The organism is Gordonia prachuapensis (assembly GCF_036350515.1).
GTDB classification, from domain to species: Bacteria; Actinomycetota; Actinomycetes; order Mycobacteriales; family Mycobacteriaceae; genus Gordonia; species Gordonia prachuapensis.
The window spans coordinates 115,343-202,309 of the sequence record NZ_JAZDUE010000011.1; the positions used below are offsets into that span (position 1 = coordinate 115,343).

General features: G+C 67.5%; 79 protein-coding genes and 1 tRNA gene (1 of these 80 running past the window's edge). 38 read left to right on the forward strand and 42 right to left on the reverse strand.

Features of this window, described 5'->3' with window-relative positions; genetic code table 11:
- A protein-coding gene (locus V1Y59_RS14420; RefSeq protein WP_330505656.1) for an enoyl-CoA hydratase crosses the window boundary here: on the reverse strand, positions 1–12 show its beginning. The gene continues 894 nt to the left of window position 1, outside the view; 12 of the gene's 906 nt are visible here — the first part of the coding sequence; its start codon is at positions 10–12; its stop codon lies off the left edge, out of view.
- On the reverse strand, positions 13–1,062 hold the full coding sequence (locus V1Y59_RS14425) for a phosphotransferase family protein (RefSeq protein WP_330505657.1): 1,050 nt from the start codon (positions 1,060–1,062) through the stop codon (positions 13–15).
- Between the two features lie 119 nt (positions 1,063–1,181).
- Here V1Y59_RS14425 and V1Y59_RS14430 point away from each other — a divergent pair, with 119 nt between their 5' ends.
- The gene (locus tag V1Y59_RS14430; RefSeq protein WP_330505658.1) at positions 1,182–1,934 is read left to right on the forward strand and encodes an SDR family NAD(P)-dependent oxidoreductase; all 753 of its coding nucleotides are present in this window, start codon (positions 1,182–1,184) and stop codon (positions 1,932–1,934) included.
- A gap of 48 nt (positions 1,935–1,982) precedes the next feature.
- Here V1Y59_RS14430 and V1Y59_RS14435 read toward each other — a convergent pair whose 3' ends face one another.
- From V1Y59_RS14435 to V1Y59_RS14445, 3 genes are all read right to left on the reverse strand, one after another.
- Positions 1,983–2,882, reverse strand: coding sequence for an alpha/beta fold hydrolase (locus V1Y59_RS14435; RefSeq protein ID WP_330505659.1), 900 nt, complete (start codon positions 2,880–2,882; stop codon positions 1,983–1,985).
- 18 nt (positions 2,883–2,900) lie between these two features.
- Positions 2,901–4,439: a class I adenylate-forming enzyme family protein gene (locus V1Y59_RS14440; protein WP_330505660.1), complete on the reverse strand. Its 1,539-nt coding sequence runs from the start codon at positions 4,437–4,439 to the stop codon at positions 2,901–2,903.
- Between the two features lie 63 nt (positions 4,440–4,502).
- Positions 4,503–5,288: an SDR family NAD(P)-dependent oxidoreductase gene (locus tag V1Y59_RS14445; RefSeq protein WP_330505661.1), complete on the reverse strand. Its 786-nt coding sequence runs from the start codon at positions 5,286–5,288 to the stop codon at positions 4,503–4,505.
- 280 nt (positions 5,289–5,568) lie between these two features.
- On the opposite strand from V1Y59_RS14445, the gene V1Y59_RS14450 reads away from it, so the two are divergent.
- A complete protein-coding gene (locus V1Y59_RS14450) occupies positions 5,569–7,134 on the forward strand; it encodes a long-chain-fatty-acid--CoA ligase (protein ID WP_330505662.1) in 1,566 nt (521 codons plus the stop codon).
- An 81-nt stretch (positions 7,135–7,215) separates the two neighbouring features.
- Here V1Y59_RS14450 and V1Y59_RS14455 read toward each other — a convergent pair whose 3' ends face one another.
- Together V1Y59_RS14455 and V1Y59_RS14460 are read right to left on the reverse strand one after the other, a co-directional pair.
- The gene (locus V1Y59_RS14455) at positions 7,216–8,568 is read right to left on the reverse strand and encodes an MFS transporter (protein WP_330505663.1); all 1,353 of its coding nucleotides are present in this window, start codon (positions 8,566–8,568) and stop codon (positions 7,216–7,218) included.
- A gap of 68 nt (positions 8,569–8,636) precedes the next feature.
- The gene (locus V1Y59_RS14460; protein WP_330505664.1) at positions 8,637–9,719 is read right to left on the reverse strand and encodes an NADP-dependent oxidoreductase; all 1,083 of its coding nucleotides are present in this window, start codon (positions 9,717–9,719) and stop codon (positions 8,637–8,639) included.
- Between the two features lie 252 nt (positions 9,720–9,971).
- On the opposite strand from V1Y59_RS14460, the gene V1Y59_RS14465 reads away from it, so the two are divergent.
- A complete protein-coding gene (locus V1Y59_RS14465; RefSeq protein ID WP_330505665.1) occupies positions 9,972–11,042 on the forward strand; it encodes an alcohol dehydrogenase catalytic domain-containing protein in 1,071 nt (356 codons plus the stop codon).
- Between the two features lie 42 nt (positions 11,043–11,084).
- On the opposite strand, the gene V1Y59_RS14470 is transcribed toward V1Y59_RS14465, so the two are convergent.
- Positions 11,085–15,218, reverse strand: a complete 4,134-nt coding sequence (locus tag V1Y59_RS14470; protein WP_431309178.1) for a bifunctional nitrate reductase/sulfite reductase flavoprotein subunit alpha — start codon at positions 15,216–15,218, stop codon at positions 11,085–11,087.
- Positions 15,219–15,506: 288 nt separating this feature from the next.
- Here V1Y59_RS14470 and V1Y59_RS14475 point away from each other — a divergent pair, with 288 nt between their 5' ends.
- The 6 genes from V1Y59_RS14475 (at position 15,507) to V1Y59_RS14500 (ending at position 22,005) form a co-directional block, all read left to right on the forward strand.
- Positions 15,507–16,193, forward strand: a complete 687-nt coding sequence (locus tag V1Y59_RS14475; protein ID WP_330430790.1) for a response regulator transcription factor — start codon at positions 15,507–15,509, stop codon at positions 16,191–16,193.
- Between the two features lie 92 nt (positions 16,194–16,285).
- Positions 16,286–17,704: a HAMP domain-containing sensor histidine kinase gene (locus V1Y59_RS14480; RefSeq protein WP_330505729.1), complete on the forward strand. Its 1,419-nt coding sequence runs from the start codon at positions 16,286–16,288 to the stop codon at positions 17,702–17,704.
- A 167-nt stretch (positions 17,705–17,871) separates the two neighbouring features.
- The gene (locus tag V1Y59_RS14485) at positions 17,872–19,302 is read left to right on the forward strand and encodes a S1C family serine protease (RefSeq protein WP_330505667.1); all 1,431 of its coding nucleotides are present in this window, start codon (positions 17,872–17,874) and stop codon (positions 19,300–19,302) included.
- Between the two features lie 70 nt (positions 19,303–19,372).
- Entirely contained in the window at positions 19,373–19,966 is a 594-nt protein-coding gene (locus tag V1Y59_RS14490; protein ID WP_330430787.1) for a MogA/MoaB family molybdenum cofactor biosynthesis protein, read from the forward strand.
- A 624-nt stretch (positions 19,967–20,590) separates the two neighbouring features.
- On the forward strand, positions 20,591–21,247 hold the full coding sequence (locus V1Y59_RS14495; protein WP_330505668.1) for an MspA family porin: 657 nt from the start codon (positions 20,591–20,593) through the stop codon (positions 21,245–21,247).
- A gap of 74 nt (positions 21,248–21,321) precedes the next feature.
- The gene (locus V1Y59_RS14500; RefSeq protein WP_330505669.1) at positions 21,322–22,005 is read left to right on the forward strand and encodes an MspA family porin; all 684 of its coding nucleotides are present in this window, start codon (positions 21,322–21,324) and stop codon (positions 22,003–22,005) included.
- 308 nt (positions 22,006–22,313) lie between these two features.
- Here V1Y59_RS14500 and mscL read toward each other — a convergent pair whose 3' ends face one another.
- Entirely contained in the window at positions 22,314–23,021 is a 708-nt protein-coding gene (mscL, locus tag V1Y59_RS14505; protein ID WP_330505670.1) for a large conductance mechanosensitive channel protein MscL, read from the reverse strand.
- A 174-nt stretch (positions 23,022–23,195) separates the two neighbouring features.
- The gene (locus V1Y59_RS14510) at positions 23,196–23,873 is read right to left on the reverse strand and encodes an SAF domain-containing protein (protein ID WP_330505671.1); all 678 of its coding nucleotides are present in this window, start codon (positions 23,871–23,873) and stop codon (positions 23,196–23,198) included.
- Positions 23,874–24,117: 244 nt separating this feature from the next.
- Between V1Y59_RS14510 and nhaA the strand changes: the two genes are divergently transcribed.
- On the forward strand, positions 24,118–25,368 hold the full coding sequence (nhaA, locus tag V1Y59_RS14515) for a Na+/H+ antiporter NhaA (RefSeq protein ID WP_330505672.1): 1,251 nt from the start codon (positions 24,118–24,120) through the stop codon (positions 25,366–25,368).
- Positions 25,369–25,529: 161 nt separating this feature from the next.
- On the opposite strand, the gene V1Y59_RS14520 is transcribed toward nhaA, so the two are convergent.
- Positions 25,530–27,077 carry an alanine/glycine:cation symporter family protein gene (locus V1Y59_RS14520; RefSeq protein WP_330505673.1) on the reverse strand — a complete coding sequence of 516 codons (1,548 nt, stop codon included), beginning with the start codon at positions 27,075–27,077 and terminating at the stop codon, positions 25,530–25,532.
- A gap of 186 nt (positions 27,078–27,263) precedes the next feature.
- Here V1Y59_RS14520 and V1Y59_RS14525 point away from each other — a divergent pair, with 186 nt between their 5' ends.
- Complete coding sequence (locus tag V1Y59_RS14525) at positions 27,264–27,575, forward strand: FmdB family zinc ribbon protein (protein WP_330505674.1); 312 nt, start codon at positions 27,264–27,266, stop codon at positions 27,573–27,575.
- Positions 27,576–27,592: 17 nt separating this feature from the next.
- On the opposite strand, the gene V1Y59_RS14530 is transcribed toward V1Y59_RS14525, so the two are convergent.
- Positions 27,593–28,171 carry a 5-formyltetrahydrofolate cyclo-ligase gene (locus V1Y59_RS14530; RefSeq protein ID WP_330505675.1) on the reverse strand — a complete coding sequence of 193 codons (579 nt, stop codon included), beginning with the start codon at positions 28,169–28,171 and terminating at the stop codon, positions 27,593–27,595.
- A gap of 151 nt (positions 28,172–28,322) precedes the next feature.
- On the opposite strand from V1Y59_RS14530, the gene V1Y59_RS14535 reads away from it, so the two are divergent.
- The 5 genes from V1Y59_RS14535 (at position 28,323) to V1Y59_RS14555 (ending at position 33,552) form a co-directional block, all read left to right on the forward strand.
- On the forward strand, positions 28,323–29,279 hold the full coding sequence (locus V1Y59_RS14535) for a UTP--glucose-1-phosphate uridylyltransferase (RefSeq protein WP_330505676.1): 957 nt from the start codon (positions 28,323–28,325) through the stop codon (positions 29,277–29,279).
- Positions 29,280–29,372: 93 nt separating this feature from the next.
- Positions 29,373–30,677, forward strand: a complete 1,305-nt coding sequence (gene glp / locus V1Y59_RS14540; RefSeq protein ID WP_330505677.1) for a molybdotransferase-like divisome protein Glp — start codon at positions 29,373–29,375, stop codon at positions 30,675–30,677.
- Between the two features lie 21 nt (positions 30,678–30,698).
- Positions 30,699–31,355, forward strand: coding sequence for a GNAT family N-acetyltransferase (locus tag V1Y59_RS14545; protein ID WP_330505678.1), 657 nt, complete (start codon positions 30,699–30,701; stop codon positions 31,353–31,355).
- 41 nt (positions 31,356–31,396) lie between these two features.
- On the forward strand, positions 31,397–32,047 hold the full coding sequence (locus V1Y59_RS14550; RefSeq protein ID WP_330505679.1) for an SIMPL domain-containing protein: 651 nt from the start codon (positions 31,397–31,399) through the stop codon (positions 32,045–32,047).
- A gap of 137 nt (positions 32,048–32,184) precedes the next feature.
- On the forward strand, positions 32,185–33,552 hold the full coding sequence (locus V1Y59_RS14555) for a gephyrin-like molybdotransferase receptor GlpR (protein ID WP_330505680.1): 1,368 nt from the start codon (positions 32,185–32,187) through the stop codon (positions 33,550–33,552).
- Here V1Y59_RS14555 and V1Y59_RS14560 read toward each other — a convergent pair.
- A complete protein-coding gene (locus V1Y59_RS14560; RefSeq protein WP_330505681.1) occupies positions 33,533–34,288 on the reverse strand; it encodes a hypothetical protein in 756 nt (251 codons plus the stop codon). The two genes, V1Y59_RS14555 and V1Y59_RS14560, sit on opposite strands and share 20 nt — an antisense overlap.
- Positions 34,289–34,401: 113 nt before the next feature.
- Between V1Y59_RS14560 and V1Y59_RS14565 the strand changes: the two genes are divergently transcribed.
- Positions 34,402–34,477 (forward strand) — tRNA-Ala (locus tag V1Y59_RS14565).
- Positions 34,478–34,603: 126 nt separating this feature from the next.
- Here the strand turns inward: V1Y59_RS14565 and V1Y59_RS14570 are convergent.
- Positions 34,604–34,924 carry an AzlD domain-containing protein gene (locus tag V1Y59_RS14570; protein ID WP_330505682.1) on the reverse strand — a complete coding sequence of 107 codons (321 nt, stop codon included), beginning with the start codon at positions 34,922–34,924 and terminating at the stop codon, positions 34,604–34,606.
- Positions 34,921–35,655: an AzlC family ABC transporter permease gene (locus tag V1Y59_RS14575; RefSeq protein WP_330505683.1), complete on the reverse strand. Its 735-nt coding sequence runs from the start codon at positions 35,653–35,655 to the stop codon at positions 34,921–34,923. Before V1Y59_RS14575 ends, V1Y59_RS14570 begins: the two co-directional genes overlap by 4 nt.
- A gap of 19 nt (positions 35,656–35,674) precedes the next feature.
- On the opposite strand from V1Y59_RS14575, the gene V1Y59_RS14580 reads away from it, so the two are divergent.
- The gene (locus V1Y59_RS14580; protein ID WP_330505684.1) at positions 35,675–36,304 is read left to right on the forward strand and encodes a helix-turn-helix domain-containing protein; all 630 of its coding nucleotides are present in this window, start codon (positions 35,675–35,677) and stop codon (positions 36,302–36,304) included.
- Between the two features lie 22 nt (positions 36,305–36,326).
- Here V1Y59_RS14580 and V1Y59_RS14585 read toward each other — a convergent pair whose 3' ends face one another.
- Positions 36,327–36,830: a hypothetical protein gene (locus tag V1Y59_RS14585; protein WP_330505685.1), complete on the reverse strand. Its 504-nt coding sequence runs from the start codon at positions 36,828–36,830 to the stop codon at positions 36,327–36,329.
- Positions 36,831–37,161: 331 nt separating this feature from the next.
- On the opposite strand from V1Y59_RS14585, the gene V1Y59_RS14590 reads away from it, so the two are divergent.
- The gene (locus V1Y59_RS14590) at positions 37,162–38,598 is read left to right on the forward strand and encodes a DEAD/DEAH box helicase (RefSeq protein ID WP_330505686.1); all 1,437 of its coding nucleotides are present in this window, start codon (positions 37,162–37,164) and stop codon (positions 38,596–38,598) included.
- 38 nt (positions 38,599–38,636) lie between these two features.
- Here V1Y59_RS14590 and V1Y59_RS14595 read toward each other — a convergent pair whose 3' ends face one another.
- The 3 genes from V1Y59_RS14595 to V1Y59_RS14605 form a co-directional block, all read right to left on the reverse strand.
- Positions 38,637–39,443: a maleylpyruvate isomerase N-terminal domain-containing protein gene (locus V1Y59_RS14595; protein ID WP_330505687.1), complete on the reverse strand. Its 807-nt coding sequence runs from the start codon at positions 39,441–39,443 to the stop codon at positions 38,637–38,639.
- A 177-nt stretch (positions 39,444–39,620) separates the two neighbouring features.
- A complete protein-coding gene (locus V1Y59_RS14600) occupies positions 39,621–41,156 on the reverse strand; it encodes a 4Fe-4S binding protein (protein WP_330505688.1) in 1,536 nt (511 codons plus the stop codon).
- 29 nt (positions 41,157–41,185) lie between these two features.
- Entirely contained in the window at positions 41,186–42,202 is a 1,017-nt protein-coding gene (locus V1Y59_RS14605; protein WP_330505689.1) for an AurF N-oxygenase family protein, read from the reverse strand.
- 207 nt (positions 42,203–42,409) lie between these two features.
- On the opposite strand from V1Y59_RS14605, the gene V1Y59_RS14610 reads away from it, so the two are divergent.
- Entirely contained in the window at positions 42,410–44,293 is a 1,884-nt protein-coding gene (locus V1Y59_RS14610; RefSeq protein ID WP_330505690.1) for a cation:proton antiporter, read from the forward strand.
- Positions 44,294–44,300: 7 nt separating this feature from the next.
- On the opposite strand, the gene rpsR is transcribed toward V1Y59_RS14610, so the two are convergent.
- Genes rpsR through rpmB form a run of 4 tightly spaced genes read right to left on the reverse strand, consistent with a single transcriptional unit; the run spans position 44,301 to position 45,294 of the window.
- Positions 44,301–44,564 carry a 30S ribosomal protein S18 gene (rpsR, locus tag V1Y59_RS14615; protein WP_330505691.1) on the reverse strand — a complete coding sequence of 88 codons (264 nt, stop codon included), beginning with the start codon at positions 44,562–44,564 and terminating at the stop codon, positions 44,301–44,303.
- Between the two features lie 24 nt (positions 44,565–44,588).
- Positions 44,589–44,894: a 30S ribosomal protein S14 gene (gene rpsN / locus V1Y59_RS14620; RefSeq protein WP_330505692.1), complete on the reverse strand. Its 306-nt coding sequence runs from the start codon at positions 44,892–44,894 to the stop codon at positions 44,589–44,591.
- Complete coding sequence (gene rpmG, locus V1Y59_RS14625; RefSeq protein ID WP_007620989.1) at positions 44,894–45,058, reverse strand: 50S ribosomal protein L33; 165 nt, start codon at positions 45,056–45,058, stop codon at positions 44,894–44,896. The genes rpsN and rpmG overlap by 1 nt, the downstream gene beginning before the upstream one ends.
- Complete coding sequence (gene rpmB, locus V1Y59_RS14630; protein WP_330430758.1) at positions 45,058–45,294, reverse strand: 50S ribosomal protein L28; 237 nt, start codon at positions 45,292–45,294, stop codon at positions 45,058–45,060. Before rpmB ends, rpmG begins: the two co-directional genes overlap by 1 nt.
- Before the next feature lie 97 nt (positions 45,295–45,391).
- Between rpmB and mrf the strand changes: the two genes are divergently transcribed.
- Together mrf and V1Y59_RS14640 are read left to right on the forward strand one after the other, a co-directional pair.
- Positions 45,392–46,756 carry a ribosome hibernation factor-recruiting GTPase MRF gene (gene mrf, locus V1Y59_RS14635; RefSeq protein ID WP_330505693.1) on the forward strand — a complete coding sequence of 455 codons (1,365 nt, stop codon included), beginning with the start codon at positions 45,392–45,394 and terminating at the stop codon, positions 46,754–46,756.
- A 2-nt stretch (positions 46,757–46,758) separates the two neighbouring features.
- Positions 46,759–47,010, forward strand: a complete 252-nt coding sequence (locus V1Y59_RS14640; RefSeq protein ID WP_330505694.1) for a type B 50S ribosomal protein L31 — start codon at positions 46,759–46,761, stop codon at positions 47,008–47,010.
- Positions 47,011–47,032: 22 nt separating this feature from the next.
- Here the strand turns inward: V1Y59_RS14640 and V1Y59_RS14645 are convergent, their stop codons facing one another.
- Entirely contained in the window at positions 47,033–47,362 is a 330-nt protein-coding gene (locus tag V1Y59_RS14645) for a hypothetical protein (protein WP_330505695.1), read from the reverse strand.
- A gap of 135 nt (positions 47,363–47,497) precedes the next feature.
- On the opposite strand from V1Y59_RS14645, the gene V1Y59_RS14650 reads away from it, so the two are divergent.
- From V1Y59_RS14650 to V1Y59_RS14670, 5 genes are all read left to right on the forward strand, one after another.
- Positions 47,498–48,355 (forward strand): universal stress protein, encoded by an 858-nt coding sequence (locus V1Y59_RS14650; RefSeq protein ID WP_330505696.1) that lies wholly within the window; start codon positions 47,498–47,500, stop codon positions 48,353–48,355.
- Positions 48,356–48,522: 167 nt separating this feature from the next.
- On the forward strand, positions 48,523–48,969 hold the full coding sequence (gene soxR / locus V1Y59_RS14655) for a redox-sensitive transcriptional activator SoxR (RefSeq protein ID WP_330505697.1): 447 nt from the start codon (positions 48,523–48,525) through the stop codon (positions 48,967–48,969).
- A 103-nt stretch (positions 48,970–49,072) separates the two neighbouring features.
- Positions 49,073–50,302, forward strand: a complete 1,230-nt coding sequence (locus V1Y59_RS14660; protein WP_330505698.1) for an MFS transporter — start codon at positions 49,073–49,075, stop codon at positions 50,300–50,302.
- A 45-nt stretch (positions 50,303–50,347) separates the two neighbouring features.
- Entirely contained in the window at positions 50,348–51,574 is a 1,227-nt protein-coding gene (locus V1Y59_RS14665) for an arginine deiminase (protein ID WP_330505699.1), read from the forward strand.
- Positions 51,538–51,954: a GntR family transcriptional regulator gene (locus V1Y59_RS14670; RefSeq protein ID WP_330505700.1), complete on the forward strand. Its 417-nt coding sequence runs from the start codon at positions 51,538–51,540 to the stop codon at positions 51,952–51,954. Before V1Y59_RS14665 ends, V1Y59_RS14670 begins: the two co-directional genes overlap by 37 nt.
- A gap of 19 nt (positions 51,955–51,973) precedes the next feature.
- Here the strand turns inward: V1Y59_RS14670 and V1Y59_RS14675 are convergent, their stop codons facing one another.
- On the reverse strand, positions 51,974–53,575 hold the full coding sequence (locus V1Y59_RS14675; RefSeq protein ID WP_431309176.1) for a dolichyl-phosphate-mannose--protein mannosyltransferase: 1,602 nt from the start codon (positions 53,573–53,575) through the stop codon (positions 51,974–51,976).
- 38 nt (positions 53,576–53,613) lie between these two features.
- Here V1Y59_RS14675 and rsmI point away from each other — a divergent pair, with 38 nt between their 5' ends.
- Complete coding sequence (gene rsmI / locus V1Y59_RS14680) at positions 53,614–54,513, forward strand: 16S rRNA (cytidine(1402)-2'-O)-methyltransferase (protein ID WP_330505701.1); 900 nt, start codon at positions 53,614–53,616, stop codon at positions 54,511–54,513.
- On the opposite strand, the gene V1Y59_RS14685 is transcribed toward rsmI, so the two are convergent.
- The 7 genes from V1Y59_RS14685 to V1Y59_RS14715 form a co-directional block, all read right to left on the reverse strand.
- Positions 54,413–55,714: a helix-turn-helix domain-containing protein gene (locus tag V1Y59_RS14685; protein ID WP_330505702.1), complete on the reverse strand. Its 1,302-nt coding sequence runs from the start codon at positions 55,712–55,714 to the stop codon at positions 54,413–54,415. The genes rsmI and V1Y59_RS14685 overlap by 101 nt on opposite strands.
- A 9-nt stretch (positions 55,715–55,723) precedes the next feature.
- Positions 55,724–56,923 carry an aminodeoxychorismate synthase component I gene (locus tag V1Y59_RS14690; protein ID WP_330505703.1) on the reverse strand — a complete coding sequence of 400 codons (1,200 nt, stop codon included), beginning with the start codon at positions 56,921–56,923 and terminating at the stop codon, positions 55,724–55,726.
- Complete coding sequence (gene metG / locus V1Y59_RS14695; RefSeq protein WP_330505704.1) at positions 56,920–58,497, reverse strand: methionine--tRNA ligase; 1,578 nt, start codon at positions 58,495–58,497, stop codon at positions 56,920–56,922. The genes V1Y59_RS14690 and metG overlap by 4 nt, the downstream gene beginning before the upstream one ends.
- Positions 58,498–58,527: 30 nt before the next feature.
- Entirely contained in the window at positions 58,528–60,882 is a 2,355-nt protein-coding gene (locus V1Y59_RS14700) for a glycoside hydrolase family 65 protein (protein ID WP_330505705.1), read from the reverse strand.
- On the reverse strand, positions 60,879–61,589 hold the full coding sequence (locus tag V1Y59_RS14705) for an HAD family hydrolase (RefSeq protein ID WP_330505706.1): 711 nt from the start codon (positions 61,587–61,589) through the stop codon (positions 60,879–60,881). The genes V1Y59_RS14700 and V1Y59_RS14705 overlap by 4 nt, the downstream gene beginning before the upstream one ends.
- A gap of 78 nt (positions 61,590–61,667) precedes the next feature.
- On the reverse strand, positions 61,668–62,369 hold the full coding sequence (locus tag V1Y59_RS14710) for a GntR family transcriptional regulator (protein WP_330505707.1): 702 nt from the start codon (positions 62,367–62,369) through the stop codon (positions 61,668–61,670).
- 220 nt (positions 62,370–62,589) lie between these two features.
- Positions 62,590–63,504, reverse strand: a complete 915-nt coding sequence (locus V1Y59_RS14715; RefSeq protein ID WP_330505708.1) for an oxygenase MpaB family protein — start codon at positions 63,502–63,504, stop codon at positions 62,590–62,592.
- A gap of 324 nt (positions 63,505–63,828) precedes the next feature.
- Between V1Y59_RS14715 and V1Y59_RS14720 the strand changes: the two genes are divergently transcribed.
- The 5 genes from V1Y59_RS14720 to V1Y59_RS14740 all read left to right on the forward strand — a co-directional run bounded on the left by V1Y59_RS14720 (position 63,829) and on the right by V1Y59_RS14740 (position 68,695).
- The gene (locus V1Y59_RS14720; protein ID WP_330505709.1) at positions 63,829–64,671 is read left to right on the forward strand and encodes a PhzF family phenazine biosynthesis protein; all 843 of its coding nucleotides are present in this window, start codon (positions 63,829–63,831) and stop codon (positions 64,669–64,671) included.
- Positions 64,668–65,570: a TatD family hydrolase gene (locus V1Y59_RS14725; protein ID WP_330505710.1), complete on the forward strand. Its 903-nt coding sequence runs from the start codon at positions 64,668–64,670 to the stop codon at positions 65,568–65,570. Before V1Y59_RS14720 ends, V1Y59_RS14725 begins: the two co-directional genes overlap by 4 nt.
- 153 nt (positions 65,571–65,723) lie before the next feature.
- Positions 65,724–66,845: a resuscitation-promoting factor gene (locus V1Y59_RS14730; RefSeq protein ID WP_330505711.1), complete on the forward strand. Its 1,122-nt coding sequence runs from the start codon at positions 65,724–65,726 to the stop codon at positions 66,843–66,845.
- The gene (rsmA, locus tag V1Y59_RS14735; protein WP_330505731.1) at positions 66,809–67,714 is read left to right on the forward strand and encodes a 16S rRNA (adenine(1518)-N(6)/adenine(1519)-N(6))-dimethyltransferase RsmA; all 906 of its coding nucleotides are present in this window, start codon (positions 66,809–66,811) and stop codon (positions 67,712–67,714) included. The genes V1Y59_RS14730 and rsmA overlap by 37 nt, the downstream gene beginning before the upstream one ends.
- A gap of 45 nt (positions 67,715–67,759) precedes the next feature.
- Positions 67,760–68,695 (forward strand): 4-(cytidine 5'-diphospho)-2-C-methyl-D-erythritol kinase, encoded by a 936-nt coding sequence (locus V1Y59_RS14740; RefSeq protein WP_330505712.1) that lies wholly within the window; start codon positions 67,760–67,762, stop codon positions 68,693–68,695.
- Positions 68,696–68,716: 21 nt separating this feature from the next.
- Here the strand turns inward: V1Y59_RS14740 and V1Y59_RS14745 are convergent, their stop codons facing one another.
- Positions 68,717–69,442 carry a glycoside hydrolase family 25 protein gene (locus V1Y59_RS14745; RefSeq protein ID WP_330505732.1) on the reverse strand — a complete coding sequence of 242 codons (726 nt, stop codon included), beginning with the start codon at positions 69,440–69,442 and terminating at the stop codon, positions 68,717–68,719.
- A 132-nt stretch (positions 69,443–69,574) separates the two neighbouring features.
- Here V1Y59_RS14745 and V1Y59_RS14750 point away from each other — a divergent pair, with 132 nt between their 5' ends.
- Positions 69,575–71,389 (forward strand): ABC-F family ATP-binding cassette domain-containing protein, encoded by a 1,815-nt coding sequence (locus tag V1Y59_RS14750; RefSeq protein ID WP_330505713.1) that lies wholly within the window; start codon positions 69,575–69,577, stop codon positions 71,387–71,389.
- An 18-nt stretch (positions 71,390–71,407) separates the two neighbouring features.
- Here V1Y59_RS14750 and V1Y59_RS14755 read toward each other — a convergent pair whose 3' ends face one another.
- A complete protein-coding gene (locus V1Y59_RS14755) occupies positions 71,408–72,322 on the reverse strand; it encodes an SGNH/GDSL hydrolase family protein (protein ID WP_330505714.1) in 915 nt (304 codons plus the stop codon).
- Positions 72,323–72,509: 187 nt separating this feature from the next.
- Positions 72,510–73,331, reverse strand: a complete 822-nt coding sequence (locus V1Y59_RS14760; RefSeq protein ID WP_330505715.1) for an alpha/beta fold hydrolase — start codon at positions 73,329–73,331, stop codon at positions 72,510–72,512.
- 226 nt (positions 73,332–73,557) lie between these two features.
- On the opposite strand from V1Y59_RS14760, the gene V1Y59_RS14765 reads away from it, so the two are divergent.
- The gene (locus V1Y59_RS14765; RefSeq protein WP_330505716.1) at positions 73,558–75,099 is read left to right on the forward strand and encodes an HNH endonuclease signature motif containing protein; all 1,542 of its coding nucleotides are present in this window, start codon (positions 73,558–73,560) and stop codon (positions 75,097–75,099) included.
- A gap of 24 nt (positions 75,100–75,123) precedes the next feature.
- Here V1Y59_RS14765 and V1Y59_RS14770 read toward each other — a convergent pair whose 3' ends face one another.
- Positions 75,124–76,692: an ABC-F family ATP-binding cassette domain-containing protein gene (locus V1Y59_RS14770; protein WP_330505717.1), complete on the reverse strand. Its 1,569-nt coding sequence runs from the start codon at positions 76,690–76,692 to the stop codon at positions 75,124–75,126.
- Positions 76,693–76,879: 187 nt separating this feature from the next.
- On the opposite strand from V1Y59_RS14770, the gene V1Y59_RS14775 reads away from it, so the two are divergent.
- Entirely contained in the window at positions 76,880–77,884 is a 1,005-nt protein-coding gene (locus V1Y59_RS14775; protein ID WP_330505718.1) for an enoyl-CoA hydratase/isomerase family protein, read from the forward strand.
- Positions 77,885–77,895: 11 nt separating this feature from the next.
- Here the strand turns inward: V1Y59_RS14775 and V1Y59_RS14780 are convergent, their stop codons facing one another.
- The 3 genes from V1Y59_RS14780 to V1Y59_RS14790 form a co-directional block, all read right to left on the reverse strand.
- Positions 77,896–78,588 (reverse strand): hypothetical protein, encoded by a 693-nt coding sequence (locus V1Y59_RS14780; RefSeq protein WP_330505719.1) that lies wholly within the window; start codon positions 78,586–78,588, stop codon positions 77,896–77,898.
- A 7-nt stretch (positions 78,589–78,595) separates the two neighbouring features.
- The gene (locus V1Y59_RS14785) at positions 78,596–80,209 is read right to left on the reverse strand and encodes a peptide chain release factor 3 (RefSeq protein ID WP_330505720.1); all 1,614 of its coding nucleotides are present in this window, start codon (positions 80,207–80,209) and stop codon (positions 78,596–78,598) included.
- A 78-nt stretch (positions 80,210–80,287) separates the two neighbouring features.
- Entirely contained in the window at positions 80,288–81,304 is a 1,017-nt protein-coding gene (locus V1Y59_RS14790) for a beta-ketoacyl-ACP synthase III (protein WP_330505721.1), read from the reverse strand.
- 286 nt (positions 81,305–81,590) lie between these two features.
- Between V1Y59_RS14790 and V1Y59_RS14795 the strand changes: the two genes are divergently transcribed.
- Together V1Y59_RS14795 and V1Y59_RS14800 are read left to right on the forward strand one after the other, a co-directional pair.
- Positions 81,591–82,616 (forward strand): ATP-binding cassette domain-containing protein, encoded by a 1,026-nt coding sequence (locus V1Y59_RS14795; RefSeq protein WP_330505722.1) that lies wholly within the window; start codon positions 81,591–81,593, stop codon positions 82,614–82,616.
- Positions 82,613–83,374 carry an ABC transporter permease gene (locus V1Y59_RS14800; RefSeq protein ID WP_330505723.1) on the forward strand — a complete coding sequence of 254 codons (762 nt, stop codon included), beginning with the start codon at positions 82,613–82,615 and terminating at the stop codon, positions 83,372–83,374. Before V1Y59_RS14795 ends, V1Y59_RS14800 begins: the two co-directional genes overlap by 4 nt.
- A 199-nt stretch (positions 83,375–83,573) precedes the next feature.
- Here V1Y59_RS14800 and V1Y59_RS14805 read toward each other — a convergent pair whose 3' ends face one another.
- The 3 genes from V1Y59_RS14805 to pth form a co-directional block, all read right to left on the reverse strand.
- Complete coding sequence (locus V1Y59_RS14805; protein ID WP_330431675.1) at positions 83,574–84,638, reverse strand: beta-ketoacyl-ACP synthase 3; 1,065 nt, start codon at positions 84,636–84,638, stop codon at positions 83,574–83,576.
- Positions 84,639–84,686: 48 nt separating this feature from the next.
- Positions 84,687–86,498: an SLC13 family permease gene (locus V1Y59_RS14810; RefSeq protein ID WP_330505724.1), complete on the reverse strand. Its 1,812-nt coding sequence runs from the start codon at positions 86,496–86,498 to the stop codon at positions 84,687–84,689.
- A 73-nt stretch (positions 86,499–86,571) separates the two neighbouring features.
- Positions 86,572–86,967: aminoacyl-tRNA hydrolase (pth, locus tag V1Y59_RS14815; RefSeq protein ID WP_330505725.1), on the reverse strand; the 396-nt coding region annotated here is incomplete at its 5' end.

The following is an 86,967-nucleotide window of genomic DNA, read 5'->3' on the forward strand; positions in this document are numbered from 1 at the left end:
CGGCGTTGACATCTAGTCTCCTGTTCTGGCCGGGACGGTGTCCCGGCGTAGCATCTGGGCGGCCCGGTCGAAGAGTCGATCGACGGAGGGCACGGCGCGTTCCCAGGCCTCGTCGATCCGACGGCCGGTCCGGTGCAACATGATGTTGCGTGCCGCTATCGCGCCCATGCGAAAGCCCGCAAAGGCGCGGAAGTAGTCGAGATCCGCGTCGTCCACGTCGATCGTCTCCCGATAACGTGCGACGACCGCGTCGAGATCGACGCCGCCCCGGCGTTCGCTGGGGTCCCAGGAGTGCGGATCGTTCATCATCAGAAACCAGCCCAGATCGGCCAGCACGGGGCCGATCGAGGCGACCTCCCAGTCGATCACCCCCGCGATCACCGGATCGGTCCCGGCATTCGCGAAGAGAATGTTGTTGGTCTGGAAGTCTCCGTGGCAGAGCCCGATGGACGGGGCGGCCGGAACTTCGTCGAGCAGGGCGACGGCGACCTCGCCGCCGCGAGCGCTCCAGTCCTTGTCGCGTCCGGAGTCCAGAACGCGGCGCCAGAAGGCGATCTCGTCGGGCACCGTGGACGGCTGCGCCCAGTCGGCCAGTGACGACGTCCAGTCGACCTGGTGTATCCGTGCGAGCGCGTCGGCGGCGACCTGGTGACAGGCCAGCAGGCTCGCCGAATCCATCGTGGTCACGCGCTCGGAACCCATCTCCAGCGGTGTCCCGGGTAGGCGAGTGACGATGAGGTACGGGACGCCGAAGTGATCGGTGTCCGCGGAGTGGAAGCGGACCCGGGCGCACGGCACTCCCGCGTTCTCGAGAGCGCGGAGCAACGGGACCTGACGGATGACGTCATACGCGCCGGTCAGTCGTACGCCGGAGGGCGGCAACCGGATCACGAGGTCCTCGTCGCCCTCGGGGGTCGACACCACAAACCGGTAGGTGTGCCCGGAGTTGCCGCTGATGTCCACTACATCCTCGATGTGGGCTCGGCCGCCGAAGGTGTCGGCTGCCCACTTCTCGAGGCCTTCGCGGTGTCGTGATGCGGGGCCTGCATCCGCAGTGTCCATCGTGTGGCTCGCAATCGTCGAAGAATGTGACGTGGGGTATACATCCGAGTTATAGTCCTTTTAATCCTATAGAGCAAGACATCGGCCTGAAGGTCGGTATCGCGAGAGAGAGGTGTAGCATGGCGGACGAGCGGCAGTATGCGGGCAAGACCGTGCTGATCACGGGTGGAAGTCGTGGTCTGGGCAAGGAGATGGCGCACGGTTTCGCCGCGCAGGGCGCCCGCGTCGTGGTGGTGAGCCGCAATGAGGATGTGTGTGTCGAAGTGGCCAACGAACTCAGCGATCGCCACGGCGTCGAGGCGCTGGGCATCGGGTGCCACATCGGGCGCTGGGATGCGCTCGATGGACTGGTCGATCAACTCGACGCCCGATCCCTCGGGGTGGACGTCCTGATCAACAATGCGGGGATGTCGCCGCTGTATGACGGTCTGGCCAACGTCTCGGAGGCGCTGTGGGACAAAACCTTTGCGGTCAATCTGCGTGCCCCGTTCCGGCTGAGTGCGCTGCTCGGTGAGCGCATGGTCACCCGCGGTGGGGGCAGTATCGTCAATATCAGCAGCATCGGTTCGATCAGGCCGGGTCCGGAGATGGCGCCCTACGTCGCCGCCAAGGCCGGACTGAACGTCCTCACCGAGGTCTTTGCGCAATCGCTGGGTCCGACGGTGCGGGTGAACACGATCATGGCCGGTGCGTTCCGGACGGATGTGAGCGCGCACTGGGACCCCGCCGAGGTGGACCGGGTGACCGCGCAGACCGCGCTGCAGCGCACCGGGGCGCCATCGGAGATCGTCGGTGCGGCGCTGTTCCTGGCCGGCGAGACTGCTTCGTTCACCTCCGGCGCGATCCTTCGCGTCGACGGAGGGCGTGCCTGATCGACGTGGCACCTGATCAGTGCTGGTCGTGAACGGTACTGGTGACGATCAGCGTCGCGATGCGGCGTCGGGGCAGTTGGCCTGCGAACTGCCCCGAACCGCCTGCCGGAGTGCGAATTCCACAACCGACCGGTGGTAGGGCGCCGCCGCGTGGCTGAGGCTGACATTGTGGCCGGAGCCCGGCTGAATACCCAGTGTCAGCGACTCGGCGTGAGCGAACAACTGTGCCATCGAAGTGAGTTCCGCGTCGTCAAGGTTCCAGACGCGTTCATCCTCGGCCAGCACGATCTGGGTGGGGATCACGATCCGGCGCGCCAGTCTGGGTAGCTCGTCCTCCCACTGCAGTACCGTTGCCCATTCGCCCCGCGGGGTCGATGAGGACACCGCGCGGGCCGTCTCGGCGACATTCGGCGGATACCACCGGTCGCGGCCCCAGAACATCTCACGTGACAGGGGGCTGTCCGATCGGCCGAGCAGGTGATCGCGCATCGCGGCGGCGTAGTGCCATCCGACTCCACCCATGTGTAGGCCGGCTGCGGGCCGAACCCCGGGTGCTGCGGCCATGTACGCCGCGACCTTGGCGCCCGTCGAATGTCCCACGAGTACAACCGGTGTCGACAGTCCACGGGTGTGCATGAAGTCGTCGACGGCCGCCCACATGATGTTCGCCTGCTGTGGTTCGGTCAGGCCTCCGGGAACCTGATGCGCCGATGCCCCGTATCCCGGTCGGTCCACAGCGAGGACCGCGGCCCCGTCGTCGGAGCCGAGGCGAAGCAGCGACCGGACCTCGGTGTCATCGGGTGATTCGGGGGTGTCGAAGTACGAGGCGCGCATACCGCCGCCGTGAAGCGCGACGATCAGCACGCGTGGGTGCGCCGGCATCGAGAGCAGAGCAGACATCTCGATGCCGGCGCCGTCGAGGAGCGCCGGTGACACTGCGCCGGTCATCGGGGGGTCACAGCGGTGCTAAGCAAGTGCGGGGCTCTCGTCGGCCACGAATTTCTGTACCTTTCCGCGGAGGATCTTGCCGTCGGGCGACAGCGGCAACTCGTCGAGCAGTTCCAGACGTTCGGGCAGCTTCTCCTTGGACAGCCCGGTGCCGATGAGGTGCGCGACCATGGTGTCGAAATCGAACTCCCGGCCGGGTTGTACCTCGACGACGGCGCAGGCTCGTTCGCCGTACTTCTCGTCGGGATATCCGACCACGATCACCTTCGCGACGGCGTCGTGCTTGCGGATCAGCTCCTCGACCTCGGCCGGGTCGATGTTGTAGCCGCCCCGGATGATCAGATCCTTCTTTCGCCCGACGATCTGCACGAAACCGTCGTCGGTGATCTTGCCGAGATCGCCGCTGCAGAAGTAGCCGTCGGGTGAGAGCAGACGTTCCATCTCGGCCGGGTCGGCCAGATAACCCTTCAACAGTGACGGACCGCGCATGGCGACCTCCCCGATCTCACCGGGCGGTAGCGGCCGGAGATCGTGGTCGAGGACCACGAGTTCGGAGTCCGGACCGGGGGCGCCGTCCATGACGTCGCGGTCGGCCTCGTCGTGCGAGAGCAGGTTGCTGGAGTGGGCCATGCATTCGGCCATCGCATACATCCGCAGTACCTCCACCCCGAGGTCGTTACGGGCACGCTGGATCAGGTCGGCGCTGATATAGGAGCCGCCGAGGGTGGCCGACCGCATGTGCGTCAACCGGCCATCGACGCCGAGAGCCTCTTCGCGGGCCTCCAGGAGCATGTACAACATCGTGGGCACCATCGTGGTCCACACGCAGCGATGCTTGTCGGCCAGCCGCAGGACGGCGACGGGGTCCCAGTGGCCTGCACGCACGATGGTCAGCCCGCGCGTGAGTCCGAGGTAGGTGAAGAAGGTGAACCCGGGCGCACCGGCACCGGCGCCGGTGACCAGGATCGACTCTCCCGGCTGGGCGTTGCTGAGCGCGCGCATGCGCTCGGCGGCCCAGTCCACGGCCTCCCAGCTGTGCATGACGCCCTTGGGCTGGCCCGTCGACCCGGACGTGACCCCGATGAGGGCCACCTCGGACCGGTCCACGTCGGTGCACGCCACCGGTGCCGATGTGACCGTGTCGTCCTGCGCGGTGATCGAGGCGGTCGATGCAGTGCGGGCGCCGTCGGGCGGACGGATCCCGGCCGGCGGGGCCGCACCGTGGAATGCGAACAGCGAGGCGTGGGAGCGCTGCATGAGGTGATTGATCTCCAACGTCCCCAACCGCTTCGGCACCGGTACCAGGACGAGTCCGAGGTGGGCGGCGGCGACGGCCAGCGCCACGTCGTCGGCGCTGGTGTCGTACTGCGCGATCACCCGGTCGCCGGCCTGCAGGCCCAGGCCGAGCAGCCGATTGATCGCGCCGTTCGCCTTTGCGGCCAGCTCGCCGCGGGTCCAGACGTCGTCGTCGATCACCAGCGCCGGAGCCGCGGCGTCGATGGCCACCTGACGCCGGAACGCTGCGGCGAGATTCGGATCATGGGAGGTCGCGGTCATGGATGGTCCTTTCGGAGGGCGTACGCCAAAGTGGCCACGGATCTGGTTGCAGAGCAGCCGAACTCAGTAGGGGCTGATTCCGCCGTCGACGTTGAGGATGGCGCCGGTGATGCCGGCACCGTTGTCGGAGGCGAGGAGTGCGGCCATCGCACCCACCTCCGAGGCCTGATTGATCCGCCCGGTCATGGTGGCGTCGGCGTAGCGCTGTACGTGCTCGGCGTAGGTGACACCGCGCGCCGCCGCCGCGCGAGCCCCGGCGGTCTTCATCAACTCGGTCTCCACCGGACCGACGCAGATTGCGTTACACGTGATCCCCTCGCCGCCATACTCCTTGGCCACTGCCTTGGTGAAGCCGTTCACGGCATGCTTGGCCATGATGTAGTGCGCAGAGTTGACGATGTTGGCCTGCTTGCCCTGGACCGAGCTGATGTTGATGATCCGTCCGTGGTGCGCGGCCACCATCGTCGGCAGAGCGCGACGCACAGCCCAGAACCCCGAACTGACGTTCCACGTGAACGCCTGCTCCCAGGCCTGGTCGGACAACTCGGCCACCGGCGCGAAACCGCTGGAGCCGCCGGCGTTGTTCACGAGAACATCCAGCCGACCGAAGTCGTCGATCACGGTGTCGATCGCCGATTCCACGGCGTCCTGCGACAGTGCGTCGGCCGAGACGAATCGCACCCGGTCCGCCGGTCCGATCGCCTTCGCCGCGGCATCGCCCTTGGCCACGTCGCGTCCGGTGATCACGACACGGTGTCCGGAGTCCGCCAAGGCCTGGGCGATGCCCCGGCCGATGCCGCCGGAGCCCGCGGTCACCACGGCGACCGGGCTGGTCGGATTGCTGCTCATCTGAATGGTCCTCCCGCACGCGCATGGGCCCGAACCGATGGCCGAATGTTCGCGAGGCCAGGTCGATGTGGTATGGCGCCCATGCAAGATTGCTTGTGACGCAGACTATACATTAATCATCCGACTTTTATCTATATTCGAAGCGGACCGATTCATTTTGGCTGTTGGACCTAGGAGGGCCGGGTCAAAGATCGGATCAATTGCAGGACGACGTCGGTCGGCTGTTGCGGCTCATGTGCAACGCCGCCCCAGGCCGGCCGGCCCATCAGAGAGGTGATCTATGCCGAAAGATCGAACCCACAACTTCGAACCGCTGACACCGCTGAAGTTTCTCCAGCGGTCGGCCACCGTCTTCGGTGACCGTGTTGCCGTCGTCGACGGCAACCGTCGATGGACCTACCGCGAACTCCTGGATCGTTCGGCTCGCCAGGCGGGCCTGCTCCGGTCGGTGGGGGTGGCGCCAGGGGACCGGGTTGCGGTGCTGGCACCGAATACGCACCTCATGGTGGAGGCCCATTTCGGTGTCCCGTTCGCCGGGGCGGTGCTGGTGACCCTCAACACCCGGCTCGACCCCCGCGAGCTCGCCCGGATCCTTGACCACGCCGAATGCTCGGTCCTGTTGTGTGACCCGGATTTCGCCGCCACCGCCGAGCAGGCGTTTGCCTCGACCGACGCCGATATCCAGCTTGTCGTCGCTGATCAGGGGTACGAGGCGCTGCTCGCCCGGTCAGTGCCGTGGATGGAGTTGCCCGACGATGAGGACGCGGTGCTCTCGCTCAACTACACGAGTGGTACCACCGGCGCGCCCAAGGGTGTGATGTATCAGCATCGGGGCGCGTATCTCCAGTCTCTGGCGGTGAACTCGCACTTCGGGATCACTGCGTCGTCGGTGTACCTGTGGACACTGCCGATGTTCCATTGCAACGGGTGGTGTCTGCCGTGGGCGGTCACCGCGGCCGGCGGCACACACATCTGCTTGCCGGCGGTGCGGCCACGTGAGGTGTGGGCGGCGGTCGACGAGTATCGGGTGACCCATTTGTGTGCGGCGCCGACCGTGCTCAGCTCACTGTGCGCGGATCCGGCCGCGCACACCATCGACGATCGCACTCTGTCCGTCGCGGTCGGCGGTGCTCCGCCTGCGCCTGCGTTGATCTCGCGGGCCACCGACCTCGGGATTGCGATCACCCATCTCTATGGACTGACCGAAACGTATGGCCCGCTGGCGATCTGTGACTGGCGACGCGAGTGGGACGAACTGGACCGTGACGAGCAGGCGGTGCTGCGGGCCCGGCAGGGAGTGGGCAATGTGATCGCCGAACAGATCCGCGTCGTGGACGAGTCCGGCGCCGACGTGCCCAGCGACGGCCGCACCGTCGGTGAGGTCGCGGTCCGCGGCAACAATGTGATGCTCGGCTACTACCGCGACGAGGCGGCCACCGCCGAGGCCATCCCAGATGGCTGGTTCCGCACCGGCGATCTCGCCGTGATGCATCCGGACAACTATCTGCAGATCCGCGATCGCGCAAAGGACATCATCATCTCGGGTGGGGAGAACATCTCCTCGGTCGAGGTGGAGTCGGCGCTCGCCGCGCACCCTGACGTTCTCGAGGCCGCGGTCATCGCGCTGCCCCACGACCACTGGGGCGAACGGCCGGTGGCCGTGGTGACACCCGTGGCGGGTGCCACCGTGAATTCCGACGAGATCCGCGCATGGCTGCGAGGCAGCCTGGCCGGGTTCAAGATTCCCGACAGCGTCGTGGCCGTCGACGAACTCCCGAAGACCGCCTCGGGCAAGATCCGCAAGAAGGAGCTGCGCGAGGACTGGGCGAGCCTCGGCGCAGGCTGATCGACGAACGGAACGGGCGCCGCTCCGGGTGGGGGAGGGGAGCGGCGCCCGTGGTTGTGGGGATCGAGGCAGTCGAGCGGATCAGACCCGTTCGGCGACCTTGACGGTGTCGTCGTCGCCACCGATGGCCGGGGCGGCGTCGACGAGGAGCTCCTCACGCGACCGGTCGATCAGGATCATCGACCCGATGAATCCGAGGACGCAGACGGCGATCAGGAAACCGGCCGGCGCGTAGACGTTGTCGGTGCTGGAGTACAGCGCCGTGGCGATCAGCGGTGCCGTTCCACCGACCGCGGCGCTGGCCACGCCGAACCCGATCGAGAAGCCGGCGCCACGGACCCGGGCCGGGAAGATCTCGCTGGTGGTGCACAGGGTCACCGAGACCACGCATCCCAGCAGGAGGCCGAAGACCGCCAATCCGATCACGGCGGCGGCCGGAGACGTCCGGATGAACGCGAACAACGGCAGGGTCATGACGGCCATCGCGATGCTGGCCGAGATCAGGATCGGCTTACGCCCGATGCGGTCGGAGTATGCCGCCAGGAACGGGATCGGGATCAGCGTGCAGGCCGCGCCGACCAGCGTGCCGGTGAGCGCGATGTCGCTGCCGAAGTCCGTCGTCGTGGTGATGTAGGAATTCAGGTAGGTCAGGATCATGTAGAACCCGGCCGAGTGCATCGAGCAGATCAGGATGGTCGTCAGCAGCTCGCGCTTGTAGGCGAAGACCTCGCGGACCGGGGACTTGGAGACCTCGCCCTTGCGCTCCAAGGCCTTGAAGTCGGGAGTGTCCTCCAGCTTCAGCCGGATGTAGAGGCCGATGATGCCGAGCGGACCGGCCACGAGGAAGGGCAGACGCCAGCCCCAGTCGTTCATGGCCTGCTCACCGAGCGTGAGCGCCAGGATCGCCGCCACCGCGGAGCCGAGCATGAAGCCGACCGTGGCCGCGAATGTCACCCACGAGTTGCCGAAGCCACGGTGCCCGGGCTTGGAGTGTTCGAGCATGAACGCCACCGAGCTCCCCGATTCACCGCCGGCCGACAGCCCTTGGAGGCAGCGCAGCGCGACGAGCAGGATCGGTGCGGCGATACCGATGGTGTCGTAGGTCGGGAGCAGGCCGATGGCCGTGGTCGCCACGGACATGATGAGGAGCACCAGCGCCAGCACCTTCAGGCGGCCGATGCGATCGGAAAGCGGACCGAACACCACCGCGCCGAGGGGGCGGAACAGGAACGTGAGCGCGAACGTCGCGAACGTCGCGATCAACTGCATCGACTCGTTCTCGTTCGGGAAGAACTGGTGTCCGATGTAGACGGCCACCAAGGCGTAGGCGGCGAAGTCGAACCACTCGATCACGTGACCGATCACGGTGGCGAGAAAGGTCTTTCGACGGGAGGGGCCGGTGCCTTGTCGGCTCGGCGAGCTGGTTGTCATCATCTGGGACTTTCGGTTCGATGGACGAAACAGTAGCTGTTCGCCAGGAGGTTCGGGGTCGGGGACAGGGATTAGATCAGGGCCTCGCGCGTGGAACTCGCGCGTGCTGCGGGGGTGGGGTCGTCGTCGGCCAGACAACACAGCGTTTTGCCGAAACTGCGTCCGTTGAGGAGGTCGACGAGCGCGTCGGGTGCCGAATAGATTCCGGTGTAGATGGTTTCGTCGAGCGTGAGATCGCCCGCAGCGACGTATTCGCCGAGTTCGGTTCGCATCGCATCGAACCTGTCGGTGAACTCGCCGGAGCGGAAACCGCGTACGGTGAGCGACTTGCTGACGATCTGAAAGAGGTTGGTCGGACCGGGGGACGGGGTGTCCCGGTCGTAGTCGGAGATCGCCCCGCACATGGCCACACGCCCGCCGGGTCGCATCACGTTCAGCGCCGCCTCCAGGTGGTCGCCGCCGACGTTGTCGAAGTAGACATCGATCCCGTCGGGGGCGACTGTTTCGAGGGCGGCGGTGAGGTCATCGGCGTGATAATCGAACGCCGCGTCCAGGTGAAACTCGTCGAGCAGACGAGCGACCTTCGACGGGCTGCCCGCGCTACCGATCACCGTGTACCCGCGCAGACGCGCGAGTCTGGCGGCAATGCTGCCCACCGCGCCGGCCGCGGCCGACACCCAGACGACGTCGCCCTCGCGGAGTCCGGCCACCTCGACCAGACCCGCCCAGGCGGCCATCCCGGTGTTGCCGAGCACGCCGAGATAGTCCTTCGGCCGATGGGTGGAGGTGTCCAGGGAGGTCAGTTGTCCGGCGCCGGCAAGGCCGCCCCCGGCGGCGTCGACGACCGCGTACTCGCGGTACCCCTGGGCGTGCATCACGGTGTCGCCGGGCGCGAAGCCGTCGACGGCGGACTCGACGACCTCGCCGATGCACAGACCGGCCAGGGTGTCGCCCGGATGAAACGACGGAAGGTAGCCACGTGGGCTCTGGGCGCCCAGTCGCATACGCACCGACGGGTCGATCGACAACCAGGTGTTGCGGACGAGTACCTGTCCGGTTCGCACCGGGGGAACCGTCGCCGTGACCACGGCGAAGTCGCCGGGCCGGACCCGTCCCAGGGGGCGGGATGCGAGCGTGACGTCGCGGCTGATCACGAGTGGACCACCGTAGGTGTAGCGGTGAAGATGGAATGTCGCGCCACCGTCAGTCTCCGATCTCTACTCGATGTGGATCACAGCACCTCGTTCGAGTGGTGCTCCTCACAAGCTAAACATCCGAGTTTTAGTTGGTCAACCGGATAGTGCACTTCAGTGGCAGTTTATTTTCGTCACCGGGGCAAAGCGCGGAAAAACTCCGTGTACGGTTCGGGCCGTGTACCAGCTCGATTGGTCAGAGAGAAACGCCGGATGAACAGCACGATGCTGGCCGTTCAACTGGTCGAATGGCGATCGGGGCCACAGTTGCGTGAGGTCCCTGTGCCGACCCCCTCCGGTGCGGAGGTCTTGGTGGCCGTGGAAGCGGCCGGACTCTGCCACACCGACATCAGGACGGTGGAGTCCGGGTCCGAACTGTTCGGTTACGAGCTTCCGATGACGCTGGGCCACGAGGTGTGCGGGACGGTCGTGCAGACCGCGCGGGCGGCCGACGCTCAGTGGCTGGGCCGCCGGGTCGTGGTGCACGGGATCTGGGGATGTGGAGAATGCCGGAACTGCGTGCGCGGTCGGGAGAACTACTGTCTGCGGCTGGGACGCGATTCCTCGGGCCGTCATCTGCCGATCGGCGGCGGTCTCGGCCACGACGGCGGACTCGCCCAGGCGATGGTCGTCCCGTCGGTGCGGCACCTCGTCCCCGCCGGTGATTTGACACCCGCCCAGAGCGCGCCAATGGCCGATGCGGGGCTGACCGCCTATCACGCCATCAACGAATGCTCCGATCTGATCGATCCGTCGACGGTCGCCGCGGTCATCGGCGTCGGAGGGCTAGGGCACCTCGCAGTGCAGATCCTGCGGGACCTGGGCGCGGGGACGGTGGTCGCCGTCGACAACCGCGACCAGGCCGTGGCGCTCGCCCGCGAGGTGGGGGCACATCGAGCGGGGCGGACGCTGCCCGAGGCACTCGGTCCGGCTGCCGACGCCGATCTGATCTTCGACTTCGTGGGATCGACGGAGACCATGACCCAGGCTCGATCAATGCTCGCTCCGGGCGGTCGGCTCTCGGTGGTCGGTGGGGCCGGTGGACGGCTCGAGGTCGGCAAATCTCCCGCCGTGGCTCCCGGCTGGTCGGTGTCGGCCCCCTTCTGGGGGTCGGTCGACGAGCTGAGCTCGGTCGTGGCGATCGGGGCCCGCGGTGGAATCCGCTCGGAGGTTACCTGTTACGGCCTCGACCGGGCCATCGAGGCGTTCGATCAATTGCGGGCCGGCGAGGTCACCGGTCGGGTGGTCCTGCTACCGCCCGCATTGTCCTATGCCACCGGCTGAGACCGGTGCGAGTCGGTGGCTCCCGGGGGCGACGACCAGGCGTCAGTACACGTCCCGCACGTACCGCTTGTCTGCCGCAAGAGCTTTCACATAGGACTCCGCGCCGGCGGGGGAGCGGCGACCGTGGTGCGCGACGATCTCCTTGAGCACGGCATCGACGTCCTTCGCCATCCGGGCGGCGTCGCCGCACACGTAGACGTGTGCGCCTTCGTGCAACCAGTGATACAACTCCTCGCCGTGTTCCCGCATCCGGTCCTGGACGTAGATCTTGCGATCCTGGTCCCGGGAGAAGGCGACGTCGAGACGGGTGAGCAGTCCGTCCGACAGCATCGTCGTCAATTCGTCGCGGTAGTAGAAGTCGGTTGCCGAGTACTGTTCCCCGAAGAACAGCCAGTTCTTTCCCTCATGCCCCAACGCTTCTCGCTCCCGCAGGAAGCCGCGGAAGGGCGCGACCCCGGTGCCCGGACCGATCATGATCATCGGCGTGTCCGGGTCGGCCGGCGGACGGAAATGGGTCGTCGACGTCACGAACACCCCGATGTCCTGCGACTCGCAGTGGTCGGCGAGGAACGTCGAGCACACGCCTTTTCGGGGCGTGCCGTGGACGTTGTACCGAACCGCGGACACCGTCAGCTCCACCTCGTCCGGGCTGTGCAGGGGACTCGACGAGATCGAATACGACCGCGGCTGCAGCGGTTTCAGTACCGAGACCCATTCCTCGGGATGCGCCTTGACCGGGTACTCGGTGAGTACGTCCACCGATTGGCGGCCCCACGTCCAGGAGTCGAGTTCCTGTTTGTTGCCTGCGGCAGCGAGTGAATGGAGGTCGGCCGACCCGTTGCGTTCGGCGACGAACCGGATGAGATCTGGTGTGATCCTCGCGAACTCCAGGCGTTCGCGTAGTGCCCGGCGTAGTGGCATGTCGTCACCGCCGGGGGCGGTCACGACCTCGCCGCCGTCCAGTCCGGTCACATCGAGCCACTCGTCGATGAGGTTGGTGTTGTTGAGGGGCCACACCCCGAGGGCGTCACCCGCCTTGTAGCTGAGAGCGTCGCCAGGAAGGTGAAAGCCGAAGTTGCGCACATCCTTCTGCGACCCGTCGGCATTGAGCTTCACGTTGCGCGACAGCTTGGTGACGAACGGTCGTTTCTTCGAGAACGACGGCGCGGAGCGCACCGACGGTTGTGCAGACGAATCTGCTGGCTCGCTCACGACGACGACCCGGTCGTCGGGCGATGTCGAGTCGTCGTCTTCGGTGCCGATGACGCTGTTCACCCGATCCAGCCACAGCCCGGCCGGCTCCTCGTAGTCCGGTTCGCAATCGACGCGATCCAGCAATCGCTGCGCGCCGAGCTCGCCGAGACGCTCATCGAGGTTGCGGCCGTGTCCGCAGAAGTTGTCGTAGCTCGAGTCGCCGAATGCGAGCACGGCGAAACGCAATCCGGAGAGATCGGGGGCGGAGTCGCCGCTGATCGCATCCCAGAAGGCCGATCCGTTGTCCGGCGGTTCGCCGTCGCCGGTGGTGGAGCTGACGAACAACGTCGTCCCGGCGAGGGCGCTGATGTCGGTGGCATCCATCTCGGTGACGGTGACGTCGAATCCCTTGGTGCGCAGCTGGTCGGCGGTCTCGGTGGCGAACTCCTCGGCGTTGCCCATCTGGGACGCCCAGAGCACGGTGATCGACTCCTTGGCGGTCCCTGCCGGCGTTGCGCCGGTGCCGTCGCCGTAGCCGCCGACGGGTGCTGCGGTGGTGGGATGCGGTGTCCGCGCGAAGATCCCGTCGAGGAGTCCGGTCGCCCAGAAGCGCACCTCTTCGCGCAGCGGCGCGCCCGCCGGAATGTACGGCCGGGTGTCGACCGGTGGCTGCGCCCGCAGACCCGCGACGATCCCGGCCAGATAGGTGCGCTCGGACGGAGACGGCGCCACGTCGGCCACCGCATCGACGCCGAGGGCCGACGCAACAGCGTCGACCGGGTCGACAGCGGACCGCGTTGCTGTCTCCGGGTCCTGACCACCGATCGACGGGGTCTCGGCAGGCTGTGGTGCCGCGACCTTGGTGAGCGTGACGGCGCACACCTTGAACTCGGGCTGCTGCGAGATCGGGTCGATGGCGTCGGAGGTCACCGCGTTGATCGTCAGGTGCTCGCCGAAGACGTCATTCCAGTGGAACGGTACGAAGCAGTTGCCGGGCCGCACGCGGTCGGAGATCGACGCGGGCAACACGGCTCGGCCACGACGCGATGCCACCTCGACCCGGTCGTCGGATCCGATACCGAAACGCTCTGCGTCGTCGGGGTGGATCTCCACGAACGGACCGGGATTGAGTTTGTTCAGCTTCGCGACTCGGCCCGTCTTGGTCATCGTGTGCCACTGGTGTGGAAGGCGGCCGGTGTTCAACAGGATCGGATAGTCGTCATCCGGCATCTCGGCGGGATCGACATGCGGCCGGGCGAAGAACTGGGCCCGCCGGTTCGGGGTGGCGAAGGCGAGTTCGGGTGTCGAGCCGTCGTCGGCGGTGTGCAGGGTCTGGCTGACACCGTCATTGAGATAGCGGATCGGATTTCGCCCGGTCTCGTCAGGGGTGTCGCCGCGTGCGGTCTGATCGTCCGAGGGCGGACACGGCCACTGCATCGGAGTCTGACGCAATGCGTCGTAGGTGATGCCGCGCAGGTCGTATCCGGTGTTCGGGTTCGCGAACCGCCGTATCTCGTCGAAGATCTGTTCGGCGGAGGTATAGGAGAACGCCTCCGCATAGCCCATCTCGCAGGCGATACGCGCGATGATCTCCCAGTCGGGCATCGCCTGCCCAGGCGCATCGAGTGCCGGTTCGAACAGGGTGACGTTGCGTTCGGAATTGACCATGGTGCCGGTGGATTCGGTCCACAAGGCGGCCGGTAGCGCCACGTCGGCGTACGCGTTGGTCTCGGTGTCGGCGAAGGCATCCTGGGTGATGACCATCTCCGCCCGCTCGAGTCCCGAGATCACCGTCGACCGGTTGGCCACCGACGCAACGGGATTGGTGCAGATGACCCAGCACGCCTTGATCTCCCCGTCGGCCATCCGGCTGAACATGTCGATGGTGCCGCCGCCGACCTCACTCCGGATCGTCCCGGGTTCGAGTCCCCAGACGTCCTCGACGAACGTGCGATCGGCCTCCGACAACACCGCCCGCTGACCAGGTAGACCGGGGCCCATGTAGCCCATCTCGCGGCCGCCCATCGCATTGGGCTGGCCGGTCAGGGAGAACGGGCCACTGCCGACACGACAGATCGCCCCGGTCGCCAGATGCAGATTGACCAGCGCGTTGGTGTTCCAGGTGCCGTGCGTGGACTGGTTGAGCCCCATCGTCCAGCAACTCATCCAGTTCTGGGCGGTACCGATCATCTCGGCGGCCGCGCGGATGTCGTCGGCGGGGATGCCGGTGATCTCGCTGACGACCTCCGGCGTGTACTGCGCGGCGAACTCGGGGATCTGTTCGAAGCCGTCGGTGAACGATGCGATGAAGTCGTCGTCGGTGTGGCCGCCGGTGATGAGCAGATGCATCAACCCGTTCATCAGCGCCAGGTCGGTACCGGGCTTGATCTGCAGGAACAGGTCGGCCTTGTCCGCGCTGGCGGTGCGTCGCGGATCCACGACGATGAGCTTGGCGCCCGCCTTGATCCGATCCATCATCCGCAGGTGCAGGATCGGGTGACAGTCGGCGATGTTCGACCCGATCACGAAGAAGACGTCGGCGTTGTCGAAGTCTTGGTACGAGCCGGGCGGTCCGTCGGCGCCCAGCGACGACTTGTAGCCGGTGCCCGCACTGGCCATGCACAACCGGGAGTTCGACTCGATCTGGGTGGTGCGGATGTAACCCTTCGCCAGCTTTGTCGCCAGGTATTGGGCCTCCATCGACATCTGGCCGGAGACGTAGAGGGCGACGGCATCGGGTCCGTGCTCATCGATGATGGATCGCAGGCGCCGCGCGGTGTCGGAGATCGTCTGATCCATGTCGGCCTGTTGCGGCGGCGCGCCACGTTCGGTCCGGACCAGCGGGGCGGTGAGGCGACCACCCGCCACCAGCATGTCGGCGGTGGTCGAGCCCTTGGTGCAGAGACGGCCGAAATTGGTGGGGTGATCTTTGCGGCCGACGGTCTTCGCGACCTGGCCGTCCGCGCCGATCGCGAGGTCCATGCCACAGCCCACCCCGCAATAGGCGCACAGCGAATGCACGATGTCGACGGACTTCACACTCACCAGCGTCGGCGGGGTGTGTTTCTGGTTGCGAAGCGACCGGTTACACGCCTATCAACTTGACCTCACAGCGCCGTTTCGCGGCTGTGCGCAGCGCTGCGGCCCGGCTTCGAGGACTCCGTCGGCCCCGCGGCTGCGGTCGATACGGCGCAGACCAGCGCGAACGGTCACCACGCCGTACTGTTCATCCTCAGACACATCTCAGCAGTTCGCGATAAGACTGTAGGTATGCGCATCCTTGTGGTCGACGACGATCGGGCGGTACGTGAGTCGCTGCGCCGGTCGCTGTCCTTCAACGGCTACACCGTCGACATCGCCGCCGACGGACTCGAGGCCTTGGAGAAGATCGTCGCCGAACGTCCGGACGTGGCAATCCTCGACGTGATGATGCCGCGGCTCGACGGTCTGGAGGTGTGCCGGCGACTGCGGTCGGCCGGCGACGACCTGCCCATCCTCGTCCTCACCGCTCGCGACACCGTCTCCGAGCGCGTTTCCGGCCTCGACGCAGGCGCCGACGACTACCTGCCGAAACCGTTCGCCCTCGAAGAGCTGCTGGCGCGTCTGCGCGCCCTCTTGCGTCGCGCGACCCCCGACGACGCGGCCGAATCCGAGGCGCTCACGTTCGCCGATCTGACCTTGGACCCGGTGACCCGCGACGTCGCCCGCGGCGAGCGGAGCATCAGCCTGACCCGTACCGAGTTCGCTCTTCTCGAGATGCTGATGGCCAATCCACGGCGTGTGCTGTCACGCAGTCGGATCCTCGAGGAGGTCTGGGGCTATGACTTCCCGACGTCGGGCAACGCCCTGGAGGTCTACGTCGGATACCTCCGTCGCAAGACCGAGGCCGAAGGGGAGTCTCGGCTCATCCACACCGTGCGTGGCGTCGGTTACGTCCTGCGGGAGACCCCGCCCTAGTGGCCGCCGACATGTCCGGTCCGACGACCTCGCCCGGGACTCCCGCCGTGCCGCCCCCGGCCCGAGTGGATTCCCGAACCGACCCCAAGGAGATGCGCGCGCCGATGCCGCTGACCCGAGCGGTGTCGCTGACGACCCGGGTCACGTTGCTGTCGGCGACGGTGGTCCTGGTGTCGGTGAGCCTGATGGCCGCCGCGGCGTACTTCGTCGTCTACCGCGCCATGTACAACGAGGTGGATGCGCAACTCGAGAGTCGCGCCGACGGGATGACCGCGATGGCCAAGACCGGGTTGTTGAACGAACGTCCCGATTCTCTTGTCGCCGGAACGGTGTTCTCCACCAACATCTCTCTCGCGCTCGTGCGTCCCGACGGCAGCACCTACCTCATTGGAGACGTGCCGTTCGAGGACGTCGAACGGCAGATCGCACGTTCGGCACCGCGGCCGGTCAACAACATGCAGAGCCTGCGGACCGTCAACAACCAGCGCGTCCTCACCCGCAAACTCGCCGACGGGAACACCCTGGTGATGGCGCAGAGCCTGGTGCACACCGACCGCGTGCTCAAGCGACTGGCCTGGGTGCTGCTGGTGGTCGGCGGTGGAGGTGTCGCGCTGGCTGCGCTCGCCGGAACCACGGTGGCGCGTGCGGGCCTGCGGCCCGTCGCACGACTCACGCGGGCTGCCGAGCGGGTCGCGCGCACCCAGGACCTCACACCGATCCCGGTGTCCGGAAACGACGAGTTGGCGCGTCTGACAGACAGTTTCAATACGATGCTGCGCGCGCTGGCCGATTCGCGTGATCGGCAGGCGCGGCTCGTCGCGGACGCCGGACACGAATTGCGTACCCCGCTCACCTCGTTGCGGACCAACCTCGAACTGCTCATCGCCGCAAGCGAACCCGGTGCTCCGGCGATGCCGCCCCAGGACATGGTGGAGCTGCGGTCCGACGTGATGGCGCAGATCGAGGAATTGTCCACGCTGGTGGGTGATCTCGTCGATCTCGCGCGTGAGGACGCACCGGCGGTGGTGCACGAGGAGGTGGACCTCATCGAGGTGATCACCCGGTCGCTCGATCGTGTCCGCCGCCGCCGCGCCGACGTCGACTTCCACACCTCGCTGACTCCATGGTTCGTCTTCGGCGAGGAACACGGACTCAACCGTGCCGTGCTCAATGTGCTCGACAACGCGGCGAAGTGGAGTCCGCGCGGCCGCCCGGTCCGCGTGGTGTTGAGCCAGATCGATCTGAACACCGCCGAACTCACCGTCGCCGACGCGGGGCCCGGTATCCCCGAGGAGGACCGCGATCTGGTGTTCGAGCGGTTCTTCCGATCGACCCAGTCCCGATCGATGCCCGGTTCCGGCCTGGGGTTGGCGATCGTGCGGCAAGTGGTCGGGCGGCACGGCGGCACCGTGCGCGCCGAGCAGTCCGACCTCGGTGGCGCACTCATCCGAATGACATTGCCCGGGGCTCCGACGCCTCAGGAACCTTCACCTCAGGTCGTTCGTCAATAGGGTGACAGACCTCGACTCAGGTCTCGCCGCGGTGATCGTTGCTTTGGTCATCGCCGCGCAGACCCGATCACCTAGGGTTGGCTCAGGGTCGTCGGCTACCGACGGCTGTGCCTGGTCGGGACCCCTCGCCGGAGCGGCGGGGTGTGGGAGAGCTAAAGGATGACGACATGACGAGTGGCGGTTCGCACGGCGATCCGTACGGCACCGGGGGCGGCCCGGGCCAGAGTCCCTACGGCGCGCCGGGCGGGTACAACGCGCCCGGCTACGGGGCCGACCCGCAGCCGTCGCCCTACGGCCAGAACGCCCAGGACGCCGGCACGTACGGCCATCACGCCGCCGCCACCGCCCCGCACGCCAATCCCTACGGCCAGTCGCCCTACGCGCCATCCGCGTACGGCCCAGCCGGCACCGGCCAGATGCCGGCGCAGCAACCGTTCGGTGCGCCCGGTTACGGCGGTCCGGTCGGTCCGCCGCCCGGCGGGCCCGAACCCCGCAAGAAGTCCGGTGGCGGCAAGGCGATGCTGGCGATCGGCGCCGTCCTGCTGGCACTCGTCGCCGGCGGGATCGGTGGCGTGGTCGGTGCGAACGTCCTCGACGACGACTCGTCGTCGGCGACCAGCGGCCCGCTCGGCGGAGACCCGAACAGCGGCGACCAGGGAGCCGTCCCCGCCCCGGCCGGTTCGGTGCAGGAGGTCGCCGCGAATGTGCTGCCGTCGGTGGTGTCGATCATCGTGCGGTCGGGCAACGCCGAGGGTGGGGGCTCGGGCGTGATCCTGTCGGAGGACGGCGCGATCATGACCAACAACCACGTGGTGTCCGAGGCCGGTGCGGCCACGGCAAGCCAGGTGTTGGTGATCTTCTCCGACGGCAGTCGCGCCCCGGCACGCGTGCTCGGTGCCGATCCGATCTCCGACATCGCGGTCATCAAGGTCGAGAAGAGCGGCCTGAAACCGATCACCGTGGGCACCTCGGACAATCTCGCGGTGGGCCAGGACGTGATCGCCGTCGGCGCCCCACTCGGGCTCGAGGGCACGGTCACCACCGGCATCATCAGTGCGCTCAACCGACCCGTCTCGACGTCGCGCGAGTCCGGGACGACATCGGTCATCGACGCCATCCAGACCGACGCGGCCATCAACCCGGGCAACTCCGGCGGCGCACTGGTCAACGCGAAGGGTGCGCTGATCGGGATCAACACGGCCATCGCCACCGTCGGCGCGGGGGCCGATCAACAGGGTGGCAGCATCGGTCTCGGGTTCGCGATCCCCATCGACCAGGCCAAACGGGTCGCCGACGAACTGCAGGAGACCGGACGGGCCACGCAGGCCGGTCTCGGTGTCTCGGTGCGGGCCAACACCGAGGTCGATCAGCCGGGCGCCTATATCTCCGACGTGACCGCCGGTGGACCCGCGGACAAGGCGGGCATCCCGCAGGGCGCCGTGGTGACCAAGGTCGACGACCGCACCATCGCCAGCGGTGACGCACTGGTCGCGGCGATCCGCTCCCACGCGCCCGGCGACACGGTCACGATCACCTACGTGATCAACGGTCAGGAGAAGACGACCCAGGTCACCCTCGAGACCTTGCAGGTCGGTTGACGCGCCACGCACCATCTTCACCAGAGCCATCTCGTACGGCCGCCGCCCGAGGCGGAGCAGAAAGGCAGACATGAACGACACCGGTTCCACCGCCATCGACCCCGACGACGTGGTGGCCGCCGACGCGGCGGCCCGTGAGTTCGTCGCCCGACACCGCGACGACGACGTGCGAGCCACGCAGACCGGCGACGAGATCGGCCGGGCGCTGGTCGTGGTGATCGACGATCGGGCCGCACACGGTGAGGATCAGAGCTTCCTCGGACCGCTCGTCGGTGAGCTGCTCGCCGAGGCAGGATTTCATGTCGATGCGACCGTCGCGGTGTCCGGGGACGAGGTCGAGATCCGCAACGCCCTGAACACCGCGGTGATCGGCGGTGTGGATCTGGTTGTGTCGGTCGGCGGTGTCGGGGTCGGGGCGCGCGACGTCGCGCCGGAGGCCACCGAACCGCTGCTGGATCGACGCCTGCGGGGAATCGAAGAGGCCGTCCGCAGTTCGGGTCTGGCCGCCGGTGCCACCGACGGCGGACTGTCGCGGGGGCTCGCCGGAATCTCGGGTCAGACCCTCGTGGTGAACCTGGCCAACTCGCGGGCCGCCGTGCGCGACGGGATGGCAACGGTGGCTCCCCTCGCACAGCATGTGATCGAAGCCATCAGCGAGTTCTGAGCCGTCGCGAGCGTCTGTCCCGGCCTCTCATGAGCAGTGAGTCCGATCACTCCCCGGAAACGCCTCCAGCCGACGTTTCCGGAGGTGAGGCGGCCCGTGGTGAGGGCTGGCGAGCCCGTCGCAAGCTCGATGACGTGTTCGGTACGGACCTCCCGGACACGACGTCCGACGAGCGTGATGAAGGTCACAAGGGGCTGACTCGCGAGTGGTACGAGGCCAACCGGCCGCCCCATCACGAGTAGGTGCGCGTCCTCCTGACATGTCTGACGCAGCGTGTTTTCCCTCCGTTAACATTCGCTCTTCTAGTGATGGCGAATGTGAAGTTCACTATCATGAGCCCCGAGGCTGAGACACGGCTGATTGCATCTGTTGCTCGCCTCGATATCGCTCCGATAACGTTCGCTGCGACGAAGCTCGGTACTCCGCGAGTACCGACGGGGAGTCCTGCGATCTGTCGCGAGTGACAACGCAGCAGTGACCAGGGGTATGCGGAAGGCGACTTCCAGCAAACCGGAGCCGATTGGGTTCGGTTGCGGGGCGGGGGTCCGCAGCCCATAAGGGTCGACACGCGTGCACACAGGTGTGTCACGCGGGGAAACAACCGAATCCTGTGAGAGGGAACGAATGAGCAAGTTCAGCAAGCTCGGGCTGCGTCGCACGGCGGCTGCGTGCGCCGCCGCGGCAGTTGCCACGGTGGGCCTGGCGAGCATGGGGGCGGGAAATGCTGCGGCAGCTCCGCTGGCCAACGGCAGCAAGGTGATCACCGGTATCGACGGTGAGCGTGTCTTCACCGAGCGGACCGGCGAGTCGCAGTACTCGGTTGCGCGCGTCGCATACAACGGAGGAATCGGCCGCACGGCACTGCTGTCCGGCACCTACAAGTCCACGGCCAGCGAAGGCGTGGGCGGCAATCTGAAGGTCCAGATCCTGGCCGGCTGCCAGCTCGATGTTGGTTCGCTCGGCGGCTCGCTTGGAGGTGGCATCTCGGTTCTGCCGTCAGTGGGCCTGGACCTCAGCGGTGGCGTAAGCCTTCCGCTGGCGCCGGGTGAAGCGGCCATCGTTGATGTCACCGACAAGGACTTCGACAGTGGATCGGCGACCATCCAGCTGCAGGACTTCGAGATCGAGTTCCCCAACTGCGGTGGTTACGCGTCGGCACGCACCCTCACCAAGGTGATCGCGTCGCAGGGCTATGAAATCGGTGACGACAGCTCCTCCGTCGCCGGTGAGGGCACCCTCCTGCAGTCCACCCTGTACGGCCAGCCGTTCTTCGTCAGCTGACCGGTAGCAGATACCAACCGAATCTTTCGAGTCTTATCTGCTCCGAGCAGATCGATCTTCCACAAAGGGGAATCATGAAGAACATCGTCACGCGTCGCGCAGCCGCGGCTGTCGGTGCCGCCGGCGTCGCGGTGATGGGCGTGGGAAGCCTCGGGACCGGTGCCGCAGCCGCCGCTCCGGTGCCCAACTCGAGCATCACCAAGACCCTGGTTGACGGCACCTCGGTCAACATCCAGCTGTTCGACCAGAACGCCAATATCCAGCGGCCGCTCATCGCCTTCCCGATGAACCGTGAGGTGTGGGTTTCGGGCAAGGTCCGGGTCACCCTCGGCGGCGAGGCCGAAGAGGCCGAGATCTCTGCCGGCTACATCGTTGGTTGCCAGGTCAACATCGATATCGGTGGTGGCGCGGGAACCGACGACTATCCGCTGGGCATCGGGTCGAACACCACACCTGATGGCAATGGGGGTGCTTCGACCACTGTGACTCCGAACGCGGGTGCAGGTGGGTCGATCTCGCTCGGCCCCGGCGGTGCGGGCTACGTGCCGATCATCCAGGAGACGAACGACGACGATGACGCCGTCGAGTCGTACACCTTCTCCGGCACCGGCGGCGGCGTCGCCTACAGCCAGGAGCGCTTCTGGGTCAACGACTGCGCCGGTTACGCCGAGGCCAAGGCCAAGGTGACCGTCACCGTCGAGACCGACGCCGTCAAGGGCGTTGTCACGCTGTACGGCCAGCCGTTCAGCCTGGGCTGATAGTCGCGGAGTCCGCGAGCGGACGCCAGAACACACCGCACAGGGCGGGATCGGAACTTCCGATCCCGCCCTGTCGGCGTCTGTGCTCCATCTGAGGCCCGCGCGTGGGGTCGCCGCTCGGGGTCTCGGCGCGGGCCCGTCATCCGCGCAGCCTCCCACCATCCGCGCGGTTTGCAACCCGCGCGGATGGTTGCGACCTGCGCGAGTTGCATGGAACCACCGTGCGGGCACATGTTGGTCGTCAGAAATCCGTCCCCACAACGACATCGGGCCGCACCCACGAGGGTGCGGCCCGATGTCGTTGGCAGTCAGCGGGAATGGCGTCCCGGTGCGTCCGGTGGCGGGTACTCACCCGGGAACTGGCCCGGAGGGGGGTAACCACCCGGGGGTGGGTAGTTGCCGGGAGGATAGGCGCCCGGCGGGGGATACGCGCCCGGCGCGGGCTGGGGCGTGGGGTACGGCGGGTTGCCCGTAGGGCGCGGCGGTTGTGCCGGGGCCTGCGGCTCTGCGGCCGGCGGAGGGGTGGTGAGGCGTTGCGTCGCACCGGCTTCCATGCGTCCGCCCGGTGGTGTAGACCCGGGATCCTGCAGGTGATCGGGGAGTTCGCTCTCCGCTTCCTCCTTGGCCTTCGACGTTCCCTCCGGATCGAGGAGGTCTCGGATCTCGGTGAGCAGCGAGACCTCGCTCACCTCCGCCTTTTTGCCGTACCCACCCAGTTCGGCGAGTTTGTTGTACGGCACGATGATCAGGAAATAGACGACCGCGGCGATGATCAGGAAGTTGATGACCGCGGTGATGATCGCACCGATGTTGACGAAAGTCGATGGATTGTCGGTGATCTGGAAGCCGAGTCCTTCGGCGGCGTCGGTTCCGATCGGGATCGCGTTGATGAGTGGTTGGACGATCCCGTCGGTGAAGGCCGTGACGATCGCGGTGAAAGCCGCGCCGATGATGACCGCGGTGGCCAACTCGACGACATTGCCCTTGAGTATGAAATCCTTGAATCCCTTGAGCACGGTGTGCGGTCCTCTCGTTCGGCTTCCCGCTCTTGTTCAGGTATTCGCTCGGGATGCGGGTCAACGCCCATGAGTCCGGAGATGTCCACCGCCCTCGGCAACCCTATCCAGGATCGTAAACGACCATTGCAGTGTTTTGCTGAAAGCGCGCTGTTCCCGAAGGGGGGTCACCGTTCAGTGAACGACCACGGTGAGGGGACCATCCAGGCCGACCGCGGCGACATCATGCGCCTCGTCCTCCGACATCGCGAGCAGGATCGGCCGGGCGCCGCTTCGTCCGGAGGCCAGCCCGCCCGCCTCCTCGGTGTGCGAGGTCAGTGCGACGATCGCGCCCGTGGCCAACACCGCCTGCCGGGAGGCGGGGGCGTCCGGTGCGGTCAACACGTCAACCACGTCTCCCTCCCGCAGCACCGACGCCACGGTTTCGTCGGCCAGTCGAACCGGGACGAGCCTCGCATCGGCTCGGCCGGTCAACTGGGCGGGCAGGGCAGGCGAGAGCAACCGGACGTCGGTGAGGATCTCGCCGGCCCGGATGCGGCCCACGAGCGTTCGTCCCAGCGCATCTGCGGTCAGCCGGACCGCGCCGGTCGGGATCATCTCGCCGGGCGCGTCGGTCACCGCCAGGTCGTCGGCGCTGATCGCGTGGCCCGGGGTCAGGTCCCTCGCGGCGACCACGACCGCTCGGGACTGTTCACTGCGATGGCCGACGACGGTCGCACCCACCGCGCACAGGACGAGCACGATGGCGGCGGCCCGCCTGATGACGACCGACCGTGCCCAGCCGGGCCGCAGAGTGTGGCGGACGCGGTCGACGACGCGGGGCGACAGTTCGTTGCGTAGGAAGCCTCGCATGAGGTGACCGTAACCATCCGTGCCGCACCTGCTGCCGGGTCCGCGATGATCTTGGGACAACCCGCCCGGTCGTCAGTGGCTGTGGAGAACGACCTCTCCCGGGCGGGCCGATTGGACCCCGCACGAGGGTTCGGGGAGAATGACCCAACGGTGTGCCGGGAAGTCTGGTCGGCCCCTGCCCGACGCGGGCAGGGACGCAATGTGCGTGTGTCCGGCCCTGCGCGACCGATGACCAGGAGAGTTGATGTCAACAGCTGGTACCGAAAATCCATCCTTCGTTGACCGGTTCCGGCGGTGGATATCCCTCGACACCCCCAGCGGGGTGATCTTGCTCGTCGCCGCGGTTCTCGCGGTGGTCTGGGCGAACTCACCGTGGCGGGAGGCCTATCACACGCTGGCCGAGTTCGAGTTCGGGCCGGAGGCCCTCCACCTGCACTTGTCGCTCGAGGAATGGGCGGCAGACGGGCTGCTGGCGATCTTCTTCTTCGTCGTCGGTGTCGAGCTCAAGCAGGAGTTCGTCATGGGAAGCCTGCGGCAGCCGAAACAGGCGGGCGTGCCGATCGCCGCGGCCCTCGGCGGCATGATCGTGCCGGCGCTGTTCTATGTCGTGGTGGTGGGCGTCGGCGATCCCGATGCATTGAACGGTTGGGCGATCCCGACGGCCACCGACATCGCCTTCGCGTTGGCCGTCCTCGCCATCTTCGGCCGTGGGTTGCCGCTCGCGCTCCGGACGTTCCTGCTGACGCTGGCCGTCGTCGACGACCTCCTCGGCATCACGATCATCGCGACCTTCTACACGGAGAACATCGACTTCCTGATGCTGGCGATCGCGTTGGCGTTCATCGTCGTCTTCGCGTTCCTGGTCCGGATGCGGCACACGCACTGGTGGATGCTGATCCCGGTCGCCGTCGCCGCCTGGGGGTTCATGCACGCCTCTGGAGTCCACTCCACGGTGGCCGGCGTCCTTCTCGGTTTCGTGGTGCCCGCCAAGCTGATCCACGGCGAGACGGAGTCGCGAACCCACAGGTTCGACGACGACGTGCGGCCGATCTCCTCGGCCGTCGCGCTGCCGATCTTCGCGTTCCTCGCTGCCGGCGTCACCGTGGTGGGTACCGACGCCGAGCTGATCCAACCGGTGTCGATCGGCATCTTCCTCGGACTCGTCGTCGGCAAGCTGGTCGGTGCGATGGGCGTGACGGCCTTGATGACGAAGTTCACGCCGCTGCGCCTCCCCGATTCGATCGGGGTCCGGGATCTGCTGCCGGTCGGCTTCTTGACCGGCATCGGTTTCACGGTGGCGTTGCTGATCGACGAGTTGTCGTTCGTCGACACCGATCCGCATGCCGAGGCTTCCAAGACCGCTATTCTCGTCGGCTCGTTGGTGGCCGCGATCCTCGCTGCCATCTGGTTGCGATGGGACGCCCGACAGGCCCGCGCCGCGGACATGAACCGCGACGACATCCCGGACAAGGACATCGACGTCATCGGCGGTTAGGCCGCCGACAGAACCCGGAATCGTACCGACGGAACCTTTCGCTCGTGTCGACCCATCGGACAAGAAGAGGTCCCGCCCTCCGACGTGAAGGGCGGGACCTCTGATCTCTGACCTCGTCGTCGCCCTGACGTCGGGCCACGAGGTTGGGTCGCGCTCGGGGATCAGGGGGCGTCGGCCGCCTCCTTGGTCTTACCGGTCGTGGGATCGTAGGTCTCCCAGAACGTCGCACCGATGATGCCGAGCCCCTTCGGGTCGAACGTCGGGTCGATGCCCTGTTTCTGCTGCCGCTCGTAATCCCGCAAGGCCTTGAACGCCGGCTGCTGCAGGATGATGATGCCGACGATGTTGAGCCACGCCATCAGACCGACGCCGATGTCGCCGAGCGTCCAGGCCTCCGACGCCGTGGACACGCAGCCGATCGTCACCGACACCAGGATGAGCGCTTGCAGCAGCAGGGTGAGGTTCGCGCCCAGGGTGCTACGCAGCGGCTTGATCTCGATGGTCGCGGCCTTGCCCATCAGGAATCGCAGGTTGGTCTCCGCCATGTAGTAGTAGGCGATGATCGTCGTGAGGCAGAAGAACAGCAGGGAGATGGCCACGAACGACGACCCTGCGCCGCTCCAGAAGGAGTCGAAACCGGTCTGGACGAAGGTCGGGCCGACGGCCACGTCGGCAGGTAGTAGTCCGCCGTCGCCTATCACCGCACCGGTCTCGGACTCGTCCTCGAAGACGCGGTAAGCCCCTGTGGAGAGGATCAGGAATCCGGTGGCGGTGCACACGAACAGGGTGTCGATGTAGACCGCGAACGACTGGACCAGTCCTTGCTTGGCGGGGTGGGACACCTCGGCCGCCGCCGCGGCGTGCGGTCCGGTGCCCTGTCCTGCTTCGTTCGAGTAGATACCGCGCTTGACACCCCACAGGATGGCGAACCAGAGGATGGCGCCGAACGCTGCGTCCACACCGAAGGCGCTGGCGAAGATCGTGCTGATGACACCCGGGACCTCCGAGGCGTTGAGCGCCACGATGATGACCGCGAAGAAGATGTAGAGAACCGCCATGAACGGCACGACGATCGACGCAAACGCGGCGATTCGCTTGACGCCGCCGATGATCACGAAGGCCAGCACGATGACGGTTGCGATCGCGACCACCCAGGTCGAGAGCCCCCAGGCCTCGTTCATCGCCAGCGCCATCGAGTTGGACTGGACACTGGGCAGCAGCAGACCGCACGCGAGGACGGTGACGGCGGCGAAGATCAGGCCGTAGACCTTGAACGCGCCACTCGCCTTGGTGTGCGCCATCGCGCGACTGAAGTAGTAGGCGGGCCCGCCGCGGTACTCGCCGGTCAGTTGGTCTCGGGTCTTGTAGATCTGGCCGAGGGTGCACTCGACGAACGACGTCGACGCACCGAGGAAGGCCACCACCCACATCCAGAACAGCGCCCCCGGACCGCCGAACGCGATCGCGGTGGCGACGCCGGCGATGTTGCCGGTGCCGACGCGGCCGGCCAGGGAGATGGTCAGCGCCTGGAACGACGAGACGCCGGAGGGCGATTTCTCACCCCGGAACATCAGCCGGATCATCTCCGGGATCTGACGAACCTGGACGAGTCGGGTGCGGATCGAGAAGAACACGCCCGCACCTAGGCACAGCCATACGAGTGCATCGCTCCAGATGTACCCGTTAATATCGCTCAGAAAGTCACTCATCGGCGCCAGTCGCCCTTCTCGAAGTCGTGGCCAGAACGGCCAGAGTGAACCCAGGATTGTGTGCGTAACACAATCGCATGTCACCCGGGAGTCCGCACGGCGAACGACGATCGTTGGCACTCGGAATGTCGGAGTGCCAAAATCGGTTACACTTTGCAGCGATAACTAATCTCTCGGAGGTAATCGGTGCCCACCTACTCGTATGCGTGCACGGAGTGCGACAACAAGTTCGACATCGTGCAGTCCTTCTCCGACGATTCGCTGTCCGAGTGCCCGGAGTGCACGGGCCGGCTCCGCAAGCTCTTCAACTCGGTCGGCATCGTCTTCAAGGGCAGTGGCTTCTACCGCACGGACTCCCGGTCGTCCTCGTCGTCGAGCGAGTCCTCGTCGAGCAACTCATCGGAGTCGTCGTCGAGCGGTTCGTCCGAGTCGTCGTCGAAGACCGACACCAAGAAGACCGAGAGCAAGCCGGCGGCCGCGGCGCCTGCCGCATCCTGATCTGGTATCTCGCGCGTTCAGCCGATCCGGCGGAAGCCGCTGTCGGGCGTCAGTGCCCAGCCGACCCGGACATCGTGCGGGTCCGTCGGCAGCGATTCCACGATCTCGTCGTCGTACACCACCGCGATGACCTCTGCAGACACGGCGGCGAGAGTGCGGTCGTAGTAGCCGGCACCACGGCCGAGCCGGTTGCCGATCTTGTCCACGGCATACGCCGGGACGAACACCACTGCGGCGGCCTCGATCGCGCGGGCACCCAGTCGGTCACCCGTCGGTTCCAGGAGGCCCCACCGGCCGCGTGTCAATGAGGCAGCGCCGTCGTAGCGCACCCAGTCGAGCGCCGCGGGCTCGCCGGGCGGCACCACCGGCACGATGACCGTCACACCGCGGTCGATCAGCGCGTCGAGCAGTGCGGGTGATCCGGGTTCGGTCCCGATGGGAACGTAGGCGGCGACCGTCACGTCGTACTCGAGGCGAAACGGTGCCGACGCCACCCAGTCGGCGAGGTTGTCCGCCGCGCGCTTTCGGGTCGCGAACGACTTCGCTCCCCGACGCTCTTCGAACTCGACCCGCAGCCTCCGCTTCGTTGACCGCACCCCACCGCCTCATCGTCGTTCCGTCAGGTCAGGGCCCGTTCACCGCCACGGATTCGCGCCCCCACGACAGGATCTTCGCAGCAATCGGCCTCGATGTCCTCCGACCGGATGCCGACAGGAAACTTCGCACGCGCAACACTAGGGTGTTCTCATGAGCACCAGTGACGTGAGCCAGACTACCGAGGCGTTCACCGAGTACGAGAATGTGCCGAACACGCCGCCGATCCCGCGGACCGCGGTTGTCCCGGCCGCCGGCCTCGGCACGCGTTTCCTGCCGGCCACCAAGACCGTCCCCAAAGAGTTGTTGCCCGTGGTCGACACCCCCGGGATCGAACTCGTCGCCGAGGAAGCGAAATCGGCCGGTGCCGAACGACTCCTGATCGTCACCTCCCCGGGCAAGGACGGCGTCGTCGCGCACTTCGTCGAGGACCTGGTGCTGGAGAACACCCTCGCCACCCGCGGCAAGGAGGCGATGCTCGCCAAGGTGCGCAAGGCTCCGTCGCTGCTCGAGGTGGCTTCGGTGGTCCAGGAGAAGCCGCTCGGCCTCGGACATGCCGTCGGATGTGTCGAGCAGTACCTCGATGACGACGAGGACGCCGTCGCGGTGCTGCTGCCCGACGACCTGGTCCTCCCCGGCGGAGTTCTGGAGGTGATGTCGCGGACGCGACAGCGGCGGGGTGGGTCGGTGCTCTGCGCGATCGAGGTGCCCGAGGACCGCATCAGTGCCTACGGCGTCTTCGAGGTCGAAGAACTCCCGGACGCCAACAACCCGAACGTCAAGCGACTCCGCGGCATGGTGGAGAAGCCGGCACCGAAGGACGCGCCGTCCAATCTGGCCGCCGCGGGACGATATATCCTGGACCGCAAGATTTTTGACGCGCTCCGACGGATCAAGCCCGGCGCCGGTGGCGAACTGCAGCTCACCGACGCCATCGCCTTGCTGATCGAGGAGGGGGAGCCGGTGCATGTGGTGGTCCATCACGGCACCCGGCACGACCTCGGCAACCCCGGCGGATATCTCAAGGCCGCGGTCGACTTCGCGCTCGATCGCGACGACTACGGCCCCGACCTGCGGGAGTGGCTCGGCAAACGCCTCGCCGACGGCTGACCCACTGATTCGACAGCGCGCCGCCACCACCCGACGCCCGGCTCCGGCTACTGTCTGCTCAAGTCTGTCAGCCGAGATGGGGCAAGAGGTGAGATGCGTTCGGTCGAAGATCATCTGACCCGGGTGACCGCCGCCGCGGTGGCGCCGCGGCCGGTTCGCGTCGCGATCTCCGAGGCGCAGGGCTTGATGTGCGCAGAAGAAGTCGTCACCGAACGACCCATGCCCGGGTTCGATCAGGCAGCCATCGACGGCTATGCGGTGCGCGCGGTCGACGTCGATCTCGCCGGCACCATCGCTCCCGATGACCTGGAGGAGTTCGACGCCGGCGGAGCGGAACTCGTGGACCTCACGCCGGGGGCGGAGATGATCGTGTCGCTGCCCGTCGTCGGTGGGGTGGAACCCGGTGCGCGCACACCGACGCGACTGCAGCCGCGGCAGGCGGTCCGGGTGGAGACCGGTGCACCCATGCCCACCCTGGCCGACGCCGTGGTCCCGCTGCGCTGGACCGACGGCGGTGAGCAGAAGGTCAAGGTCGGCCACGCCGTCGACAGCGGCGACTACGTTCGACGCGTCGGCGACGACGTGCAGCCCGGCGACGTCGCGGTCCGGGCCGGATCGATCATCGGGCCCGCGCAGGTCGGGCTGCTCGCCGCGGTCGGACAGCCCCGCGTGATGGTGCATCCCCGGCCGCGGTTGTCGGTGATCTCCATCGGCAGCGAGCTCGTCGACATCGACCGTTCCCCCGGACCCGGGCAGATCTTCGACGTGAACAGCTACGCACTGGCCGCGGCCGCACGAGACGCCGGCGCCGACGTCAATCGGGTCGGCATCGCCGAGCGCGAGACGTCTCGAATGCGGGAAGTGGTTGAGGCGCAACTCATCCGATCGGAGATCGTGGTGATCTGCGGGGCGGTCGGTGGCAGTGCGTCGCGTGCGGTCGCCGAAGCGTTGAGCGACCTCGGTGAGCTCGAGATCGTGCGGGTGGCGATGCATCCGGGGTCGGTCCAGGGATTCGGACGACTCGGCCGCGACGAGGTGCCGACCTTCCTGCTGCCGTCCAATCCGGTCAGTGCGTTGGTCACCTTCGAGGTGATGGTGCGCCCGCTGATCCGCATCGCACTCGGCAAGCGCCAGCCGATGCGGCGGGTGATCACCGCCCGGACGATCGGGCCGATCGCGTCGGTGCAGGGTCGCAAGGGGTATCTGCGCGGGCAGCTGATGCGCGACGAGCGATCAGGTGACTACCTGGTTCAGGTCATCGGGGCGTCGCCGACCGGTAGCTCACACCTGCTCGCCGAGTTGGCCGAGGCGAACTGCCTGATCATCGTCGAGCCCGATGTGGCGGAGTTGGCCACGGGCGACGAGGTCGAGGTGGCGTTCCTGGCGCAGCGTGGATGACCCGGACATACACTCACTGTCGTGTTGAGGTGGTTGTCGGGGGCGCAGATCAACCCAGGCTGGCCGGCGACTCTCGGGCCGTTGCACACCCAGGCGGGTGCCGTCTCGCTGCGTCCGGTCAAGATGCGCGACGCCAAGGCGTGGAGCGCACTGCGCATCCGCAACCAGAACACTCTCCTTCCGTGGGAACCCACCGGGATCGGATCGTGGTCCGAACGCCACCAACCGAGCGCGTGGCCACCGCTCTTCTCGATCCTGCGGTCGGAGGCCAAGCGCGGCACGGTCTTGCCCTTCGTCATCGAACTCGACGGTGACTACATAGGTCAGCTCACCGTCGGCAACATCCAGCGAGGTGCCGTCCGCAGCGCCTGGATCGGCTACTGGGTCGACTCCTCACATGTCGGCCAGGGGATCGCCACCGCAGCAGTGGCTCTCGGCGTCGACCACTGCTTCGGCCCCGTCGGCCTGCACCGGCTCGACGCCACGGTGCAGCCCGCCAACGTCGCCTCGCAAGCCGTGCTCACCAAGATCGGCTTCCGCCGCGAAGGCCTGCTCGAGCGGTACATGGATGTCAATCGCAGCTGGCGGGACCACATCCTGTTCGCCCTGACCGCCGAAGAGATCAGTGACGGCGCGGCCGCGACCCTGGTGCGATCCGGGCGCGCGTCGTTTCACTGACGCGGCATCGGATCGAACAGGCCGCGACGTATCCTCGCGACATGCCGCAGTTGGAGATCGTCGTGCGTGGGGTGGCGCGCCGCAAGTTCCCGCCCGAGTTCGCGGTCCTCGACCTCGCCGTCAACCGGAACGGACCGTCCCGCGACGCTGTCTATCAGTCGGCCATCGAGGTCCACGCGGCGTTGGTGGCAGCCCTCGACGAACTCGTCGAGAGTGGTGCGATCGGGGAGTGGACGAGCGACACGGTCCGGGTGTTCGGTCGCCGTCCCTACGACGGGGAGGGGCGCCGCCTCGACGTCGAGTACGCCACGCAGATCGGTCTGCGTGCACGTTTCGGTGACTTCGAGGCCCTGTCGCGGTTCGTCGACCGGTGGTCGACTGTCGAGGGCGTGCGGATCGGGGGCGTGAGGTGGATCTTGTCGGAGGGCAGTCGCCGGGATCGTGAGCACGAACTCCGTCGGGAGGCGGTCGACGACGCGGTGTTCAAGGCGCAGGCCTATGCCGACGCCGTCGGTCGCGGCGCAGTGACGCCGATCCGGCTGGCCGATCCCGACATGCGCACGGACGCACGGCCGGCCATGCTACGGGCTGCGCCTCCCGGCGGCCCCGACTCCGCGCCGTCACTCGAGCTGCGGCCCGCCGACATCGAGATCGCGGTCGAGGTCGACGCGCTGTTCGTCGCCGACCAGTGACCCGAGGCGCGATCTGAGAGCGCCCTGTGAATCCCGGAATGTCGTCGGGACTCGGCGCGTCTGCGCTGGCTCGGCCATGTCCGCACCTAGATTGTGAGGTGGCGTCGTGTAACCAGAGTGAAAGAAGGGAGAGTCGCATGCCGAACTCAGTCTTGTGGGTCTGCCTTGTGGCCGTATGGCTTTTCGTGCTGGTTCCGATGGTCATCAAGGGGCGTCCGCAGATGCGTAAGTCCACTGCGGCGGCCAAGGAGACCCGCCTGCTGCACCGCGGCGGCAACCGCACCCGAACCACCAAGCGGCGTTCCGCCGGAGCTCATCCGCATGACCCGTCCTGGAAGTCCGAACGCAAGCGACCCGACCGGACCGGCACCGCAGTCCTCGACGACGATGAGACCGATGCGGACGGCGATGTCGAGAACAGCACGGACACAGAGGATTCGGCACCGGACGCGACGGTGCGACGCGCGACGGGGGCTGCGGTCTCTGCGCCGGTCGCCGACGAGGACGAGACCTTCGATGATCTGGATGCGACTGACGCCGACGCTGACAGCGTCGATGATCTCGAAGCCGACAGCTCTGAGGGCGACGACACCGAAAGCGCCGACTCTGAAGCCGACTACGCGGACGACGAGGAGATCACGCTCGACGGTGAGTTCGTCGACGCCGAGCGTGACGACATCGACGACGACCTCGAGGATGTCGAGGACGCCGAGATCGTCGCGGCCGAGGAGATGGCCGACGAAGACGATGCCGTCGATGACCTGACCGACTCCGACGCCGACGATTCCGAGTACGACAGCACAGATTTCGAGGACGCAGAGTACGAGGATGCCGAATACGACGATGCCGACGAGTACGACGAGTACGACGAGCATGCCGAGTACGAGGAAGACGACTTCGTCGAGGACGAGTACGACGACGAGGTCGACGGGTACGAGGCGACGGGCGATGCCGACCTGACCGATGCCGACCTGACCGACGATGCAGACGCCGAGGCGGCGAATGCGCGGCCGCGGCGGCGTGAGGATCGCAGATCGAGCCGAACCGAACGGCGTCGCAGCGTCTATTCTCCGGACGCGCGCCAATCCGAACTGCGTTACCGCGAGCGGCAGCGTGTACTCATCGGCCTACTGGCGCTCCTCGTGATCGCGGGCGCCTCAGGCTTCTTCCTCGGGCTGCCGGGATGGATCGCCACCGGTGTGGTCGGCCTGATGCTGGTGGCCTATCTGGCCTACCTTCGCCGCACCGTCGCCACCGAGCAGAGAATCCGCGCTCAGCGTGCCGCGCGCGCCCGACGCTCCGAACGTGAACAGGCAGATCGCCGCCGACGTGCCGATGCCGCAGCGGAATTCGCGGCGTCGCCACCTCCGCCACGCCTGCGGCGTCCGGGCGGGGCGGTCGTTCTCGAGATCGACGACGAGGACCCCGTGTTCGAGCATCTGCCGCCGTTCCAGCGCCGTCGCATGATGCGTGAAGACGACGGGCTCAGGCGCGTCGCGGGCTGACCGCGTCGGGGTGCTCGGCGATCCACTGCCGACCGTGCCGCGCCGCCTGGGACAACGCCAGCCGTTCGCCGACATAGGTGACCGGCGCCCCGACCACCGGGATGTAGGCGAGCATCCGTAGCGGGAGGATCGGCTGCGGGCGTCGTTCGAACTCGTTCGTGAGGCCGCGCAGGATCTTCGCGACGTCCCAGATCGCCCCGATCAACGTCTTGCCGTCGCCGTCGGTCGGCAGCGGGCCGGACTCGGCAGGGTCTGAATCATCGGTGATGGTCGAGCGGTCGATGTCCCGGCCACACAGCACCGACGCGAGCAACCGCACCTGAGCGGATCGGTCGGTGACCCCGTACTCCCGGGCGATCGCGACCAGCACGATCGCCTGGTTCGCGAAGCCGAGCACCGACGCGAGCGGCAGCCGACGGGTCCAACCGCCGAACACTCCCGGATAGGCGACTGCGACGGTGTTGACCGTGCCGATGCGGCTGATCCACCAGTCGGCCCTACTGTTCATCGACCGCTTCGTCCATCCCTGCGTGCCGGGCCAGTCGGTGGCGTCGACACCCTGCGCGAGCACGTGCAGGGCTTGCTGCACCTTCGAATCCGGGTGTGGGTCGTCGTGGAAGGTGTGCTTCTTCAGGCCGAGCGGGTCACGCTCGGCGAGAGCATCGAGAACCGGGTTGATCCCCGCCACCGCGCGTTCGAGAACGGCTGCGACGTGGGAGTCCGACACGTCCGCCATAACGGCGAGATTAGCCGACGCGACGCAGACCAAACCGGCACCGATCCTGGGTTTGGGATAACCCCGCTCCCGGCTGCTAGAGTGGCCAACGGCCGGTCACACGTCGACCGCCCGGGGCTATGGCGCAGTTGGTAGCGCGACTCGTTCGCATCGAGTAGGTCAGGGGTTCGATTCCCCTTAGCTCCACCAGTTCCACCTCTGCGCGCGGCCGATTGCGCCAAGCGCGCACCACTTCCGACAACGCACGTGTCGCGACGTGCGCGGATTCATGACGAGTGCGCGGCTGCCGGCCGTTCGGCGGTGCACTGGTCCGATTCACGCCACGCCGCACGCTCTCAGACCCGCCGCGGTACCGGCGGCGAGCAGGACCACCACGATGATCGGCGCGCGACACAACGCCGCGATGACCCCGACGGCCACGCCTGCCGGTCGTGCCCATCCGACGAGGTCCTGGCCGACGAACAGCGCACCGGTGATCGCGACACCGACGAGCAGCACGATGGCTCCGCGATCCATCACGGCCGCGGCACGCGGGCTGACCTCGAACCGGTTGCGGAGGGCCGGACCGGCCAACCGGATCAAGTAGGTTCCGACGGCGAGCACAGCGACGCCGACGGCGAGTTCGGTGGCGCTCATCGCGCATGCTCCAGTCGGCAGGTGTCGTCGTCGGAGTTCGCAGGTCGCAGCTGCGGCCGAGCGCGGCGTCGCATCAGCTCGACGACGGCCAGTCCGGACAGCGCGAGGAGGATCGGCAGACCGGCCGGCAGGAACGGCGTGGCCGCCACCGCCACCACGGCGCCGATCGCGGCTGCACACAGCGTGCCTCGGTCACGCAGCGCGGGCACGGCGAGTGCCGCGAGAAGGGCCGGGAACGCGGCGTCGAGGCCCAACGCCTCGGGGTCGGCGACGAGTTCGCCGATCGCCGCGCCGATCGCGGATCCGAGCGGCCAGCTGATCAGAATCCCGGCGCCACAGAGAAAGAAGGCGATCCGGGCCCGACGTGACTCGGGTTCGCCGGCCACGATCACGGCCGTCTCGTCGTTGATCAGGTGGGCACCGAGGGCCATGGGGAGCCCGCGCGGCAGGTGGCGTCCGACGGACAGGCCGTAGCCGAAGTTGCGGGTGTTGACCAGTAGCCCGGCGAGTGCCGCCAGTAGGGGAGCACCGCCACCCGCGAGGATGCCGACGAACACGAACTCCGACGAACCGGCCAGCACGACGGTCGCGATGATGACGATCTGCCACCAGGTCAGTCCTGCGGCGTGTGCCGTGACGCCGTACGAAGCGCCGATGACCAGCACGGATGCGCTCATGACCAGGACGACACGGACGGTTGCCGTGTCGAGTGTTCTCCAGAAGGAACGCATGTCCACTATGATGAACACTATGGCAGGTGTTCGTCAATATGCACGATCGTCCGATGAAGCGAACGGTGCGCCGGGTGGGGTGTCCGCGCCCGACCCCGGGCAGCCCAATCCCAAGCGCATGGTCGCCGCCGCCTTGAAGCGGGAACGGACGCGTGCCGGCCTCTCGATCGGCGAACTCGCGCGGCGGGCGGGTATCGGGAAGTCGACGCTGTCGCAGTTGGAGTCGGGTGACGGTAATCCCAGCGTCGAGACGTTGTGGGCGCTGTCCACCGCGCTCGGCCTGCAGTTCTCGGCCCTGCTGGACTCGCCGACGCCCACGGTCGAGGTGATCCGTCTCGGCGCTGGACCGGTCATCCCGGCGGCGGATGCCGACTACACCGCCACCCTGCTCTCCACCGCGTCGCCGGGTTCGCGCCGCGACATGTACCTCGTCCGAGCGGAGCCGGGCAAGCCGCGGATCTCGGCACCGCACGCCCGCGGGATCATCGAACACGTGGTGATCAGTGCAGGGCGAGCGCGACTAGGACCCACCGACGCGACGGAAGTGCTCGAGGTGGGTGACTACATCTCCTACCCGGGTGACGTCGAGCACGTCTTCGATGCGCTGGAACCCGGCACCATCGCGGTGATGTTGAGTGAAGCGTTCTGAGCATCGCGCGACGGGGTTCGTATCAATGCACGACCACCGTCCCTCGCGCGGGTAGGTGTGGACGGTCGGTGGTCACCACGAGTTCGACGCGGCCGGAACCGGTGGTCACCATGCGGGTGAGGCTGAGCAGTGGCGCCACCGGAATCAGTAGGCCCGCGACGGTGCCCGATACCCTGCCGGTCCGCCCCGAGCCGAGGTTGCGCCACTCGATCGTGACCGTGACATCGCATGGCGCACCGAGGTTTTCGGAAATGCCGGCGAACCCGCCGGCGGCCGACACGTAGAGGCGGCCACGATTGTCGATCGGCGGCCCCGATCGCTGCTGCAGGGCGGCGATCGATGTCGCGTCGCCGACGACCTGACCGACACACGCCGGTCCGTGGGCGACCGTGGGCACGTGGAGCGTCGGAAGCCGAAGGGCAGGCGCCGCGGCGGCTTCGGGAGTGCCGACCAGAGCGATCGCAAGCGCGAGTGGCCCGACGAGGTGGATGGCCCCGGAGAGGTGGATAGCGTGGCGCGGTCGCATCTGTACCTCCGCGATGGGTTCGTCGGTGGTATCGCGCGACGGCCGCCGGATGTTACTCAGATCACAATGACACGGCGACAATTGCGTGCTGAGTCACAACGATTGGCCCATCGCATGTCGCACCGCGTACGCTGAAGATCAGTGATGCGCCCACGGGCGTCGTCAACGCGTCGTAGAACGCTTCTCGTGCAGGCAGGCCCGCTTGAATCGGCCGCCTTCTCACAGACTTCGTACGGCGAACGGACCCGCACACCGCGTGTTCGCCACCCGGCACACCAGTAGAACCGGCACGAACGATCGTGTCGACGTGTGCCTGCGCAGAAAGCAACAGATGACCACATTCGAATCCCTCGGCGTGCCCACAGAACTCGTCAAAGTTCTTGCGGCCGAAGGAAAGACCGAAGCATTCCCGATTCAGGAAGACACCCTCGGTGACACCCTGGGCGGCCGGGATGTCCTGGGCCGCGGCAAGACAGGTTCGGGCAAGACCCTCGCATTCGCCATCCCCATGGTCGCGGGCCTGGCCGAGATGGAGGTGCCCCATATGGTCGGCGCACCGACCGGCCTCGTTCTCGCGCCCACCCGCGAGCTCGCCACTCAGATCGCCGCGGTGATCGAACCGCTGGCCGAGGCCGTGGGCCTCACCGTGACCACCGTCTTCGGCGGCGTGAAGCAAACCCGCCAGGAACAGGCCTTCCGCCGTGGCGTCGACATCGTCGTCGCCTGCCCGGGCCGGCTCGAAGACCTCATGCGGCAGGGCATCGTGAAGCTCGACGAGGTCGAGATCACGGTGATCGACGAGGCCGATCACATGGCGGACCTCGGCTTCCTGCCCGTCGTCACCCGGCTGCTCGCAGCGACCCCGGCCGACGGACAGCGGCTGCTGTTCTCGGCCACCCTCGACAACGGCGTCGACAAACTGGCCAAGCGGTTCCTCGACAAGCCCACCCTGCACTCGGTGGACGAGGCCAACTCGCCGGTCGCTGCGATGACCCACCATGTCTTCGAGGTGTCGCCCGGCGAGAAGAACGCACTCGTCAACGAACTCGCGTCCGGTTCCGGCCGCCGCATCCTGTTCACCCGTACCAAGCATCAGGCGCGCAAGCTGGCGCGCAAACTCACCGCCGATGGCATCCCGGCGGTCGACTTGCACGGCAATCTCAGTCAGGCGCAACGTGATCGGAACCTGGGTGCATTCGGCAACGGAGACGTGCGGGTGCTCGTCGCGACCGACGTCGCAGCCCGCGGCGTGCATGTCGACGACATCGAGTTGGTCGTGCACGTCGACCCACCGGCTGAGCACAAGGCCTATCTGCACCGTTCGGGCCGCACCGCCCGCGCCGGGAGCGCCGGCGACGTCGTCACCGTGTGTCTGCCCGACCAACGGCGCGATGTCGCGCAGTTGCTGCGCAAGGCGAAGATCACCGTGAAACCGGTCGGTGTCGGACCCAGCTCGGACGAAGTCGACGCGCTCGTCGGTGAGCGAGCCGAACATGTCGCCCCGGCACCGGAGCCGAAGCCGTCCCAGGACCGCACCGCCGGCCGCGGCAGGCGTCCCGGCGGAGGTCAGGGACGCGGTGGCCAGGGACGTGGTGGTCAGGGACGCGGGGGATCGCGCGGTGCATCCGGCCGCGGTCGCTCGGACCGCGGCGGTGCTCGTGGTTCCGGTCGCTCCGATCATGGCGGGGCGCGAGGCTCCGGTCGCAGTGGTGGAGGCTCGGCCGGCCACGGCTCGCGGTCGCGCCGCCGCCCGGCGCGCGCCGAGTGACCTTTTGGCTCACCCGCCCAACTGCTGAAAACGCCTGATCACGCCGGTGCGAACCGCCCGTACAGTCCGGCGGCCAGCCACGGCCGGGCGCCCCAGGCAAAGGCGCGCCCGGTCAGCGCAGCCCAGGTGGGTGACACCCGACCGTAGGCGGCGAGCATCGCGACGACCGGGTCCAGGCTCATGTGCACATCCGGTTGTCTGGGATTCGCCGGATCGATTTCCAGGCGACCGTCGGTGAACTCGTAGACGAAATGCTCCGAGCAGCCACGAAGGCGGATGTCGTAGGTGGCGGAGTGTCCGCAACAGGTGGACTCGCGTAGCCACTGCGGCAGCACCTGATGCCGGCCGCGGGCCACGAGTGGTGCCATCGTCGGATCGATGGGCCATGGCGTACCCACGGCATCGGCGACGTCATGGCCGTGGACGACGAATTCGCCTATCAAGATGCCGAGGGCGGAGTCGGCACGCACACGTGCACCCCCGTCGAAGTCCATCACCGGGACTCGGGCACCGAAATGGCAGACGGCATCGAGCAGACGATCCAGGTCGTCGAGCAGTTGGTCGGTGAGCGACCAGACGTCGCGGGTGGTCATGTTGGCGATCTGCTTCGCATTGAAGTCGGGCATGTCGCCGGGTCGCTGAGGGTAGGAGCCCTCGCCGCGGGCCAATTCCAGATACCTCGCCGGGGCCGCGGCGACGTGGCCGAGACAGTCGACGACGCTCCACCCGGGCGTACCGGTGAGCCGGGCCTCCGGGTCGGTGACGGTCCGAACCAGGTCGACGAAGCGCGTGCCCGTCTCACGTGCGGCGTCGATGTAATCGAAGCGCGAGAACGTGGTCCTCACCCGTGGCCACCCCCCTGAACAAAGGAGACCCCAGGATACCCCCGATCGTGGTGGCCGAAGGGGCGATCGTGACCCAACCGTGCCCAGGTGTGCCGTGGTGAATTCGATTGCGGCCAGTGATGATTGCCGGTCGGATGGTTCAAGCGTCCGGGACGGATGCCCCAGAAGGAGAGACGGTCAACCCAGCCGACTCAGGACCCGGCGGCGTGCTGGGCGGGCAGCCGGCAATCGGCCGGCCTCGTAGTCGGCGAGCAACGATCCGACGGTCTCGGCGGAGTCCGTCTTGTTGGTGCCGATGAATCCCGACGGACCACGCTTGATCCAGCCGGTGACGTAGACCCCCGGCACCGGCGTGTCGTGATCGACGACCCGGCCGGCGTCATGCGGGATGACCCCGCGCGTGTCGTCGAACGGCAGGCCCGGCACCGCGACGCCGCGATAGCCGATCGAGGTCAGCACCAGCGACGTCTCGATGGTCTCGGAGATGCCCGTCGATTCCAGGGTTCCCGACGCTCCGACGCGGGTGTGGTCGACGGTCAGTCCGGTGGCGCGTCCGTCGTCGTCGACCCGGATTGCTGCGGGTGCGCGATGGAACGCCGGGCGGATACGCGGGCCGTCGGCGGGTGGTCGACCGGCCACCTCGGCCAGCAGGTCCAGCTTCGTCCGGGTCGTCACGTCATCGATGACCAGTTCGGCCGCCGAGGCGAGATCTGCGGGGTCGACGACCAGGTTCACCCCCGTGTCGACGAGGCCGACCAGTTCGGGCACGGTGAACGCCGCGTGCGCGGGACCGCGGCGACCCAGCACGACCACCTCCTCGATTGCCGAGGAACGGAGCGCGGTGAGCGCCTGTGGCGCGAGTGTGGTGTCGGCGAGCGAATCGGGGTCTGCGGTCAGAATGCGTGCCACGTCGAGGGCGACGTTCCCGTTGCCGATCACCACGGCCCGAGATGACGAGAGGTCGACGTCGAGGTCAGTGTGGTCTGGGTGGCCGTTGTACCACCCCACCAGCGCGGTGGCGCTGAGAACTCCAGGCGCCGTGGCATTCTCGAGGTCGAGTCGACGGTCGGTCGGCGCGCCGCCGGCCCAGATGACCGCCTGGTGTCGATTCCGCACTTCGTCGAGTGTGACGTCGGTGCCGACCGCGACGCCGAGCCGGATGTCGCAGCGCGGGTGACCGGCGATGTCGTCGAACAGGCGCATCACCGTACGGGTGGCGAGATGGTCGGGTGCGACACCGAACCGGGCCAGACCGAATGGACGGTCGAGGCGTTCGTAGACGGTGACCGAGACCTGCGGGTGCCGCAGCAGTTCGTCGGCGGCGTACATCGCCGACGGTCCGGACCCGACGATGCCGACCGACAACGGGGAGTCGGCGGCCAGCCGGCGCGGGTGGTCGATCGGCGCCAGTGGCAACCGCCGGGACGGGTCGACCGGGAATCGGGCCGCGTCTGCGCCTGCGGGTTCGAAGTGTGCGGCGTTGATGTCGGCGAACCGCGCCTGCTCATCGGGGAGTCGATGGCCGGGGACGATGGCACCCACCGGGCAGGCACTCACGCACGCGCCGCAGTCGACACACGTCGCCGGATCGATGTAGAGCATCTCCGAGGTCCCGAAACCGGGGTCCTCGGGTGTGGGATGAATGCAGTTGACCGGGCAGGCGTAGACGCAGGATGCGTCACCGCAGCAGGCCTGCGTGACCACGTGGGGCATCGTCGAGATCCCTTGCAGAGAGCCGCAGCTCAGGCCGCGGTGTAGGTGGGCTCACTGCGGAACCGGGACGGACGGCCGTCGATGCCGAGCACCTTCCACAGCAGTCGCGACACCGGATTCATCAGCCCGCACTGCTCGCCGAGCATCCGGACGTCGCCGAACACATTGCGCAGGAACTTCTTCGACTCTGCCGAGCGCCAGAAGATGTCGCGCATCACCTCATCGGGGACGTCGAAACGCTTCTGAAAGCTCTTGGGCGGCACGACGATCGCGCCGCAGAGGATGCGCATGGTGAGCGGCAACATGAGGGAGAGCAGGAATCGCTGGATACGCCCCTTGCGTGGGATGGTGTCGCGCAGGAGGTGATGCGCGAAGGAGATGTGCCGGGCTTCCTCGGCCACATGCAATTGCATCACCGCCGCCATGGTCGGGTGCAGCGTCGACCTGGTACGCAGGAAGTCCTTCTGGATGTGGTCGATCGGCTCCTCACCGCCGAGGACACCGAAGAAGAAGAGCGTCGGGAACATCGTCGACGCCAGCGGCACGAGCGGCGAGATCAGGCGATATCCGATCTTGGCTCCCGGAACGTCCATGCCCGTGCGGTTCACGAACTCCTGGAACATCAGTGTGTGGTTGCACTCCTCTTTCGATTCGTGCGTGGTGTAGCGGAACTCCTTGGCGCCGTTGGGGAGCTTGAAGCTGTACTGCATGAGTCCGCGGATCAGTATCGACTCGAACTGCAGGCCGACCTTGGCGACGTTGGCCTGACGCCACATGCCGATCTCGATCTGCTTGTCGACGGGTAGTTGCTGATACCAGGGGTGCCGGCCGACGGGGTCGACGTCCTTGGAGAGCACCCACCGCGGATCGTCGGGCACCACCGCCATCTCCGGCGAGTCCCAGTCGATGTCGATGTAGGGGTCGAAGTTGCGGTGGACCGATGCCGACGACAGGTCGTCGAGCACCTGCGTGTAGTCGTCGTCGGCGCCGGATGGGTCCCGGTCGGGTACGTACTGCTGTCCGATGCGGTCGATAGCGTTCGTCATGGCTGCGGGTCCTTCGGTTGTCCGGATTCCGGTTGTCCGGATTCCAGCTGTTCGGATCCTCGGTGCGATACGTGGCACGGGGCCGACGGATCGGTCGATGTCTGAGAAACTAGTTCGACGGACAGTTATCTGTCAACACTCAATGTCACAATTCGTGATGGCACTGCGTGCCGCCATCGACGCCCGGCTCTGGGTCAGGATGGTTGCATGGAGAAGGTTCTGCTCGCGATCATCGCGGTTCTGGGGATCGCGGCGGCCCAGGTCCTCGGCCCGCGGCTGCGCGTGGCGCCACCGTTGCTCCTGATCGTCGTTGGGGCGGTCGTGGGCGTGCTGCCGTTCGTCCCCGAGATCGCGGTCGACCCGGAATGGATTCTTGTCGGTGTGCTGCCGCCGCTGCTGTATTCGGCGGCGGTGTCGATGCCCACGATGGATTTCCGGCGAGATTTCACCGCGATCAGCGCCTTGTCGGTGGTGCTCGTCGTCATCAGTTCGGTGGTCCTCGGCTTCTTCTTCGCATGGGTCCTGCCCGGCGTCGGCATCGCCACCGGTATCGCCCTCGGGGCGATCGTGTCACCGACGGACGCAGTAGCCACCTCCATCGCCAAGAGGTTCGGTGTCCCCGGACGGGTCATCGCGATCCTGGAGGGCGAGAGTCTGTTCAACGACGCCACCGCGCTGGTGCTGCTCCGCGCCGCGGTCGCGGCGACGGCCGCCGGATTCTCGATCGGGTACGTCGCGGTCAGCTTCCTCTGGGCGGTCGCCGCGGCCGTGGCCATCGGGGCCGTCGTCGGCTGGGGCAATCTGTGGGTACGTCGGCGTGTCGGCGATGCGACGGTGAACACCGCCATCTCCTTCACCGTTCCCTATCTCGCCTATCTGCCGGCCGAGGAACTCGGCGCGTCCGGTCTCGTCGCCGCGGTGACCGCCGGGTTGATCACCGGGGCCGGCGCAGTGCGCTACCTATCGCCCCGACACCGGGTCTCTGACGCACAGAACTGGCGGACCGTCGAGTTGCTTGCCGAGGGCGGTGTGTTCCTGCTGATGGGTCTCGAACTGTGGGGCCTCCTGGTCGACGTTCGTGATGATCACGGAGGAATTGCGACCGCGGTCTGGATCGGCCTGGCGGCCCTTGCGCTGACCATCGTGGTCCGCGCCGTCTATGTGACGCCGCTGATCCTGTGGCTGGATCGGGTGTCTCGTCGGGGGAGCGCCATGCGGCCGTACCTCGAAGACATGAATGCGACCGTTGCGGAGAAGTCGCGGCGCGCGCAGAAGCACGCCCAGTCGACGGGAAGTAGCGCCCAGTCGACGGGAAGTGGCACCCAGTCGACGGGAAGTGGCGCACAGTCGACGGAGAACGGCGCCCAGTCGACGGGGGATGGTGCCCGGCCGAGGCCCGCGCTGAGTCTCAGCCGCAAGAAGCGCACCCGGTCTCGGAGGGAGCAGGTCTCGACCGCGGCGTTTGCCGCGAACCCCGAACGCGTACAGCGGGTCCGGAACCGGATCTCGCGTCGGATCGCCGACATCGACTACTACACAAGGGCTCCGATGGGTCCCAAGGAGGGCTCGATCATCGTCTGGGCGGGGATGCGCGGCGTGGTCACGCTGGCCGCGGCCCAGACGTTGCCGGCCGACACGCCGTCGCGATCCCTCGTCGTACTCATCGCGTTCGTCGTGGCGGCCGCATCGCTGATCGTGCAGGGCGGCACTCTCGGCTGGATCATCCGTCGCCTGCGTCTGGCCGACATCTCCGACGATCGAGCAGCCGAACGCGCGCGCCTGCATGCCGAAATGGCCCGAACGGCGTCGGAGACCCTCGCGGCGTCCGATGTCGCCCAGCGCTACCCGTGGATCAGGGAACGCATCGAGCGAATGGAGCGCGAGGCGGACTCCGACGACACCGTCATCGGCACCAACCTGGCGTTTCGTCAGGCGTTCGAACACACCCGCCGCGCGATCATCGATGCACAACGAGAAGCGTTGCTACGCATGCGCGATGCCGGTACGTACCATTCTGCTCTGCTCAGTAGCGAACTGGCTCAGCTCGATGCCGAGGAGATCAGTCTGGACATGCGCGTGGACGGGAAGTGATCGGGAGTCAGCGTCGGGAGTCGTAGGGCAGCAATGCCATCTCGCGTGCATTGCGGATGGCGGTGGCCACCTGACGCTGTTCCTGAGGTGACAGGCCGGTGACGCGGCGACTGCGGATGCGTCCCTTGTCGGACAGGAACTGGCGGAGCAGCGCGACGTCCTTGTAGTCGACGGGATTGTTCCCGTCGACGCGGACGCCGGATGCGGTCAACAGGTTGCGCGCACGCTTCGGCGGGACCTCTCTGCGAGTACGAGTCGGTTTGCGGGCCATGGACTTTCCTCTCTGGTCGACGGTCTACCAGCTGGACTTCTGGATGCCGGGCAGCTCACCGCGATGCGCGAGTTCCCGGAAGCGGACGCGTGACAAACCGGCTTTGCCGATGTAGCCGCGGGGTCGTCCGTCGACGGCATCGCGGTTGCGGAGGCGGGTGGGACTCGCGTCGCGCGGCAGCCGCTGCAGCCGGCGTTGGGCGTCGGCCTGCTGCTGCGGGGTCGACGTCGGCGCGGCGATGATGCGTTTGAGCTCGGCGCGGGACGCGGCGTGCTTGGCCACCATCTCGCGCCGGTGCTCGTTGCGGATGATCTTGGCTTTCTTGGCCATCAGCGGTCCTCTCGGAAGTCGACGTGGCGCCTGACGACCGGGTCGTACTTGCGGAGCACCATGCGGTCGGGGTCGTTGCGGCGATTCTTGCGGGTCACGTAGGTGTATCCGGTGCCTGCGGTTGAACGCAGCTTGATGATCGGACGGATCTCGTTGCGGGCCATCAGACTTTCTCTCCACGTGCGCGGATCGTCGCGAGCACGGACTCGATGCCGAGCTTGTCGATGGTCTTGATTCCCTTCGCGCTCACACGAAGTGTCACGTACCGGCCCTCACCGGGGACGTAGTAGCGCCGCCGTTGGATGTTGGGGTTCCAACGCCGCGACGTGCGTTTGTGCGAGTGGGACACCTGCTTTCCGAAGCCGGGCTCACGACCCGTCACCTGACACCGTTGAGACATGCGCACCTCCTTATTGAAAACGATTGGCTTTAGTGCGGCTGTAAAGGTACCGTCGGATTCGCTCAAATGGAAATTGATGTCAACAAGGTGGTGGACGGTGAACGACGCAGGAGAAGGCCGGCGGTCCCGTGAGGACGTGGGACGCGACGATCGGACGCCGGTTGTCCTGGTGACCGGCCTGGACTCGGCGGCGGTCGGACGGGTGGGTGATGCACTCGTGGGTGACGACGCGTCGTCGGGGACGGTTCTCGTGCACCACGACCTCACGCACGTCGGCGACGGTAGGGTCTCCCGGCGGATGAGCTGGGTCGATCCCGATGGCCGCCGGCGTGACCGGACGCTGGGCATCGAACTCGCCCACGGGTGCGTGTCGTGCACTTTGCGCGAGGATCTCCTGCCGCTGCTGCGGCGTTTGCATCGCCGGTCGACGGTGCGGCGGATCGTGGTGACGCTGGACCCGATCCTCGAGCCCGAACGCATCGCGTGGGCGATCGAGGAGGTGATCGTCGAGGACATGCCCGGTTTCGTCGACGGCACCGCCTCCCGCGACGTCCGGATCGATGCGACGATCGCCTGTGTCGCAGAACAGGACTGGCTCGAATCCGCGACTGGCGACGGCAGTCTGGCGGAGGCGGGATTCCTGCACGTCGACGATGACCGCACCTTGGCTCAGGTGGCGGTCGGCCAGGTCTCGTTCGCCGATGCGCTCGTGGTCGCCGGCTGCGACCCGGCGCTGCGCGACGCGTGGGAGTCCGCCCGTCTCACCGCCGTCCTGAAACGCCTGGCGCCGCACGCGCCGATCATGATGGAACTGCCCCAGCGGCCGATGACGTCCGTCCTGGTCGAGCGTCTGCTCGCCGCGGTGGCGCCGACGGCACGTCGAGGACGCATCGACGCGCCGCACGACCCGTTACTGCGAGGCGAGCCGCCTTTGGACGCCGACTGCGGCGTGTCCTGGGTGGAGTTCCACTCGGACCGGCCGATGCACCCGGAGCGGCTGCATGACGCCATCGACGCGTTGCTCGACGGCGTGGTGTGCGCGCGGGGCCGGATCTGGCTCGCGACCCAGCATGAGGAGGCGCTGTGGCTCGAGTCGGCCGGAGGCGCACTGCAGGTCGCGGCGGGCGGTCGTTGGCTGGCGGCGATGGACGAGTCGCAGCTGGCGCAGATCTCACACGAGCGCCGAGCGATGGGTGCGCTGCGATGGGATGAGGAGTACGGCGACCGACACACGTCGCTGGTGGCGCTCGTTCACCGCGCGGAGGCCTCCGACATCCAGGAGGCGCTTCGCGCCGCGTGCCTCAACGAGATCGAATTCGCTGCCGGACAGGAGTTCTGGGCGAGCTTCGAGGATCCGTTCGGTCTCTTTCACGCCGACCCGTGCGACGATCTCGACCCGCCCGGGGTGGAGACCGTCGACGCTCTGCAGATCATCGACAACCCCGACCACCGAGAGGCCTGACCATGAAGAAGGACATCCACCCCGACTACCACGTCGTCATCATTCGCGATGCGTCGACGGGTTCACAGTTCCTGACGCGATCCACCGCGACCTCCGACGACTCGGTCGAATGGAGCGACGGCAACACCTATCCGCGGATCACCGTGGACGTGACGAGTGAGTCCCACCCGTTCTACACCGGTGTGGCGCGTGTCCGAGACGTCGCCGGGCGTGTGGAGAAGTTCAATCGCCGCTATCCGAACATGCGCCGCTGAACGGTCCGTCGGGTGTTTCGGCTCACGACGACAGAACCGGACCGATTCCCGACAAGAAGAAGATGAACATCGCCAGCAGGAACCAGGAGGCGCCCTGCCAGATCTGCCAGCGCCCGTTGCCCCGCCAGTTCCGGTAGGTCCGCCACAGCGCGGCCAGCGCGCCGATCAGGACGACGATCGGCGCCGCCACGATCAAGGCCACCCGGACGCCGCCATCGGACATCCCTGCGATCCACAGAATGACAAGCGCCGCAGCGATTGTCACCATGCCGTGGATGACCGCCTGCCGTAGCTCGGGAGCCCGGCCCACGGGTACGCGGTGTTCGGTCGTGTCGTGTTCCTGATTGATCATGTTCACCTCGACTCCACCCTACTCGGTGCGAATACGGCTGTGACCGGGACCTTTTGCTCATTGCCGGGTCGGCATCACGAGGGCAGGATGAAGATGAGGAGCAGAAGACCGAGACGAGTGAGGAGTGGGATCGAGATGAGCGCGATTCTCGTCGGTGTGGACGGATCGGATGCCTCGGACGCGGCTGTGCGTTGGGCTGCCCGAGCTGCGGTGACCGAAGGGGTCGACCTCAAGTTGGTCGGCGTGTACGACATCAGCACCAGTAATTACGCGCCGGGGCTGATCATCCCGCAGGACGTCGTCGACGCGATCAAGCAGGACGCCGTCGACGCGGTGCACGCGGCTGCCGAACTCGCCAAGCAGACCGCACCGGACGTGACGCTGCACACCTCGACCGCCGAAGGTGACGCCGCGCGTGCGCTGCTCGAACTCGGCAAGGACGCGGGCACCATCGTGCTCGGCACCCGCGGGCTCGGGTCGATCAAGGGCCTCTTCCTGGGGTCGGTCAGCATCAGCGTCGCCGCGCATTTCCACGGCCGCGTCGTGGTCGTCGCGGGTTCGGGTGGCGACGGACCGGTGGTGGTGGGCGTCGACGACTCGCCTGTCAGTGATGCCGCGGTGGCCGAGGCGTTCCGCCAGGCGGCGCTGCGCAATGCGAAGCTGGTCGCCGTGCACACCTGGACGCCTCTCGACGTCGACGCCCTGCACGGATACGGCATCGAGCCGGCCGAGGTGACCCGGATGTCTGGTGACGCCGTGGAGGCGGTCGCCGAGCGGCTGGCCGGCTACAGCGCCGATCACCCCGACGTCGTCGTCGAACGCGTCGTCATCCCAGAGGAGCCGGCCAAGGCCATTCTCGATGCGGCCGACGACGCCCAGCTGATCGTGGTCGGCAGCCGCGGACGCGGCGGCTTCACCGGACTGTTGCTCGGTTCGACCAGCCAGAAGATCCTGCACCAGGCGGAATGCCCGGTCATGGTGGTGCGGGAGTGAGCTGAGCGAGGTGGTGGGGCGCCCCTTCGTGACGACCCTCCGCAGGCTCCGGGTCTCCTCAGGGATCGGGTGGTGACGACCCTCCGCAGGCTCAGGGATCGGGTGGTGACTCAGGGTGGTGACGACTAGCGAGTTCAAGTTCGCTTGAAGTCGCCTACCATGGTGGCGTGACGCTGAAGAAGCTCGAACTGTCCGTCGGTGAACTCGCGCAACGCGCGGGGATCGCGCCGTCGGCGGTGCGCTTCTACGAGGATCAGGGGTTGATCTTCAGTCGGCGGACTTCCGGCAATCAGCGGCGGTATCACCGCGCGATGCTGCGTCGGGTCGCGTTCATCCGGGCATCGCAGACCGCGGGTATCCCGCTTGCGGTGATCGCCGACGTGCTGTCCGAACTCGGTGACCATGAGTCTCCGCCGAAGTCGATGTGGGAGGCCGCGTCCAAACGATGGATCGACGACCTCAACAACCGCATCGCCCTGCTGGAGAACATGCGCGACATGATCGGGTCGTGCGTGGGCTGCGGCTGTCTCTCGCTGGGGGAGTGTCATCTGCTCAACCCGGGTGATGAGATGAACAAACTCGGCCCGGGGCCGCGCCGGCTCATGCGCGACTGATCTGCCCGCCCGGTCTCGCGACCGCCCACGGCGAGTGTGTCGGGCAGGGTGGATAGGCTCGGGTCATCATGGGGACAGACGGCGAATCGATGAGACGGACATCGTGAGGCAGATCCCTCGCGGGATCTGGGTCCTGCTGGCGGCCAACGTCGTCATCGCACTCGGATACGGACTGATCGCCCCGGCGTTGCCCGCATTCGCCCGCAGCTTCAACGTCAGTTTCACCGCGGCATCGGCCGTCGTGTCCGCCTTTGCCGTGATGCGACTGCTCTTCGCGCCCGCGACCGGCCGGCTGGTCACGATCTTCGGGGAACGGCGGATCTACCTCATTGGTCTGCTCGTCGTGGCGGGCAGCACCTTCGCCTGCGCCTTCGCGCAGGGCTACTGGCAGCTGCTGCTGTTCCGGGCCGCCGGCGGCGTCGGGTCCACCATGTTCACCGTCTCCGCGATGGCGTTGCTGATCCGCATGGCGCCCGCCGAGATCCGCGGGCGGGTGTCGGGATTCTTCTCCGCGGGCTTTCTCATCGGCAGCATCACCGGGCCGCTGATCGGCAGTGCCCTGGTCGGTTTCGGCCTCCGGATGCCGTTCGTCGTCTACTCGATCGCACTCCTGATCGCCGCCGCGGTGGTCGCGACCCAATTGCGCGACCAGGGCGGACGCCCCGACCCGACCGCGGGGACGCAGGCCGGGGTGATTCCGTTCCGTATCGCAGTGCGCAACAGCACCTACCGGGCCATCCTCACATCCAACTTCACACAGGGCTGGTCGTCGATGGGTGTTCGGGTCGCCGTGGTCCCCCTGTTCATCACCGACGGACTCGACGAGGGCCCGGCGATGGCGGGCATCGCGCTGGCGGTCTACGCGGCGGGCAATGTCGCGGCCATCGTGGTGGCCGGGAGACTGTCGGATTCCTATGGGCGACGACGGGTGATGTTGCCGGGACTCGCGATCGCCGCGGTGTCCACCGCAGTCCTGGGGCTCGCAACGAACTTCGTGGTGGTGCTGCTGCTCTGTGTGGTCGCGGGTATCGGATCCGGTCTGTTCGCCCCGACCCATCAGGCGGCGCTGGCCGACGTCCTGGGCAACCGGCAGCAGGGCGGATCGGCGCTCGCCGCGTACGGCATGTCGTCGGACCTCGGTGCGGTCAGCGGGCCGGTGGTGGTCGGCTTCGTCGCCGACCGGGCCGGATTCGGGTGGGCCTTCACGCTCACCGGAATCGTGGCCGCGGTGGCGTTGGCGATGTGGTCGTTCGCCGCCGAAACGGCTCCTGCAGTGGTCGGTGGTGGCCCGCACCTCACCGAGGTGGATCGCGACACGACCGAGCCGGACTGAACGACAACGCGGGTGCGATCCACGCGAACCGACTACCGTTGGCCCATGGGCTCTGCTGCGGCGGGATATTCGCTCGGATCGACGTCCGAGGTGGGTCGGCTGCGTGCCGTCATGCTGCATCGTCCCGGCGACGAACTCCGACGTCTCACCCCGCGTAACAATGATCAGTTGCTGTTCGACGGACTCCCCTGGGTGCAGCGGGCGCAGGAAGAGCACGACGCCTTCGCGGATGTGTTGCGCGACAAAGGAGTCGACGTCTACCTACTCGGTGACCTGCTCACCGAGACCATCGAACACAGCGGCGCCGCCCGCATCCAGGGAATCGGTGCGGCGGTCAGTCCACGTCGACTCGGCACCCACCTCGCCGGCGACCTCGCCGGTCATCTGCGCTCGCTCCCGGCTGCCGAGCTCGCCCACGTGCTGATGGCGGGGATGACCTTCGACGAACTGACGCTGACACCGGCCGCCGCGTCGTCGTCGCTGGTGCGCCGCATGCACCACGGACCCGAGTTCGCGATCGAGCCGTTGCCGAATCTGCTGTTCACCCGCGACAGTTCGTTCTGGATCGGCCCGAAGTTCGCCATCACCTCGCTCGCCTTGCCGGCTCGGGTTCGGGAGACGTCGCTGACCGACCTGATCTATGCGCATCACCCGCGTTTCATCGGTGCCCGCCGCGCCTACGAATCCCAGGTGGCACCGGTGGAAGGCGGCGACGTGCTGTTGCTCGCACCGGGCGTCGTCGCCGTCGGGGTGGGTGAGCGCACCACGCCCGCCGGGGCGGAAGCGCTGGCGCGCAGCCTGTTCGACGACGGCCTGGCGCACGCGGTGCTCGCTGTGCCGATCGAGCAGGCGCGTGCGTTCATGCATCTCGACACGGTCTGCACGATGGTCGACGTCGACGCCGTGGTGATGTATCCGAACATCGCCGAGACGATGTCGGCGTTCACTCTGCGAAAAGTGGACGACGGTGTGTCGGTGACGGGTTCACGCCCGTTCGTCGATGCGGCGGCCGAGGCGATGCAGATCGAGAAACTCCGTGTCATCGACACCGGCCTCGATCCGATCACCGCCGAACGCGAGCAGTGGGACGACGGGAACAACACCCTCGCACTCGCGCCGGGTGTGGTGGTGTCCTACAACCGGAATGTGGAGACCAACCGCCGGTTGCGCGATTCGGGCATCGAGGTGCTCGAGATCGAGGGACGCGAACTCGGTTCCGGGCGCGGTGGGCCCCGATGCATGTCCTGCCCGTTGGCGAGGGACGAACTCTGACACCCGGACACGCTGTCGACCTGGCCGGTCTGCTCACCCTCGACGCCGATGGACCGCCGCCGTTCGAACAGGTGCGCAGCGGGATCATCGACCTCGTCCGACGCGGCGAACTACTGGTGGGCCAACGCATCCCGACGGTCCGCCAACTGGCCGCCGACCTCGACATCGCGCCGAACACGGTGGCCCGCAGTTACCGGGAACTGGAGGCGGCGGGCGTCATCGAGACCCGCGGGCGGCACGGCTCGTTCATCAAGGCAGGCCGCGATGCGGCGCTCGACCATGCCCAGCAGGCGACCGTCGATCACGTCGCGGCCTTGCGCACGTTAGGAATCGACGACGACACCATCGTCGCCCTGGTGCGGCAGGTGATCGGGGCCTGACGGGCGTCACCCAACTCGGTCACCCCCAACTCGGAAGCCAGATCTGCTGCTGCCACTGGGCGGGTGAGATCGGACTCGCCGTGAGGATCGGCCACAACCAGATGAAGTTGACCACCACGAGCGCCACGTAGATGGCGACCGCGAGAATCGCGAGAGCGTGGCGCTCCGGTCGGGAGCGCGCGGCTCGACCCGCGGCCCGCAACACGTCACCACACACCAGGGCCAGCCCCATGACCAGGAACGGCGCCATGACCGTGGCGTAGAAGAAGTACATCTGGCGGTCCAGATCGGCGAACCAGGGCAGAATCCCGGCCAGGTAGCCGGTTCCCACGGCGGCATATCGCCAGTCGCGGCGCACGATCCACGACCAGAGTGCCCACGCGACCATCGGTAGCGCCAACCACCACATCGCGGGCGAGCCGATCAGCATCTGCGCCCGGACACACTCCCCGGCACCGCACTGGTCCGGGCCGTTCTCGATGGCGTACAGCATCGGGCGCAGGCTCATCGGCCACGTCCACGGCTTGGACTCCCACGGATGCTGATTGCCCGCCGAGTTGGTCAGCCCGGAATGGAACTCCAGGATTCCCGACTCGTAGAACCAGAACGACCGGAACACACCCGGGACCCACGCGAACGGTCCGCCCACGCCGATCTGGTTGCCCACCTCGTAGCGGTAGACGGCGGTCTCACTGGTGAACCACGGGATGAAGGTGGCGAAGTAGATGACCACCGGCATCACCCCGAGGCTCATCCCGGCCGGCAGCAGATCGCGTCGCAATGTCCCCAGCCACGGCCGGCGGACGTGGTACGCCTTGCGGGCGGCGACATCGAAACCGACCGCGAGCAGCGCGAAGAAGATCACGAAGTAGGCGCCCGACCATTTGGTGCCGCACGCCAGACCGAGCATCACGCCGGCCGTGAAGCGGTACCAGCGAAAGCCCAGCCGCGGCCCGAAGTCGCTGTCGCCGATCCGTCCTTCCACGTACACGCGGTGCATCCGGGCACGAACCTGATCGCGGTCGGCGATCAACGCTGCGAACGCCGCCACCACGAAGGCCGCCTGGAAGATGTCGAGCATCCCCATCCGGGACTGGACGAACAGCACACCGTCGCAGATCGCGAACACCCCGGCGATCGCGCCGACCAGTGTGGAGCGCGTCATCCGACGCACCGCGCAGTAGATCATCACAACGATTGCGATGCCCGCTATCGCCGGGGTGATCCGCCAGCCGACCGGGCCGTAGCCGAACATCGCCTCACCCGCGGCCAGGAGCCATTTTCCGACCGGCGGGTGGACGACCAGGCCGTATGCGGGATTGTCCTCGATCCAGTTCCCGCCGGTGAGAACCTGCCATCCCTGGGGCACGTAGTGCTTCTCGTCGAAGACGGGGGTGCCCTGGTCGGTGGGGCGGGTGAGCCCCCACAGGCGAGTCGCGGTCGCGATCGCGGCGATCACGAGCCCGACGAGCAGGCCGCGGAACCTGTCGGCGGGCCCGAACACGGGGTTCGGGATCTCCGGTGCCGGCGACGTACCCAGATCCTCGGCGCGACCACGATCGGCCCCTGCCGGGAGATCGTCCCCTGACGGTGGTCGGTCGAGGACGGCGGAGTCGGTCACCCGATCGATCGTAGTTGGCCCTCGTAAGCTGATTGACGATGAACTCGTCACGACCGCCCGTCGAGGCAACGGCGCACCCGGCAGGCCGCGAGACAGCGGGGTGCCTCGTACTCGCGGCGACTCCCATGGGGCAGTCCGACGACGCCTCGCCGCGCCTACGGGCCGCCCTGGCTTCCGCCGACATCGTCGCCGCCGAGGACACCCGCCGGGCGCGGGGTCTCGCCGCGTCCCTGGAGGTGGTGATCGGTGGCAAGCTCTTGAGCTACTACGACCAGGTCGAGGCGTCCCGCACGCCCGGCCTGGTGGACGCGATCTCCGACGGAGCCACCGTCCTGCTCATCACCGACGCCGGGATGCCGTCGGTGAGCGACCCGGGCTTCAAACTGGTCGCCGCGTGCGCCGACGCCGGGCTGAGGGTGACATGCCTGCCGGGTCCCTCCGCGGTGACGACCGCGCTCGCGGTGTCCGCGCTGCCGTCCGAGCGCTTCTGTTTCGACGGGTTCGCGCCGCGCCGGCCCGGTCCGCGTCGCGACTGGCTGGCCGGACTCGTCGACCAGCCCCGCACCACGGTCTTCTTCGAGTCACCTCACCGGCTCGCCGACACCCTGGCGGCCGCCGCCGAGGTGTTGGGGGCCGACCGGCGGGCGGCGGTGTGCCGGGAACTGACCAAGACCTATGAGGAGGTCCGCCGCGGAACCCTCGCCGAACTCGCCGCGTGGGCGGCCGACGGTGTGCGCGGGGAGATCACCGTCGTCGTCGCCGGACAGACCCCCCGAACAGCGGACGCCGAGGACCTCGTCGAGGAGGTCGAGCGCCTGGTTGCAGACGGGATGGGGCTCAAGGACGCATGTGCACAGGTGACACGGGACGGCGGTGCTTCCCGACGAGAGGTCTATCAAGCGGTGCTGGCGCGGCGTCGGGAGCAGCCGGACCGATGAGGTCCGGTGCGTCGCCGGCCAGATGGTCGGCGGCGACGTGCAGCGTCACGCCGGGCGCGAGTCGATAGGGCCGACTGGTGATCAGCGCGCCCACCGCACGCCGGAGCCGCGACATCTCGGCGCGCACCGTCACCACGTGACCGGCGTCGCCGAAGATGAGCCGACTGAGACGTGCCGACGTGAGTCCCGCGTCGGACGCCTCGGCCAGGAGCAGCAGGATCTGGGCGTGACGCCGGGTGAGCACCGTTCGCCATTCGTCGCCGTCCCCGTCGACCGTCAGGGAAGGTTCACCGCGCAGGTCGAGCTCGGCGACGATCGGATTCGCCGGTCCGACCCGCCGCAGCAGCCAGCCGACGCCCACCGGTTGCGCGACGCAACTGCCGATCCCGGGGACGAACTGCGGGGTGCCCTCCACCGGGGCGGCAACCGCGGTCGGGGCAGTGCAGCCGCGGCTGTCGGCCACCCATCCGTCGCGGTCCACCAGCAGTGCCGGACCGCGGATTCCGGTGAGACTGGGTCCGGCGCTGCGTCGCAACTCGGCCAGCGATCGTGCGTGGGCGGCGGCGATCTCGTGCTCTCCCAGGGCGGCCATGCTCGTCGCGAACGCCGTCGACGACGGTTGCACCGCGGACGCCGGGCCGGACAGGCCGACGATGCCGGTGAGGGCGCCGGTGCGCGGATCGTGGATCGGTGCGGCGGCGCAGTACAGCGAGTGCAGCGCGTGGTTGTAGTGCTCGGTCCCGACGACTCGCGTCGACCGATGGTCGGTCATGACCAGGCTGACCGCGGTGGTGGCGGTCGACGCCTCGTCCCACCTGCTGCCCTCGATGAGTTCGAGTGTGTCCGCGACCTCGAGCCAGCGCTGCGTCCCGCCGCGCCACAGCAGCACGCCGTCGGAGTCGAAGACTCCCATCATCAGCTCGGAATCGTCGGTCGTGTCGGCGAACACCCGTTGCAGGCGTTCGGCACTGTCGCCGAGCGGATTGCTGTCTCGCCTGATGTCGATCTCGGCCGCATCGAGATGAAACGGTGCGTGCCTGTCGGCGGCTGCTCCCGCGTCACTGGCGCGCTGCCAGGACGCCAGGACCTCGGTGCGCTCGGTCGGTGCAGGCAGCTCGGCTGTGACCTCGATTGCGGACCGATCACCCCGACTGCAGACCGATCCGGAGCCTTCCGTACCTGGAAGTATGGATCGTCGCATCCTCCGATGTTACCCCAGAACGCCCGAATCGCCGGATCGACCATTCGAACTACCCCTGACGCCGACGATGCTCGCGGCCTTGTCGAGGCATTCCTGCCATTCGCGGTCGGGGTCGGAATCGATCGTGATCCCGCCGCCGACGCCGAGCGTCGCGGCGCCAGACGGGGTCAGGGTGACCGTGCGGATGGCGACGTTGAGATCGAGCGCACGACCGGGTCCGGCCATGCCGATGGCGCCGCAGTACACGCCGCGGGAGTGCTCCTCCCAGTCGCCCAGCAGCTCCATCGCCCGAAGTTTCGGCGTTCCGGTGACCGACGCGGGCGGGAAGGTTGCCCGCAGCATCTCGGTGTTGCCGACGGTGGGGTCGACGATCGCCTCGACCCGCGAGACCAGATGCCACACACCGGGGGCGGGCACCACCGACAGCAGGTCCGCGACGCGAACCGACCCGGTGCGCGCCAGCCGGCCGAGGTCGTTGCGGACCAGGTCGACGATCATCACGTTCTCGGCGACGTCCTTGGTCGAGGCGGTCAGCAGTTCTGGTGGGGCATCGGCAGGCAACGTTCCCTTGATCGGTGCCGACGACACGAGATTGCCGGTCCGGCGCAGGAACGACTCCGGTGAGAAGCTGGCCACCGAACCCCAGTCACCTTGCAAGAAGGCCGATTTCGCCGGCAGTGTGCGTCCGGTGATGTCGCCGAAGAACTCGAGTGGCTCGCCGCTGATCGTCCCGTCGAACCGGGTGCACAGACAGGCCTGATACACCTCGCCCGCCCGGATCGCGGCCAGACACTTCTCGATCGCGGCCAGATGCGGCTCGCGGCGCGGTTCCCGCCAACTCGCGGTCCACGACGCCGAACCCGGCGGGGCGGGCTCCTCGAGCGCGCGCTGAATCCATGGTGCGCAACCGGATCCGTCGACGTGCCGGTGACTCCAGTGCCCGTCGCGCAGCACCAGGATCTCGTCGGTGAGCCCGCCGACGGCAGGCGGCAGGGGTGCTTCGCCGGCGCGCACCGGGAAACCGAGGTAGCCGAACCAGTACCGATCCGGGTCGTCGGGCGGCGCGAAACCGGGCCGGAGCCGGATCGACGGTGCTATGACGGCATCGGCGTCCCACCAGTCGCCGACCAGGGCGGCCGGCGGCGGCAGACCGGCCGCGACGGTGTGGGCGTGCAGGGCACGCAGGACGTCGAGCGCCGGCGCGGTCACGCCTCGTGGCGGGGGAAGACCGGCGACGGCTTGGGCAGAGCGGTACCGGCGACGAGACGGTCGTCGACCGCGGTGAACTGACGACGCTCGGGATCGACGGCGAGCAGGTCGAGCAGTCGGCCCGTCGCGGTGGGCATGACCGGCTGCGAGAGCAGTGCGACCACCCGGACCACCTCGGCGCACACGTACAGCACGGTCGCGGTGCGGTCGAGGTCGGTCTTCGCGAGCTTCCACGGTTCCTGCGCCGAGATGTAGCGGTTGGTCGCGGCGAGCACCGACCAGAGGGCCTCGAGTCCGAGGTGGATCTGCTGTGCGTCGAAGTGGTCGCGCACGCGGGGGAGCAGTCCGGCGGCCTGCGCGAGGAGGGCGTCGTCCTCGGCGGTCACATCGCCGGCCGTGGGGACGACACCGTCGAAGTACTTGCCGATCATCGACAGGGTGCGCTGGGCGAGGTTGCCGAACTCGTTGGCGAGGTCGGCGTTGATCCGGCTGATGATCGCCTCGGTCGAGTACGACCCGTCCTGCCCGTAGGAGACCTCGCGCAGGAAGAAGTAGCGGACCGGGTCGAGGCCGAACTCGTCGATCAGCACGTCCGGGTCGACGACGTTGCCGACGGACTTGCTCATCTTCTCCCCGCGGTTGAACAGGAATCCGTGCGCGAACACACGTTTCGGCAGCTCGATGCCGGCGCTCATCAGGAAGGCCGGCCAGTAGACGCAGTGGAACCGGATGATGTCCTTGCCGATGATGTGCAGATCGGCCGGCCAGTAGCGTTCGAAGGTCGTGGTGTCGTCGGGGAAGCCGATCCCGGTCAGATAATTGGTGAGCGCGTCCACCCACACGTACATGACGTGCTCGGGGTGGCCGGGGACCGGGACGCCCCAGTCGAAGGTGGTGCGCGAGATCGACAGGTCGGTGAGCCCGCCCTTGATGAAGCTGACGATCTCGTTGCGCCGGACGTCCGGGCCCAGGTACTCCGGATGGGTCTCGAACAGTTCGAGCAGCTTGTCCTGGTAGGCGGACAGCCGGAAGAAGTAGGTCTGTTCCTCGGTCCACGTCACCACGTGGCCGGTGTCGGAGGCGACCCGGTTGCCGTCGGCATCGACGGAGGTGTCGGCCTCGGCGTAGAAGGTCTCGTCGCGGACGTCGTACCACCCGGAGTACGTGTCCAGGTAGATGTCGCCGGCGTCGGACATGCGCTGCCAGATCGCCTCCGACGCCCGCTTGTGATCGGCGTCGCTGGTACGGATGAAGCGATCGAAGCTCGACCCGAGCCGCACCTGCAACGCCTGGAAGCGGTCCGAGTTCCGGTTGGCGAGGTCGGCGGTGTCGACGCCCTCGGCGACCGCGGTCTGCTGCATCTTCTGACCGTGCACGTCGGTGCCGGTGAGGAAACGCACGTCGTACCCGTCGAGTCGCTTGAACCGCGCGAGGGCGTCGGCCGAGATGTATTCGTAGGCATGGCCGATGTGCGGTGCCCCGTTCGGGTAGGCGATGGCCGTGGTGATGTAGTACGGCTCGCCTGCGCCGTGCGAGGCGTGATCAGCGGATTCGGTGCGGGTCGGGTCCGTCATGGTGCCGCCAAGGATACTTGGCCGGGATGATCAGTCGATCCGGCGGTAGGGCTCGCAGCCGGGCGGCGCCTTCGGCGCGTCCCGCTTCCGGATCTCCGGGATCTGCTTGGTGACCGGATGTGAGTCGTCGAGGGTGAACTTCTCACCGTGGTGGGCGAGGTCGATCGACGGACCCTCGAGCAGCCGGTAGGTGGCCGACTCCCGGTCGATCGCGACGACCACCTTCGATTCGCGGACCATGATGCGGAACGACAGATAGGTGAGCCGGCTCGGGAGGCGCGGTGCGAACGTGATCTGGCCGCCGAAGTCGCGCATCCCCCCGAATCCCGCCACCAGGTCGGTCCACGCGCCGGCGAGCGCCGCGATGTGCAGACCGCTCGACACGTTGCTGTGCAGGTCGTGCAGGTCGGTGAAGACCGACTCGCACATGAGGTCGTAGGACAGATCGAGGTATCCGACCTCGGCGGCGACGACCGCCTCACAGCACGCCGACAACGACGAGTCCCGCACGGTCAGCGGGTAGTAGTAGTCGAAGTTGCGCAGCTTCTGTTCCGGGGTGAACGAGGATCCGAACATGTACATCGCGAAGACGAGGTCGGCCTGTTTGACCACCTGCTTGCGGTACAGGTCGTAGTAGGGATAGTTCAGCAGCAGCGGGTAGCGACCCACCGACGACTCGAAGTCCCATGCCCCGAGGAGGGTGAAGGACTCGCACTGCTGGTGGACACCGAGCGCGTCGTCGAACGGGATCGACATGTCGTCGGCGCACGACTCCCAGTGCGCCGCCTCGGCGTCGGTGACGCCGAGCTCACGGGCCAGGTCGGGGCGGCGGTGCACCGCCGTGACCGCATCGCGAAGATTCTGCTGCGCAGCGAGATTGGTGAACACATTGTTGTTCACCACGGCCGTGTACTCGTCGGGGCCGGTGACCCCGTCGATGCGGAACTTGCCGTTCACGTCGTGGTGGCCGAGGCCGGCGAAGAGTCGTGCGGTCTCGACGAGCAGCTCGACGCCGCACTCGGTTTCGAACTGTTCGTCGTCGGTGGCGCGCAGATATCGGGCGGTGGCGTTGGCGATGTCGGCGCTGACGTGGACACCGGCGGTACCCGCGGGCCAGTAGCCGGAGCATTCGTCGCCGTTGATGGACCGCCAGGGGAACATGGCACCCCGCTGGCCGAGTTCGGTGGCGCGGCTCTTGGCCTTGTCCATCGTCGCATGGCGCCAGCGCAGTTCCTCGCCCGCGGCCGCGGGCACGGTGTAGGTCAGCATCGGCAGGATGAAACTCTCGGTGTCCCAGAAGGTGTGGCCGTCGTAGCCCGGGCCGGTCAGACCTTTCGCGGGGATCGCGCGCGACTGACCTCGGGCACCCGCCTGCAGGACGTGGAACAACGCGAACCGGACCGCCTGCTGCAGCTCCGGGTCGCCGTCGAGTTCGACGTCGGCGTGGCGCCAGAAATCTTCCAGGTAGTTGATCTGGTCGGCTTTCAGTGCCTCCCAACCGGTTTCCATCGCCATCGCCAACGCGGCGTCGACCTGGGCGCGCAACGCGTCCACCGAGCGGCGCGCCGACCACCCGTACCCCATGTACTTGGTCAACGAGAGCTTGGTGCCCTGTGGCACGTTCGCCGCGACGGTGAGCCGGGCGAGGTCGGCGTCTGCGCGGATGAATGCGTCGGCCTTGTCCGGGAATTCGATCTCGTGGTCCATGCCCGCCGCGATGTGCAGGCCCGATTTCTTGGTGTGATGGACCAGCATGCCCCAGTAGTTGCGGCAGGTCGCGAGATCCGAGACCAGGGGCGAGTCCAGCGCGGCCGCCAGACGCGGGTCGTTGCCGGGCGCGGGTACCGGTTCGTTGGCCAGCAGGTCCGACTGCAGTACCAGCTTCATGTCCTCGCCGACGGGTTCCACCTCGTAGTGGATCGCGGCGATGGTCCGTTTGGTGAACGACACCAGTCGCTCGGAACGGATTCGGACGGTGCGACCGGTCGGCGAGGTCCACAGGGTGTGCCGCCGCAGCGTTCCGGTCCGGAAGTCGAGCACCCGTTCGTGCTCCACCGTGCGGCCGTAGCGCAGGTCCATCGGCTCGTCCTCGACGAGGAGCCGGATGATCTTGCCGTCGGTCACGTTGACCACCGTCTGCCCGGATTCCGGGTAGCCGTAGCCGCTTTCGGCATACGGCAGGCCACGCAGCTCGTAGAAGCCGTTGAGATAAGTTCCGGGATGATCGATCGGCTCGCCCTCTTCGAACGAGCCGCGTAGCCCGATGTGACCGTTGGACAACGCGAAGAGGGTCTCGGTCCGCCCGAGCATGTCGACGTCGACGCCGCGCCAGCGCAGTTGCCACGGATGGATGTCGAAGCCGTGGTCGGCCGTCCCCGGGCTCATGCGGACACCAACTCGTCGAGATCGTTGACGACGAGATCCGCACCCGCAGCGCGCATCGCGTCCGCCTGGCCACCGCCGACGCGATCGATGGCCACGACGTAGCCGAACTTCCCGGCGACCGCGGCCTCGACACCCGAGATCGCATCCTCGAACACGGCAGCGCTGTCGGGGGCCACCCCCATCAGTTGGGCGCCCAGCAGAAACGAGTCCGGCGCGGGTTTGCCCCGTAGCCCGCGGTCGACGATGTCGAGCCCGTCCACCCGCGCTTCCACATATTTGGTCAGATCGGCCGCATCCAGCACTGCTGCTCCGTTCTTCGACGACGTCACGACCGCGATGCGCAGGCCGGAGTCCTTGGCGGCGTCGAGGTATCGCACCGACCCGGGATACGGATCGACACCCTGTGCGTCGAGGGTCGCGACGAATTGCGCGTTCTTCCCGGAGCCGATGGCGGTGACGGTTTCCGGGTCGACGTCGTCGATCTGACGTGAGTGCAGGAATGCGCGCACACCGTCGTCGCGGGGCCGGCCGTCGACGAAATCGAGATAGTCCTGTTCGGTGAACGGGACCCAGTTCTGGGGATCCCGTTCGGAGAGGTACGCATCGAACGCCTGCTTCCACGCGTTGCGATGGAGGACGGCGGTCGACGTCAACACGCCGTCGAGATCGAAGAGGGCGACCGAAATGGCTTCTGGCAATCCCAACACACCCCGAACGCTACCTGCCCGAGCGGCTACTGGCGCGCCATGCGCGGGTATTCGACGACGCCGCAGCGACGGGTCGGTTCACGCGGAGGACGGGGTCGCGTCCGCCTCCGCGTCGTCCCAGAATCCGATGGACTCCAGGCGTGACATCAGGCGGTCGCGGGCGTCCGCGAACTGGGTGTGGATCTCGTCGCGGATCGCTCGTGCGTCGCCCGTCCGCAGATATCCGATGAGGCGCCGATGACTGGCCACCGCCTCACGACCCCACTCCGGATCCCGGGCGTACAGGTCATACGGGTTGTACTTGCTGGCCGAGAAGACGAACCACGCGAGTTTCTTGCTGTTGGCGGCGATGTTGACCTGCCGGTGGAACGCGTACTCGCGGTTGAGCACCTGGGCGTCGTCCTCGCCCTCGACCGCGGCCTCGAGCGCATCGACGATGGTCTGCATCTTGGCCAGGTGTGTGCCGAGTTCCGGGTTGTCGACGGCGTGGGTGGCCAGTCGCGCGGAGAGTTCGCCTTGCATCCAGAAGATGTCGACGATGTCGCCGCGGCTGAGCGGCTCGACGATGAATCCCCGATGGGGGGAGGACCGCACGAGTCCTTCGCCGCGCAGCGTCACCAGGGCCTCGCGCACCGGGGTCACGCTGCACCCCAGGGCAGATGCGGTGTCATCGAGTCGGATGTATTCGCCCGGGCGGAGACCGCCGGTCATGATGCGGTTGCGCAGGTAGTCGGCGACCTCGTCGGTGAGCTGCGTGCGGCGCAGCGAGACGCGGCTCATGCCGGACCCGGTCCGTCGAGGTGATCGTCGTGCACAGTCGTTCTCTTTCACTTGTGATGTGGCATCGCGCACCGTCGCGTGCGACGGGCAGGCCATCGCGGGCCAGACGACGCCGCCGCATCAACCGTACTTTCCTGGCCGTGTGTGGGCGACCATCCCGGTCAGTGGCGGTCGCGCCGCCGCCCTGATCGGTCCGGACCGACACCGGTGCGCCGCGAGGTCACACGATGGCCCGGTCGTGCTTCATGCGGTACCGCAGATCGCGTACCAGCATGCGGCTGCTCCCGAACCGGATCGACTTCGGCATCCCCTTGTTGACGCCGGAGACGAGCCGGAACAGACGCTCGAAGCGCCGTTGGTCCTTGCCGGTCCACTCGAGACCCAGCTGGTCACGGAACAGCGGCGGCAGGGTGCCGATGGTCAGGAAGCGGAGCAGATTGTGGAACGGAAGCCGGATGAGTGGATTGATCATCCTCAGGTCGACGAGGTCGTTGAGGAAATCCGAGGTCCGTTCGTCGATCACGACACGCTCGCAGGCGATGTTCCAGAATCGGTCGAACTCCGCGCGTGTCGCGGGCCACATGTCCTCGGGCACCTGCAGCGTGGTGCCGAGGGTCTTGGCGGACTGGTAGAACTCGTCGGCGTCGGCGGGACTCATGACGCCGTGGAGCAGTTGATGGGTGTCCTCGATACCGACGAACAGGCATGCGGCAACCCACATCTGCAGTTCGGGGTTGAACGCGTTGTACTTGACCGGGCTCTGTTCGTCGGACTTGACGTGGCGGTGGGCCGCATTGACCGCGTCGCGGAACGCCGCCTTCTCCGCATCGTCGCCGAGGATGGCGATCGCAAGGTACTGAGCGGTCGTCCGTGCACGTTTCCACGGGTGCGACATCAGCGCGCCGGATTCGACCTTGCTCTCCATGACCCCATAGGCGACCTCGGGCCAGCCGAGCTGCATCACCACGTTGGATGCGGCGCCCGCGAAGGCCCAGAAGTCGACCGCCTCCTGGATACGCGCCGGCTTGCGTTTGCTCGTGGTCCGCGTCCGTCGGCCCGAGATCTCGATCCGGGTCTGCGCCGTGGTCAGTTCCGGCGTCGTCTGCTCGATAGGGGGAAGGTAACTCGTGGGCATGAGTTCTCGCCTTTCCGTGGGTGATGACCGTTGACGGCTCCGAGCGTGTCACCGCGTGTGCTCCACGCAGCTCACCTGCTCGGCGGCGGGCCCCGCCCCGACCGTGGGGTCGGAGCCCGGGCCCGGGGCGGGCATCTCGAACACCATCGCATCTCCGGCTCGTGCGGCCCCCGCCCCGCACAGTCACCCCGACCGTGACTGTGATCCGCAACGCATGTTGAACGTACCGCATCTGTTTCATATATGAAATCTGAAACATGGTGGTCGGGCGCATCGGTGGGGAATTCGGTTGGTCAGACGACCTGCGGCGGCGATCATGGACCGATGACTCGGCGTTTCGCACAAGTGGATGTCTTCTCGTCGGTTCCGGTTGCCGGCAATCCGGTCGCCGTCGTGGTCGACGGGGACGGCCTGACCGACGACCAGATGGCCGCATTCGCGCGCTGGACGAATCTCTCGGAGACCACGTTCGTGCTGCCCGCGACCCATCCCGATGCCGATTACCGTCTGCGGATCTTCACGCCCGCCGGTGAGCTGCCGTTCGCCGGGCATCCCACCCTGGGTTCGGCGCACGCCTGGCTGGAGGCCGGGGGCACGGCGAAGGGGGAGCGGATCGTGCAGGAATGCGGGGTCGGCCTGGTGCCGATCCGCACCGAGGCCGGTCGGCTGTCGTTCGCCGCCCCACCGCGGACCCGCTCCGGCCCGGTCGAGGAGGCGACGGTGCTCGACGTCGCCCACGCGCTCGGACTCGACCGCGACGAGGTCGTCGCCGCGGAATGGGTTGCCAACGGTCCGGAGTGGATGGCGTTGCTGCTCAGCTCGGGTGACCGGGTCCTCGAGGTCGAACCCGACATGACCGCGCTGGGCCACCACGAGGTGGGGCTGATCGGCCCCTACTCCGGCGGACTACCCGACGAACCGCAGGTCACCTTCGAAGTACGAGCGTTCGTCCCCGGCCAGGGCATCCCGGAGGACCCGGTCACCGGCAGTCTGAATGCCGGTATCGCGGTGTGGTTACGGCAGGACGGTCGTGTCCCGGCCGCCTACGTCGCCGCCCAGGGCACCGCGCTCGGGCGATCGGGCCGGGTACACATTGCCGACGACGGGACCGACATCTGGGTGGGGGGCGTGGCCACCACGGTCATCGCTGGCACAGTGGAGCTGTGAGCGAGTCAGGGGGCACCGAAGCGGTCGCGCACGACGAGACCGAGAGCAACAAGGCGGCCCGCAAGCGTCGTCGTCGGGAGCCGCCGCCCGATCCGACGCCATTGCCCGGCCTCGTCGACGCACACACCCATCTCGCCGCGTGCGGTGGCCGCGACCCGGACGCGGTACGGGCGATCCTCGACCACGCGAGCGCGGTCGGGGTGGCGCAGGTGATCACCGTCGCCGACGACATGGTCGATGCGCGGTGGGCGATGGCGGCGGCCGACTGGGATCCGAGGGCATTCGCGGCCGTCGCGTTGCATCCCACCCATGCCGCCGAGCTCCACGACGCCGCGAAGGCCGAACTCGAGGAGATGGTCGCCGATCCGCGGGTCGTCGCCGTCGGCGAGACCGGTCTCGATCACTATTGGCCGGGCCGCTCCGAGGCGTGCGCGAGCCCCGAGACGCAGGCGGAGGCCTTCCGCTGGCACATCGATCTCGCCAAGCGGGTCGATAAACCGTTGATGATCCACAACCGTGAGGCCGACCGGGACCTGCTGGACATCCTGGCCGACGAGGGCGCGCCGGACACCGTGATCATGCACTGCTTCTCCGGTGATCAAAACGTTGCACAGGAATGCGTCGAGCGCGGATACATCCTCAGTTTCGCCGGCACGGTGAGCTTCGCGAACGCCGCAGAACTGCGTGCCGCGGCGCGGATCGTCCCGGACCACCAGATCCTGGTGGAGACCGACGCGCCGTTCCTGACCCCACATCCCTACCGCGGCCAGCCAAATCAGTCCTACTGCCTGCCGTACACCGCGCGCGCACTCGCGCAGGTCCGGGGCGTCGACGATGCGGACATGGCGCAGATCCTGGGCGACAACGCGCGCCGGGTCTACCGGTTACCTTTGCAGTAATCACGCCTGTTCGTTATCGTATTGTGATCCCGCTGCCTGGGGGCAGCGATTCCGGCCGATACGGGCAGCGCAGCAAGTGCAGGCCCTGGGGGTGTTCGGGGTCGCTGGTGATCGCAGCGCGGACGCAATTGTCCCCGACCAGGATGTTCCGTCTTGTCTGTTCTCGCCCGCATCAACAACTCGAAATCGACCCGCGCGCGGGTGGCCGTCGGAGCCGTCCTGGCCACCCTCACCGCAGGCGGCATCATGGGCATCGCCATGCACAAGAACGTTCAACTCACCATTGACGGTCATGTGCAGGAGGTGTCGACCATGGCGATGTCGGTCGACTCGGTGCTGCGTTCGCAGGGCTTCGAACCGGAGGCAGGCGACCACGTGTCGCCCTCGCTGGACTCCGGTGTCGCCGACGGCCAGAACATCACCTTCAACCGGCTCAAAGAGGTCGATCTCGAGGTCGACGGCACACTCCGCACGGTCGAGACCACCGCGATCGACGTCCACGGATTGCTGGCCGAGCACGGACTCGCCGACAGCGCCATGGAACTCAACTTCGCGGCCCGCGACGCCCTGCCGGTCGACGGCGCCTTCGTCGACGTCACCACGCCCAAGCAGGTGACCCTGGTCGACGGCGGAGACCGTTCGCGGCCGGTCATCGCGGCCAAGACGGTCGCCGACCTGCTCGAGGAAGCCGGCAACCCCCTCGCCGGCGACGACGAGGTCGTCCCGGCAGCGCAGACACCCGTCACCGAGGACATGCGGATCAAGGTGACCCGAATCCGCACCGAGGACTCCACCGTCACCGAGGACGTGGCCCCGCCGGAGATCGAGAAGAAGGACCCCACCCTGGTCCGCGACCGCAAGGTGGTGCTCAAGCCGGGCAAGCCGGGTGAGGCCCGCGTCACGTACTCGATCACGACGGTGAACGGCAAGGTCGTCAAGCGCGAGAAGATCAATTCGGAGGTGCTCACCGAACCGGTCGCGGCGACCGTTCGGATCGGCACGAAGCCGGGCGCCCCGTTCGTTCCGCACGGATCGGTGTGGGATTCGCTGGCGCAGTGCGAGGCAACCGGGAACTGGGCGATCAACACCGGCAACGGGTTCTACGGCGGCGTCCAGTTCGATCAGAACACCTGGGAGCGGTGGGGCGGTACCGAGTACGCCCCGCGCGCAGATCTCGCCACCCGTGAGGAGCAGATCGCCATCGCCAAGAAGACCCAGGCCGCTCAGGGCTGGGGCGCCTGGCCGTCCTGCTCGTCGAAGCTGGGACTCCGCTGAGCGACACACCGAACGACCCGCCGCGCCTCCTGGGACCCGCGCAGATCCGAACGCTGGCAGCAGAGATCGGCGTCCGGCCCACCAAGACCCTCGGCCAGAACTTCGTCCATGACGGCAACACGGTGCGTCGGATCGTCGCCGAGTCGGGCGTCGGACCCGACGACGTGGTCCTCGAGGTCGGGCCCGGACTGGGATCACTCACCCTGGCGTTGCTGGGTGCGGCCGGCCGGGTGATCGCGGTCGAGATCGACCCCGTCCTCGCAGCTCGGCTACCCGCCACCGTGGCGGAGTTCGCCCCGCTGCAGGCGCCACAGTTCGAGGTCGTGACGGCCGACGCGCTGTCCGTGGTGCGGTCCGACCTACCGGCCGCCCCGACGGCGCTCGTGGCGAATCTGCCCTACAACGTCGCGGTTCCTGTGCTGTTGCACCTCCTCGCCGAATTCCCCACCATCGCCACGGCTTTGGTGATGGTCCAGGCCGAGGTGGCGGACCGTCTCGCGGCCGGACCGGGTGGTCGCGTGTACGGGGTGCCGAGCGTCAAGGCCCGCTATTTCGGCACGGTCCGACGGGCCGGCTCCGTGGGACGCAACGTGTTCTGGCCAGAACCCAAGGTCGAATCCGGACTCGTCCGGATCGACCGCACCGCCACCCACTCCGCCGATCCGTCGGTCCGCGACGAGGTCTTCCGGGTCATCGACGCCGCCTTCGCCCAGCGACGCAAGACGCTGCGCTCGGCACTCGCCGGCTGGGCGGGCAGTCCCGTCGAGGCGGAACGGCGACTGCGGGCCGCCGACATCGATCCCGGTCTCCGCGGCGAGAGACTCGACGTCGACGGTTTCGTCCGGCTCGCCGCGGTCGCCCGTACCTGAGCGCCGATCCTCCCGCCGGCACCCTCTCGATTACGCTGGACTCCTGTGTCTCGAGCGTCGTTGTCGGTGGTGTCCGACTCGGTCACCGTGCGGGTGCCGGCGAAGGTCAATCTGCACCTCGGTGTGGGGCCGCTCCGCGACGACGGGTTCCACGATCTGGTGACCGTGTTCCAGGCACTGTCACTGTGCGACGACATCCGGCTGAGCCCGGCGAACGAGCTGCGCGTGACGACGCGGGGCGAGGGGGCCGCCGATGTCCCCGCCGACGCCACCAATCTCGCCGTTCGTGCGGTCAACGAGGTCGCTCGACGAGCGGACCGGCCGGCGCGGGTCGCGATCGACATCGACAAGCGGATTCCGGTGGCGGGTGGCATGGCAGGCGGCAGTGCGGACGCCGCCGGTGCGCTCGTCGGGGCGGCCGCGCTGTGGGGGCTCGACATCGACCGCGACGATCTGACCGAGATGGCCGCAGCGCTCGGCAGCGACGTCCCGTTCGCGCTGCACGGCGGCACCGCCCTGGGCACCGGCCGGGGTGAGCGGTTGATGCCCATCCTCGCGCGAGGCGAGTTCCACTGGGTGCTCGCGATCGCGCGATCCGGTCTGTCCACGCCCGCGGTGTACGGCGAACTGGATCGCCTACGGGAAAGCCGCCCCGACTCCGACATCATCACCACGCGTCCCGACGAACTGATGGCAGCGCTCACGTCGGGCGATCCCCGGGTCGTGGCGCCGCTGCTGCACAACGACCTTCAACCGGCGGCCTTGAGCCTGCAGCCCGCACTGCGGCGGACGTTGCGAGCGGGCGTCGACGCGGGTGCCCTCAACGGGATCGTCTCCGGGTCGGGGCCCACGTGTGCGTTCCTGTGCGCGGACGAGACGTCGGCGGTCAACGTCGCGGCGGAACTGTCGGGGGTCGGGGTGGCTCGTGCGGTGCGGACCGCCAGCGGTCCGGTCCCCGGCGCCCGGCTGCTGCACGACTGAACGACCGGCGATCGGGACCGGTCAGCTACCGAACACGTTGATCGCGTTGCCGTAGGCGCGCAACGACGCGATGGACCCGTTGTAACGGTTGAGATCGACCCGGGCCGGCACTCCGGGCAGCCGCCCGGAATCGGTGAACTGCCAGAACGTCCAGGTGCGCCAACCGCCAAGCGGCATCTGCGGCGCCGCGCGACCGCGGTAATCCGCGATCCACAACGGATGATCGGCGAACTCGCGCGTGCCGCCCATCGCCGTGTTCCAGAAGTTCGGGTAGGTGTACAGGATCGTCTTTCGGCCGGTGAGCGGTTCGAGCACGGCGAAGAACTCGCGGACCCACGCGGCGAGCGCGCGGGGGCCGAGCCCGCCGGAGTGCTCGAGGTCGAGGACCGGCGGCAGGTCGAGGATGCCGTTCTGCCCCAGCACGATCGTCGCGTAGAACAGGGCCTGCTCGGTGGCCGACCGGCTGGGGTCGGCGTAGTGGTAGGTGCCGCGGATGAGGCCCGCCGCGCGCATCGCCAGGCTGTCGGAGATGAAATAAGGGTTGATGTACCAGGTGGATTCGGTCGCCTTGACCATCGCCATCGGCTGTCCGGAGGCGCGGACCGCGAACCAGTTGATGCTCGCGCCGTTCGGATGCTGCCAACTCGAGACGTCGGGGCCCACCTGGGGTGCCGCCGACGACTCGGGGATCGACACCATCGCACCGGAGAGCCCGACGACGGCCGTGGCGGCCACCGTGATGATCATTCGCCGGACGATCACGGCTCGACACTAGGCGTCCGGCGGGCGCTGCGCAGACCTTCGGCGACACTCGCCCCGCCATCCATGTCCACGGCGGTGTCCGCGGTCACGCCGAGGCCCGTTGCTAGGGTTTTCCGAGTGGCACCCCCGAACCCGGTCGCGCTCATCAACGCCGACCGCATCAGCAAGAGCTACGGCGTCAAACCGCTGCTCGACGAGGTGTCGCTCGGTGTTCACGAAGGCCAGCGGATCGGCGTGGTCGGCCTCAACGGCGGCGGCAAGACGACACTGCTGGAGATCCTCGGCGGGATCACCGAACCGGACAGCGGCCGGGTGTCACACGCCGGCGGCATCCGCGTCGCCACGGTCACCCAGCGCGGCGAACTGCCCGCCGGCGCAACCGTCGCCGAGGTCGTCGTCGGCGGTCCCGATGTCGCCGTCCACGAATGGGCAGGCGATCCCCGGATCCGCGGCATCCTCACCGGTATCGGCGTCGACGAACTGCTCGACGCGCGCGTCGACGAGTTGTCGGGTGGTCAGCGGCGCCGCGTCGGACTGGCCGCGGCCCTGGTCTCCGACGCCGACCTGCTGATCCTCGACGAACCGACCAACCACCTCGACGTCGAGGGCGTGCAGTGGCTGGCCGAGCATCTGGTGTCGCGCCGCAGTGCCCTCGTGGTCGTCACGCACGACCGATGGTTCCTCGACACCGTGGCCACCCGGACGTGGGAGGTGCATTCCGGTGTCGTCGACGACTACGAAGGCGGCTACAACGATTGGATCTTCGCTCGTGCGGAACGGTCGCGCCTCGCCGATGCCGCCGAGGAGCGCCGACGTAACCTCGCGCGCAAGGAGCTCGCCTGGCTGCGGCGCGGCCCGCCCGCGCGTACGTCCAAGCCGCGCTACCGCATCGAGGCAGCCGAACGCCTGATCGCCGACGTACCGCCGCCGCGGGACACGGTGACCCTGTCCGCCTTCGCCAAACGACGACTCGGCCGTGTCGCCGTCGAACTCGAGGACGCCCGCATCGCCACGCCGGCATCCGACGTCCTGCTCGACGACCTCACGTGGCGACTCGCCCCCGGTGAACGGATCGGTCTGGTCGGCGTCAACGGATCGGGCAAGACGACTCTGTTGCGTGCGCTCGCCGGAGAGGTCGACGTCTCGCCGGGCCGCCGCATCGAGGGCACCACAGTGCAGATCGGGTGGCTGCGTCAGGAACTCGACGACCTCGACGAGAATCAACGTGTCCTCGACGCCGTCGAAGCGGTGGCAACCCGGATCATGGTGGGGGACAAGGAACTCTCCGCCTCGCAGCTTGCCGAACGCCTGGGGTTCAGCCCCGCCCGGCAGCGCACACCGATTGCCGACCTGTCCGGCGGCGAACGTCGCCGTCTGCAGATGACCTGCGTGCTGATGTCCGAACCCAACGTCCTGCTGCTCGACGAGCCGACCAACGACCTCGACATCGACACGCTGCAGCAGGTGGAAGACCTGCTCGACAGCTGGGCGGGCACGCTTGTGGTGATCAGTCACGACCGCTACCTGATCGAACGGATCTGCGACAGCACCTGGGCGTTGTTCGGGGACGGCCGACTCACCAATCTGCCGGGCGGGATCGAGCAATACCTGCAGCGTCGCCGCGACATCGCCGGCTCGCGCCAGAAGACCGGCAGTGCCGTCGGACAGTCCGCGGCGGCGGCACCCACATCCGCGACGCCGGCGCCGACGGTCAGCGCCGCCGAACACCGCGAGGCGCGCAAGGCGATGAACCGCCTGGAGCGTCAGATCGACCAGTTGGCCGCGCGAGAAGAGCGACTGCACGTCGAACTGGCCGAGGCCGCCACTGACCCGGATCGGCTCGTCGTGCTGAACACCGAACTGCGTCAAGTCGTCGCGGACAAGGAAACCGCCGAGGCGGCATGGCTGGAGTCCGCCGAGAAGGTCGAATGACCGACGCGGCGCGGCGGATCAGCGGCGGATGGCGGCGTTGACCATCGACGCGATCGCGATCGCTCCGGCCTGATTGATGTGATACGGGTAGGCGATACTGCCGTTCGACAACGAACTCTCGTACCACGGGTTGATCAGATTGCACGGGTCGTGGCCGGCCGACCGCCGGTTGGCGTCGATGAATGTTCCGTCGACCTTGGTGGTGGCGCGGCGCAGTGCGTCGCCGGCCCGATCGAACACCCGGTTCATCCACCGGACATCGGGATCACTGACCGGCACCATCGGCCAGCAACCGTGATTACCCATGAATCCGCCGATCCCCACGACGATGATCTGGGCGCGCGGTGCCTTCTTCCGGATCGCGCGCAGGGCGGGTGTCACCCGGTTCTCCATGCGGGCGATGCGCCAGCGGACCTCTTGCTCGAGCTGCGGATTGTGCCGGCACCGACGATCGTTCAGCGGAGCGGTGTTGCACCGGGAGAGGATGGCACCCCACCGCATGTCGTTGCCGCCGATGCTGACCGTGATCACCTGGGCGTCGCGCGGGACGAGGTGCAGCTGCGGGGGTTTGGCACCGACATTCGTCCGCTGCGCGGTCCGGTAGAGGTGCGGGGCCTGTGCGCCGGCGCACGAGGTGTCCACGAAGTGCCGCGGTAGGGTCATCACCGCGACGACCGCGGGATAGTTGAACGCCGAGCGTTTGCACCCGAGGAAGTAGTCGGGCGTCGGGGTGAAGAAGCCGCCGGATGCGCGCGAATCACCCATCGCGACATAGGGTCCACCGGTGTAGCGGACCGGTGTCGGTTCCGGCGCCGCGTGTGCCGACGATATTGTCGCGGCCAGCGTCACCACCGTCAGAACCGTGGTCAACGTCGCGATGATGCCGCGTCGGATGCGCGGCACTCCGACCCGAACCCGTCGAGAAGAACCCATGTGTGGCGAAACCCCCTGGATGTCCCCTGGGATTCTAGGGGACGACCCGACTCGTATGTGACGAGAGTCGCGACGTCACCACCGGTCCCTGAGCTGAGGAGCGAGGCGCCGACGCCACCACCGGTCCCTGAGGAGCGAGGCGCCGACGTCACCACCGGTCCCTGAGGAGCGAGGCGCTAGCCGAGCGTCACGAAGGGCCGCCCACCCGCAGTTCGTCACACCGGCGCGCGAAGTCGGTGATCATCGTCGCGGTCTCGGCCGGCTGGATCAGCGGGAACAGGTGACTGGCCCGTGGGATGACGTGGACTTCGGCGCGCGATGACACGGCACCGAACCGCTGCTCGTGGACCCGGAACTGATCCCATCCACCGTTGACGAAGGCGATCGGGCCGGGGTAGCGCGCGACCTCGGTGAGGGCATCGAAGTCCGCGAGCTCGGCGACGACATCGCGGATGGAGTGCAGCGCCAGACCCCCGGCCTCCATATCGCGCGCAACGCGACCGCCGACGGCGAGCCGGGTGAGTCCCTTGCTGATCGCGGCTGCCTGGCGGGGCAGGACGCTGGTCGCGGCGCCGAACGCCTGGAACGGGGCGGCGTAGAGCCGACTCGGCTGGGCCGTCGCACACATCGCGACCAGTCCGGCCACCGCCTCAGGGTGGCGCCCGGCCGTGGCCATCGCCACGTACCCGCCGAGGGACATCCCGGCAACCACCGCGGGTCTGCCGAGTTCGTCGATCGCCGCGAGAACGGTCTTCACCGCGTCGTCGATCCCGAACTTCTCGGCTGCACGTGTGCCGTGTCCGGGGAGATCCGGCGTGCTCACCGGCCTGTCGGTGATCCCGCCGGCGATGCGGTGCAGGGCCGCGCCACTGACGCGGAGTCCGTGGACCAGGACGACGGGGGTGGCGGCGGCCGGGTCATCACCGATATCGATGATTCCCCGCGCAGTGCTCGCAGGCCGTTGGTGCGCGCATGGCGGTCGGCGGCCTGGGTCGTCAGGGTTCTGCATTCTCGTCCGCTCTGTGTCAGTAACCGGTCCGCTGGCTGAAAGCAGTCTCGCAGTTTCCGATTCTGATGTCGCGTCGCTTCGGCGACGTGGGCGTGACGACGAGGTGTCGCGGCAGCCGCCCCCGGTTGTCCACAGGTCGAACGTGCGGACATCCTGCGTGACCGAACTTGTCGGTGGGTGCCGATACCTTGGTGTCACGCAATCGACCGCGCAGCCTCTGGCCCAGATGGGTGAGGATGAGCAGCACTCGGCCACCGAACTGGTCGAGGTGTTGCATCACTGCAATGCGGTGCGCGCGGCTGCCGATTATCGAATGCTGCAGGCGGCCAGCCTCATCCACGAGGAACGCGAGCAAGACCACCTGGTGCGTCTGGCGGCGGCGCTCGGGGAGGAATCCACCTCGTTGGCCGATCTGGAACGCCTGGCGGTGCGCGCCGCCGCCGGCGAGGACCCCCGCGCCCAGTACGGGCCGAACGGGCTCGAGCAGGCGGTGGCCGAGGTGGGTGCGGCCCTGACCATCCCACCGTCGCGGGCGCGAGCGTTCATCGAGGCCGGCAGTGTGCTGCGCCATCAGTTGCCGTTCACCGGTGCGACCCTGGGTGCCGGTCGTATCGATCTGCCCCGATTCCTCGTTGTCGTCAAGCGCACCAGTCTGTGCACACCCGAGAACCTGGATCTGCTCGACAAACTGATGGCCGAGGCGATCGAGACCCGTGAACCGATGTCGATGACGCGTTTCCTGGCGATGATCGACAAACTGATCGGCCAGAACGATCCGGCAGCCACCCGGCGGCGTCGTGAACTGGTCGACAAGGACCGCAACATCAGCGTCCGGCCCGACCGCCACACTCCCGGCCAGGCGCGCATCGGTGGCGCTCTGCCGGCCGATCAAGCTGCCGCTGTCGATGCCCGACTCAACGCGATGGCCGCCGCAGTCCACCCCGGCGACCCGCGCACCGCTGCGCAGCGCCGCGCCGATGCGTTGGTCGCGTTGGCCAACGGCGCCACCACTCTCACCTGCCAGTGTGAGGATTGTTGCGCGGGCAGCGACGAGATCGAGACGGGTGCAGATGAATCCACTGTCACCGATTCCGAAACCATAGAGTCCGAGGTCACCGAGACCGACACCACCGCGACGTCCGATCCGGGGGCACCTCGCCCGACGTTCCACATCGTGGTGAACCTGAGCACCTTGCTCGGCCACGACGACGACCCGGTGTTTCTCGACGGGCAGGGTGTGATCGATGCCGATACCGCGCGGGCACTGGTCGGCGAGGCGAAACGCTGCTACGTCCACCCCGACGACGCGAATGCTGCGCAGGTCGAGCGTTACGCGCCGAGCAGGAAGGTCGCCGACCTCATCCGTTCCGGCGAGCTGTGTTGCAGCTTCCCCGGCTGCAACAACCGGGCCTTTCACGCCGATGTGGATCACTCCGTCCCGCATGCCGAGGGCGGCCCGACCGATCCGCGTAACCTCAAGCCACTGTGTCGTTTTCATCATCGGATCAAGACATTCGCTGCTGGGTGGCGGGACTACCTGGATCCCCTCGGGGAGGTGTTCTTCCAATCACCCACCGGCCACACGTATCTGGGCAATGCGTTCACCGGTCGTGACCTGTTCGAATCGCTGACCCGCGCCACCCGACCACCCGACGACCCCGCGCGACAACGCATCGACACCATCCGAGCCCAACGCGGCGCGGCAGTCAAACGTGCCGACAAACGAGCGATGGAATGCTGGAACGAGCAGCACCCACCACCCTTCTGACCGGCTGGTCGGTGTTTCGTTCTATCAGCTTCTGTCCCGCTCGCCGACCGGGGCCACACCGATCTCGATGGTCCGCTCGACACCGACCGCGTCGAGGAACCCGCGGTCGTGGGACACCACCAGCAACGCGCCGGTCCACTGGCGCAGCGCATCCACGAGTTCTTCCGTGGTGTCGATGTCGAGGTTGTTGGTGGGTTCGTCGAGGATGAGCAGTTTCGGCGCGGGGTCGGCCACCAGGCTCGATGCCAGGGCGACACGCAGCCGTTCCCCGCCGGACAGGTCCGCGAGCGGGCGGTCGGCGCGCGAACCGCGGAACAGGAACCTCGCCAGGTGCGCCCGGATCTGCTGGGGGGAGAGATCGGGGTGCGCGTCGCCGATGGCGCCGGCGATCGACTGGCGCGGATCATCGAACGTGATCTGTTGGGGCACATAAGCGAACGGGACCACGATGCGACCGTCGGCGACGAGTTCCGCGATCCGGGTCGTCTTACCGGCGCCGTTGCGTCCGACGAGGGCGACGCGCGCCGGCCCGTCCACGGTGAACTCGTCGTCGACGATGACCTGCGCGTGCGAGCTCAACTCGACGGGCGGCATGCTGATCCGTGCGGTTCGGTCGTCTCGAATGTGTTCGCGCGCCGAATCCAGCCGTGCCGCAGCGGCGGTGACGTCGTCGCGGTGGGAGTTGCGCAGCTTGCCCGCCGACACCTGCGCGGCATCACGACGCAGGTGGGCGATGATCTTCGGGACGCGCTTCTCGCGTTCGGCGGTGGCCGCGGTGCGTTTGCGGCGGTCGAGTTTGATCTGCGCCTCGACCATCTCGCGACGCTGTTTGCGCAGATCTCCCGACGCGTTGGCGACCGCGGACTCGGCGGCTTCCTGTTCGGCGTCGACCGTCTCGCGGTAGTGCGAGTACGCGCCACCGAACAGGCGGAGCTCACCGCGGTACAGCTCGAGGGTGGCGTCGACCCGTTCCAGCATCTCCAGATCGTGGCTGACCACCACGACTGTGCCCGGGAACCGGTCGATCAGCTCGAAGAGTCGGGTCCGGGAGGCGGCGTCGAGGTTGTTCGTCGGTTCGTCGAGGAGCAGCACCGAGGGTTGGCGGGCCGTTGCCGCGACGATGGCGAGCAGTGTCGCCTCGCCCCCGGAGAGCGAGCCGACCCGGCGATCGAGGTCGACTGGGAGCCCGAGCGCGGACAGTTGGCCGGTAGCGCGCTCCTCGAGATCCCAGTCGTCACCGACGATCGTGAAATCGTCCGGCTCCACGGAACCTTTTTCGATGCGGCGCAACGCCTCCCGGACCTCACTCATCCCGAGGACATCGGCGATGGTGTGGTCGGGTTCGTCGTGTGGCTGTTGTGTCACATAGCCGACTTCCCCTCGGACGGACACGCTGCCCTGCCGCGGCACGAGCAGTCCGGCGACGAGCCGGAGAAGGGTGGTCTTGCCGGCGCCGTTGGCGCCGACGAGTGAGTACACGGCATCGGGGATCGTCACGGAGAGACGATCGAAGACGACCGTGCCGTCGGGCCAGCCGAACGAGACGTCGGACAGGGTGATGGCGGGGGACGGCTGCGCAGAGGATACGGACATTCATGCTCCTGAGGTGGTGGACGGACGCCTCGGCGCCTTGACGACGCGGGCGGGGTTGCCTACCTCAGTTGTGCATGACCGGTGATCACTCCTCGACGATGGGAAACTCGACCGATCCACCATAACGCGGTGTCGGTGGATCCCGCCAACAGGTTTCGCACCTCACCGAACGGCTACCGTGGCGTTCATGTCCAACATCGTCACCTCGGTCGGCAACGGAGTGGGCGAGATAGTCCTCGACCGGCCGACCGCGCTCAACGCCCTCGATCTGAGAATGATCGACGACATGTATCGCGTCCTCACCGAATGGGGTGACGACGACGCGATCGACACCGTGCTGGTGACGTCGTCGAGTGAGCGGGCCTTCTGTGCCGGCGGTGACATCCGGGCGATCCGCGAGCACGCGCTCGCCGGGGATCATGCGGCGATCAGCCGGTACTTCGCCGGCGAGTATCGCCTCGACCAACTAGTGGCCGACTATCCGAAGCCCTACGTCAGCATCATCGACGGCGCCGCGATGGGCGGCGGCCTGGGCGTCAGTGTGCACGGCGAGATCCGCGTGGTCAGCGAGCGAGCCGTGATCGCCATGCCGGAGACCGCGATCGGGTTCGTTCCCGACGTCGGGTCGACCTACTTCCTGCCGCGACTGCCCGACGGGGTCGGGATGTGGATGGGCCTGACCGGCGCGCGGGTCCACGGCGCCGACGCCGTCGACGTCGGGCTGGCAACACATTTCGTCGAATCCGCCCACATCGGTGCGGTGGCCGAGCAGATCCGCCTGGGTGCCCCGCTCATCGAGGTCCTCGGCGGTGGACCCGACCGTCCCGCATGTACGCTGCCGCTGCAGCACATCAAGGAGTACTTCGCCGACGACAACGTTCCGGGCATCGTCGGCGGACTGCGCGGGGCCGTCGGTGACGAATGGGCCGAGCAGATGGTGGCGCGGATCGACACTGCCTCGCCGACCAGTCTCGTCGTCGCCGCCGCGATGATCACCGAAGGAGCACGCTCGATGCTCGACGAATGCCTGGAACGAGAACTCCATGCGGCCGAACAGATCACGACCACGCACGACTTCGTCGAAGGCGTGCGCGCCGTACTGGTGGACAAGGACCGCGACCCGCGGTTCGATCCGCCGTCCATCGACGAGGTCGATCCCGAGCTGGTCGCGCGGATCGTCGGTCTCGGCTGACCGACGACACATCACGGGTTGAGTTCGAACCACCCCGAGATCGTGACCTCCTCTGCGGGAACCGTTGCGTCCCCGTCGGCGTCGTAGGAGACGTCGTCGTCGGGAGCGAACGGATCGGCGTCGCTCCGGGTGGCCGCGGCACACGTGAAGCTCGCCGCCGCGCCGTCGGAGGACATGGCCGAGATCTCCAGCGGACACGACGTCGAGCGGTGATGGACCCCGCCCAGCGAGACACCCACGGTCGAGTTGATCGGGCGCTCCAGCGGACCCACCCTCGGGCGGACGCCGCCGATCGGAGGCAGCACACCGCCGGTGAGATCGCCCACCAGGAACTCGATCTGGGCGCCGTCGGTGCCGGGTCCGGTGAACACGAACAGCAGACTGTCCGGTGGGACCGCCGGATTCGGATTGCCCCAGCGGGTGAATCGATAGCAGGCCGGGTCCCCACCCTCGGCCGGGGTGATTGCGGCATACATTCTGCCGGAACGGAATTCGAGTCCGTGACCGGCCCGGTCGATCCGGCCGTCGGCCGGCTCTCGGGTGCATTGCCCGGCGTCGACGCGGGCGGCCTGTGCCCGCTGGGCGGAGGCCATGGCCGACGACGCGGGCGGGTCGGTGCTGTCGGATCCGCCGCAGCCGGCCAGCAGAACCGACGTCGCCAGCGAGGCGGTGCCCGCAGCCACCCATCGTGCGGTGCGTCCCATCGATGCGTCAGTCCGCGGTGGCGACAAGGGGTTCGAGCGTCAGGTCGGGGTGTTCCTTCTGGACGAACTGCAGACGCCACTTATCGCTGAACAGCGCCAGCATCGCGCCGTCGGTGCGGGTGAACACCTCGACGCCGCGCTGACGGCCGAGCTCGACGGCGCTGTCGGCGTCGGTACGGCGGGCCAATGAGTAGCCGAGCGGTTCGATGGTGGTGTCGACGTTGAACTCGGATTTCATCCGGGCGGTGACGACCTCGAACTGCATCGGACCCACCGCGGCCAGGACCGGCGATGCGTCGCCCCGCAGGTCGTTGCGCAGGACCTGGACGACACCCTCGCTGTCGAGCTGGTCCATGGCCTTGCGGAACTGCTTGTACTTGTCGGCGGTGTTGACCCGGATCGCCGAGAAGTGTTCGGGCGCAAAGGACGGGATCGGCGGGAACTGCACCTTCGAGTCGATGAACAGCGTGTCGCCGGGCGCCAATGCCATCGCGTTGACCAGACCGACCACGTCGCCCGGGTAGGCGAGGTCGACCGTCGAACGGTCTCGGCCGAATACAGCCTGGGCGTACTTGGTGGCGAACGGTTTTCCGGTCTGCGCATGCGTCACGACCATGCCGCGTTCGAACTCGCCCGACACGATCCGCATGTAGGCCAGACGATCTCGATGACTGGTGTCCATGCCGGCCTGGACCTTGAACACGACCGCGCTGAACGGATCGGTGACCTCGCGAACCGCACCGTCGACGTCGTCGCGCCCGGCGGGTGCCGGGGCGAGTTCGACGAGTGTCTCGAGCAGTTGGCGCACACCGAAATTCAGCATCGCGGACGCAAAGATCATCGGGGAGGTCTGACCTGCGAGGAACATCTCCTGGTCGTGATCCTGTCCCATCTCACCGAGGAGTTCACTCTCCTCGAGTGCGGCGGTCCACTCGTCACCCTCACGGGACTCGGCTGCGGCGGCGTCGAGGATCTCCTCGGGCGCGACCTTCGCGCCGCCTGCCGTGCGCGTGAAACGGATGTACTGACCGGTACGACGATCCAGCAGACCGCGGAAATCGCCGGCGATGCCGACGGGGAAGTACAGCGGTGTCGGGATGAGGCCGATGCGTTCGGTGATCTCGTCGATGAGTTCCAGCGGTGTCTGGCCCGGGCGGTCCCACTTGTTGATCACCGTGATGATCGGGATGCCGCGATGGCGGCAGACCTGGAACAGCTTGAGGGTCTGCGGCTCGAGGCCCTTGGCGGCGTCGATCAGCATGACGGCCGCGTCGACTGCCGTCAGCACCCGATAGGTGTCCTCGGAGAAGTCGGCGTGACCGGGGGTGTCGACCAGGTTGATCACGTTGGGGACGTCGTCGTCGGCGACCTCGGCCGCATAGTTGAACTGCAGTGCTGTCGAACTGACGGAGATGCCGCGCGCCTTCTCCATCTCCATCCAGTCCGAGACCGTCGACTTACGCCCGGCCTTGCCATGGATGGCGCCCGCCTCGCTGATCATGCGGGCGTGCAGCGCCAACGCCTCGGTCATCGTCGACTTACCGGCGTCGGGATGACTGATGATGGCGAAGGTGCGTCGCCGCTTCACCTCGCGGGACACGGTGGCAGCGTCAGAACTCACCCGACGAGGCTACCGTCCGTGCTGATCACCGGGCAAAATCAGCCGGAACCGGAAAAATGCACCGAGACGGAGTCGCGCCTACTCGAACGGAACCGGAGGCATCTTGACGACCTGCGCGGCGTAGCTCAGGCCGGCGCCGTAGCCGAGGAGCAGAGCGGTGTCACCCGGCTTGGCGGCACCCGTGGACAGCAGCTCCTCCATGGCGAGCGGGATCGACGCTGCGGAGGTGTTGCCGGTGTGTTCGATGTCGTTGGCGACGGGGACGCCTTCGCGCAGGTGCAGGGTCTTGGCGAGCAGGTCGTTGATGCGGGTGTTGGCCTGGTGCGGGACGAAGACGTCGACGTCCTCGGAACCGATCTTCGCGGCCTCGAGGGCACGCTGCGCGACCTTGCCCATCTCGAAGGCGGCCCAGCGGAACACCGCGGTGCCCTGCAGCCGCACGTACGGCCGCTGCACCCGATCGCCGTCGAGGAAGGTCACCCAGTCGATGTCCTGGCGAATAGCGTCGAACTGCGAACCGTCGCTGCCCCAGATGACCGGTCCGAGCTGCTGATCCTCGGTCGGGCCCACCACCACGGCACCGGCGCCGTCGCCGAAGATGAAGCAGTTGCTGCGATCGGTCATGTCGAGGGTGACCGAGAGCTGCTCCGCGCCGATGACCAGCACGTGGGTGGCGCTTCCGCCGCGAACCATGTCCGAGGCCAGCGCCATGCCGTAGCCGAAGCCGGCGCAACCGACGGTCACGTCGAAGGCCGGGACCCCGTTGGCGCCCAGTTCGGTCGCGACCTTGGTGGCGCCCGCCGGCGTCAACAGCAGGTGGGTGTTGGTGGCGAGGATGACCGCATCGATGTCGGAGCCGGACAGCAACGCGTTGGCGATCGCGGTTCGGCCCGCATGGACGGCCATCTCGGTGACGTCCTCGTCGCGCCGGGCGAACCGACGGGTCTTGATGCCCGTTCGTGTGTAGATCCACTCGTCCGACGAGTCGATGTGCTCGCAGATCTCGTCGTTGGTGACGACCCGTTCGGGTCGATAGGCGCCGATACCGAGCATGCCGATGTTGTTGACCCCGGCGGTGTCCGCGATGACAGCCATGCGTGTCCCTTTCCCTATGCGACCCGCCATAGACGGTCTCACATCCGCGCCGTACTCGGAAGTAGGCCCCGGACGATCGGATGACCGGTCGGGAGTCGCCTCGATGATTCCGTCGGCCGCAGCGGTGTGAACGAGGACAGCAGTTGACCGTTATTCGATGGACTCTTAGTGGGCAATCAGATCGAATACGGGGTGGCGTCGTCGGATTTCGTCGCCGACCACCGATAAGCGTAGTGACCACAGGTGTGCCTGGCACGCCTGACCGGGATCGAGACGAGGAGACGCGATGATCCACGCACGGGGTTTGGTCCAGACTTTCCAGACGGGCCGTGGCAGACAGAAACGTGAGGTCAGGGCCGTCGACGGCGTCGACCTCGACATCGCCGAAGGTGAGGTGGTGGGGTTTCTCGGCCCGAACGGGGCAGGGAAGACCACGACCCTGCGGATGTTGACAACCCTGCTGCGACCCACTGCCGGCACCGCGACGGTGAACGGCTACGACGTGGTTCGCGAGTCGGTGATGGTGCGGCGCAGCATCGGGTACGTCTCGCAGGCGGGCGGGACGTTCAGCCAGGCCCAGGCCGGGGATGAGGTGGTCGATCACGGCATGCTCTACGGCATGTCGCGATCGCGGGCGACGACGCGGGGCAAGGAACTCTTCACCCAGCTGCAACTCGACGGGCTGTGGGAGCGCATGCCCAAGAACATGTCCGGCGGCCAGAAGCGGCGGCTCGACATCGTGATGGGCCTCGTCCACGATCCGACCCTGGTGTTCCTCGACGAACCGACCACCGGTCTGGACCCGCAGGCCCGGGCGAACCTGTGGGATCACATCCGGCGACTGCGCACCGACAACGGTGCCACGGTCTTCCTCACCACCCACTACCTCGACGAGGCCGACGAACTCTCCGACCGGATCCTGATCATCGACAATGGCCGCATCGTCGCGGCCGACACCCCCGACAACCTCAAGGCGCAGGTGTCCGGCGACCTGGTCGACCTCGAGATCTCCGACAACGCGGTCGTGTCGGTGTCGTCGGAGAAGCTCGCGACGATCGCCACCGAGGTCGAGACCGACGGGCGACACGTCCGCGGGCGCGTCCGTCGCGCCGGCCGCGAGGTACCCGGATTGCTCCGCGACCTGGATGCCGCCGGTGTCTCGCTCGATTCCATCGAGGTCATCCGGCCCACGCTCGACGACGTGTTCCTCACCCTCACCGGCCGGTCGCTGCGTGATGCGCAGGACGAACAGTCCACCGACGACGACGTGGTCGTCGAACAAGTTCCAGCACAGGGGGTCTCGCAGTCATGACATTTGTACGTGAGAGCAACATCGTGTTCCGGCGGCAGATCCGGATGAATCTCCGGAACCCGGCGTGGGTGCTGATCGGTGTGATGCAGCCGGTCCTCTACCTCGTCCTGTTCGGACCGCTGCTCACCCCGCTGGTGAGTCAGTTCCCCGGTGGCGCCGACAACGCCTACACGTTCCTGGTGCCCGGGCTCTTGGTGCAGTTGGGCATCTTCGGTGCGTTCTTCGCAGGGTTCAGCCTGATCGGCGAGTGGCGTGAGGGGGTCATCGAGGCCGAACGGGTCACACCTGCAAGCCGCACCGCGCTGCTCACCGGTCGGCTCATGCGTGACGTCCTGCAGCTGTTCGTGCAGGCCGTCATCCTGGTGGTGCTCGGTCTGCTGATGGGGATGCGCGGATCGTTCGTCGGCATCGTCGTCGGCATAGTGATCACCATGATCGTCGGCGGGGCGTGTGCCGCCGCGTCGAATGCGTTGGCGCTCACCACGAAGAGTGAAGACGTGATGGCTCCGGTGATCAACATGATCATGATGCCGGTGCTGCTGTTGTCGGGAATCCTGCTGCCGATGACCCTCGGCCCGACCTGGCTGCAACGACTGAGTGACTTCATGCCGTTCCGCTGGATCGTCGACGGCGTCCGTGACTCGTTCGCCGGAGACATCGTGTCGTCCAACGTCTTCTGGGGACTCGTCACCGCCGTCATCCTCGGGGCGCTCGGAACCTGGTGGGGCACCGCGGTGTTCCGTAAGGAGAATGCGTAGGTCCCCGCATCCGTCGGTTGAGTAGCCGCGCGAGGGTGCCCATATTCGTTGGTTGAGTAGCCGCGCGAACGAAGTGAGCCGGCGTATCGAAACCTTTTCGGCTGAAGGGGATCTCGATACGCCCTCCGCTAGCGCTCCGAGCTACTCGATCAACGGAAAGGTCGCCGGGCTACTCGATCGGCGGAAGGGATTCGCCGCGCTACTCGTCGAAACTGGTCTCGTTCGGCGCCGGCGGCAGCGTCACGACAGCCCCGGCATAGCTGAGTCCGGCGCCGAAACCGAGGAGCAGAGCGGTCTGGCCGCCCTTGGCCTTTCCGGTCGCGAGCATCTCCTCCATGGCGAGCGGGATCGACGCCGCCGACGTGTTCCCGGTGTTCTCGATGTCGTTCGCCATCGGGATCTCGTCGGCGAGCCCGAGGTTCTTCTTCATCAGTTCGTTGATCCGGGCGTTGGCCTGGTGGGGGACGAACACTTCGATGCCCTCGATGCCGACGCCGGAGGTCTCCAGCACCGTGGTCAAGGCCTTCGGCAAGGTGATCGCGGCCCAGCGGAACACGCGCGGCCCCTGCATCGTGACGACCATCCGGCCGACCGGATCGGTCGCGGGGTCCTTGTGCTGATACTCCTGCGCGCGGTCCATGTACTCAGGGATGTCGTAGTTCTGGCCGATGGCCTCGGCGTTCTCGCCGTCGCTGCCCCAGACGGTGGGGGAGATGCCGTTGGCGTCGCTGGGTCCGACCACCACCGCGCCCGCTCCGTCGCCGAAGATGAAGGCGGTGTCGCGGTCGGTCGGCTCCATCACCACCGACATCGTCTCGACACCGACGACGAGAACGTACTCCGCCGAACCGGCACGCACCGTGTCGGCGGCGATGCCGAGGCCGTAGCCGAATCCGCCGCAGCCCGCGGCGACGTCGTAGGCGGGGATGCCGTTGAGCCCGATGTCGAAAGCGACGATCGGCCCGCCGTGCGGGATCTTGGTCTTCCAGCTGTTCGTCGCCAGGATGAGAGCGCCGATCTTCTCCTTGGGCACCCCGGAGTTCCGGATCGCCCGCTCCGCAGCGGACGCGGCCATCGATCGGGCCGACTCGTCGCCGCTGATCCAGCGGCGGTTACGGATGCCGCTGCGCTCGAAGATCCATTCGTCCGAGGAGTCGAGAACCTCGCACACCTCGTCGTTGGACACCAGGCGGCGTGGGCGGTACGCGCCGATGCCCAGCATCGCGACATTCTGATGTCCGGTGTTCGCCGCAATCCCCACGATGACTCCGTTCCTCGTCGATCGGACTGTGCGATTGTAGGCGCTGCCCGATCAGAGCGGCCAGAACACCGGGATCAACAGCACAGCGATGACCAGCCAGCACACCATGACGACCGATCCGAGCCGCCAGTAGTCCCCGAATCGGTAGCCGCCGGGGTTCATCACGATCATGTTGGCCGGGGTGGCGATGGGGGTGAGCACCGCTGCGGCGGCGGCAGTGCACACCAGCATCAGGATGGGCATCGGGTCGACGCCGATGTCGGCGGCCGCGGCGAGCGCGATTGGGATCACGATCAGCGTCGTGGCGGCGTTGCTGATGAACTGGCCCAGCAGCGCGGTCAGCAGGAACAGCACGATCAACAGCAGATAGGCGCTGCGGTCGGCCACCAGGTTGACGATGGGTTCGGCGATCATCTCCGCGCCGCCGCTGTCGGTGATCGCGGTGGACATGGGGATCAGCGCGGCGATCAGCACGACGGTCGGCCAGGAGATGGCGCGGTAGGCCTGTTCCGACGTGACCACCTTCGTCACGACCATCGCCACCGCGCCGAGCAGGCCCGCGACCACCGGTGCCACCACACCGGATGCCAGCAGCGCGATCATCGCCACGAGAATGATGCCGGCGCGGGGTGCACTGTGACCGAGAGCGACGGTTTGCCGGCGCAGCTGTTCCGATGAGCCCACCACGAGGACCTGAGAGTTCTCGGACAGCGCATCGATCGCGCGCCACGGTCCGTGCACCAGCATTGTGTCGCCCTCGACGAGTTCGACCGCCCGGTGCCCGACGTCCTTGTTGCGGCGACGGATCGACATCACCAGCAGACCGTCTTCCGGGCGGACCATGCCTGGGCACACGGTGGCGCCGATCCATTCCGACCGTGGTGGGACGACGATCTCGCTGACGCCGGCGTCGCGGTCGACGAGCCGGCCGCCCTGGGCATGACGACCGGCGACGTCCTCGACGGTGAGGTCGTGCGCGCGGGCGTACTCGTCGACCGCGGTCCCGGATCCGGAGACCACCAGCACGTCGCCGTCCCGGAGCTTCTGGCCCGACTCGAGTAGCCCGGCACCCAGGCCGCCCTGCGCGGCGATCGACACCACCCCGGTGTCGGACGAGACGACCTCGCGCGGGTCCGCACCCACACAGGACGATTCGGCGCCGACGTGCAGCCGGTAGATGCGCTGACCGAGTCCGTAGTGGTCGACGACGGTGCCGAGGTAGTTGCTGAAATCGGCCGGGAGCGTAGTGGACTGCCGCTCCGGCAGCAACCGGTCGCCCAACAGCGCGATCACACCGAAGGTGACGATGAGCAGCGGGACACCGATGAAGCCGAACTCGAAGTAGCCGAAGCCGTCGCCGGTGGCATCACGGGCCGCATCGTTGACGATGACGTTCACCGGACTCCCGCTCAGTGTCAGCATCGATCCGGCGCTGCAGGCGTAGGCGAGCGGGATGAGCACCTTGGACGGCAACATCCCGGCGTGGCGGGCCACGGCGACGGTCACCGGGACCAGCGCAGCGGCGGCCCCGTTGATGGTGATCAGTGCGGCCAGGATGGCCGAGAGGACGGCGATGGCGGCCAGCACCCGAACGCGCCCGGTTCCGGCCAGCCGGGTCAGGAGTTGGCCGGCCCACGCGGTGATCCCGGAGGCCTCGAGACCCTCGCTCACGACGAAGAGTGCCGCGATGAACACGATGACGCTCTGTCCCAGACCGGCTGTCAGGCCGTCGAGGTCGATCAGGCCGAAGAAGTACAACGCCAGCGCGGAGGCGATGGCCACCACACCGACCGGCAGTCGATTCCAGACGAAGGCGACGATGGTGACCGCGAGGATGATCAGGCTCAACGTGGCGTCGGACACCGTCTCATCGTTGCATCACCGCATCGCCCGCGCAGTCGATGTCACCGCTCAGGTCAGGACGGCCGAGGCGGCCTCACCAGGCGTGGACGGTGTTCTGCGCCGACTCCAGCCCGTCGGAGACGAGGAGTTCGGTGGCGTCGGCGCCGTGCCCGATCAGCAGTTCGACCTCGGTGCGTGCGGCCGAGGGAAAGGGTTTGAGCACGAAGTCGGCCGGGTCCTGGCGGCCGGGGGGCCGGCCGATGCCCAGCCTTACCCGCAGGTAGTCACGCGAACCGATCGACTGACTGATCGACCGGAGACCGTTGTGGCCGCCTTCGCCGCCGCCGCGCTTGAGGCGGACCGACCCGAAGTCGATGTCGAGTTCGTCGTGCAGGACGATCAGGTCCTCGGGGCCCACGGAGTAGAACTTGGCGAGCGGTCCGATCTGACGGCCGGACTCATTCATGTAGCAGCGCGGCTTGGCGACGAG

Bases quoted from the DNA above. Each gene is read 5' to 3' on its own strand.
- V1Y59_RS14425 (WP_330505657.1), bottom strand. From the start codon at position 1,062: ATGGACACTGCGGATGCAGGCCCCGCATCACGACACCGCGAAGGCCTC.
- V1Y59_RS14430 (WP_330505658.1), top strand. From the start codon at position 1,182: ATGGCGGACGAGCGGCAGTATGCGGGCAAGACCGTGCTGATCACGGGT.
- V1Y59_RS14435 (WP_330505659.1), bottom strand. From the start codon at position 2,882: ATGACCGGCGCAGTGTCACCGGCGCTCCTCGACGGCGCCGGCATCGAG.
- V1Y59_RS14440 (WP_330505660.1), bottom strand. From the start codon at position 4,439: ATGACCGCGACCTCCCATGATCCGAATCTCGCCGCAGCGTTCCGGCGT.
- V1Y59_RS14445 (WP_330505661.1), bottom strand. From the start codon at position 5,288: ATGAGCAGCAATCCGACCAGCCCGGTCGCCGTGGTGACCGCGGGCTCC.
- V1Y59_RS14450 (WP_330505662.1), top strand. From the start codon at position 5,569: ATGCCGAAAGATCGAACCCACAACTTCGAACCGCTGACACCGCTGAAG.
- V1Y59_RS14455 (WP_330505663.1), bottom strand. From the start codon at position 8,568: ATGATGACAACCAGCTCGCCGAGCCGACAAGGCACCGGCCCCTCCCGT.
- V1Y59_RS14465 (WP_330505665.1), top strand. From the start codon at position 9,972: ATGAACAGCACGATGCTGGCCGTTCAACTGGTCGAATGGCGATCGGGG.
- V1Y59_RS14470 (WP_431309178.1), bottom strand. From the start codon at position 15,218: ATGGACCTCGCGATCGGCGCGGACGGCCAGGTCGCGAAGACCGTCGGC.
- V1Y59_RS14475 (WP_330430790.1), top strand. From the start codon at position 15,507: ATGCGCATCCTTGTGGTCGACGACGATCGGGCGGTACGTGAGTCGCTG.
- V1Y59_RS14480 (WP_330505729.1), top strand. From the start codon at position 16,286: ATGCGCGCGCCGATGCCGCTGACCCGAGCGGTGTCGCTGACGACCCGG.
- V1Y59_RS14485 (WP_330505667.1), top strand. From the start codon at position 17,872: ATGACGAGTGGCGGTTCGCACGGCGATCCGTACGGCACCGGGGGCGGC.
- V1Y59_RS14490 (WP_330430787.1), top strand. From the start codon at position 19,373: ATGAACGACACCGGTTCCACCGCCATCGACCCCGACGACGTGGTGGCC.
- V1Y59_RS14495 (WP_330505668.1), top strand. From the start codon at position 20,591: ATGAGCAAGTTCAGCAAGCTCGGGCTGCGTCGCACGGCGGCTGCGTGC.
- V1Y59_RS14500 (WP_330505669.1), top strand. From the start codon at position 21,322: ATGAAGAACATCGTCACGCGTCGCGCAGCCGCGGCTGTCGGTGCCGCC.
- V1Y59_RS14510 (WP_330505671.1), bottom strand. From the start codon at position 23,873: ATGCGAGGCTTCCTACGCAACGAACTGTCGCCCCGCGTCGTCGACCGC.
- nhaA (WP_330505672.1), top strand. From the start codon at position 24,118: ATGTCAACAGCTGGTACCGAAAATCCATCCTTCGTTGACCGGTTCCGG.
- V1Y59_RS14520 (WP_330505673.1), bottom strand. From the start codon at position 27,077: ATGAGTGACTTTCTGAGCGATATTAACGGGTACATCTGGAGCGATGCA.
- V1Y59_RS14535 (WP_330505676.1), top strand. From the start codon at position 28,323: ATGAGCACCAGTGACGTGAGCCAGACTACCGAGGCGTTCACCGAGTAC.
- glp (WP_330505677.1), top strand. From the start codon at position 29,373: ATGCGTTCGGTCGAAGATCATCTGACCCGGGTGACCGCCGCCGCGGTG.
- V1Y59_RS14550 (WP_330505679.1), top strand. From the start codon at position 31,397: ATGCCGCAGTTGGAGATCGTCGTGCGTGGGGTGGCGCGCCGCAAGTTC.
- V1Y59_RS14555 (WP_330505680.1), top strand. From the start codon at position 32,185: ATGCCGAACTCAGTCTTGTGGGTCTGCCTTGTGGCCGTATGGCTTTTC.
- V1Y59_RS14560 (WP_330505681.1), bottom strand. From the start codon at position 34,288: ATGGCGGACGTGTCGGACTCCCACGTCGCAGCCGTTCTCGAACGCGCG.
- V1Y59_RS14570 (WP_330505682.1), bottom strand. From the start codon at position 34,924: ATGAGCGCCACCGAACTCGCCGTCGGCGTCGCTGTGCTCGCCGTCGGA.
- V1Y59_RS14575 (WP_330505683.1), bottom strand. From the start codon at position 35,655: ATGCGTTCCTTCTGGAGAACACTCGACACGGCAACCGTCCGTGTCGTC.
- V1Y59_RS14580 (WP_330505684.1), top strand. From the start codon at position 35,675: ATGGCAGGTGTTCGTCAATATGCACGATCGTCCGATGAAGCGAACGGT.
- V1Y59_RS14585 (WP_330505685.1), bottom strand. From the start codon at position 36,830: ATGCGACCGCGCCACGCTATCCACCTCTCCGGGGCCATCCACCTCGTC.
- V1Y59_RS14590 (WP_330505686.1), top strand. From the start codon at position 37,162: ATGACCACATTCGAATCCCTCGGCGTGCCCACAGAACTCGTCAAAGTT.
- V1Y59_RS14600 (WP_330505688.1), bottom strand. From the start codon at position 41,156: ATGCCCCACGTGGTCACGCAGGCCTGCTGCGGTGACGCATCCTGCGTC.
- V1Y59_RS14605 (WP_330505689.1), bottom strand. From the start codon at position 42,202: ATGACGAACGCTATCGACCGCATCGGACAGCAGTACGTACCCGACCGG.
- V1Y59_RS14610 (WP_330505690.1), top strand. From the start codon at position 42,410: ATGGAGAAGGTTCTGCTCGCGATCATCGCGGTTCTGGGGATCGCGGCG.
- rpsR (WP_330505691.1), bottom strand. From the start codon at position 44,564: ATGGCCCGCAAACCGACTCGTACTCGCAGAGAGGTCCCGCCGAAGCGT.
- rpsN (WP_330505692.1), bottom strand. From the start codon at position 44,894: ATGGCCAAGAAAGCCAAGATCATCCGCAACGAGCACCGGCGCGAGATG.
- rpmG (WP_007620989.1), bottom strand. From the start codon at position 45,058: ATGGCCCGCAACGAGATCCGTCCGATCATCAAGCTGCGTTCAACCGCA.
- rpmB (WP_330430758.1), bottom strand. From the start codon at position 45,294: ATGTCTCAACGGTGTCAGGTGACGGGTCGTGAGCCCGGCTTCGGAAAG.
- V1Y59_RS14640 (WP_330505694.1), top strand. From the start codon at position 46,759: ATGAAGAAGGACATCCACCCCGACTACCACGTCGTCATCATTCGCGAT.
- V1Y59_RS14645 (WP_330505695.1), bottom strand. From the start codon at position 47,362: ATGATCAATCAGGAACACGACACGACCGAACACCGCGTACCCGTGGGC.
- V1Y59_RS14650 (WP_330505696.1), top strand. From the start codon at position 47,498: ATGAGCGCGATTCTCGTCGGTGTGGACGGATCGGATGCCTCGGACGCG.
- V1Y59_RS14665 (WP_330505699.1), top strand. From the start codon at position 50,348: ATGGGCTCTGCTGCGGCGGGATATTCGCTCGGATCGACGTCCGAGGTG.
- V1Y59_RS14670 (WP_330505700.1), top strand. From the start codon at position 51,538: ATGCATGTCCTGCCCGTTGGCGAGGGACGAACTCTGACACCCGGACAC.
- rsmI (WP_330505701.1), top strand. From the start codon at position 53,614: ATGAACTCGTCACGACCGCCCGTCGAGGCAACGGCGCACCCGGCAGGC.
- V1Y59_RS14685 (WP_330505702.1), bottom strand. From the start codon at position 55,714: ATGCGACGATCCATACTTCCAGGTACGGAAGGCTCCGGATCGGTCTGC.
- metG (WP_330505704.1), bottom strand. From the start codon at position 58,497: ATGACGGACCCGACCCGCACCGAATCCGCTGATCACGCCTCGCACGGC.
- V1Y59_RS14700 (WP_330505705.1), bottom strand. From the start codon at position 60,882: ATGAGCCCGGGGACGGCCGACCACGGCTTCGACATCCATCCGTGGCAA.
- V1Y59_RS14710 (WP_330505707.1), bottom strand. From the start codon at position 62,369: ATGAGCCGCGTCTCGCTGCGCCGCACGCAGCTCACCGACGAGGTCGCC.
- V1Y59_RS14715 (WP_330505708.1), bottom strand. From the start codon at position 63,504: ATGCCCACGAGTTACCTTCCCCCTATCGAGCAGACGACGCCGGAACTG.
- V1Y59_RS14720 (WP_330505709.1), top strand. From the start codon at position 63,829: ATGACTCGGCGTTTCGCACAAGTGGATGTCTTCTCGTCGGTTCCGGTT.
- V1Y59_RS14745 (WP_330505732.1), bottom strand. From the start codon at position 69,442: ATGATCATCACGGTGGCCGCCACGGCCGTCGTCGGGCTCTCCGGTGCG.
- V1Y59_RS14755 (WP_330505714.1), bottom strand. From the start codon at position 72,322: ATGGGTTCTTCTCGACGGGTTCGGGTCGGAGTGCCGCGCATCCGACGC.
- V1Y59_RS14760 (WP_330505715.1), bottom strand. From the start codon at position 73,331: ATGCAGAACCCTGACGACCCAGGCCGCCGACCGCCATGCGCGCACCAA.
- V1Y59_RS14765 (WP_330505716.1), top strand. From the start codon at position 73,558: ATGGGTGAGGATGAGCAGCACTCGGCCACCGAACTGGTCGAGGTGTTG.
- V1Y59_RS14770 (WP_330505717.1), bottom strand. From the start codon at position 76,692: ATGTCCGTATCCTCTGCGCAGCCGTCCCCCGCCATCACCCTGTCCGAC.
- V1Y59_RS14775 (WP_330505718.1), top strand. From the start codon at position 76,880: ATGTCCAACATCGTCACCTCGGTCGGCAACGGAGTGGGCGAGATAGTC.
- V1Y59_RS14780 (WP_330505719.1), bottom strand. From the start codon at position 78,588: ATGGGACGCACCGCACGATGGGTGGCTGCGGGCACCGCCTCGCTGGCG.
- V1Y59_RS14790 (WP_330505721.1), bottom strand. From the start codon at position 81,304: ATGGCTGTCATCGCGGACACCGCCGGGGTCAACAACATCGGCATGCTC.
- V1Y59_RS14795 (WP_330505722.1), top strand. From the start codon at position 81,591: ATGATCCACGCACGGGGTTTGGTCCAGACTTTCCAGACGGGCCGTGGC.
- V1Y59_RS14800 (WP_330505723.1), top strand. From the start codon at position 82,613: ATGACATTTGTACGTGAGAGCAACATCGTGTTCCGGCGGCAGATCCGG.